Here is a 114,676-nt window from a genome sequence, read left to right on the forward strand (position 1 = left end):
GACGGGGTCTCAGGACCGGGGTGTCAGGACCGGGGTGTCAGGACCGGTGCGTCACATGTTGATCATGTGGCCGGCGAGGCCGTGGATGGCCTCCTTGACCGCCTCGCCCAGGGTCGGGTGGGCGTGCACGTTGCGGGCGACCTCGTGGACGGTGAGGTCCCACTGCTGGGCCAGCGTCAGCTCCGGCAGCAGCTCGGTGACCTCGGGGCCGATCAGGTGGGCGCCGAGCAGCTCGCCGTGCTTGCCGTCGCTGATGACCTTGACGAAGCCGATCGGGTGGCCGAGGCCGTGCGCCTTGCCGTTGGCGGTGAACGGGAACTTGGCGACCTTGACGTCGTACCCGAGCTCGCGGGCCTGCGCCTCGGTGTAGCCGAAGGAGGCGATCTGCGGCTGGCAGTAGGTGGCGCGCGGGATCATCGCGAAGTCGACCTCCATGGTCTCCGCCCCGCCGATGGTCTCGGCGGCGATCACGGCCATGGTCTCGGCGGCGTGCGCGAGCATCAGCTTCGCCGTCACGTCGCCGATCGCGTAGATGTGCTCGACGCTGGTGCGGCCGCGGCCGTCCACCGCGATGGCGTTGCGGTCGGTGAGCTTGACCCCGGTGTTCTCCAGGCCGTAGCCGTTGACGCGCGGCGCGAAGCCGATCGCCTGGAGGACCTTGTCGGCCGCCAGCACCTTCTGCTCGCCGTCCTTGGTGACGGTGACGCGGACCTTGGCGTTCGGGTCGCTGTCGTCGATCGACTCGACCCGGGTGGAGGTCAGCACCTCGATGCCCAGCTTGCGGTACTGCTTGGCGAGTTCGGTGGAGACCTCGACGTCCTCCAGCGGCACCACGCGGTCCAGGAACTCGACGATGGTGACCTTCACGCCGTAGTTGTGCAGCACGTAGGCGAACTCGACGCCGATCGCGCCGGCGCCCGCGATGATGATGCTCTCCGGCAGCTGCTCGGTGAGGATCTGCTCCTCGTAGGTGACCACGCGGTCGCTCAGGCTGGTGCCGGGCAGCAGGCGGGTGGTGGCGCCGGCGGCGATGACGCAGTGGTCGAAGGTGACGACGTCGAAGCCGCCGCCGCTGAGCGCGACCTGGAGGGTGTGGTCGTCGACGAAGGTGCCCCAGCCGTCGTACTCGGTGATGCCGTTCTTCTTCATCAGGTAGTGGACGCCCTTGACCCGGCCGTCGGCGACCGATCGGCTGCGGCGGAACGCCTCGCCGAAGTCGAAGGTCACCTGGCCCTCGACCTTGATGCCGAAGGTCTTGGCCTCCTTGGTGAAGATGTGGGCGAGCTCGGCGTTGCGCAGCAGGGCCTTGGAGGGGATGCAGCCGACGTTGAGGCAGACGCCGCCCCAGTACTTGGCCTCGATGACCGCGACCTTCAGGCCCAGCTGGGCCGAGCGGACGGCGGCGGTGTAGCCGCCGGGGCCCGCGCCGAGGACGACGACGTCGTAGTGCGTGCTCATGTTGCTGACTCCTCCGAGGGTGTCACGGTGTCGTGATCTCGGTCCCATGGTGTCAGGACCGGGCTCGGCGCACCCACCGGGTCTCGGTCGATGCGCCCCGCGCGGCACCGTACAGGCCTCGGGGCCGGATTGTCAGTGGTCTCCGCTACGGTGACCGCACCGGCGCCCACCAGGGGCGATGACGGAGGGGGAGGGAGGGGCGGATGACGGATTCGCGCGCGGTGTGCGCGGTGCGTACGGCGGGTGCGGCAGGTGTCGTGCGTACGGCGGGCGGGTGGGCCCGCCGCCCGAGGACGGCAGCGGGCCCACCCGGGCGTCAGGCCGTCACGCCGTGCGAGTGGTCGCTCGGCTCGGCCGCGCCCCCGGTGGCCGGGGCCGCGGGAGCCGCCGGAGCCGCCGCGGCCTTCCCGGCCGGGTTCGGCGCCGGTACGGGCCGCTGCAGCGAGGAGAGGTCCCAGGCGTAGGTGCCGACGGCGTGGGCGATCACGTCGATGTTGACGTCGAAGGCGTCCATGTCGATGTTGCCCAGGTTGTCACAGGCCTTGTGGTAGCAGGCGTCGTAGGCGGTGCCCGCCGTGCCGCCGTAACGCTCCGCCTGCTCCGGGGACTTGATCTTCTCGGCGCCGGTGTCGGTGCCGCCCGCCGGGATGCCCGCGTCGATGAACGGTCCGTAGTCGGAACGGCCGTCGAAGGCGGTCGGGTCGTGCGGCTGGCCGACGCCGTCCAGGTAGCCGGTGATGTCCCGTTCGATCTGCGCCGATCCCTCGGGACCGGTGGCGCCGCCGGCGCTGCCCGAGCCGTTGTAGACGAACTGCGCGTAGTTGGGGGATGCGATCATGTCGAAGTTGAGGTAGAGCCGGATCTTCTTCTGATCCGCCTCGGAGAGTGACTTCACGTACGCCTCGGAGCCCTTGAGTCCGAACTCCTCGGCGGACCACCAGGCGAATCTGACCTTGTTCTTCACCGGGCGGACGCTGAGGTTCCTCGCGACCTCGAGGATGCCGGCCGAGCCGGAGCCGTTGTCGTTGATGCCCGGTCCGGCCGGGACGGAGTCGAGGTGCGCCCCGACCATCACGGTGTTGTCCGGGTCGCCGCCGCGGGTCTCGGCGATGACGTTCCAGGTCTTGCGCGGCTCCATGACGGTGCGGATGTCCAGGGTCACCCGGACGGGCCCGGCGGCGGCCGCGGCGGCCAGTGACTCCCCGGCGGCCTTGGTGATCCCGCAGGTGGGGACCTTCCCGGCCGTCGGCTCCCCCAAGGTGCCGTTGAGTTCGCCTTCGGCGTTGTTGTAGATGAGCGCGCCGGACGCGCCCGCGGCGGCCGCCGCGGCCTGCTTCTGGGCGAAGCTGCACCCGCCGCGCCGGATCAGGGCGATCTTGCCGGTGAACCCGCCCGCCGGGTAGTCGGTGGGCGCGCAGCCGGTGGTGGCCGTGACCGGGGCGACGGCCAACTCGGCGGTCAGGCCCGCCTCCGGGCCGCTCACCGAGTACGTCATGGCGATCACCGGCACGGACTCGGCCTTCGGGGACACCACGTCCAGGTGCTCCGCCCGGGCCTCGAAGAAGGTGTACGTGAACTCCTGCTTGGACACCTTGAGCCCGGCCCGCCGCGCCTGCTCGTAGACGTACTGCGCGGACTGCTCGTGCCCCTTCGAACCGGCCACCCGGGTACCGCCGTTGCGGTCGGCGATCCGCTGCAGCGCGGCCAGGGTGTCGTGGGCCGTCTCGGCGTCGCTGGCCTCGACCAGCCGGGCGGCCAGCTTGGCTCCCTTGCGCGCCGGGTCCGGGTCGGCGGCGGCGGTGCCGGCGCCGGCCAGCAGCAGCGGGGTCACGAGGGCGGCGACGGTCAGCGCGGCGCCCGCCCGACGCCCGGTGAGGACCGGGCGGGGAAGCGGTATCGGCGTGGCGCTACCGATCGGGTCGGTGTCGCTCGGACCGGTGCGGTCGTACCGGGTGGAGCGGTCGACCGGGGTGCTCGAACGACGGGTGCGCAGCATCAAGGGGACTCCTTCCGACGGGCCGTGAAGTCACGATTTGACAGGACCGGAATCGCGTTGCCAAGCCCGCCGCGCACCCCGCGGGATGCGCGCGAGGGGATGCGCGGTGATATTGGAGGAGTAGGGCCGTCTCATCCAGGAGTGTGACCACATGTCCATGATGGATAAGCTCAAGAGCCTGCTGAAGGGGCACGAGGAGCAGGCTGACAAGGCCGTCGACAAGGCGGGCGACACCGTCGACGAGCGCACCCAGGGCAAGTACAGCGGTCAGGTGGACGCCGCCCAGGAACAGCTGAAGAACCAGTTCCGCGACGAGCCGCCGCAGTAGCCGTAGCCCGGCGTATCGGTAGCCGGCCCGCGCCTCGGCCCGCTTCGGTACCCGCCCCGGTCCGGCCCCTCGGCCGGACCGGGGTTTCACCGTGAGCCGGGTTTCACCGCGGAGCGGGCGCGTCCCCATCGCGCGGGTCGTCGCCGGTGGCGCCGCAGTTCTCGCAGGACTCCGCCCCGGGCCGCTCGCGCAGCCGTCCGCACTCCGGGCACACCCGGTCCAGCCAGCAGGCCGGCTCGCCGCCTTCGTCCATGCCGCCGATTCTGCCCTGGCACCACCCCCACGGCGAGTAGACACTGTCTACGTGGTGCTGGTAGACAGTGTCCATGACTGATCAGGAACGGGACCTCCGGGCCCGGCTGGTGGCCGCCGGCGTCGAACTCGTGGCCACGGGCGGCGTCCAGGCGCTGGGCCTTCGCGAGATCGCCCGGCACGCCGGGGTCTCCCACGGCGCGCCCCGCCGCTACTTCCCCACCCACCGCGAACTGCTCGCCGCCATCGCCCAGCAGGGCTTCGGCAAGCTCACCGACGCACTGGCCGGCGCCGACGCCCTGGCGGCCGGCACCGGCGCGGACGCCCGCGAACGCCTCGACGCGCTCTCCCGCGCCTACCTCGGCTTCGCCGCCGCCAACCCCGGCATGTTCGAGCTGATGTTCCGTCACGACCTGCTGGAAGGCAGCGGGGTGGAGCTGCGCAACACCACCGTGCCGCTGTTCCTCACCTTCGTCGGCCTGGTCACCGAGGTGCACCCGGACGCCGCCGACCCGGCCGCCCGCACCGCCGCCCTCTGGTCCAACCTGCACGGCCTCGCCCAGCTGCGCACCTGGGGCAGCCTGCGGCTCATCACCGGCAGCGAGGACATCGGGCCGCTGCTGCGCACCGTGCTGGACGCCCACCTCGGCCCGGCCGCCCGGTGACGCCACAGCTGCGCCGACGGCTCGCCCTCACCGCGAGCATCACCGGCGCCGTCCTGGTCGCCCTCGACGGCACCGCGCTGACCGTCGCCCGGCCCGTCCTCCAGCGCGACCTGCACGCCTCCGTCGCCGAGGTCCAGTGGGCCGGCACCGGCTACCTGGTCACCGTCGCCGCCCTGCTGGTCTTCGCCGGCCGGCTCGGCGACCGCTACGGGCACCGGCGGGTCTTCACCGTCGGCGTCGCGGGCTTCGCCGCCACCTCGGCCGGCATCGCCCTCGCCCCCGGCATCGGCTGGGTCATCGCCCTGCGGGCGCTCCAGGGGGTGGCGGGCGCCCTGCTGCAACCGGCCACCCTCGGCATGCTGCGCGCCGTCTGGCCCGCCGAGCGGCTGGCGGGCGCGATCGCGGTGCGCACCGCCGCGATCGGGCTCGCGGCGGCGGCCGGGCCGCTGGTCGGCGGGGCGCTCACCGCGCACTTCGGCTGGCGGTCGGTCTTCCTGTTCGGCCTCCTGCCCGCCGCGGCGGCCCTGCTGGCCGCGCTCGCGGTGCCGTCCGCAGTACCGCCGGCCGCGCTCGCGGTGCCGTCCGGCCCGCACCCCGGGACGGCCGCGGGCGGGCGCAGCGGCCTCGACCTGCCGGGCGCGGCCCTGCTCGCGCTGGCCCTCGCCTGCCTCGTGCAGACCCTGGTCACCCTGCCGGACTCCGGCTGGTCGGTCGCCACGGCGCTGGGCCTCGCGGCGGCCGCGGTCCTCGCCGTGGCCCTGGCCCGGCACGAGCGGCGGACCGCCCGTCCGCTGCTGCCGCCCGCCCTGCTCCGCTCACCGGCGGTCGCGGCGCCGCTGGGCGTCCTGCTCGCCGCCTCGGCCGCGCTCCAGGGCGTACTCTTCCCGGCCACCTACTTCCTGCAGGACGTACAGGGGCTCGACCCGCTGCAGAGCGCGCTGCGGGCGGCGCCGCTCGCGGTGGCGATGATCCTCGCCGCGGCCGGCTCGTCCCGGCTGGCGAAGCGTCACGGCGAGCGGACGGTCGTGCTGACGGGCATGGCCCTGGTCACCTCGGGCGCGCTGCTCACCGCCCGGCTCGGCCCCGGTTCGGGGACGGTCACGATCGCCCTCTGCTTCCTGCTGCTGGGCGCCGGTTTCGGCGCGGTGATGGCCGCGGCCACCGCGATGGTGGTCCGCGGCGCGTCCACCGCCCAGTCGGGCGTCGCGGGCGGGCTCCAGCAGACCGCGCTCAACGTCGGCCCGGCGCTCGGCATCGCCGTGGCCACCACCACCGCCGGCAGCGCGGACCCCGGCGCGGCGCTGATGCCCGCCGCGCTCACCATGGCCGCCGTGGCGGCGGCGGGCACCCTGCTCGCGGCCCGGATCCCGGTCCCCGCCCGACCGGCCGACCGGGATGGGGCCTTGACCACCCACCGGTGACACCGTCGGGGCGGGCACGGGGCAGGTCGGAGCGGGCACGCGCTCGCGCTCAGCCGGGCGCGTCCATCAGGGCCGTGACGTAGGCGTCCAGCCGCGCCTCCACGGCCCGGGTGGTCAGCTCCGTCCTCCCCGCCTCCCGCCAGGGCCGCGCCACCGCCCGCACCTCCTCCGAGCACGCCAGCGCGTCCCGCACCAGCCAGTACCGCCGTGCGTCGGCGGCTTCGGCGAGCACCCCGCCGGCCTGCTCGTACGCCTCGGCGAACCGCGGGCCCCACACCGGTCCGTGCAGCAGCGCGAGGTTGGTGGAGCAGTGCGCCACATCGAGGTCCGCCGGGCCCCAGGAGGCCGCCGCCCAGTCGACGACGCCGGTGATCCGGGCACCGGCCGGGTCGTCCGGCGGTACGGCGAACAGCACGTTGCCGGGCTGGAAGTCCCGGTGCAGGAACCGCCCTTCGTAGGGCGGCACGGGCTCGCGGATCACGTCGGTCGCCGCGGCCCAGGCCGCCGCGTCCGCACCCTCGGGCGTCACGACGGTGTCGGCGGTCGTCAACGTCACGTACGGGCGGGGCCGTTCGGCCGGCCGCACCGCGTGGATCGCCACGAGCTGACGGGCCAGCAGCGGCAGGCGCGCCGCCACTCCCTCCTCGTCGAGGACCGTCCGGCCGGGCAGATGGGTCATCAGCAGCGACGGGTACTCGCACCGCTCGGCGCTCGGGTCGACGGCGACCAGTGCGGGGGCCGGCACCCCGCTCCCCGCGAGCACCGTCAGGGCGTCGGCCTCCCTGTTCAACCACTCCTCGGAGTGCTCCACGTCGACGAAGGACCGCAGCACCAGCTGACGGGTGCCGCCGTCCGGCGCGCCGACGGTCAGCCGCCGCACCTCGGCGGTGATGCCGCCGTGCAGCGCCTCCGTTCCGACGACCCGTTCACCGGGCTCCAGGTGCGAGTTCACCCAGGCCAGCGTCAACGGCCGTACACGCGCTGTCACTTCACGTCCGACCATCGCTCCGCCTCGTCATCCGCACCGCACCATTCGGGAGAACCCTGCCGGGGGTGACGGCCGTGGAGCCGATTCGCCCACCGGGAGCCACCGTAGAGGAACACCCCCGCGGCGTCCCCGCCGTCGGAGCCTCCGCCGCCGGCGCGGCCAGGCGCCCCACGAGCAGCGACAGCAGGGCCAGCTGCAGCACCGCGCCCACCGCCGGGCCGAGCCAGACGCCCGACACCCCCAGCGGCCCGGACAGTCCGGCCGAGGCGGCGAGTTGGACGCCGAGGCCGAGCAGCACGGAGAGCACCAGCGGGCGTCCGGCGCCCGCTGCCTGGTGGATGCCGCCGAGAGCGACCACCAGGGCGTACGGGAGGAGGTAGAGCGCCGCCATCCTCAGGAAGCCGACGGACTGTGCCGCCACCGCCGGGTCGTCGGTGAACTGCGCGGTCAGCGGGACCGCGAGGGTCGCGGACAGCACCACCGCCCCCGCGCCGAGGAGTGCGGCAAGGCGCCCGGTGTCGCGGTGCAGGGTGCGCAGCGCGCCGGTCTCGCCCGCGCCGGTGAGCCGGGCGGCCTCGATGGCGGCGGCCTGGCGCAGCGCGTAGAAGGCCATGGTGACGACGAGCAGCATCCGGTAGCCGACCCCGTACCCGGCCACCGCCGCGACGCCGAACCCTGCCACGAGCCCGAGTTGGGCCGTCCCGACGGCCATCCGGGCGGTGAAGTCCAGGCCGAACGGCGTGCCCGCCCGGACGATCCGCGCGGCCGCCGCCCACACTCCCCCGTCGCCGCCGGTCTGCTGCGGCACCCGTCCCCGTCCCCGCAGCCGCAGCGTGACGGCGAGGGCGACCGCCCGGGAGAGCGTCAGGGCCAGGGCGGCGCCCGGGACGCCGAGGGCGGGCACCGGGCCGGCGCCGAGGATGAGCAGGGGGTCCAGGACGAGCAGCAGCGCGTTGGAGAGCAGGGCGACGCGCATCGGGGTGCGGGTGTCGCCGGCGCCCTTGAAGAGTTCGTCGGCGACGCGCTGGCCGAAGAACAGGGCGAAGGCCGGGAAGGCGACGGTGAAGTACTCGGCGGCATGGGCGGCGGCTTCGCCGTCCAGGAACGCGCCGGCCAGCCGGTCGCGCAGCAGGAAGCCGGGGACGGCGATCGCGAGGCTGCCGGCGGCGCAGAGCCGCCAGGCGGCGCGGGCGGTCCGGTCGGCCTCGGCCCGGTCGCCCGCGCCGAGCGCGTGGGAGAGCCGCACGCTGGTGCCGGAGGCGACCACCAGGACGAGTCCGAGCAGCAGGTTCTCGACGGTCCCGGCCAGCGTGACGGCGGCGACCGCGGCGCCGCCGAGGCCGGCCACCCAGAGGGTGCCGATCACCGAGGCGACCACCCCGGACAGCAGTTCCGCGTAGACGGGTACGGCCAGTGCCGTGAGTCGGGGCATGTGCCCGCGCATGGTTCCTCCCCCTGTTTCCGCCGTCCGGAGGCCCGGACGCCGACCTCGAATAGAGATACATCGATTAGAGGTACATCGGCAAGAGGTAGCATGGCGGCTCCAGCGGGCGCACTCCGACGGAAGGGCTTCGACCGTGCTGACCCTCGCGATCCTCGGCTTCCTGTACGACCAGCCGCTGCACGGCTACGAGCTCAAGTCCCGGATCACCGGCCTGACCGGCCACGTCCGCCCGGTCAGCGACGGCGCGCTCTACCCGGCCATCGCCCGGCTGGAGAAGGCCGGCCTGCTGTACCGCCGCGCCGAGGCCGGCACCGGCTCGGCACCGCGCCAGACCCTGGAACTGACCGAGGACGGCCGGGCCGAACTGCTACGACGGCTGGCCGACCCGGAACAGGCCGAAATCACCGACCAGATCCGGTTCTTCACGCTCACCGCATTCCTGCACCACCTCGCCGACCCGCCCCGGCAGGCCGCCGTCCTCCGCCGCCGGCTGGCCTTCCTGTCGGCGCCGAGCAGCTTCTTCTACGACGGCGACGGCCGGCCGGTCACCGCCGAGCGGGAACCCAACCCCTTCCGCCGCGGCATGCTGCTCGTCGCCCGGGCCTCCACGGCCGCCGAACGGACCTGGCTGGACGACACCATCGCGGAGCTGGAGCGGCCTTGGCCCCCGGACCCCTCGTGATCTCCTCCTGAGGTCCTCATGAGCCCCTCCTGAGCCGGGCGGTCGCCAGGGTTCACGGACGCCGGGCGACGAAGACGAACTCCCGTCCCGGCCGGTCGGGCGCGTCGCGAACCCCTTCCACCACGAAGCCGTTGGCGGTCAGGTCCCGCTCGACCTCCTCCCGCTCGCGGAACCGCAGCGTCGAGTCCGAGGTCAGCACCTGCCCGTCCGCGCCGAACGCATAGGTCCAGCGGAACGTCACCAGCGGCGGGCTCGTCCCGATCGACTCGACCCAGCTCTCGACGGACCCGACGCCCGGGATCTCCGTCACCCGGTGGGAGTGCTCGCGGGTCCACCGTTCCCAGGCGCGTGCGGCCGGATCGCGGGTCTCGAAGACCAGTCGCCCGCCCGGACGCAGCGCTTCGTGGGCCCCCCGCAGGGTCCGCTGCCAGTCCCGGGGCTCGGTGACGGCCTGGGCGACGTTCGCCGTCATCGTCGCCAGGTCGACCCGCAATGGCGGGAGGTCGGTCGCGTCACCGTGGATCCACCGCACCCGCTCGCCACCCGGCTTGGCGCGCGCGACCTCGATCGACGCCCGGGCGGGATCGACGCCGACGACCTCGATCCCGCGGTCGGCCAGCAGGAGCGCGAACACCCCCGTCCCGCACCCGATGTCCAGCACGCGGCGCGCCGTGAACTCCTCCGCCATCCGGAGGTAGGCGACGAGATCGCCGCGGTCGGGGTCGAGCCGGTCGTAGATCGCGGCGAGCCGCGGATGCCCGAAACATTCGTCAGCCACGCCGCCGACCGTACGCGGGGCCGGGCCCCGCCGGCCACCGGTCCACCGGCATCAGGCGTCAGGCGTCGGGCGTCAGGCGTGGCCGAGGCAGCGCTTGAGCTCGTTGAGGTCGTAGAAGTGGCTGCCCCTGCTGACGGGCTTGCAGGAGGGCTTGAAGGCGGTCTCCTTCTCGTTGTAGAGCATCCGGACCAGGTGGGTGGCGGGCTTGCCGTCGGCAGGCGTGTCCGCGTACAGGTCCCACTGGATGTTCGCGGCCATCGGCGCGACCTCGGCGCCGCGCCACGGGTTGTTCCGGTACGAGTACGGCTCCCCCGGGGCGGCGGGATCGGTGCTGCCGGGCAGGCCCATCAGCACGGCGAGCGGCTCGATCTCCTCGGCATGGGTGAAGCGCAGGACCGCGCCCTTGTCGCTGGAGCCGTCCGCCTTCGCCCCGGCCTGGGCGAGCAGGTCGTCGAGGAGGACGCCGGCCATCTTGTAGGTGATCGTGCGGCCGCTGAAGGCCGGGCCCTTCTGGTAGAACTCCTCGGCGTCGTCCAGGTACGCGAACCACTGGGCGTCGCGCGGGGCGAGGAAGCGGCCGAGGTCGACGTCCGGGGCCTCGACGTCCAGGTCGGGCGCGGCCGCGTACAGCTGGTAGAGAGAGCGCGCGAAGGAGACCTGGTCGGCGGCCGGCAGCGCGGCGGCGAACTCGTCCCGGAACAGGCGCGCGACGACGCGGTGCGCCGCCTCGGCGGTGCGCGGGTCGGCGTCGAGCTCCGCCAGGACGGCGGCCAGGCCGGGGTCGCCCGCCAGGTAGGCCTGGTAGTCGGCGTTCTGCGGCTGCTTGTGGAAGTACAGCAGGTTCTTGTCGGTGACCGGGGCCCCGATCAGGCCCGCCAGCGCCGGGTCCCCGGAGACCAGGCCGCCGGTGAAGGCCTCGGCACTGGCCACGGCGCGCGCCACGCCCGAGGTCTCGACGACGACGGGCTCGTGCTCGGCGGTGATCTTCTCGAACAGGGACGGCAGCCGCTGCTCCATCCGCAGCGCGGTCCGGCGGTGCTCCTGCGCCCCGCGCGCGGAGAGGTTGCCGTAGCCGAGGGCCTTCGCCGCGTCCAGCAGCGACCGCACCTGCGGGCCCAGGTCCTCGCCGAGGCCGGTGAGGGCGTCCTGCTGTTCGGCCTTGCCCAGCAGGGCGAGCACGGCTTCGCCGTCCTTGCCGTCCGACATGGCCCGGGAGCCGTGGCGGGCGACGTTCTCGGTGAACACCGGACTGAAGCCCCTGGGCGGGCTCTGGTAGCGGCCGGCCTTCTCCTGCGGCACGTAGGGGGCCTTGGTGCCGTACAGGTCCCGGTGGGCGTGCGGCGCACCGCTCCCGTCCCGGGCGGAGGCGGTGCCTGCGGTGCACAGCACACCGGCCGCCAGGGAGACGGCCAGGGCGGCGGAGAGCGGAGCGGTGCGCTTCAACACAGGTCCTTCGGTCGCGACGGGCTACCGATCGGTAGCTTCGGTCGTCCCGCAGGGTCGCGCGGCGACCGGAACCACCACCGACGCCGGGCGGTGGACGGGATGAAGCTCGGCTGAACAGCGCGCTCCGACGGCGCCCCCCGCCCCCCATCCCGTCCGTACGCCCCGGTGCCCCTCAACTCCGCCCGGGCGGTGGAGCCTCGTCGCCGGTCTTGCCGTAGCCGAGGCACTCGACGATCAGACCGTCCCGTACGAGTGCGATGGTCACCCCGCGGACCGAGTCGGCCGGGCCGGTGCCGAAGCGGTGGCGCCAACGGACCGTCGCGCGCTCACCGGTGACGACGACGGACTCCGGGTCGAACCGGCCGGTGCGGTCCTCGGCGAGTGCCCGGCAGAACTCCAGGCACGCGGCGCGGCCCTCGTAGCGGGCCCCGTCGGGGGCCGGATGCCTCCCCTCCATCACGCAGTCGTCGGCGATCAGGTCGGCGAGCAACGAGCCGTCATGGTCGGTGAAGGCACGGATGAAGGTATGGATCACCTCGGCCGTGCCGCGGAACGACATCCCGGCCGCTCAGGAGCCGGACGCGCCGACGGGGGCGGGGGTCGCCTGTTCCGCCCCGCGCTCCTCCCGGCGGGCGCTCCAGACCGCCAGGGACGTGAGCAGGGTGAAGACCGCCCCGGCCGTCAGGACGCCGTTGATGGTGGCGTTGGTGGCGACGAGCCCGCCGAGGAGGGCGCCGAGCGCGATCGCCAGGTTGTAGACGGAGGTGTTCAGCGCGGTGGCCGCCTCGGTCGATTCGGGTGCCGCCTTGAGGATCCACGTCTGCACGCTGACCGGCACGCCGCCGAAGGCCAGCCCCCAGCCCAGCAGCAGCAGGGCGCCGCTGACCGGCGAGCGGCCGGCGAAGGGGAAGACCGCGAGGATGACCGTCAGCAGCACACTGATGGAGAGGATGGTGACGCGGATGTTGCGCTCCGCGGCCGCCCCGGCGAGGAAGTTGCCGATGATGCCGGCCACGCCGAAGCCGAGCAGCAGCGGGCCGATCGCGCCCTCGCCGATCCCGGACGTGCTCTGGAGGATCGGGCTGATGAAGGTGAACGCCGCGAAGTGACCGCCGACCAGCAGGAAGGTGGAGAGCACGCCGGCCCGTACCACCGGGTGGCGGAACTGCTGCGGCAGTGTGCGCAGTTGGACTACCTCCCGGGCGGGCATGGGCGGCAGCAGGACGAGCAGGGCCGCCAGCACGAGGAGGCCCAGCGCCGCCGCGGCCACGAACGCGACCCGCCAGTCGGCGACGCCGCCGAGCAGGGTGCCGGCCGGCACGCCGAGCACGTTGGCCGCCGTCGCGCCGCCGAACACGACCGAGATGGCCCGGGGGATGGAGCGCTCCGGCACCAGCCGTACGGCGAGGCCCGCGGCGAGCGCCCAGAAGCCGCCGATGCTGACGCCGACGAGGAAGCGGGCCACCAGCAGGACGGTGAAGTCGGGTGCCGCCGCCGACAGTCCGTTGGCCAGCACCATCAGGGTGATCAGGCCGATCAGGGCGACCCGCCGGTCGAGGCGCCCGATCGCCACCGGGAGCAGCGGCGCCGTGACGGCGGCGACCAGGCCGGGGACGGTCACCATCAGGCCGGCGGTGCCCTCGGAGACGTCGAGGGCTCCTCCGATGAAGGGGAGCAGCCCCACCGGCAGTGATTCGACGGTCACCAGCGCGAAGGTGCCGACCGCCATGGTGACGACGGCGAGCCAGCTCCTGAGGGGTACCCGCTCACCGTCGGGCGTGGTCGGGGGTCTCTCGGTGTCGGTGATGGTCATGGTTTCTCTCCGTCGGGTTCGGTGGGGAAATCGGCTCGTCACCCGGTAGCAGTCGGGGCCGGCCCGCGGTCGATCCTCCGGCCCCTCTTCGTGATCATCAACGCCGAAGATCAGTAAGATCCGATAACCAGGACTTATGACGGGGGTCAACGACAGGTGGAAGTACGTGACATCGAGATCTTCCTGACACTTGCGGAGGAACTGCACTTCGGCCGGGCCGCCGCCCGGCTGCACCTCACCCAGGCGCGGGTCAGCCAGGTGATCTGCCGTCAGGAACGCCAACTCGGCGGCCTGCTGTTCGACCGCACCAACCGCCGCCGGATCCACCTGACCCCGCTCGGCCGGCAACTCTCCGCCGACCTGCGGCCGGTGTACGCGAACCTGCGGCACAGCCTCGACCGCGCGCGGATGGCGGCCCGCGGCAAGACCGAGCGCCTGCGCGTCAGCATGATGCCCTTCAACGTGCCCGACCTGCACCGCTTCTGGCAGACCTTCCAGGCCCGCCACCCCCAGTGGGAGCTGCAGATCCGCACGGCGCCCTACGTCGACCCCTTCGCCAGACTCCGCGAGGGCGACGTGGACGTGTTCGTCACCTGGCTACCCGTGGACGACCCCGCCTTCACCGTCGGCCCGGTCCTCTTCCACGACCCCCGGGTCCTGGCCGTCTCCGCGGCCCACGAACTCGCCGAACACCACGCCGTCCCGCACGAGGCCCTCGCCGACTTCGCCCACGCCATGCCCCCCGACATGCCCGACTACTGGGAGGACGGCTACCTCGGCTTCCACACGCCGAGGGGCAAGACCATCGAACGGATCGAGAAGGTCACCAACGCCGACGAACTGATCAACCTCGTCATCACCGGCGAGATCGTCCACCCCTTCCCCTCCCACGTCACCCGCTACTGGTCGATGTCCCACGTGCGCTTCATCCCCGTACCGGAGATGGGGACCATCCCCTACGGCCTGGTGTGGCGCAGGGACTCCGAGAACGAGCTCGTCCGGGCCCTCGCCCAGACCGTACGGGACCTCGGCCCCGTACGGTTCTGAGGACGGCCGCGCGTCGACACCACCCCGGCCCCACCTGAGAAGCCTGGGGCGCTCCTCACTCCGGGCGCAGGTCCAGCACCAGGTCGCGCGGCAGGCCGTGGGTGTCGTGCAGGTAGTGGAGGTCGTCCTCGGTCAGCGGGCCGCGGAAGCGGGGGCGGGAGAGCACCCGGCGGCCGCGTTCCAGGAGGCGGCCGAACCGGTCCTCCTCGTCGAGCAGCACCCGGCGCACGGACTCCGGGTCCACGTCCTGACGGAAGCGGTCCAGGGTGTGCCGGACCAACTCGACCGGCAGGTCCCCGAGTCCGCGCCGCGGGTCGTCCCGGCGGAGCACGGTGAGCACCCGGCGCACCAGTCGGCGCAGCACGTAGCCGCGGCCGGTGTTGGACGGGCGGACGCCGTCGCCGATGACGACGATGCCCGAGCGCAGGTGGTCGCAGACCAGCCGCAGTGACGGTTCGTCCAGCTGCCACAGGGGCGGGACGAGGCGGCGCCAGGGGTCGAAGACGTCGCACTCGAAGACCGACGTCCGGCCCTGCAGCAGCGAGGAGAGCCGTTCCAGACCGAGACCGGTGTCGACGTTGCGCTGGGGAAGCGGGACGAGGGTGCCGTCGTCGAGCCGCCGGTGACGCATCATCACGTGGTTCCAGATCTCCACCCAGCGGTCGTCCCGGGTGGGCGTCGACTCCGGTGGGGTGTCACCGGTCCACAGGAAGATCTCCGAGTCCGGGCCGCACGGACCGGTCGGCCCGTTGGACCACCAGTTGTCCTCGACGGTGAGCTCGACCGGTACGCCGCGGTCCTGCCACAGCTCCAGCGAGCCGGTGTCCGGGCCGACCCGCTCGTCGCCGCCGAAGACGGTGACGTGGAGCCGGCCGGGATCGATGCCGAACCCGTCGGTGAGCAGCCCGTAGCCCCAGTCGAGGCTCTGCGGGCCCTCGTAGTCGCCGAGGGACCAGGTGCCGAGCATCTCGAAGACGGTCAGGTGAGTGCGGTCGCCGACCTCGTCGAGGTCCGTGGTGCGCAGGCAGCGCTGCACGTTCACCAGCCGGCTGCCGAGCGGGTGCGGGCGCCCCTCCAGGTAGGGCGTGAGGGGGTGCATGCCGGAGGTGGTGAACAGCACCGGGTCGCCGGGCGGGGGCAGCAGGGTCGAGCCGGTGATCCGGCGGTGGCCGCGCTCCTCGTAGTACTCGGTGAACGTACGGACGAGCTGGTCGGTGTTCATGGGGTGGCTCCTTCGCGTGTGCCGGGGGGGACGCACCGGACAACGGGTCCACGCGATGGTCGGAACCGAGGAGGGAAGCACCTCGAAGTCACCGTCGGCGGCCCGTTTCCGGTCGCCGAGGGGAGGTGGTACGTCAGGCGGCGGCAACCGGCGAGCTGGTCGCTCGCGCGGTAGCGGTGGCAGTGCCGGGGCCGGTGACGTTCATGGTGCCGAGGATAACGCGGCCGACGGCCCCGAGGCACCTGGATTTCCGGGGTCCATCGGGGTTGCGGGCCGTGGCGCCGACCGACGATTCGCACACCATCCACTACTTTCCGTGATGACCCTTGCCCCATCGCCTCACGGAACGGAGCGCAGCATGCGCCTTCGCTCGATGTTCGTCGTCTCCCTCGCCTGTGCCCTGCCGATGACCGGCGTCGCGGCCGCCGGGAACGCCGTCGCCCAGCCCCGGAGCGTCCGGGCGGTCCTCCCCGACGACTGCCCGACCCGGACGGTCCCGCCGGTCGAGCACCCGGAGCAGTACTACTGCCAGGACCCCCGACTCGGCCCGGCCGCCCTGCCCAACACCGAGCCGGTCGCCACCCTGCTGCGGGGGTACCAGCGGTTCGGCGGGCTCAGTGCCACGAACTTCGTGAAGCTGTACGCCGACTCCACCACGGGCAACTGGCTGTTCGCACCCGACCGCGGCTTCCAGCGGCTCAACGGCCAGGTGAACCGGACCCGGTGGACCGTGCCGGTCGGCACCAGGCTGGACCGCTTCGGCGCGCTCAAGGGCGGCTACCTCGCCGACCCCGGCACTCCGTTCACCCAGCTCGCAGTGACCCCGGACGCGCTCAACCCCGACACCGACGGCAAGGCCTACCACTGCCTGAACGCCCTGAAGCCGTTCGACGTGTGGCGGGGGCACGTCGCGGCCTTCTACGGGATGCCCGGCGGCGGCATCCAGGAGTGGCTCGACAAGGCGCTCAAGCCCCAGGAGCTCGGCGACAAGGACTACAAGATCAACGTCCTCATCGACGAGAAGTACCTCGAGGTCGTCCCCGACGACCAGTGCGTGGTGACGCCCACCGGCGCCTGACGCTCCCGCGCGCCCCGGGGACCCGGGGACCCGGGGTGTCGAGGAAGGTGGCGGGGCGCGGCGCCGCGGAGAGGCCGGTCCTCCCCGCGGCGCCGCGCCCCGAACCCGCTGGCCACGAGCCCGAGCCGGCTGCCATGATCCGCGTCATGGCGATCCTCGACATCCTCACCGAATTGGCGACGACCGGGCGCTGGGGCCCCGTGGCCACCGGCGCCGACTGGGCCGAGGTGACCGCGTCCTTCGGTGACCCCTGGACCGGAACGCTGACGGGGCCGTGGGAGTGGCCCCGGCTCGTCGCGTACGGCGATCTCGAACTCAGTGTCTGCCACTGCCGCAGGATCGTTCTCGTCTGCGTCCAGACCTGGCGCGACGTGATCGAACTGCCCTCCCTCAGTTCCGGAGAGCCGCGGGGCTTCCCTGGCTCCCTCACCCACCAGGACGTCACACGCGCCCTCGACGCGGCCGGCTGCCCCTGGCGGCCCGACCCGTCCCTCACCTTCGACGACCAGTGCGCCCTCACCGCCCTGCCCAGCGGAGCGACCTTCGCCTTCTCCGGGGTCGCCCCGGGCGTGGAACCCGTCCTGAACGTCATGGGGCTGCCGGACGGCCTCCACGACTGCCCGGCCCCGACGACCTCGACGACACCCTGACGGACGTCGCCCCGTTCCATGCCCGTTGCGTCGAACGGCGCGACCGTCCTCGCGGTCCTCCGCCACGCCCGCGGCGAAGGACCACGGCCGGACCGGACGTTCCGTCAGGCCGGGACGTTCTTGAGGACGGCCTCGGTCAGCGGCGTGAGCCGCTCGGACAGCTTGTCGAGGTCCGCGGTCCGGCCGTCGGACCACTGGGCCGAACCGACGAGCACGCCGTGCCCGTGGGCCGCGAAATCCTGCACCCGCCCGCGGTCGGCCGGCAAGCGGCGCAGGCCCGAGTCCGTGGGCGGGACGTGGACGGCGACCTGGAAGGACTCGGGGTGGGAGGCGAGGAAGGTCACCAGGTGCACGCCGTCGCCCTGGTCCGCCATCGTGAACAGCGCCACGTTGTACTGGTTGCCCTCGGCGTCCTTGTACAGCGCCAGGTTGACGCCGAGACAGCCGTGACCCTGGGTGATCAATCCGGCGAGTGTGGGCGCCACGGTGTCCGGGCCGGTGCAGCTCGTGCGCGCCACGCCCGCCACCAGCGTGTACCCCTGCACCTGCCCCGGGAGGACGGACAGCGGGAACGCCGACGGCGAGGCCGCCGCCGCCATCGCCGTCTCCGTAGCCGAGGCCGGGGTGCCGGACGCCGCGGGCGCGGCGGGGATCGGCTGGGTCGCCGGGGCCGGGGCTGCGGTGCCGGATGCGGCGGGCGCGGCGGCCGGTGCCTGGTCCGACGGCCGGAGCGCGTACGCCGCCGCGCCCGCGACTACCAGCAGAGCGGCGGCCACCGGAAGCAGCAGCCGACGCCCCGAGCGCCCTCGCTCCGGCTGCGGCGCCTGTTCGGCGGCCGCGGCGCTCCCCCCTCCCGCCGCCTTCTCCTTCTCGAACTCCTTGACGAAGTCTTCCCACTGGTCTTCACCGGATCCACGCATGCTCACGGTTTCAAGACCTTAGTGATCGTCACGAGCACGGGGAACACCGGCCCCTCGCGGGTGCCGCCGACGCGACGTCCGCGACGGTTCCGGGAGGTCAGCCGAGCAGGACGCCGCGCTCGCGGGCCAGCGGCTCCAGGCCGTACCGGGCCACGTGCTCCGGGTTGTCCAGGTCGATCGTGCGGATGCCCGCGGCGGCCAGCCGCTCGTTGATCGCGTCCAGGTGCTGCTGGACGAGCTGCTTCTCGGCGTCGGTGGTGCGGCCCTTGTGCGGCCTCCCGGCGTGCTCCAGGCTGGCGTAGTTGACCTTCTCCTTGGCCCCGGCGGGCGCCGCCGCCTGGCCGGGGACCGCCGGGGCGACCCGCTTGGCGCCGCGCAGCACCTCGGCCATCGGGGCGGCGGAGGCCAGCCGGTTGAACGCCTCGGCCTCCATGACGACCGTCTCCGGCTCGTCGGCGTCCGGGTAGTGCAGCTCGACCGTCACCAGGTCGAGCGCCAGCTCCTCCACCGCGGTCAGCTCGCCGGCGAGCGCCTCGATCTCGACCGGGCCGTCCGCCAGGTCGGGGTGGCGGCGCACCACGACGCGCACCAGGTCCTCGTCGTTCTCCACGTGGGTACCGGTCAGGTCCGAGAACCGGATGATCTTCTGGCCCATCTCTACCTCTCTTGGCGACTGCGATCAGCCGAGAGCCTACGCCGGGACGACCAGCGCGGGCGAAGGCCCGACCCGGTGCGGTCCCCGCCGTCCGGCCGGACTCCCCCGGCGGCCGAGGACCGCCGTGACCCATGAAACCCGCTCGGGCACCTGACCAGCCGATCGGGTGAATCCGGGGACGGTTGCGCACTGCGCGTGCTCCTCCCCCGACGCGGCGTCCGCGACCCCCTCGAAGCAGGCCGGGCGACCGGGTTCGAACAGGCGCTCGCCGCCTGCGCACTGGGTTCCGGCGCCCTCACCGATCTCCTGCGCGAGCGGCCGACGGGCTCCGGGCCGCGCCCGGGAGGTGCTCGAAAAGCACCGGTTCGACCCGGGCTCGCCCGGAGGAAATCCGCTTGAACGGTGCGCTCGAACAGCACCATCATCGGACGCCACCCACCCACGACGACCCCCGCCAACTGGCCCTGAGGGAAGCCGACTTGGGGCTCTCCCGCCGGCCCGGCCGCACCCCCGCACGCCCGCACGCGCGCCCATGCTCCGGCGCGTCCGTGCGCCGCTCCACGCCTGGAGGATCCATGGCCTGTTCCCCCGCCCCCACGATCCACGTCCCACCCGCCCCGGAGGCCCGGCCGGCCCGCGCACCGCGGACGGAGGCGAGGGCTTGAGCACCGCGACGGCGCCGGCCGAGGGCGCCGACGAGGAACTGCGGTGGCTGGCCGACGGCCGCCGCATCGAGACCATCGAGGCGATCAGCGTCAGCGCGATGGCCCGCCGCCTGCCCGCGCTGGTCGTCCGCGCCTTCCGCCTCGGCTGGCGCATCGACCGCACCTCCGTCGCGCTGCTGCTGACCTGTCAGGCGGTGTCCGCGGTGCTCGGCGCGGCCGGCCTGTTCGCGACCACCGGTACGATCTCGGCCCTGTTCGGCCCGGGCCGGGCCGGCGACAAGCTCGCCCACGCGGCGCCGTCGATCCTGGTGATCGCGACCGCGGCCGGCGCCCGCGCCCTGCTGGGCATCATGATCCGCACCATCACCATCCACCTGTCGCCGCGCATCTCCCGGGAGGCGGAGGCGGCGGTGCTGCGCGCCACCGTGGCCGCCGAACTGACCGCCTACGACCACGCCGGCTACAACGACGAGCTGGAGGCGGCCGACCGGGGCGCCGAGGTCTGCGTGGACATCGTCGGGGAGGCGCAGAACCTGATCGCCTCCCTCGCCTCGCTCCTCGGTGCCGCGGGCGTGCTGACCGTGCTCCACCCGGCCCTCCTCCCGCTGCTGCTCCTGGCGGCGCTGCCCCAGGGGATCGCGTCGGTGCACGCCGCCCGGGTGCAGTTCCTGGCGAACCGGGCCGCGATCGGCGACCGGCGGGTGATGGCGAACCTGCGCTGGTACATCCACCTCAAGCGCAACGCCGACCAGGTCCGCTCGGACACCATGGGCGAGTTCCTGCTCACCAAGTACGACCAGGTCGGCCGGCGGCTCGACGTCAGCTCCCGGCGCGCGGCGATGCGGAGCGCCCGGGTGTCGGTGATCGGCGCCGCCGCCTCCGGCCTCGGGTCGGCCCTGGCCTGGGCGGCGATGCTGTGGCTGGTCAGCACCGGCCGGATGAGCCTGCCGCGCGGCGGCGCCGCGGTGTTCGCGCTGACCGCGGTCGGCACCAGCCTGCGCGGCATCGTCGGCTACGGCGCGGACCTGTTCCGCACCGGCATGTACCTGGACGACTGGTCGAACTTCCTCGACACCGCCGGCGGCCACCGGCCCGAGCGCGGCACCGAGACCCCCGAAGCCCCGGCCCGGATCGCGGTGGAGAACCTCGGCTACGCCTACCCCGCCTCCGACCGCAAGGCGCTGGACGGGGTGAACCTGTACGTCGAACGGGGCGAGATCCTGGCCCTGGTGGGCGAGAACGGCTCCGGCAAGACCACCCTCTCCAAGCTCCTGGCCGGGCTCTACCTGCCGGACGCCGGAGCGGTGCGGTGGGACGGGCGGGACACCCGCGACCTCGACCCGCACGCCCTCTGGCGCCAGGTGGCCGTCGTGCCCCAGGACTACGCCCGCTGGCCCCTGACCTGCCGCGAGAACATCACCCTGGGCCAGCCCACCGCCGAGGGCGACGCGGCGGTGCTGCGCGCCGCCGACGCCTCCGGGGCGGCCGACGTCGTCGCCAAGCTCCGCCGGGGCCTGTCCACCCTGCTGGCGGTGGAGTGGATGGGCGGCGAGGAGCTGTCCGGCGGCCAGTGGCAGCGGCTGGCCATCGCCCGGGCCTTCCACCGCGAGGCCGGGCTGCTCGTCCTGGACGAACCGACCGCCGCCCTCGACCCTCGCGCCGAGCACCGGATCTTCCAGAACCTGCGGGCGGTCGCGCGGGAGCGGGCGGTCGTCCTGGTCACCCACCGGCTCACCAACGTGGCCGTCGCCGACCGGATCGTCGTCCTCGAAGACGGAAAGGTCCTCCAGGAAGGCACGTTCGCCGAGCTGGTGGCCGACGAGGCGGGCCGGTTCAGGGAGTTGTGGGACCTGCAGAACGAACGCACCGGCCTCCCGGCCCAGCGGACCGCACCGGTCCACGAGCGCGGGGAGAGCGGCTGCTGAATCCGCCGCGGGGCACCGACCCGCGACCACCACGAGCGCCCCCTGACCGCCCCGCACCGGAGGAACTCCCCTACCCGGCCCGCCGAGTCCACCTCGACGGGCCGGGCACGCCGCTACGGCTTGCCACCTGGGCGACCGACGCACCGGTGCGGACCGCCCGCCAGTCCCGGGACGCCTGACGGTACGCCGCCCCCCTGCTCCCCGGGCCGCCACTCCTTCCGGACGGCGTGCACGAACGGACGCGGCCTCGCCTGCCACGGTCCGTACCCGATCGGTGACACGATGCGTCCGCCCCTTCGCACCGCGAGACCCGGGAGTCCGTTTTGGCACGAATCACCATCAACGGCGTGACCGTCGATCCGCTGGCCCAGTCCACCGCGATGGCCCGCGCGTCACTGGTGTCCGAGGACGCCTCCGCGTCCGACTACCTGCTCGTCCAGACCACCCACGTACCCACCGCCGAGGAGAAGGCGCAGCTGGCGCGGCTCGGCGTGGTGATCCACGAGTACGTGCCGGAGAGCACCTACCTGTGCGGCTACCGGCCCGCCGATCTGGCGGCCGTCCGGGCACTGCCCTTCGTGGCCTGGGCCGATGTGTACCTGAAGGGCTTCAAGGTCGCGCCCTCGTTGCGGTCCGGGCGGATGCGGCCGGCCCTCGCCGTCCTGGCCGATCCGGTCGAGGTGGCCGGTTCGCGCACCCGTACGGTCGACATCGTCCTGCACCAGGACGTCGACGCGGGCGCGGACGGCGTCCGGCAGCGGATCGCCGCGGCCACCGGGGTCGACGCCGGCGACATCCGGCCGGAGCGGGGCAAGATCCGGATGACGGTTCGGGAGGGGGACCTGTCCGCGCTGGCGGCCATCGACCAGGTGCAGCAGGTCGAGGAGGTCCCGGTGATGGGCTTGCACAACAGCGTCGCCGCCGGGTTGATGAGCGCCCGGGTCTCGCTCAACGGGACGCCGTTCCGGGGCGAGGGCCAGGTCGTGGCCATCGCCGACACCGGCTTCGACGTCGGCTCCACGACCGATGTGCACCCGGCGTTCAAGGGCCGGGTGAAGCGCCTGACCGCCCTCGGCCGGACCGGCCCCGACCGGACGGACGACCCGATGGGCCACGGCACCCATGTGTCGGGCTCCGTGCTCGGCGACGGTTCCTCGGCCCCCATGGCCGAAACCGTCCAGGGAACCGCCCCCGGGGCGTCCCTGGTCCTGCAGTCGCTCCTGGACGACCACGGCGGGCTCGGCGGAATCCCCGACGACCTGGCCGACCTGTTCGGGCCGCCCTTCCAGGAGGACGGGGCACGGATCCACACCAACTCCTGGGGGCCGGTCCAGCCGAGCCTGCCGTACGACCGCAGCGCCTTCGAGGCCGACCAGATGGTCTGGGACCACAAGGACTTCGTCATCTGCTTCTCGGCCGGCAACAGCGGCCAGGACCGCGACGGCAACGGCCGCATCAACCCGGCGTCCGTCAGCGGCCAGGCGGGGGCCAAGAACTGCATCACGGTCGGCGCCAGCGAGAGCAGCCGCCCCCACATCCCGCTCACCTACGGCCAGTTGAGCTCGGTGTCCTTCCCCGTCAGCCCGATCCACGACGACCCGCAGGCGACCAATCCGAAGGGGATGGCGGCCTTCAGCAGCAGAGGACCGACCCAGGAGGGCCGGATCTGTCCGGACGTCGTCGCCCCCGGCACCTCGATCCTCTCCACGCATTCACGCGCCGCGGGTCCGAGCAACCTCTTCGGCGACTGCTCCGACCCCGCCTTCTTCTTCGACAGCGGCACCAGCATGGCCACCCCGCTGGTCGCGGGCTGCGTCGCGGTGCTGCGCGAGACGCTGGTGAAGAACGGGACGCCCGATCCGAGCGCCGCGCTGCTCAAGGCCATGCTGATCAACGGCGCGGAGGACCTGCCGGGCCAGTACCAGCCCACCGAGGCCGGGGCGTCCCCGAACAACAACTCCGGGTTCGGGCGCGTCAACCTCACCCGCTCGGTCGTCCTCCCGGGCAACGGCGGCCGGGCCGGCTTCGCCGACGAGGCGGAGCTGGAGCAGGACAAGGAACGCGGCTTCCACATCCCCGTCCCGGAGGCCGGCCACACCCTGAAGATCACCCTGGTCTGGACCGACCCGCCCGGAGCCGGCCTGCAGAACGACCTCGACCTGATCGTCCGGGCCGGCGGCACGGAGCGCCACGGCAACATGGGCACCGGCCCCGGCTTCGACCGCGCGAACAACGTCGAGCAGGTCCACTGGGACGGCATCCCGGCCGGCGACGCCGAGATCGTCGTCCGCGCGCACCGCATCACCAAGTTCGCCCAGCCCTACGCCCTCGCCTGGCGCATCGACTGACCTCGGCCGCCCCGTCCGATCGGGGCCCCGGGAGCGCCTCCGCCGCGTTCGACCCCGCCGGGCCGGACGCGGCGGAGGCCGTGCTGGACACGGTGGAGCCATGGGAGGACTACCGCTGACCGGCCCGTACCCCGCACCGGACGCGGGCCCGGCGGACCGACCGGCTCGAACGGTCGATCGAACAACCGGAATCCGGTCCTTCACACCTGGTTCCAGCAGGCCCCGGCGTCGCTATGATGATCCGCCTCACGTCCTCGGCGTCCCCCCTCCGCGGCGTGATCCGCCACCGCGCCCCGCCGTCCCCCTGGAGGCCGCCGTGCCCATGCCCGAGACCGCGCCCATCAGCGCCGTGCCGCTCAAGCGGGACGACATCCCCGGCTGGTTCTTCAGTCTCGACCGGGCCGCCTTCGGGCACCTGCTGTCCGCCCAGAGCGCGGCCGGCGTCACCGGCGACATCCTGGAACTCGGCAGCTACCTGGGCCGCAGCGCCGTCCTGCTCGGCGACCACCTGCGGCCGGGCGAGCGGCTCACGGTCTGCGACCTGTTCGACTCCGAGGCGGGTGACGAGGACAACGCCGCCGAGATGGACATGTCGTACCGGAAGACGCTGACCCGCAGCGCCTTCGAGGCCAACTACCTGGCCTTCCACCGCGAGCTGCCGGAGATCGTCCAGGCCCCCACCTCGGTGCTGGCCGACGGCCGGATCCCGGCCGGCAGCTGCCGGTTCGTCCACGTCGACGCCTCCCACCTGTACGAGCACGTCGCCGGGGACGTCTCCGTGGCCCGGGCCGCGCTCACCGAGAACGGCCTGGTCGCCCTGGACGACTACCGCTCCGAACACACCCCGGGTGTCTCGGCCGCGGTCTGGGAGGCGGTCTTCACCGGCGGACTGCGGCCCGTCCTGCTCACCCCGATGAAGTTCTACGGCACCTGGGGCGACGTCGCGGCCGCCCGGCGGGTCCTGCTGGAACGGGACTGGCAGGCCGAGGGCTACACCGTGGACGAGGACACCATCGCCGGGGTGCGCGTGCTGCGCCTCAACTACCGGGTGAAGGCCCCGGTCCAGCGCTCGGCCTCGCGCCGGCTGGCGCTGGAGCTGCTGCCCCCGGTCGCCACCAAGGCGACCCGGCGGATGCTCAGGACGCTGCGCGAGCGGCGTGCGGTGCCGCCGGTGCCGAGCGCCTGACCAGGCCGTCCTCGCCCGACCCGGCCGTCTCCGCCTGGCCCGGCCGTTCCTACGGTCGCTCGGCGGGGGCGGACGGGGACGGCGTCCGCTCCGGGCCCCGGTCCGGCTCCGGGCCCGGCGTCGGCTCCGGCTCCGGCTCCGGGCGCGCGGACGGGCGCGGTACGGGCGCCGACTTCGGCGCGAACGCGTAGGCGAGCACCGAACCGAGGATCCCGGTGGCCGCGGCGGCGAGCAGGACCCGGTTCAGGCCCTCGAACGGCGCGGCACCGCCCCACTGGAACAGCACACCGAAGACCGCGACCCCCAAGGTCTGCCCCAGCTGGCGGAAGGTCGTCATCGCCCCGGCGGCCGCGCCGGCCCGCTCGGGCGGGAGCGCCGCGAACACCGCGGCGCCCATCGCCGGGCCGAGCAGCCCCACGCCGATGCCGGTCAGCACCAGACCGGGCGCCAGGGTGGCGGCGGAGGAGCGCGCGTCCAGCCCGGCCTGCAGTGCGCAGCCGATCCCGCTCAGCAGCAGGCCTGCGCCGAGGACGGCGCGCGGCGACCGGCCGTGCAGCCGACGGCCGCTGAGCAGTGAGGTGGCGAAGGAGGCCAGCGCGAGCGGCATCAGCGCGAGCCCGGCGCGCACCGGCCCCAGGCCGAGGCCGGACTGCAGCCACACCGAGGTGTAGACGAGCGCCGCGAAGGCGGCCGTGGCGGCGACGACGCAGGCCAGCACCGCCGAGAAGGACGCCCGGGCGAACAGGCGCAGGTCCAACAGCGGTGCGGGGCTGCGCAGTTCGACCCGGACGAAGACTCCCAGCGCGAGCGCCGCGACGGCCGTCGGGCCCAGGGTGCCCGGTGCGGTCCGGTGTCCCGCCGCGGCCGAGGAGAGGGCGTAGGTGAGCGAGCCCGCGCACAGCGCGAAGGCGAGCGCGCCGGGCAGGAAGGTGCGGATGCCGGCGCCCGCGTTCACGTACGCGCCCGGGCGTCCGGCGGGCAGGACCCGCCGGGACAGCGCCGCGGTGGCGACGACGAGCGGCAGGTTGAGGAGGAAGACCGCCCGCCACCCGGCCTCCTGGGTGAGGACCCCGCCGAGCACCGGGCCGACCGCCGCGGCCAGCCCGGTCACCGCGCCGAACACTCCCATCGCCCTCCCGAGGTCGGGCCCCCGGTAGCCGGAGCCGAGCAGGGCGAAGGTGGTCACCGCGATCGCCGCTCCACCGACGCCCTGCACCCCGCGGGCGGCGATCAGGGCACCCGCGTTCGGGGCCAGGCCGCAGGCCAGTGAGGCCGCGCCGAACACCGCCAGGCCGGCGAGGTACACCGCGCGCGCCCCGTACCGGTCCGCCAGTGCGCCCGCCGCGAGCATCAGCACCGCCAGCACCAGGGTGTAGACGTCGACCACCCACGACAGCACGGGCAGTGGCGCGGACAGGGACGACCCGATGTCGGGCAGGGCGACGGACAGCACCGTCGTGTCGAGCAGGAACATGAAGGCGCCTAGACAGACCGCCACCAGCGGCCACCACTTGTGCACGGGACTTCCTCCGTAACGCTTGTCCGCCGGACGTACGCGGCGGGTTCGACCGGACGTCCCCACGGTCCGGTCCCGGGTTCGTCGCCCGCCACGCACGCCGCCGGATGCGGCGGGAACTGGCACACTGGCGCCCCATGAAGACGGATACCGTCACCCTGGACGAGACCGACCTCGGGCTGGTGCACGCCCTGCAGATCGACGGGCGGGCTCCGTTCCGCCTGATCGGCGAGGCCCTCGGCGTCTCGGAGAACACCGCGGCCCGCCGCTACCGCCGTCTCCGCGCCGCCGGGACCCTCCGTGTCGTGGGCGGCCTGAACGGCTCCCGGCTGGGCTACCACGCCTGGACCGTGCGGCTGCGGTGCACACCCGACGCGGCGACCGCCATCGCCGGAGCCCTGGCCGCCCGGACGGACACCTCGTACGTCCACCTGCTCTCCGGCGGCACCGAGATCTCCTGCAGCGTCCAGACCCCGACCGCCGACGAGAGCGAGGCGCTGCTGCTGCACAAGCTGCCCCGGACCGGCCGGATCACCGACGTCTCCGCCCATCTGCTGCTCGACAGCCATGCGCTGCCGAACAGTTGGGCCGGCCCCGCCCGGCTCGGCCCCGAGCAGGCCGCCCTGCTGGCCCGGCCGCCGGTCGACCGGGCCAGGGACGCCGGGGCCGTACGGATCTCGCTGGAGCCGCCGGACCGTCCGCTGCTCGACCTGCTGGCGCGGGACGGGCGGGCGAGCCACGCCGAGCTGGCCGCCGCGACCGGCTGGTCCGAGTCGACCGTACGGCGCCGGCTCGCCGTCCTGCGCGGGGCCGGGGTGCTGACCTTCCTGGTCGACGTGGCGCCCGCCGCGCTCGGCTTCCGCACCGAGGCCCGGCTGTGGATGTCCGTCCGGCCTTCGCGGCTCGCCGCCACGGCCGCCGCCCTGGCCGGCCACCCGGAGGTCTCGCTGGTGGCCCACACCACCGGGCCGACCAATCTGCTCGCCGCCGTCAACTGCCGGGACTCGCCGGACCTCGCGCGCTACCTGACCACCCGGGTCGCGGCGCTGGACGCGATCCGGAGCATCGAGACGGCGCCCGTCGTCCGCACGGTGAAGCGCGCGGGCACCCTGCTCCCGTTCGACCGGTCTTCCCGGTGAGCCCGGCTCGCGCCTGCCCTTTCAGCGCGCTTGGCATATGAACTTGTTTTACGACGTGCCGATTTTCTCCACACCCTCACTCCAACGGGGGAATCTCTTTTAAAGATTTGCCCACGGAACATTAAAGGCCGCATGATGATGGCACCTCAGTTTGGTCTAGTGATCACCAAGTTCAGGCAAAGTCATCCCAGGCGAGGAGAAGGCCATGTTCCACGGCACCACGACGACGGACACCCCCGGGCAGCGGCTCCGCACGGAGATCGCCGGCCCCGGCACCACGCCCCTGATCGGCGTCTACGACATGTACTCGGCCTCGATCGCGGCCGAGCACTACAACGGCATGTTCGTCTCCGGCTTCGGATTCGCGGCCTCCTACTACGGGCTGCCCGACATCGGCTTCATCGCCTGGCCCGACATGGTCGCCTTCGTCGAGCGGCTGCGCGGAGCGTTCCCCGGCCACCACCTCCTGGTCGACATCGACGACGGCTACGTCGATCCCGAGGTCGCCTGCCACGTCGTGCGCCGACTCGAACGGATCGGCGCCTCGGGCGTGATCCTGGAGGACCAGAAGCGGCCGCGCCGCTGCGGTCACGCCGACGGCAAGCAGGTCCTCCCGTTGGAGGAGTACCTGGAGAAGCTGGAGCTCGTCCTCGCCAACCGGACGGACCTCGTGGTGGTCGCCCGCACCGACGCCACCGAGGAGGACGACATCCTGCGCCGCGCCCGCGCGCTCGCCGCCACCGACGCCGACGTGGTGCTGGTCGACGGCGTGCGCAGCGAGGAGTGGATCCGCCGGATCCGCGCGGTGGTCGGCGACAAGCCGCTGCTGTTCAACCAGATCGCGGGCGGCAAGTCGCCCCGGCTGTCCCTCTCGGAGCTGACGTCGCTGGGGGTGGACGTCGCCATCTACAGCACGCCCTGCCTGTTCGCCGCGCACCGGGCGATGGACGAGGCGCTGGCCGGCCTGAAGGTCGCCGACGGGCGGCTGCCCGCGTCCGCCGAGGAAAGCCGACAGATCGGCGTGCGGGAGTCCACCGAGCTGCTGGAGCGCAACATCGCCCGCTCCCGCGGGCTCACGGCGGTGACGGCGTGAGGGCGGGGCAGCGCGGGCCCGCCCCGCCCCCGACGGCCGCCGCCCGGCGGGCCGGCGTGCTGCGGGTGCTGGTCGGCACCTGCGCCTGCGCCCTGCTGCTCATGGGCGGTGCCGTGCCCGCGGCGGCGGGCGGCAGCCTGATCACGGTCGTGGACAACTCCAACGCCGACTCCTGGCTGGAGATCGACCGCACGGCCAATCTCCAGAACGGCAGCGGCTCCGCGGGCAGCGACCACGACGGCGCCGGATCGCTGGTGGGCGGGCTGCTCGGTGCGGCGCCGTCGCTCGGGCCCGCGCTCCGCCCGGTGGCGGGAGGCGGCCCGTGACCGACATGACCACCATGACCGACCGTCCGGCACGGCGGGCCCGTCGGCTGCTGCCGCGCCGGTGCGATCCGTACCTGGCCGCATTGGCCGGGACGGTCGGCCTGGCCTCGCCGTTCCCGGCCTCGGGCGGGTCGGCGCGGATCGCCGAGGCCGCCTGCGACCTCGCGGTGGCGCTGCTGTTCTTCCTCTACGGCGCCCGGCTGTCCACCCGCGAGACGCTGGCCGGGCTGCGCCACCTGCGGCTGCACGGGCTGGTGCTGGTCGCGACCTTCGTCCTCTTCCCGCTGCTCGGGCTGGCCACGGCGCTGCTCACGCCGGTTCCCCTGACCGCGCAACTGCAGACCGGGGTGCTGTTCCTCTGCCTGGTGCCCTCGACGGTGCAGTCCTCGGTGGCGCTCACCGGCGCCGCCGGGGGCGACGTCCCCGCGGCGATCTGCGCGGGCACCTACTCCAGCCTGGCGGGGCTGCTCCTCACCCCGCTGCTGTCGGCCTGGCTGCTGGGCTCACACACCGAGCTGTCCGCCGACGGGCTGCTGCGGATCGGGCTCCAACTGCTCGCGCCCTTCCTGCTCGGGCAGGTGCTGCGCCCGTGGATCGGCGGCCTCCTGACCCGTCACAAACGGGTGCTGACACCGGTGGACCGCGGTTCGATCCTGCTCGTCGTCTACACGGCGTTCAGCGCGGCGGTGGCCCAGGGCATCTGGCACCTGGCCACTCCCGGCGCCCTGCTCGGGCTCCTCACGGTCCTGCTCGCCCTGCTCGCGGTCACCCTGGCGGCCACCGGGCTCGGCGCGCGGCTCCTGGGGCTCGACCGGTCGGCCCGCGTCGCGGCGGTGCTGTGCGGGTCGCAGAAGAGCCTGGCCGCCGGGCTGCCGATGGCCACCGTCCTGTTCGGGCCGCAGGCGGGCCTGATGGTGCTGCCCTTGATGCTCTACCACCAACTCCAGCTGGTGGTCGGCACGGTCCTGGCCGGCCGCTGGTCGCGGGCCCGGGAACCGGATCCGGCACCGGAATCGACATCGGAACCGGCGGCACCACCGGCACCGGCACCGGCACCGGCACCGGGCGCAGCACCGGTCACCGCCACGGCCGGGGTCACCGCTGACGGCGCTCCGCCAGCGCGCGGCTGATCCCCCGGCGCAACCGGGTCGACGCCCCGGGCACGTGCCCGAGCCAGTTCAGCCGCTCGACCGTCAGCTCCGGCCGGCGGGCCAGCTCCAGCACGGCCGCGAACGGGCGGTCGCCCTCCCCCAGCCGCACCGCCACCAGGTCGACCAGCCGCCCCAACGGCTCGCCGGTGAACGCGGGATGGGCGGCGATCAGCTCGAGCAGGTAGTTGTCGTTCCAGGTGCTGTGGCGCCGGACGGACAACGAGGCGAGCAGTTCGGCGGGCGCGGCCGCGTTCCCGGCGATCGCGTGCCAGACGAACGGGTACTCGCACCGGGCCAGTTGCCGCAGCACGTCGGGGTTCGACGTCCGCTCCGCCAGCCGACGGTAGTCCCCGCCGTCGTGCAGGTGGCGCAGCGCCTCGACGTCATCCGTCCGGTCGGTCTCGTCCATGTCGAGGCGTGACCCTAGCAGGCCCGCTGCCGCCCCCGGACTCCCGGGCCCACGGGGCGGGTGGCTCGTCCGGACACGGTTGATGACCGGCTCCCGGCCTTCACCGGTCGGTGGCCCCTCGCAGCCGACCCGGGTGTTCGACTGCGGCAGTGCGGCACTTGAACGGCTCGTCGGTAGGCCGGTCCCACCGGCGCCACCGCTTCAGGCACCCTGAGGGCACCTCACCCGCCGACGGCGCCGGCGGGTGAGGTGGCGCCGGCGGTGGCACGGGGACGCCGGAGTCACCACCGGGCGATGAGCGGCGGGCCCGGTCGGTGCCGCCGCCAGGCCTCGGCGAGGCGGCGGAGGCGGGCGGGGGTGCCGATGCCACGGACGGTGGCGATCCTGCCGTCGGCGAGGTCGAAGGTCACGGCGCCGATCACCTGGTCCCCGAGCGTGAACAGGATGGCGGGGGCGCCGTTGACGACGGCGTAGTGAAGGGAGGATGTGCCGCCGACGAGGCGTCGTTTCGCGGGTGTGGGCCGGAAGCCGGCCCGGGCCATGGCGGCGATGCGCTGCGGGGTGTCGTACCGCACCAGGGTCTCGGCGGGGCCGGCGCCGTTGGCGTCGGAGACCGCGGTCGCGTCGTCGGTGAGCAGCGCCACCAGCCGTTCGGTGCGGCCCGAGGAGGCGGCAGCGAGGAACTCCTCGACGATCCGGCGGGCGGAGGCCGGGTCGGCTTCGCCCCCGCCGCGGCGGCCGGCGGCGATGCGGTGCCGGGCCCGGTGGAGGTGCTGCTGGCTCGCCGACTCGGTGATGCCGAGGATCTCGGCGATCTCGGTGTGGCGGTAGGAGAAGGCTTCGCGCAGGAGGTAGACGGCCCTTTCGAGGGGAGGCAGGCGTTCCATGAGGGTCAGTACGGCGAGGGACACCGATTCGCGCTGCTCGAAGGTGTCGGCCGGTCCGAGCATCGGGTCGCCGTCGAGGAGCGGTTCGGGCAGCCAGGCGCCGACGGAGCGCTCACGGCGGGCCTGTGCCGAGCGGAGCCGGTCGAGGCAGAGGTTGGTGACGACCTTGGTCAGCCACGCCTCCGGCACCTCGATCCGCTGCCGGTCGGCGGCCTGCCACCGCAGGAACGCGTCCTGGACGGCGTCCTCGGCGTCGGTGGCTGAGCCCAGCAGCCGGTACGCCAGCGAGGCCAGCCGGGTCCGGCCGGCCTCGAAGCGGCTGGTGTCGAAGCGGTCGATGGCGGTGCCGTCCACGTGGGTCACCCTAGGTGGCTACGCGGCCGTGGTGCGGGCGGGGGCGGTCGGCCCTGCGGTCGGCCCCGCGGTCGGTGTCTCGGCCGGCACCGCGGCCAGGCGCCGCTTGCGCTTGGGCAGGCCGAAGGTGGGGTGCGCGTTGGCCCACAGCGACATCCTGAGGATGCCCGACTTGATCCGTGCGGCCTTCCGGCCACCGGTGTACGTCGGCTTCGCCCGCCCTTCGCCGTCGACCGTCTGCAGGATCCCGTCCCGCCGTCCGAGGCTGATGTGGTTGCCCGGGTACGCCAGCTTGGTGTTCGCGGTCCTGCCGCCGGTCAGGCGTCCCACGATCGCGGCCATGGCCCGCATGGCGGTGAAGCCGGCCGAGGCGCAGGACATCGGCAGTGGCCGGCCGTTGTCGCCGACGGCGTGGACGCTGTCACCGACGGCGTACACGTCCGGGTGCGAGACCGACCGCATGGTGTGGTCGACGAGGATCCGGCCGTCCTCGGTGACCGCCAGCCCCGCGGCGGCCGCGACGGGACCGACCGCGAACCCTGCCGTCCACACGGTCACGTCGGACGCCAGGACGGTGCCGTCGGCACAGAGCACCCGCGCCGCCTCGACGGCTTGGACGGCGGTGTGTTCCACCACGGTGATGCCCAGCCGTTCGCAGGCCCGGCGCAGGTGGCCGCGGGCTCCGGCGGAGAGCCGGGCGCCCAGCTCGCCGCGGGCGACCAGCGTCACCGACAGGCCGGGCCGGGATTCGGCGATCTCGGTGGCGGTCTCGATGCCGGTCAGTCCGTCGCCGACGACCAGCACGCGCCCGCCACCGCTCCCTCGGCCGAGGCCGTCCAGGCGCTCGCGCAGGCGCAGCGCCGAGGGCCGGCCGGCGACGTCGTAGGCGTGCTCGGTGACGCCGGGCACGCCGTGGTCGGCGACATGGCTGCCGAGCGCGTAGACGAGCGTGTCGTAGCCGAGCTCCCCGCTGCCGGTGCCGCCATCGCCGTCGGCGCCGGTGCCGCCATCGGTGCCGGTGTCGGTGTCGACGGCGGTGTCGGCCACGGTGACGACCCGGCGCTCGGGGTCGACCGCGGTGACCCGGGCGAGGCGCAGCCGGATCCCTGTACCCGCGAAGACCTCGGCGAGTCGCGGGGCCACGACCTCCTGGCCGGCCGCGAGCTGGTGCATCCGCAGCCGCTGGACGAAGTCCGGCTCGGCGTTGACCACGGTGATCCGGACGTCCGTCGGGGACAGTCGGCGGGCCAGGCTCCCGGCGACGTGGGACCCGGCGTAGCCGGCTCCGAGGACGACGATGCGGTGCTTCATCAGGTGCTCCTGTCGGCTCGCTCGATCGCTTGCTCGTGTGCTCTCGGCGACTTGAGCGGGGCAGCGCCTCGATTGCTGACAGGAACTAGGTGTGAGGTGGGTCACAGGCCGGCGGGAGCCCCGGCGACGACTCCCGCCGGCCTGGTCAGGGCCGGGTCAGGGCCAGGTCAGGGACCGGGGGGCGTCATCGGACGTAGTAGGCCCGGTTGTGGGCGGCGACCGGTGGGGACTGGTAGGTCCAGACGCCGGCCGCCGGGGCGTCGGCGATCAGGTGGGCGAGGTCGCGGGCGGACTCCTCGGCGGGGTTGCCGAGGTCGAGGCGGACGCGCTCGGCGGTGCGGTCGTCCAGGGCGTAGTAGCGGTACGGCTGGTAGACGTTGAGCGGGCCGGCGAGCAGCTTGCCCTCGTCGTCGGTGCCGTAGCCGGTGATCGGGGTGTTGTTGACCGGTTCGGGGGTGAGGCCGACCAGGTTGACGTCCAGGGCGAGGAGTTGCTCGTCGTGGCGCTGCAGCCCGTCCGGCCCGAGGGTGGCGCGTCGGCAGGAGACGGACCAGCGTTCGCGCACGGCGGGCGCGTTGAGGGAGGGCAGGGTGCTCTCGAACCAGCCCGGGTGCTTGGGCTCGGCATAGAGGCGGCGTCCGGCGTCGATGGCCAGCGGGTTGTCGCAGAGCACGTGCAGCCGGGCGATGCCCAGCAGCTTGGTCTGGTCGTAACCCCTGGCGTACTGGCCGTAGTTGACCACCGGGATGCGGTCGTCGGCGAACACCGGGTGGGCGATCAGGTTGATCTCCAGCTCCTGGGTGATGCCGCCGCCGTTCGGGTACTGGGCGAAGTAGAGCTGGTAGTTGAGCGACACGCAGGCCCCGCCGTCGAAGGCGGCGGCTTTCAGCCCGGGGTGGCGCTTGCCGAGCAGCTCGCGCGCCCGCTCGCGGTCGACCAGGTAGTCGACGCCGATGTTGTGCAGCGCGCCGTAGTGGAAGGGCAGGTGGTACGGCTCCGGTACGGGCGGCAGTGGCAGGCCGGTCATGAGTGCTCCGAGGGCGAGGGTTCGGGGGTGCGGGAGGTGGACGCGGCCGGGGGTGTCACGGCTGCCGGGCGGTTCAGCTCCAGCAGGTCCCGGTGCATCCGCCCGGCGCTGCGCAGGGCGAGCGCCGCCATGGTGAGCGAGGGGTTGGAGGTGCCGAGCGAGGGCATCGAGCCGCAGCCGACGGCGTACAGGTTGGGGTGGTCCCAGCAGCGCTGCCAGTGGTCGACCACGGAGGTGGCGGGCGAGTCGCCCATCAGGTGGGTGCCGCCCGCGTGGCCCGCGCCCCGGTAGCCGTGGACGGCCCCCCGGTGTTCCAGCCGGCCCGGCCAGGCGGCCGCCGGGTAGGCGGTGTGGTCCTCGGCGCCGAGCAGGGCGAAGAGCTGGTCGGAGACGGCCCGGGCGGAGGCCATGCCCTCGCGTACGTAGTCGGAGAGGTCGTAGCGGACGGCCGGTGCCGGGAGGCCGAGCGGGTCGCGCCGGTCCGGGTCGAGGGTGACCCGGTTGGCCGGGTCGGCGGGCTGCTCCAGTTCGAATTGGAGCGAGAACTGGCGGCCGAGCCGGTCGCCGAGGCGCTCGCGCAGCTCCTTGCCGCGCAGCCCGGCGGCGAGCAGTGTCGCGGCCTCCGCCTCCGGTGCTCCGCCGGCCCAGGACCAGCCCCAGTTGCCGATCTCGATCCGGAACGGTGCCCGGCGCTCGCGGCCCGGGCCGAAGCGGAAGGCCTCCAGCCCGCTGGTGGAGCCGGGCCCCCGGTAGGGGCCGACCGGGCGGGGCATCAGGCCCCAGGTGAGCAGAGCCGGGTGGTCCATGAGGTTGCGGCCGACCTGGTCGCTGCGGTTGGCCAGGCCGGACAGGAGCAGCAGCCGCGCGTTCTCGATCGCGTGCGCGGCGAGCACCACCAGGTCCGCCACCACCCGGTGGGCCCGGCCGCCCGCCAGGTACTCGACCCCCTCGGCCCGCCCGGTCTCCGGGTCGGCGAGCACCCGGCTGACCACGGCCTCGGTGCGCAGTTCGACCCCGGCCGCCCAACGGGCCTGGGTGCGCAGCGGGGTGTACTTGGCGCCGGTCGGGCAGGCCGGGACGCAGCCGGCGCTGCCCGCGCAGAGCGGTCCCTCGGTGAGCGGTCCGTCGGTGAGCGGTCCCTCGGCGGACCGTCCGCCGGCGGGCCGTCCGTGCACGGAGGCGGCGCGGGTCGGAACGCCGTTGCGGGCGTGCGGGGTGGCGGTGACGGCGAGCCGGGCGGGGTCGGGCACGGCGGGGTCGCGGACGGTGCGGCCGTCGAACGCGTCGGCCAGCTGCCGGTCGAGGAAGCTGGCGGGGATGGCGCGCATCGGGAAGTCGTAGTCGGCCGGGATGGGCAGTCCGACGGCGGCGCGCTGCTCCCCGGCGTCGGCGGCGACGCCGAGTTCGCGTTCGGCGGCGCGGTAGTGCGGCTCCAGGTCGTGGTAGCCGATCGGCCAGTTGCGGCCGTGGCCGAGGTCGCCGGTGCGGAAGTCCTCGGGGTGCATGCGCGGGGCGAGCCCGGTCCAGAGCAGGCCGGTGCCGCCGTTGGCGCGCAGGTAGCCGCTGGCGTAGGGCAGCGGACCGTACTGGCCGAGGTGTCCGGTGGCGGTGAAGCCGCCGTCCGGCAGGCCGGTCAGGTCGGTGACGTCGGGTGACGGCGCGTCGGGGCTGTGCGGGTAGGGCGAGGTGGGCGGTCCGCCGCCGGCCGCGCGGTGGGCGGCGGAGGCCTGGGCGCCGGTGGGCGCGGCCCGTCCGGCTTCCAGGACGAGCACGCGCCAGCCCTGCGCGCCGAGCTGGTGGGCGACCAGGGTGCCGGCGAAACCGGCGCCGACCACCACGGCGTCCCAGCGCGCGCTCATCGGGCCTCGCCTCCGAGCGCGGCCCCGCCCAGCGGCGCCCCGCCCAGGGCTGCCCCGCTTCGGGTGGCCCCGTCTCGGGGGGCCTCGGCCCAGCTGCCGTGCCCGGGGGCGGCGGCGCCGGGCGGCGTGGCCCGGAAGGTGCGCCAGACCAGGCCCTGGTCGTGGGCGCGGGCGGAGCTGGGTGCCTCGCCGGGCCAGGCGCCGACGTACCAGAGGTGGACGAGGGCGTGCTCGTCGCGGACCCGGTGGGCGAGCGCGGTGCGGTGGTGCTCGTCCGCCATGCCGGTGGCGCGCAGCTCGGGCACGTCGAAGCCGGTCAGTTCGGCGCTGACGCGCAGGAACTCGTCCAGGTCGGCCAGCTCGTCGGCCACTTCATCAGGCAGTTCGTCGGCCAGTGCATCGGCCTCGGCGGCTGCGACGGGATCCCAGCTCTCCGCCAGGTCGTAGTCGGCCGGACGCTCGTCGGACACGGACACGCGGGCACCCCCTCGATCGGCAGCGGACGGCAAAGGCCCCGGCGGTGGCCGTGGAACCGGTGGCCGGGGAACGGATGGCCATGGCCAAGACATGACAGGCCCTGGGCCCGGCAGGAACGGAGCGCCCTGCCTCACGGCACCGCCGGTCCCGCCGTCGTGATCCTGCCGCCGGCACTCGCCACCGGAAACCCGTTGCCCGAATCTGCCCGGACTTGATCATTCCTCGCCCGTACAGCCATCCACTTCGACCGTTCGACACAAGGAATCGATCATCGAGGGCCGGCCGTGGTCATCCCCGGTCAGCCCAGGGCGCGCACCGCCGCCAGCACGTCCAGGCCCAGCTCCGGGTCCGTGTCCTCGGGCAGGTTGACCGAGAGCCGGGTGACCAGGCCCGCGTACCGGCGGTGGATCTCCGCCGCGGCCTCCTCCACCGAACCGGACACCGCGAAGGTGTCGAACACCTCGTCGTCGATCAGCGCCGCCATCTCCGCCCACCGCCCGCGCACCGAGTGGGTGTGCAGCTCCTCCTGCAGCCCCTCCCAGCCGTGCTGCGCCAGCACCGGGCGGTAGGCCGGCGTGGAGGCGTAGAAGGCGAGCCGCTCACGCGTCGCGGCCCGACTGGCCGCCAGCTCCTCCTCGGTGCGTCCGGTGGCGGTGAGCACGTTGCCGACGACCTCGAACGGCCGGCGCGTCCACTCGGCGCCCTCCGCCTCGGCCCGCGCCCGCTCCTCGGTCAGCCCGGGCAGCACCTGCTCGGTCAGGTACGCGGTGGAGGTGAACGGGTGGCTCAGGAACCCGTCGGCCACCGCCCCGGCGGTGCGGGTCATCAGCGGCCCGACGCCCGCGAGCAGGATCCGCGGCACCCCGGCCGGGACGGGGTCGGGCGAGAAGACCGGGGTCATCACCGTGTGGGTGTAGAACTCGCCCCGGAAGCGCAGCCGTTCACCGGTCTGCCAGCTCTGCCAGATCGCCCGCACCGCGTGGACGTACTCGCGCATCCGGGCGGCCGGACGGTCCCAGGGCATCCCGAAGCGCTTCTCGATGTGCGGCTTGACCTGCGAGCCCAGCCCGATGACGGCCCGTCCGCCGGAGGCCGCGTGCAGGCCCCAGGCCTGGTAGGCCAGCGTCATCGGGGTGCGGGCGAAGGCCACCGCGATGCCGGTGGCCAGCTCGATCCCGGTGGTCCGGTCGGCGGCGCGGGCGAGCTGGAGGAAGGGGTCGTAGGCGGTCTCGGCCACCACCAGCCGGTCCATGCCCCGGCGTTCGGCCCGCTCGGCGGCGTCCAGGATCCCCGCCGGGTGCCCGGAGGCGGTGGCGTCGAGGCGGAGGGCGGAGGGTCGGTCGGCGGGTCGGTCGGCGGCGGGTCGGTCCATGGCAGTGCTCCTGGGTGCGGGCAGCGGTGCTACCCGGGTAGCCTGCCACGCCGCCGCCACCGGCACCGCCACCAGCACCGGCACCGGGCGGCCCCGCCTCCCCTGGCAGGACGCCCGCGCGATCCGGGCGGGCCGCCCCTCGCCGCCTACGGCCTCCGTCGGCGGAGACCCGACGGCAGGAGGCGCCCCGTCGTCCCGTCCCCGGGCGTCCCGACGGGCGCCCGCGCCGCGGCCGCTACGCCTTCAGCAGCTCCAGCAGCCCGGTGGCCACCAGGGCGGAGGAGGCCGGGTTCTGGCCGGTCACCAGGTTGCGGTCGACCACCGAGTGCGGCGCCCAGGGCTCGCCCTCCTGGAAGTCCGCGCCGAGGGCGACCAGCCGGTCCTGGAGCAGCCAGGGCGCCCGGTCCGCCAGTCCGGCCTGGGTCTCCTCGGCGTTGGTGAAGCCGGTCAGCCGGTACCCGGCGAACGGCGAACCGCCGTCCTCGGTACGGGCGGCGAGCAGCGCGGCCGGGCCGTGGCAGACCACGCCGAGCGGACGCCCCGAGGCCAGCGCCTTCGTCAGCAGCCGGCCGGAGTCGGCGTCCACCGCCAGGTCCTCCATCGGGCCGTGGCCGCCGGGGTAGAAGACGGCGTCGTAGTCGGCCGGGTCGACCTCGGCCAGCACGAGCGGCTGCCGGAACTCGGCGATCTCCTCCAGCGCCGCGGCGATCGCCGGGTCGGTCAGGCTGGCCCGGTCGGCGACCGGCACGACCCCGCCCGGGGTCGCGACGGTGACCCGGTGGCCGGCCGCGGTCAGGGCCTGGTACGGAACGACGGCCTCCTCCGCCCAGAAGCCGGTCGGGTGCTTGGTGCCGTCGTTCAGTGTCCAGACGTCCGTACCGGTCAGGACGAACAGGATGTCGGCCATGGTGGGTGCCTCCAGTGGTGCGGTCCCCGCCACGACGACCCCGCCGCGGCGCTCACCCGGCCGACGCTAGACCCGGCGGGCCCGCCGGAACCAATGGGCCACGCGATGCGATCCATCGAAATTCCGATGGCTCGCTCGGGCGGCGCAGCCATCGGGATCCCGTAGGCTCGACGCATGAGCGATCGGCTGCCGCCGGGCTCCGGCCCCCTGGACCTCAACCACCTGCGGACCTTCCTCGCCGTGCACCGCGTCGGCTCCTTCACGGCGGCCGCGCACCTCCTGGGCCTCTCCCAGTCGACGGTGACCGCGCAGATCCGCGCGCTGGAGCAGCGGCTCGGCCGGGAGCTGTTCGAGCGGCGGGCCCGCGGGGTCGGCCCGCTGCCGTACGCGGACGACCTCGCCGCCCGGCTGGCGGAGCCGCTGGACCGGCTGGCGGGCGTCACCGACGGGCGCGGGGACGTCGTGCCGGAGCCGGTCCACCTGGCCGGGCCGGCCGAGTTCCTCGGCGCCGTCCTGCTGGCGAAGCTGGCGCCCCTGGTCGCCGAGGGCGTCCAGCTGCGGGTGACCGGCGGGCTGACCGACCCCCTGCTGGAGGAACTGCGGGCCGGACGGCACGACCTGGTGATCGCCACCCGGCGCCCGCGCGGCCGCACGCTGCTCGCCGAACCGCTGGCCGACGAGGAGTTCGTCCTGGTCGCCGCCCCGGTCTGGGCCGAGCGGCTGGCCGGCCGGGAACTGCCCGAGGCCCTGGCCGACGTGCCGCTGCTCAGCTACGCCGAGGACCTGCCCATCGCCCGCCGCTACTGGCGCCACGTCTTCGACCAGCGGCTGCACGCCCGGGCCGCGGTCACCGTGCCGGACCTGCGGGCGGTGCTCACGGCCGTGCTGGCCGGCGCCGGCTGGAGCGTCCTGCCCGGCTACCTCTGCCGGGCCGAACTCGCCTCCGGGGCGATTCGGTTGCTGCACGAACCGGCCGACCCGCCGATCAACACCGCCTACCTGGTCCGCCGCCCGGCCGAGTCGGCCAATCCGCACGTGGCCCTGGTCCGCGAACGGCTGCTGGCCGAGGCCTGGGCCTGCTGAGGTCCGGGCCGCCGACCCGGTCGACGTCGGAGCAGGAGGCCCGCCGCCAGGGCGGCCGACAGCCCGCAGGCCGACCAGAGCACGATCCCGGTGCGCCCGACCGGCGGCTCGGGGAAACGGGCGGTCGGCCCGGCCGGTTGCGGGCCGAAGCGGGACCGGAGCTCGCCCGCGTCGAGCGTCACCTGCTTGACCGCCGACTCGCCGAAGGCCGCCGTGGTGTCGATGTGCACGCTCGACACCGGGTACGGGAAGCGCCGCCAGAACACCTCGGCCTCCGCGCGGGCGACGGCCATCGCCTCGTCCGGGTCGTGCTCCTTGCCCGAGTAGCTCACGTCGAGCCGGTAGCCGGCGGCGGTCCGGTCGCCCACGGTGAAGCAGGCGAAGGTGGGCAGGGCGTCCTGCAGCTCCCGCACCCCGGGGAAGCCCGGGGCGCACGGACCGTTCCAGTCCGGGGCGGTCGCGGCGCCCCAGCCGGCCAGCGCCGCGACCGCCAGGGCGGCCACCGCCGCCGGCCACGGCGCTCGCCGGGTCGTCGTGCCGCTGCCCGCCCGGCGGGGTGGGGCGGGTCTGTCGTCGCTGCTGTCCATGTGTCCGTCCGCGCGTAATGATCACCGTCGCCGGGTCGGCGAGGGGGATCATCATGCCGGACGGCTGCTCCGGGCGGTGAAGCGGGATGCGGTCGACCGGTGCACCTGGTCAGGCGGTCGACCGGCGTGCCCGGCGTGCGGTCGGGCGGCGTGCGGTCGGCCGGCGTGCTCTCGGCCGGCGGCGGGGTCAGATCGCCAGGTCGCGCCGCTCCAGCAGCCGGAACGCCAGCAGCAGTCCGAGCAGACCGACACCGGTCAGCACCCCCAGCGCCGCCCACGGCACCCCGCCGTGACCGAGCACGTCGCCCGGGGCGTAGTAGTGGAACGGGCTGAAGTAGCGCAGCGCCCGGGCCGGGGACCAGGCCAGCGCGACGAAGTTGAGCGCGAAGCCGACCGCGCCGAAGACCACCGCCGCACCGATCACGTGCGCCCGCCGCCGGCTGAGCGCGGACACCGCCAGCACCGGCCCGGTCAGGCAGAAGGCGAGGGCGCAGCCGAGCAGTCCGGCGGTGAACACCGCGCCCTCCGGGACGGCGTCGCGCAGCTTCGGGGAGAACGCGACCCCGAGCGCGACGGTCAGTGTGGCGGCGGCGTTGAGCAGCACCGAGGCGGCGACCAGGGCGCCGGTCCGCTCGGCGAGCAGCCGGCGCCGGGAGACCGGGCGGGTCATCAGCAGCTCGATGGTGCCGGACTCGACGTCGGCCGCGACGGCGGCGGCGCCGAGCGAGCCGATCACGGTGAGCTGGAGCGCGATCCAGAACGGGTGGGTCAGCCCGGCGCCGAGCAGGCCGGGGTAGCTGGCGATGGAGATGTCGCCGTTGGAGCCGCTGAACGCCCGGAACGCGCCCGGCGGATTGCGGCGGGCCGCGCCGAACAGCTCCTCGGGCGCGACGGTTCCGGCGATCACCACGATCAGGGTCTCGAAGACGACCATGCCGAGCAGCAGCGAGAGCAGCATCCGGCGCCGCCGGTGCAGGGCGAGCCAGACCAGGGGGAGGCGGCGGCTGACGGTGCCGGGGGTCACGGCGTCGTCTCCCCGTCCGAGCCGTCGCGGTTCCCGTCCGCCGCCTCGTCCTCGCCCGCCGCCCCGACCGCCGCCTCGCCGTCGCCGTCGCCCTCGCCCTCGCCGTCGCCCTCGCCGTCGCTCTCGCCATCGCCCGAGCGGTACAGGTCGAGGAAGGCCTCGTCCAGGCCCGCCTCCTCCACCGTCAGGTCGGCCACCGGCAGTTCGGCCAGCAGGCCGCGCACGGCCGGGACGACCTCGTCCGGCGGCACCAGCAGTTCGACCCGCCGGCCGTCCCAGCGCGGGGACCACCGTTCGGCGGCGCCGAGCGGCCGGGCGCCCAGTCCGTCGGCGAAGACCAGCCGGACCCGGCGGGCCCGGGCGTGGCGCAGTTCGGCCACCGAACGGACGGTCACCAGCCGGCCGTGGCGCACGATGGCGACCCGTCCGCAGGTGCGCTGCACCTCGGGCAGTACGTGGCTGGAGAGCAGGACGGTCCGCCCGGCCGCGGCCTCCTCGGCGAGCAGCTCGTAGAAGGTCTCCTGGACCAGCGGGTCCAGGCCCTCGCTCGGCTCGTCCAGTACCACCACCGGGGGCCGGTGCTGGAGCGACTGGACGAGCCCGAGCTTCTGCTTCATGCCGCGCGAGTACTCCCCCACCGGGCGGGCCAGGTCCGCCCGGGAGAGCTTCAGCCGGTCGCACAGTTCGCCCTGGCGCGGCACCGGGGCGCCCTGGAGGGCGGCGAGCAGGTCGAGGGTCTGCTGTCCGGTCAGTTCGGGGTAGAGCCGCAGTTCGCCGGGCAGGTAGCCGATCGAGGGGGCGAGCCGGCGGTGGTCGGCGACCGGGTCCAGGCCGAGCACCCGCACCTGGCCCTCGCTGGGGCCGAGCAGGCCGACCAGGCAGCGCAGGGTGGTGGTCTTGCCGGCGCCGTTGGGGCCGAGCAGGCCGAACACCTCGCCGGCCGCGACCGACACGTCCAGCCGCTCGATGCCGACCGTGCCGCCGTAGCGCTTGGTGAGCGACCGCAGTTCGATCACCGAGCCGGTTCCGTCGCCTGGCATGGCCCACCTCCTGTGTCGGGTGCGTCGGTTATCAAAGCGCTCGCGGCGGGGCCTGTCGAGAGACCTGGCCGGGGCAACCGGGTACCACTCGGCTGCGGGCGCACCGGCGACGGCCCGAGCCACGGCGTCGAACGCGCGGCGCCCCGCACCGGGAACGCCGGCTCATCCCTTGCAGACGCCCAGCGGCACCAGCCGGGCGACCGGCCGCGCCAGCCCGGCGGCCTCGGTGACGGCGGCCACCGCGTCGACGTCCTTGTACGCCTCGGGTGTCTCCTCCGCGAGCGCCCGCCACGAGGTGGGCCGGACCGCGATGCCCTGCGCCTCCAGGTCGCTCTTGAGCTGCTCGCCGCGCACGGTGCGCAGCGCCCGGTGCCGGCTGAGCACCCGTCCGGCGCCGTGGCAGGCGGAGTGGAAGGCCTCGTTGCCGGGAAGGCCGACCATGACGTACGAGGCGGTGCCCATGGTGCCGGGCACCAGGACCGGCTGCCCGGCGGCGGCGAGGTCGGCGGGCAGGTCCGGGTCGCCGGGCGGCAGCGCGCGGGTGGCGCCCTTGCGGTGGACGCACAGTCGCCGGGGCGCGCCGTCCACCTCGTGGGTCTCCAGTTTGGCGAGGTTGTGCGAGACGTCGTAGACCAGCTCCAGCCCGACGCCGAGCGCGGTGGCGAAGGCGCGTCGGGCGGCTTCGGAGAGCAGCTGCCGGTTGGCGCGGCCGTAGTTGGCGGCGGCGGTCATCGCGCCCAGGTAGGCGCGGCCGCGCGGCGAGTCGACCGGGGTGCAGGCGAGTTGGCGGTCCGGGAGGTCGATCTTGTAGCGGTGCAGTTCGCGGTCCATGGCGTGCACGTGGTCGGTGCAGATCTGGTGGCCGAGGCCGCGTGAGCCGCAGTGGATCATGACGCAGACCTGGCCGGGCCGCAGTCCGAAGGCGGCCGCGGTGTCCGGGTCGTGCACCTGGTCGACGGCCTGCACCTCCAGGAAGTGGTTCGCCGAACCGAGGCTGCCGACCTGCTGCAGCCCGCGCTCCACGGCCCGGGTGCTCACCTCGCCGGGGGCCGCGCCGGCCAGCACGCCGCGGTCCTCGCAGCGCTCCAGGTCGCGCGGTACGCCGTGGCCGTGCTCGACGGCGTAGCGGGCGCCGCCGAGCAGGAGGTCGTCCAGTTCCTCCGGCCCGGACAGCTGCCACAGGCCGCCCCGGCCGAGGCCGCGCGGGACGGTGCGGTCCAGCAGGTCCATCAGCCGGCCGATCCGCTCGGGGTCGAGCTCCTCCCGGTCGACGCCGGCCGCCAGCAGCCGGACCCCGCAGGAGATGTCGAAGCCCACCCCGCCCGGCGAGACCACGCCGCCCTCGTCGACGTCGGTGGCCGCGACCCCGCCGATCGGGAAGCCGTAGCCCCAGTGCACGTCGGGCATCGCGTAGGAGGCGCGGACGATCCCGGGCAGCGTGGCCACGTTCGCCACCTGTTCCAGCGCCTTGTCCCCGGCGTCCTGCGGCAGCAGCGCCTCGGAGGCGAAGACCACCCCGGGCACCCGCATCGGCGGGCGCTGCTCGATCCGCCAGCGGTAGCGGCCCGCCGCGGTCAGTGCGATCTCCATCCCGCTCACCCCGCTCACCTCGCTCGCACCGCTCGCACCGCTCGCACCGCTCACCCCGCGCGCACCGCTCGCACCGCTCACCCCGCGCGCACCGCTCGCGCGCTCAGACGTCCACGGTGACCCTGCAGGTCCAGCCGTCCGGCCCGGCGCGCAGGTCCAGGTCGTGCAGTGAGACGGCCTTCGGCACGGCGCCGACCAGGGCGGCCGTGGCGGTGTCGGCCATCCGGAAGCGCACGGCCACGGTCCGGGCGCCGTCCAGCCCCTCGATGCGGCCGATCGCCAGCGCGACGGGCAGTTCGCCGTCCGCGTCCATCCGGTAGATGACCTCCTCCAGGACGCCCACGAGCAGGTCCGCGTCGCTCACCCCGAGGACGGTGCAGCCGCGCTCGCCGACCACGTGCGCGCCGCGCAGGTCGGCGAAGCCGTCGACCACGGCGCGCACCAGCTCGCCGATGCAGCCCTCGACCGTCGGCGCCCAGGCCTCCACCCGCAGGTCCGCCGTGTGCGGCACGCTCCGGTGACCGCTGCCGGACCGGCCCGCGGGCTGCTGTCCGTCCACGGGCGACGCCTCCCGAACCCGTTGCCGTCCTCCCTCCAGCCTCGTCCCCCGGGCAGCCCGGGGGCAAGTCGCGCCGGTCACGGGGGCCGGTTCCGCCGTCGCCGACCCGGGCCGGGCCGGTAGCCGCCGGCGGCTATGTGTGGTCGGACACCGGACGGAGCACGTCCCGCAGCAGGTCGACCACGCTCTCGGTGAGCTCGGTGCGCCGCCGCTCGGCCAGGGCGAGCAGTTCGGCGGCCTGGGCGGGGTCGGCGTCGAGGGACGGCAGCGGGCGGGTGCGCCAGGGGTGCGGGGCCAGCTCGCGGATCCGGGTGGTGGCGTCCCTCGTGCCCTGGGCGGCGAGCCGGGGGTGGGTGTCGCCGCTCGCGAGCAGGGCGGCGCGCAGCGCGGTGCGGCGGTCGTGCCGGGCCAGCAGCCGGTACCCGGCCCGTCGGACGGCCGGTCGCCGCGGATCGGCGAGCAGGTCCCAGAGCAGGTCGACGGGCAGCCGGGTGGCACCGGGGGTGAGGGCGCCGGCGGCCTCCTTGACCACCGCGGCGGAGTCGTCCCGCAGCAGTTCCGTGACCCGGGGCACGGGCACCAGGTCGAGGCTCCGCAGGGCCCGCAGGGCGTGGACCCGGACGGCAGGGGCCGGGTGGTCCAGGAGGGCGGTGAGCAGGGGGCCGTCGGCCCGGCCACCGGTCTCGGCGAGCCCTCCGATCGCCCCGACCGGCGGCTCGGGGGCCCGGACGGCCGCCCGGTAGTGCACCAGCGGATCCGTACCGGTGCGGCGCGCCGCCTCCCGGGCCAGGGCTCGGATCAGCGGAGCCGGGTCGTCGAGGTGGGTCAGCACGGCCTGCGGGGCGCCGGTGCGCATCAGCCCGGTGAGGGCGGCGATCCGTACCTCGGCGTGCCGGCTGCGGGCCAGTCGGCGCAGCAGCTCGGCCTGGTCGGTCCAGACCGCCTGCCGGGCGGCGGCCTCGACGGCGCGGGCCCTGACCGGCCGGGCGGGGTCGCTCTCCGCGAGGGCCGCGAGGTCACGGAGCCCGAGGCGGTGCGCGGCGGTGTCGAGGACGAAGCAACGCACCGCGGGCTCGGGGGCCGTGAGGAGCCGTCCGGACAGGGCCGAACCCGGCTCCGCCAGCAGCGGCACGCGCAGTTGGCCGAGCGCGAAGGCGCCGTGCCGACGCCGGTTGAGCAGCAGGGCCGTCCGTACGGTCGCCGGGGTGGCCAGCAGGGGCTTCTCGTGGAGCAGCACGGCCAGGCCCGCGCACGCCGGTTCCCGGACCTGCCGGACCCAGTCGGTGGTCCGCAGGGCGAGGAACGGCATCAGCTCGGGGCTCGGCCGGTCCAGTATCCGCCGCACCACGCGCTCACGGACCCGGCCGTCGGCGTGTGAGCCCGCCAGGGCGAGCGCGACCGGGTCGGCCTCGGTGAGCGTCGGGGCGGGGCGCGTCGAGTACCACGACTCCCGGCGGATGAAGGCGTCCAGGCGCAACAGCAGCGCCGGACGCTCCGCCAGCAGCCGCAGCGCCTCCAGCGAGCCATCGGGGCGGTCCACCGAGCCGGCCGCCAGCAGCGCGCCGATCAACTCCTCGAACACGCCCCCCTCCTGGGACCGCGCCCCGGCCACCGCCAGCCGGACACGCTCCAGGGCACCCACGCCCGGGGAGCGCTGCGGGCGGGACTGCTGACGGCGGAAGAAGAAGGTCACCGCGCCATCCTGCCCCGGCGCGGCGACCCGCCGCTTCCGATATTCGCCGCCGTCAGGAGCCGCCGACCGCCCCCGCCGGGTCCTACTTCTCCTCCGGCTCCCAGGCGCGGAGCAGGTCGAGCAGCCCTGCGTCGCCGTCCACGCGCAAGGACTCGGCCTTGATGCGGTCGTACAGGTAGAGGACCAACTCACTGGCCGTGCCATGGACGGAGGCGCCGGCCGCCTCCGGCTCCTCGCCGGTCGCGGCGGTGGGCGCCGGGATGCGGGCGGAGCGTGCGCCGTCGCCGTCGACGGTGAGGCGCCAGGAGAGGCCTTCGGCGGAGTGGAAGTCGAAGGCCGTGGGCTTGTGCGGCCAGGCACTCGGCGTTCCGCAGACGGTGAACAGGAACTCCTCCACACCGTCGAGTGTCACCTCGACCGGCAGCGGCTGCGCGGCGCCCCCGGCGAGCTGGGCGTCGTACGTGTGCACCGCGGTCTCCTGGACCCGGTGCCGGGCGACACCGCCGGAGGTCTGCGGTGACTGCGACGCGGGCCACCACGTCCAGCAACCGCCGTCCGGGCCCGCCTCGCGCAGGGCGCCCAGCAGGAGCTCCGTCGACTCGGCCAGCCAGGCCAGCAGGACCTCACGCTCCCGCGGCAGTTCCAGGGCGGCGCGCGCGGCGGCGGCCTCGGCCGGGGGACCGTCGGCGGGCCCCGCTCCGACGATGGCGGCCCAGAAACGGTCTCCCCCACCCAGGTGCTTCACCAGATCGAACAGCGTCCACCCGGGACAGGTCGGCACCTCTGCGTCGAGACTGGGCGCGGCGGCGACCACGGCGCGGAAGGCGGTCGACCGCTCATCGATCAGTCGCAGCAGGTCGGAAAACTCAAGATTCTTTTGCACGCCGGATGTCTATCACCGTGCTCCGGTGATCGGAAAGCGATTTTCACAGTCCCTCGGGTGGCACGAATCCGGCACACGAGTCCGCCGCACGAATCCGGCGCTCGGAGTCCGGGGAGAGGAGCGGGTGCTCAGCCGGCGGCAGCCGCCACCGAGGCGAGGTAGGCGGCGGTCAGGCCGGGGGTGGCCAGCCAGGCGGCGTGGTCGCTGGGTTCGGCGTAGGTGTTGGCGAGGCGGCGGGCGACTTCGGGGTGTTCGGCGGCCGCGGCGAAGACGCCTTGCAGGTGGTCCGGCATGGTCAGCATCGAGGCGGTGAACTCCACGGTGTGGCGGGCGTGCTGCTGCCAGAAGTGCTCGGCGGTGCGGCACATCCAGTCGGCCGTGAAGGGGGCGTCGCCGTGCTCGACGACGGCCCGTCGGTAGGCCTCGGCAGCGCGGGCCGCGCTGTTGGCGCCCTGGCCGGTGATCGGGTCGTTCACCACCACGGCGTCGCCGAGGCCGAGCACATGGACGGCGTCCACGCCCGAACCCAGTTCCGCGACCGTGCGCCGGACGGTCGGGGTGACCGCGCCGAACAGTCCGGCTCCGGCGTCGGTCGGCTCGGCCTCCGTCCAGAGCTCCGCCTCCCACGGCAGGTACTCGCCCAACAGGTCGCGGATCCTGGCCAGTTGGACGTCGGGCGGCGGGGCGTCGCCGAACGCGTCCAGCGGGCCGCCGGGCAGCGCCTCCCAGAGCAGGATCGCGCAGGGGCCGGAGAGGGTGAGCGCCGGCTGCAGGTAGAGCTCGCCGAGGCCGGGCAGGGCGTGCATCCGCGCCCGGGGCTCGGCGGCCGGGTCGGGTGAGCCGACGCCGTGCGCGTAGAGGCAGGACAGCACCCGCTGCGGCCGGTCGAAGGGCGAGCGGGCGGCGTCGCGCTCGAAGATCCCGGCGAGTTCGCCGCGCCCGGCCGCGACCACGGTCAGCTCGTGCCGGCGGGCCAGTTCGCGCAGCCCGTCCCGGTCCAGCGAGCGGTACTCGACGCGGGCGCCGCGTTCGGCCAGCAGTTCCAGCCAACCGGCCAGCTTGAGCCGCTGGTCGACCGACTGGGCCGGCTCGTCGAGCGTCATGGTGAACTCGAGCGCCCGTACGGCGGGCGGTGCCGCCAGCACGGCAGCCACGGCGGCGACGGCGGGCGTCAGGTCCGCCCAGAGGTCCAGCCCGGCGGCCGCCTCCAGCCGCAGCGCCGGGCCGAACATCGCCTGGGTGGACAGCACCCGCCCGCCGCGCAGCTGCTCCGGGGTGCGCTCGGCGACCAGCGTCACCTCGTACCCGTCCGCCACCAGTCCGAGCGCGAACTGCAGGCCGGCCTGGCCCGCTCCGACGACGGCGATCCGGCGCAACGCGGCCTCCCGGTGGTCTGCTTGCTCTGCTTGGTCTGCTTGGTCTGCTTGGGCTGCGTGGGCTGCTCGGTCCACCTGCCCGGCCTGGCGGCCCCGGCAGTCCTGACGGCTCGTCAATCTCGCACAGTAGCCGAGCGGCGGGCTTCGGTCACCAGTGCGTGTGCCGGGACGGCTGCGATCAGCCGCGCAGGTGGTCGACGAGCAGCCGGACCACCTCGTCGGTCCGGTCCGCCAGGTAGAAGTGCCCGCCCGGGAAGATCCGCTGGTCGTAGCCGCCGGTGGTGTGCCGGTCCCACTGGCCGACCTGCTCGACGGTGGCGTTCGGGTCGGTCTCGCCGATCAGGCCGGTGATCGGCACCGACACGGTCGCGTCCGGGGCGCAGCGGTACGTCTCGACGGCGGTGTAGTCGGCCCGCAGGGCGGGCAGGACCAGTTCCTGCAGGGCGGGGACGGCGAGGATCCGGTCGTCGGTGCCGCCGAGCCGGACGATCTCCTCCATCAGCTCGCCGTCCGGCAGCTTGTGCACGGCGGTGTCCCGGGGCAGCGAGGGCGCGCGGCCGGCCGAGACGAACAGCCGCACCGGCCCCTTCAGGCCGGCGCGCTCGAAGCGCCGGGCGGTCTCGAAGGCGACGGCCGCGCCCATGCTGTGGCCGAAGAAGGTGAGCGGCAGGTCGGTCCAGTCCCGCAGCTCGCGGAACAGCTCCTCGGCGAGTCCGTCGATGGAGCTGATCGTCGGCTCCGTGAAGCGGTTCTGCCGGCCCGGGTACTGGACGGCGAGCACGTCCGCGTACGGCGCCAGCGCGTTGGCGTACTCCAGGTAGTAGCTGGCCGAGCCGCCGGCGTGCGGGAAGATCACGACCCGGGCGGGCGCGGAGTCGGACGGGTTGTACCGGCGGAACCACGGGTTGTCGACGTCGGCGCTGCTGGGCATGCGGGATGGTGCCTCTCTCCGTGACGGACTGTTGCCTGCCCCAGTCTGGCAGTGCGGGGCCGGGCACGGGGTGTTGTGGTGATCACGCGCCCCGGCCGGGCCGGTTGCCGGCGGCCGTCCGTTCGCCCACCCGCTAGTCCATCCGTTTCGTCCGTTGGTCCGTCAGTCCTCGTCCGGCCACTCCTCCCACGGGTCCTCCTCGGGCTCGCGGTCGGCTTCGCGGTCGGGCCGGGTGACCCAGCCCGCCGCGAGGACCAGGCCGGAGGTGCGGTGGACCGCGAGGAAGCCGAAGGGCCTCCCGAACTCGACCCGGGCGATCCGCTGCAGGTAGGGCGGGCGCCGGGTCTCCGCGGCGGCGCCGATGGCCACGCCGAGGGCGGTCACCGAGGCGGCCCGGAAGCCGAGCGGGCCGAAGGTGGCGGTGGCGCGCTGGCGGGCGCTGTTCAGGTACAGCGGCTCGCCGTCCGCGAGGCCGGGCAGCCGGTGCTCGGTCTCCGAGCGGGCGCTCAGCGTCCGCAGGCCGAAGACCTCCTTGTGGGTCAGCAGGTCGTGGTCGGCCTCGACGGTGAACCGCGGGACGGTCACGGCCAGCAGGTCCTCCGGCTGGTACCGCGCGATCCGGGCGATCGTGAGACCGGGGCCGGGGGTACCGTCGGGCAGCCGGTCGGCGGTGGTCCGGCGGTGCCGCTGGTTCAGCACCTCGATCCCGGCGGCCAGCACCCGGCCGGGCCTGGCGTCCGGCTCCCCGAGCAGCAGATGGACGCTGATGTCGCCGTAGCCGAGCACCCTGGCCTCGGTGACGAGGCCCGCCGGGGTCTCCAGGACGGCGACCCGGTCCAGCATCGACGTCCACCGTGACAGGTAGCGGACGGGCTCGGCCCACCCGTCGTCCTCGCCGTACGGCACGCCGTAGGACTCCTGGAACGGGCGGATCCAGTCGGTGCGGACGGTGAGCGCGGCGGCCAGCACCAGCCGGGTGTCCTCGTCCACCTCCACCGGCATCGCGTCGATCTGGCCGTCGGTGGCGGCCTTGGCCCAGTCGTCCAGCACCAGGCGGTCCTCCTCGACGTCGCCGGTCAGCCGCCCGTGCACGTCCGCCGGGAGCCCGGACAGCCACTCGGGGCGCGGCCGCAGCCGCGGCGAGGTCCAGAGGCCGAGCGCGGAACCGACCGCCGGGACGTCCCGCAGCAGGCCGAGGAGATCCCGGGCCCGGTCGGCGGCGGCCGTCGGCGGCAGGCCGAGCGCCTGCGCCAACTCGCCCCGGACCTCGGGGCTCCCGGCCGGGGCCAACAGCCCGAGCAGCGGCCAGACGCCGGCCGGCATCAGGACCGTTCCCTCCGCCGGGTCTGCCTGCTCGACCCACCGCACGCCCAGCGCGTTGGCCGCCCGTACGGCTCCGGCCTTGCTCATCCGTCCCCCTGTGCTCTGTGCTCTGTCTGCTCTGTGCTCTGTCATCTGTAATGCGTGTCCGGCGTAGGACGCGCCGAGCGTAGGGCGGAGGCCGGGCCGGGTGCGAGCGGTTATCGCGCCTCCGGCCGTGCGCCGTCCTGGCAGGATGTCCCCATGAGCGAGTCCGACACCGACTGGATCACCGTCGCCGCCTACGAGAACCTGCCCGGCTGCCCCACCCCGTGGGCCGCCGTCCGCGCTTGACTGCGTGACCGGGGCATCGACTGGATGCCCTTCCCCGCGGACGCCCTGCGATTCGGCCTGGCCTGCGGGGTCGGTGCCGACGGCCACTGGCACGGCTGGTACGACGTCCAGGTCGCCGCTGACGCCCTGCGCCCGCTGGGGCTGCACCCCGAGCAGCCCACCGCCGCCGCCAACGGGCCTTCCCCGCCCGGCTGGTGGCACGCGGAGGCCGAACGCCGTGCCCGCCGCTGAGGCCACCGGTCCCGAGGCCTACCGCTGTGGCCCGTCCTCCGGGCCGAAGCGGACCGCCTCCGCCCGGGAGCGGGAGACGGCGTCCAGCAGCAGCACCGAGGAGGCCTCCGGCGTCGGCAGCGGTCCGCCGGCGCGCACGTGCCGGGTGAAGGCGGCCAACAGCTGTTCCAGGCCCCGGTGGTGGCGGGCGAACACCCGGGCGGAGGCGTGCCGGCCGCGGGCCCGCTGGCCGTCCAGCGCGGTGTCGGCGCCGACGTCCAGCAGCACCAGGTGCAGCTCCCGGCCCCGCCGGCCCGCCTCCCGGGCCAGCCAGCGCCGCATCCAGGCGCGGCTGCCGCAGTCGTGCACCAGCAGCGGTCCGCCGCGCCGCACCGAGGCGCGCAGCAGCCGGAAGTGTTCCAGCCGCGCCCAGGGGCGGTACACGGCGTACGGCAGACGGTCCGGCATCACCGCCTCGCAGGCCTCGTGCACCGTCCGCGGGTCCACCGACCGCACCGCCGGCCCGGACCAGCGGCGCAGCAGCGTGCTCTTCCCGGCGCCGGGCAGCCCGGACACCACCACCACGGCTCCGACGGGGTAGGCCGCCACGAAGCCCGCCCCGGCCTGACCGCGCAGGTCGACCACCCCGCGCGGCGCCACGACCGCTTCCACCCTGCTGCCCACCAGACCCCCGTCCACGTCCGACCGGGAACCCTGACAATCCCGCCGGGCCGCCCACCCGGCGGACCCGGCACCCCCGATGACGCACCCCCGGGCCGGTCCGGTTCCGGAGACGCGGACCGGGCGGGGCACACTGATGTCCGAGCGGAGACTCATCGGACATGGCTCGGTACCCGGCTCAGGTTCCGGGGAGGATACGGCGCGTCTCGTAGGCCCACATCGCGATCTCGACCCGGTTGCGGGCGCCGAGTTTGGCCATGAGGCTGGCCAGATGCGTCTTCACCGTGCTGAGGCTGATGTGCAGTGCATCGGCGATCTCGGTGTTGGTCAGCCCGCGAGCGACGGCGAGAAGCACCTGCTCCTCGCGGGCGGTGACGGGTGAGACCGGCTGGGCCGCGGGCCGGCCGGCGGGCAGGTCCGCGAATGCCTGGAGGAGACGGACGGTGACGCTGGGCGCGATGAGCGCCTCCCCGTCGGACGCCGACCGTACGGCCTGGGCCAGAAGGTCTGGTCCCGTGTCCTTGAGGAGGAATCCGCGGGCGCCGGCCCGCAGCGAGCCGTAGACGTACTCGTCGAGGTCGAACGTGGTGATGACGACCACGGCCGGCGGGTCGGCGACGCCCGGGCCGGCGACCAGCCGGGTGGCCTCGAGCCCGTCGAGTACGGGCATGCGGATGTCGAACAGGCAGACGTCGGGGCACAGTTCGCGGGCCAGACGTACCGCTTCCCGTCCGTCGGCGGCCTCGCCGACCACCTCGATGCCGGGCTGGGCGTTCAGCATGATCCGCAGCCCGGTGCGGATGATCGTCTGGTCGTCAGCGACGAGGACGCGTATGGACACCGCTCTCGCTCCTCGCTCTCGGCAGCTCGGCTTCGACATACCAGCCCCGGTCGGTGCCCGGGCCGGCTCGTAGTGTGCCGCCGATCAGGGTCGCGCGCTCGCGCAGTCCGGTGAGTCCGTATCCGTCGCGACCCCGGCCGGTGCGCCGGCCGTCGTCCCGCACGGTCACCCGTACCGTGTGCCGTTCCGCGGCGACCCGGACGACGACCTCGGTCGCGTCGACCGCGTGGCGCAGCGCGTTGGTCACCGACTCCTGCACGATGCGGTAGACGGCGGCGTCCACGGCCGGGGGCAGCGTGTCCAGCTCGCCGTCGAGCCCCAGGTCGACCCTGACGCGACCGCCGGGGGTGCGCACCAGGCGCTCCAGATCCGCGACGCCGGCCGGGGGCGCCAGCTCGGCGCCGACCCCGCGGTCGCGCAGCGCGGCGACCATGGCGCGCATCTCCTCCAGCGTGCGCGCCCCTTCCTCCTCGATCCCCTCCAGCGCCCCGACCGCGGCGGACGGTTCGGTGCCCGCGAGCACCCGGCCTGCCTGGGCGATGATCACCATGGCCGACACGTGGTGGGCCACCGTGTCGTGCAGTTCCCGGGCGAGCTGCTCGCGCTCGCGGGAGCGCACCTGCTCCAACTGCCGCTCGCGAGCGGTCACCCGGAACCGCACCGCGGCCCCGAGCACGCCGGGCAGCAGCCCGAAGACGAAGCCCGCGACCTTTTCGACGACCGGGGTGTCGTCCGCGACGACACACAGCGCGAACGCCACGACGATCATCGCGCCGCCCAGCACGATCTCCCGTCCCGATCCCCACCGGGGCAGCGCGTACACCAGCACGAGCACGACCGCGCCGGTGTACAGGCCGACGGGCTCGCGCGGTGCGGCGACGAGCGAGGCCACCTGAAGCAGGACCACCGAGCCGAACGCCAGCGTGACCGTCGCCAGCGGGCGGGTCCGGCGCCACAGGGGCAGCAGGCACAGCCATACGGCGAACACCACCGCCACCGGACGCCACACGACGTTCTCGCGCAGAGTGGCCTCCAGCGCCACACCGGCAAGGCCCGCGGCGGGCAGCGCCCAGTCCCGCCGCAGCCGGGCGGGCGCGTCGGGCGGCCGGGGTTCGGTCCACAGGGTTCGCAGGTCGTCTCGGAGCACGGTTCCCAGCCTAGGGACCGCGGCGTGCCGCGCATCGGCCGAAAGGACGGGTCGTCACTCCGCCCCGGGGCCGACGGATCCGCGGCCCGCGGGCCGATGCCGCGGAGCGCCGTGGCGACGAGCCTCGGCATCGGCGGCCGTACAAGGACGGCCGACGAGGTGGTTGGAGGACCCGATGCTCTCGAAAGCCCTGTTGCGCCTGGGCACAAGCGCCGCCCGCCATCCCTGGCGGGTGATCGCGGCCTGGCTGGTCGCCGCCACGCTCGCCGTCCTCGCCGCCGTCGCCTTCGGCGGGCGGAACGTGGATTCGATGACCGTTCCGGGACTGGACTCCCAGCGGGCCGCGGAACTGATCGAGCGGGCCGGCACCGGTCAGGAGGGGATGACCGCCCAAGTGGTCGTCACCCCCCTCGACGGCGCCGCGACGTTCTTCGACCACGACAGTGCGCGCACCGCTCTCACGCGGCTGCGGACCGAGGTGAAGCGGCTGCCGCACGTGCTCGGCACGAGCGACCCGGCGGGGGCACTCGACGCGGGCGGGGACACCGCCGTGCGCGGCGGCCTCGTCTCGGTCGACGGGCGGATCGCGGTCGTCCGGGTCCAGTACCCCGACCAGAGCCGGCTGTCGGCCGAAGACCTCGACGCCCTCGTCCGTCTCGGCGACCGGCTGCGCGCCGAACTGCCCCTGCGCATCGAGATGGGCGGGAGCCTCTTCTACGCCTTCTCCGACCCCGACGGCGGCGCGAGCGAGTTGATCGGCCTCCTCGCCGCGGCCGCGATCCTGTTCCTGGCGTTCGGTTCGCTCGTCGCCGCCGCGCTGCCGATCGGCATGGCGGTCTTCGGCCTGACCGTCGGGGTCGCCACGATGACGGTACTGGCGGGGGTGACGGACGTCCCCACCTTCGCACCGGTCCTGGGCGGCATGGTCGGGCTCGGCGTGGGCATCGACTACGCGCTGTTCGTGCTCGCCAGGCACCGGGAGTACCTCGCGCGCGGGCTCGATCCCCGCGAGGCCGCGGGGCGAGCGGTGGCCACGGCGGGGAGGCCCGTGGTCTTCGCCGGCGGCACCGTCGTCGTATCGATCCTCGGCCTGGCGGTCGCGAACGTACCGTTCATGACGGTGGGCGGGCTCGCCGTCTCGATCGTCGTTCTGACCATGGTGGTCGCGTCGGTGACGCTGCTGCCGGCCTTCCTCGGCGCCGCCGGCCCACGCCTGGCCCGGGCCGGCCGGATCGGCCGGATCGGCCGGGCTCTGCAGAGCAGGACGCCGGGCCGACTCGCACGGCGGCGGGACCCGGCGGCAGGCGCCGCCCACGCCACCGGGTGGCGTCGCTGGATCGGGCACGTCAGCCGGCACCCGGTGCCGTACGCGGTCGGCGCGGCGGGGCTGCTGCTGACCGCGACGCTGCCCGTGCTCGGCCTGCGCGTCGGCCTGCCCGACGACGGCTCGCTGCCCCACAGCCGTACCGAGCGCCGGGCCTACGACCTCGTCGCCGAGGGGTTCGGCCCGGGCAGCAACGGTCCCCTCGTCATCGCCGCGGACCCCGCCGGTGATCCGGGCGTGCTGGACCGACTCGTCGCAGCGGTCGCGGCGGATCCGGGCATCGCATCCGTCGCGCCGACGCACCTCGATCGGGCCACCGGCATCGCGACCCTCGTGGTGTTCCCGACCACCAGCCCTCAGGACAAGGCCACGGCCGACACCATCGCCCGGCTGCGCACCGACGTGCTGCCCACGGCGATCGGGCACGGCCCGGCCAGGGCCCACGTCGGCGGCGCCGCCGCGAGCCTGTCCGATGTGGGCCGACGCACCAGCCAACGCCTGCCGGTGTTCGTCGCCGCCGTGCTGGCGATGTCGTTCCTGCTGCTGATGCTGGCCTTCCGCTCGATACTCGTACCGCTCAAGGCGGTACTGCTGAACCTGCTGAGCATCGGCGCGGCCTACGGCATCATGGTCGCGGTCTTCCAGTGGGGTTGGGGAGGCGCACTCATCGGGCTGGAAGCGACGGTTCCGATCGTGTCGTTCATCCCGATGTTCCTCTTCGCCATCCTGTTCGGCCTGTCGATGGACTACGAGGTGTTCCTCCTCTCCCGCGTACGCGAGGAGTACCTGCGCACCGGCGACAACGGCACGGCGATCGTCGAGGGCGTTTCGCGCACCGCCCGGATCATCACCTCGGCCGCCCTCATCATGGTGGCGGTCTTCCTGTCCTTCGCCGTCGCCGAGGACCCCTCCACCAAGATGTTCGGGCTCGGCCTGGCCACCGCGATCTTCGTCGACGCCACGGTCGTACGCATGGTGCTGGTACCGGCGACCATGACACTCCTCGGCCGGACCAACTGGTGGCTGCCGAGGTGGCTGGACCGGATGCTTCCCCGCGGCCCGGTCGGCACCGACGACACCGACGCCGAATCCACGGGTGAGGCCCCGCGTCCACGGCTGGCCGACCGCTGACTCGACTCCGGCCCCGGCCGCCGCGACCGCCACCGCAGGGGCGTGCGATGGGCTGTGAAGCGCCCCTCCAGTGCTTCGAGCGCCGACGCGGGCGACCTCTCGCGCGGCCCCCGGCGGGAAGAACCGTCCGTGGGCACTCGACCGTGCGGGCCGACCTGCCGATACATCCCCCGGCGGCGTTCCCCGCACCAGCCCCGGGAGGCACTACCTTGACCTGGCTACGCGTCCTGACCGCACTGGGCATCCTCGCCGTGGCGGCCAGTGCCCTGATCGTCTTCGCCCTCTGCACCTCCGCCTCCCGCGGCGAGCGCGCCGCCGAGGAGGCACCGTCCGGCTCCCGGACGGACGCCGAGCGCAGCGGGCTGTTCCAGCGGATGGGCGGCGACGGCTGACACGTGCCGCCCTCCGGGGCCACCCTTCCGCCGGACCGGACCGGACCGCCGGCCGGATCCGGGTCAGTGCCCCGCGATGTCGTCCGGACGCACCTCGATGTGGTCGGCCGCGAGGTCGACCGCCACCCGGTGCTCCATGCCCAGCGCCTCCAGGAACTTGACCGGCAGCTGCACCCGCCCGGTGCGGTCCAGCATCACGTACTCGCGCTCGTTGACCGACTCCTCGCCGTGCTCGTCGGTGACGGTGCGGCGCAGCACCTCGCTGCTGGTCCGGCCGTCCCGGATGGCGACCGTGCGGCGGACCTCGCCGGCGACCATCGGGTCGTGGGTGACGATGACGACGGTGGCGCCGAGTTCGCGGTTGACGGTGCGGAAGGACTCGAAGATCACCCCGGCGGTCTCGGAGTCCAGCTCGCCGGTGGGCTCGTCGGCCAGCAGCACCGGTGGGTTGTTGGCCATCGCGACCGCGATCGCCACCCGCTGCTGCTGGCCGCCGGAGAGCTCGTTGGGCTTGCGGTGGGCGAGTTCGCCGATCTCCAGCGCCTCCATCAACTCGGCGACCCGGGCCGCCTGTTGCTTCGCGCCACCGGCGCTGGACCGGCGGCCGCGCAGCTGCATGGGAAGGGCGATGTTCTCGGCGGCGGTGAGGAAGGGCAGCAGGTTGCGGGCGGTCTGCTGCCAGATGAAGCCGACCACCTCGCGCCGGTAGCGCAGCCGCTCCTTGACCGACATCTCCAGCAGGTCGCAGCCGGCCACGGTGGCGGTGCCGGCCGTCGGCACGTCCAGCCCGGCGAGGATGGTGAGCAGGGTGGACTTCCCGCTTCCGGAGGCACCGACGAGGGCGACCAGGTCGCCCTGCCGGATCGTCAGTTCCAGGCCCTGGAGCGCCTGGACCTCGACGCCCTCGGCGCTGAAGATCCGGACCAGCCGGTCGCAGACGATCGCCGCGCCCTCGCCGTACGCCTTGGGCGAGGCGGCGGCCAGCGCCCGCTGCCGGAGCTCCTGCAGGCTGGGGGCCTCGACGACCGGCCGCTCCTGGGGGGTGCTCTTCACCGCTGGTCTCCTGTCTCGACTGAGTGCTTCATCGTGCCGGTTTCCACTGTCCCGGCGGGGCCTGCCGGTGTCACGAACCGGTCCGCCGCTTCCCCTGTCGCGGCTTCCCGCGTCACCGCTTCCCGTGTCACCGAACCCCGCGTCACCGCTCTCCGTGTCACCGCTCTCCGTGTCACGGCCCGGGCGGCCGCCTCCCGTGTCATTGCTGCTCCCCCGCCCGCAGTTCGGTGGCGATCTGGCGCCGGCCGGCGACCAGGGTCTCCAGCACCACTCCGAGGCAGACCAGCAGTGCCAGGCCCGCGGTGGGCAGCAGCACCGGCATCAGCGCGGGCGTCAGGGCGTCGCCGACCTCGGCGCCGACCAGGGTGGAGATGTCGAACGCGGGCCCGAGCAGTCCGACCGCCGCCGCAGCGACCAGGCCGCCGCCGACGGCCGCCGCCAGGGTCTGCGGCAGCGCCTCGGCGACGATCAGCGCCAGCCCCTGCCGGGGCCGCAGCCCCATGGTGCGCAGCCGGGCCAGCACGGCGGTACGGTCCGGCGCGGCCCGGAAGAGCGTCAGCAGGACGGCGAGCAGGGCGAATCCGCCGCCGGCGGCCGCCGCGTACCAGAACAGCCGCCCGGCCGCGTGCTGCAACGGGTCGTCTGCGAGAGCAGCGGCGGCCTCCCGGCTGCTGTGCACCGTGTATCCCGCGGGCAGGCCGTGGGTGGCCTTGCCGACGGCCGCGGCCTCGTCCGCGATGAGCTTGGCCATACCCGTCGGCTGGGTCACGCCACCGTCCCGGAGGACCGCCCGGACCTGCTCGGGATCGGGGTCGCCGACCGCGAACCACTTGTTCATCCGGTTGAGCTCCGGCAGGCGTTCGGCGGCGGGGCCGGCCGGCACCACGACGAACGGCTTGCCCGGATCCGGCAGCGCGGGCGTCGCGGTGACCGTCCCGGCGACGGTGGTGCGTACCTGGTTCCCGCTGGGTACGCGGACCTGCGGATCGCCCGCGGCCAGGCGCTTGGCCAGGTCGCGGCTGAACAGTGCGGGCACCGGGGTGTCCCGGCCGCCGGGGGTGCCGGCGAGCTTCGCCGGGTCGAACTCGCCGCGCCCGAGGGTGCGGGCGATCTCGGCGTACGCGGTCGGCTCGGCGACCACCAGGTAGGCCTCGGTGGACTCCTTGTCGGCGCCGATGAACAGGGCCTTGCCCTCGACCCGGACCCCGGTCGCGGCGCGCACCCCGGGCAGTGCACCGGCGGCCTTGGTGAACGACTCGGACAGCGTGGCGTACTCCGGGATCACCACCGAGGCGTCACCCCCGGTCGCGATGCGAGCGGCTTGCGTCCGGACGTGGTCGACGGTGTCGAGCACGGTGGCGCCGAAGCCGGCCGTGGTGACGGCGATCAGCAGGGCGAGCAGCGGCAGCGCGGAGGGCCGACGGCGGCCCGAGTTGTCACGGGCCGCCCGGGCCAGGCCGAGGAAGCCGACCAGGCCCCGGCTGCGACCGGTGAGCGCGGCCAGCCAGCCGACCACCACCGGCTCGATCCGGGCCAGCACCAGCCCGCCGGTGACGGCCAGCAGCAGCGGCGCGGCCACCAGCAGCGGGTCCACCCCGGCGCCGGAGTGCCCGACCCCGCGGCGCCGGACCTCCGCCACGGCCGCGACGGTCACGGCCAGGACGACGAGTTCGCCGATCGCCCGGCGCCAGCCGCCGACCGCGCGGTTCCGCGACCAGAGCAGGGCCGCCCGGGCTGGGAAGGCCAGCAGCGCGCACAGGGCCGCGACGAGGGCCGCCAGGACGGCGTACCCCCAGCGCGGGGTGGGCAGCAGCACCAGGGCGAGCGCCGTCCCGAGCACGGTGGCGGGCAGGACGGTCGCCGCGCCCTCGCCGAGCAGGCGCAGCAGCACGCCGCCGCGCGAGCCGCCGCGGGCCTGGAGCAGCCGGATCTCGGCGGTGCGCCGGTCCGTGGTCAGGGCCGCGGCCAGGAACAGCACCACGACGGCCACACCGGCGACGCCGGCCGGGCCGATCGCGCTCAGCGGCATGGCGGCCTGGTAGCGGGCGTCCGCCCGGGTGAGCAGGTCGGACAGGTTGGAGGTGGTGTGCAGGTCCGCGCGCTTGGTGGCGTCGACCAGGGCCGAGGCGCCGCGTCCGGTCTGGAAGGAGGCGATGGTGGCGCGGGTGCGGTCGAGCTGGTCGGCCCGCAGCGAGGCGGGGTCGACCGGCAGGCGCCAGAAGTTGTCGCCGCCCGAGCCCCAGAGTGCCAGCGCGGTGACGCTGCCGCTGTCGACGAAGCCGGTGGTCTGCCACCAGTTGATGCCGTTGGGCCCCATGTGCAGGCAGGCGCGGGCCGGGCAGCCGAGGTCGTCCCAGTAGGGGTCCAGCGGTTCGTTGACGCGGTAGAAGCCGGTCACCACGCTGCTCGGCCCCGTGCCCGGTCCGCCGGCGCCGTTGTCGACGGTGTCGCCGAGCTTGATGCCGACGGTCGCCGCGGCCTTCTCGCTGACCACGATCGGCAGTGGGGCTCCGACGGTGGCCGGGGCGGGCCCGGGCCAGGTGCCGGCGGTCAGGGTGACCCGGTCGGCGAGGCCGTGCAGGTAGAGCAGGGAGATCGTCGGCGCGGCGTTGTCGGACAGCCTGGCGTAGCCGGGGTTGTGCATCTTGGCCTCGGTCTGCGCCTTGGTGCCGTAGGCCTCACCGGGCCTGGACAGCGTCAGCTCCCGGCCGATCCGCGTGGCGATCTGCTCGTGGGCGGAGTCCAGTTCGGCGGCGGTGTCTCCGGTCCGGGTCTTGGTGGCCGCCTGCAGGCTGGTCAGGTTCAGGCCCTGGTGGCTCACGTAGTCCCGCAGCGCGGCGTCCGCTCCCCGGTCCGCGACGCGGGGGAAGGAGGCCGCCAGGAAGACCGTCACCAGGGTGAGGGCCGCCATCAGCAGCGCGGCCGCGGGGTTGGCGCGCAGCCTGGTGCGGACCCAGCCCGCGGGCCGGTGGGCGGAGGCGGGGGTGGGCACAGGAGTGGGCACGGGGGTGCCGGCCTTGGTGGTCACATCTCCTCCACGAGGCGCAGCCGGGCGGCCACGTTCCTACGGCGGCGTCCGACGAGGAAGGCGGACAGCAACGGGACGACGGCGATCGCCGCGGTGAGCAGGAGCGCCTGGCCCAGCGGCAGTTCGACCACGGCCTCGGGCAGCGGACGGCGCGCCGCGGGGGTCAGCACGACGAACGGCACGATCAGGTGGACGAGCAGTGCCCCGAGCCCGAGTCCGACCGCTCCACCGAGGGCCACCAGGATGGCCGGCTCCGCCGTGGTGGTACGGGAGACCAGCCGACGGGGCGCGCCCAGGGCGAGCAGCAGGGCCGAGTCCTGGGAGCGTTGACGGGCGGAGCCGGCCACGGCGGCGCCGAAGCCGATCGCCGCGAGGACCGCGGTGACGACCGCGATGGCCGACAGCGCGCTCTGCGGGGCGGCGCCGACCGGGTCGCCGAGGAAGCCCTCGGCCACCTCGTCGTACAGCCGGACGTCCTGCGCTCCGGGGGCCGAGCGGACGGCCGCGGCCGCCTGCGCCGGGGTGCGGTCGTCCGGGCCGGTGGCGGGCAGCCACCACTCGGCGCTGTTGGCGACCGTGCTGTGCTGGGCCAGCAGCGCCCGCGCGGTGGTGGCCAGGTCGATCACGACCGCGGTGCGGCCCGCCACCGGCAGGGCCTCGACCGCTGCGGTGACCTTGATCGGGAGGGTGGCCCCGCCGAACGGCACCCGCACGGTGTCGCCGACCGAGGAGCCGGTGGCCTTCAGGTAGTCACGGGTGGCGACACCCGGCACGGTGGCCGGTGCCCCGGTCTTGCCGGCGCCGCCCCTGGTCCCCCAGGAGATGCCGGCCGGCAGCGGGACGGCCGTCGCGGGCCCCGCCTCGCTGTCGGAGACGGCCAGCGTCCGGAACGAGGTGTCGAGGTCGGTCTTGCCCCTCGCGGAGGCGGTCGCCCCGATGACGGTCAGCGGCGCGGCGACCGAGCCCAGCGGGGCGTCGACCAGCGTGCTCAGCGAGGCCGAGCCGCGCAGGCCGCCGTCGGTCGGGACGCCGTTGAACGGGAGCTTGTAGACGATGCCGAAGCGGTCCCGGGCGAGGAGCGTCACCCGCAGGGACGGCTCGGTGGACGGGAACCCGGTCGAGTCGGTCGCGAGCTCGGCGTCGATCCGCAGCGGATGCCCGGGCAGCGGCACCCCGTCCGGCACACCGGCCGCGGCGGGAAGGGCGAGCGGACGGAACAGCTCGTCCCGGCCATGCCCGTCCAGCAGGTCCTCGCGCACCGGGACGCGCTCGGCGAAGGCGGCGGCGTCCAGGGCGAGCACCTGTCCGGTACCGGAGGGCAGTTGCTGCTCCTCGCGCACCACCGGGATCAGCCGGTCACCGCCCGGCAGCGCGCCGAAGCGGCCGGCCTGGCCCATCAGCGAACTGTGCGAGGCGGAGATCCGCAGGCCGCCGAGCGTGGTGAAGGCGGCCTGGTCCCGCTGGGAGGCGGTCCAGGTGGCCTGCTGACCGAGGGCCAGGACACCGGTGGCGACGGCCATGACGAGCAGCAGCACCGGGCCCGTCGCGCGGGCGGGCTGACGGGCCAGCTGCCAGCCGACCATGGCCGGGCCGAGGCCGCGACCGCCGGCGGCGACCCGGGCACCCAGCCGGGCGGCGAGCGGCAGCAGGCGCAGCACCACCAGGGTGCCCGCGCACAGTGCCAGGGTCGGGGTGGCGACCAGCAGGAGGTCGACGCCGAGCTCACCCGAGGAGTCCGTGGAGAGCCCGCCGCCGTACTGGCTCAACTGCTGGTAGGCGAGGGCGGCCAGGAGCAGGACGGCGAGGTCGCCGCCGTTGCGGGCGATGCCGGAGACCACGGCCTGCCGGCGCCCGGTCCGGCGGCGCAGGGCCGCGCCGGCGCCGCGCAGCAGGCTGGGCACGGTGGCCAGCACGATGCAGGCGAGGGCGCAGAGCCCGGCCACCGGCCAGAGCGTCCAGGCGATACCGGTCTCCAGGGCGACCTGGTGGGACCTGCCGAGACCGGCCAGGACCCGGACCAGGAAGGGGGTGAGCAGCGGTGCGAACACCGCCGCGGGAGCCGCGAGCAGCACCAGCTCCAGGGCGGTGAAGCCACCGAGCCGGGTGCCGGAGGCGCCGCGGGCCGCGAGCAGTTCGTTCTCCCACTCCTGGCGGGAGGAGATCAGCCGGACCACCAGCAGCAGGGCCGCGGCGGCAAGGACCGCCAGCTGCAGCGCGCCGATCAGCAGGGTGGACCGGGCGACCATCATGCTCGCCGACAACTCGCGCATGACGTCCGTCAGTTCGGTCGTCACGCTGAGCGAGGCGGTCTTCCGCAGGTCGTCGGTGAGGCCTGGGGCACGGTCGCCGACGGCCTGGGCGGTGTCCTGGTCGACGCCCGCGAAGTCGGCGTCGAGCAGCCAGCTCCGGCTGCTCTGCAGCAGGCCGCCCGCGGTGAACGCGCTCTGGTCGACCATCATCGGGCCGAACGTGGTGAAGCCGCCGACCTCGACCTCGTGGCCGCCCACCGGGTCGATCCGCCAGTACGGGGCGAACGGGTCGACGGCCCGGTAGGCGCCGGTGATCCGGACGGTCAGCGGCTTGCCGTCGAACCGGTCGGTGAGGCGGATGTCGGCGGGCAGCGCCTGCTCGGTCAGGCCGAGCCGGACCAGCATGCTCTGCGGGACGGCGGCCTGCGGGGCGGTGGCGTTGACGGGTGCGCTGGCGGCGCCGGGCCACGCCCCGGCGACCAGCCGGACGCGGTCGTGGTCGATGTCGGCGAGGACCGTCAGGTCCGCCTTGGCCCCGGCGGCCTGTCCTGGCACTGCTCCTGGCGCTGTTCCTGGTGTTCCTGGAGCTGTTCCTGACGCTGCTCCTGACGCGTCGGCTGTCCCCGGCGCGCCGGCGGCGTCACTGCCGGGCAGGCCGTAGGAACGGCTGCGCAGCATGCTGTCGGTGCGCACGGGCAGGTCACCGAAGAGCTTCTGCCGGTAGGAGGCGAGCGCCGCCTCGTCCTTGGAGCGCTGGTCCAGGCCGTGTTCGGCGGTCACCACCACCGTGGTGCGGGTGTGGCCGGGGCCCTGGAGCGCCTGCCGCAGGCCGGCCCGCCCGACACTGCTGTTGAAGGTCACCAGAGCGGTGAGCACCGCCGTGGTGATCAGCACCGTCAGCAGGACGGCGGCAGCCAGCGGCAGTCGCCCGCGCAGTCGGCGCACGACGAAGCCGAGCATCAAGTTCCTCCCCCGGATTACGTCCCCGGTAGCGTCAACCGGCCCCGCCCATCGACCCGATCCGCGCACAAATCGACCACGGATGGACACATCGAGAGCACACCGGCGCATTGACCACCGGCATTCGGTCACCGGATAGCGGACGATGCTGTCAGATTCGATCCAGGAACGGAAGGGACTTGCGCGAATCAAGTAAGCAATGAGCAAATTCCTTTCATAGGTAGCATCCCAGCCGAGGATGCGCCGTGGAAATGCCATGCACACTTCACAACTCCGCCTCCACCACGCTCCTTTCGCCCGGGACTCCGACTTCTCGGATTCCTCTCGGAGAACGTGAACCGACGGAGCCACCGCATCCGTAGACACCGGATAGGACCGGGTCACACGCCCACCAGGGGGGACGCCGCATGACGCAGGATCAGGCCGCCACCGCCACCGCCACTACGACCACCGAGCCGATGGTCGCCGTGACCGACCTCCGCCGCAGTTTCGGCGCCGGTGAGCGGACCGTGCACGCGCTGCGCGGAGTCTCCTTCACCGTCGGACGCGGTGAACTCACCGCGCTCAAGGGCCGCTCCGGCTCCGGCAAGACCACCCTGCTCAACCTGGTCGGCGGACTGGACTCCCCGACCGGCGGCGGCATCTCCCTCGACGGCATCGACCTCGTCGGACTGAACGAGGACGGCCGGCTCGCCCTGCGCCGGGAGCGGATCGGCTTCGTCTTCCAGTCCTTCGGCCTGATCCCGATGCTCACCGCCGCCGAGAACGTCGGTGTGCCGATGCGGCTGCGCAAGGTGTCGCCCGCCGAGCGCGAGGAGCGCGCGCACACCTTGCTGGCACTGGTCGGCCTGGCCGACCACGCCAACCAGCGCCCCGGCGAGCTCTCCGGCGGCCAGCAGCAGCGCGTCGCGATCGCCCGCGCGCTGGCCAACGAACCCGGCCTGATCATCGCCGACGAGCCCACCGGCCAGCTGGACTCGGAGACCGGCCGCTCGATCATGGAGCTGCTGCGTGCGGTGGTGCGCAGCGAGGGCGTCACGGTGCTGGTCGCCACCCACGACCCGACGCTGATGGGGCTCGCCGACCGGGTGATCGAGCTCAAGGACGGCCGGATCGTGGAGGAGCGGACGGAGCAGGCCGCCTGACGGAGGCCGACGACGCGACCGGGCGGACCGGACCCGGTGACCGGACCTGGCGACCGGACCGCGGACCGGGCCGGGCTGCCCGGACCGCGTGAACCGGATCGCGGCCCGCGCTGGGCGGACCGAGCCGCGCGGCGGGTGGGGATGCGGGGTGCGTCCCCACCTGCCGCCATCAACCTGCCACCACCCGCATCCCGCCGCTCGGCCGGCCATCACGCACCCGGGTGGTCGGCCGAGGTGGGAGTGGCTGCCGCGGGGTCAGGTGCGACGACGCTCAGGCCTTGGCGGGGCGGACGGACTGTGCGTGGTGGAACACCTCCTCCCCGTCCCAGTACGCCTTGGTCCGCTGGAGCCGTGCGTAGTTGTCCTTGTAGTAGAGCCGCGGGTAGGCCGGGTCGCGCTGGTTGGCCGTCCCCAGGTCGACGTCGGGGTAGTTGACGTAGGCGCCGTCCGTCGCGGTGTCGATCTCCGGCACGCCTCCGGTCTCCCGGTAGACGTCCCGGTAGAAGTCACGCAGGTAGGTCAGGTGGTCGCTGTCCTCCGCCGGATCCGTCCAGTAGGTCTGGTACTGGAGCTTCATGATCGAGTCGCGCTGCGGGACGGCCGTCTCCTCCGGCCGGCGGGTGTTGATCCGGCAGCCGTAGGAGTCGATCTGGACCAGCGTCTTCGAGAGGTCCGCCCCCTCGACGTCCCGTGTCAGCCAGTCCCGGAAGGTGGCGATCTGGGCCGGGCTGAACGGCTCCCGGTGGTACGCCGACTTGTACTTGCCGCGCCGGTTGTCGCCCGAGGGGTTGAGCGTCATGGTGGCCTGGAACCACGGCAGTTGCCGCCGTTTCTCCGGGTACGGCAGGAACAGCCCGCCGGCCGCGCGGGTCTGCACCACCGAGCGCGTGGCCATCCCCTGCTCGACGGCCGCCACGAAGGAGTCGAGCGGCGCCGGGTCGTCGCCGTCCCACTGGCTGACCAGGACGACGTTCCCGTTGGAGTGGTGGGTGAGCTTCAGGATCGCGAACAGCCCCTGGTACAGCGACTCCTGCGGACCACTGTGCTCCGCCATGAAGGTGCCGAAGTTGCGGACCAGGGTCTCGAAGTCGGCCGACCGTTCCAGCAGTTCCTCCCAGGGCCAGGCCACGCTGCTGAGCCAGACCCGGGGCGGCGGCTGTGGCGCGTCCGGCGCGAAGTGGTAGCGCAGCACCACTCCGAAGTTCCCGCCACCGCCGCCGGTGTGGGCCCAGAAGAGGTCCTGCTCGGGTGAGCCCTTCGCGTCCTCGCGGTGCGCCGCCGTCACCGCCGCGGTGCCGCCCCGGACGGTGACCACGTCGACCTGGACGAGGTGGTCGACCGTCAGCCCGTGCCGCCGGGAGAGCAGCCCGAACCCGCCGCCGCAGATGTGCCCGCCCGCGCCGACCGAGTAGCAGGACCCGGCGGGAAGGGTGACGGCGTGCTCGCGGAACAGCGTCGTGTAGACGTCCCAGTTGGTCGCGCCGCCCTCCACGCAGTAGGTGGGCCGGCCGAACTTGTCCGTCGAGGCGGCGACGCCGCGCATCGTGCTGAGGTCGAGGATCACGCCGCGGTCGTTGTCGACGAAGCCCTCGTAGCAGTGCCCGCCACCGCGGACCGTGGGCCGCAGTCCGCGGTCCAGCGCCCGGTTCAGCTCGGCGACGGCGTCGGCCTCGTTGCCCACCAGGCGGATGTAGGAGGGGCTGCTGCTCCACCGCTGATTGAAGCCCTGACCGAGCGTCTGGTAGCGGGGGTCGCCCGGCAGGATCGACCGCCCCTTAGGCAGCTCGCGCGGCGCGCCGCCCGCCGCCGACGCCGCGCTCATGGAACCGGCGGTGATCCCGGCGGCCGCCGCGCCGGCACCGCCCAGGAATCCCCGTCGGGAGAATTCGCTCCGCATGGCCCGTCCCACTTTCTCGATTCGAGAGAAGCTGGCGGGCCGCACGCTAACACGGGTATTCGACCGATGGGAAACTGTTTATAAAAAGTGTGACAGTACGTCATTTCTGGCGATCCGTACCGGAACTTGCGGCCGCCGCTCCGCCGGACCCCATTGTCAGTGGCGTCGGCTATGGTCACCGACGACTGGACGGAAGCCACCCCGAGGAGGTTCGATGACGATCTTCCACCACATTTCCCGAGCGTTCCGCGGAACCGGCCGGAAAACGCGGCTGTGGTGGCCGGCAGCACCGCCGACCACCACAACCGTCGTCCCGTCCGTCAGGCGTACGGGGATCGATCCGTCAGACCGCCGGGAAGATCTCCGCGTCCGGCTTCAGCAGCTGGCCCGGCTGCGGCGCGGTGCCGTCCACCAGGTAGCGGGTGACCAGCGCGTTCAGCGCCTTGCTGCGGCCGACGGCGCAGTGCTCGATCGAGTCGACGCTGACCAGCACGGCGTTGCTCAGCTCCTGCTGCATCCGCTGGGCGAACTTGTACTGGGTCGCCGGGTCGTAGAGGTTGCCGATGACCATCACGGTGTTGGAGGTCTTCTTGTTCCACGGGCCGGTGAAGCGCTCGGCGTCCCGGGCCGGAGCCGGCCAGCTCGCGCACGCCGGCGCGTCGAAGGCCTGGTAGCGGCCGAAGGTCGGCGACTCCTGCTCCCAGGTCTTGGCCAGGTTCGCGAACACCCGGTCGTTCGACGGGTACGGCTTGTCCTGGCAGTTGACGCCCATGTAGGAGTCGTCGGCGGTGTACTCGGAGTCCGCCGGGGCCTCCCGCAGCGCCCGCGGGACGTCCACGGTGAGGAGGTTGGCGTCCTCCTCCGCGACGGCGTTCGCCTTCGGGGCGAGCAGGTTGGCGGCGGCCGGCTTCTGCAGCACCTGGTACGTGGCCTGCAGCGACTTCGCCAGCGGGGCCAGCTTGGCCTGCGAGTACAGGGCGCTGGCGACCTCGCTGGTGAAGCTGCTCAGCGTCACCTTGGAGCCGTTCGGCAGCGTGATCGGGCTGGTCCGCAGGTGGTCGCGGAGCGAGTCGAACTTGGCCCGGGTGTCGCCCTCGCCGAAGGCGCAGCGCGGGGCGCCGGCGGCCTGGCAGCGCTTGAGGAACTCGTCCAGGGCCAGCTCGAAGCCGCCCGCGCGCTGGCGGTCGTACTCCAGACCGTTGTGCAGGCGCAGGTTCGGGTCGACGTTGCCGTCGATGATGATCGCCCGCACCTTGTTCGGGTACATGTTGGCGTACGTCGAACCGATCAGGGTGCCGTAGGAGAAGCCGGCGAAGGAGAGCTGGGAGTCACCGACGGCGCGGCGCATCCGGTCGAGGTCGCGCACCACGTTGATGGTCGACATGTGCTCGATCAGCGGGCCCGCGTTCTTGCTGCAGGCGTCGGTGTAGTCCTGGTCCGCGTCCAGCGTCTCGTTGACCTCGGTCTTGGTGACCGGCACGCCGACCATGCGGTTGTTGACCGCGTCGGCGTCCTCCTGGGTCTTGAAGCACTTGAGCGGGTTGCTCCGGGCCACCCCGCGGGGGTCGAAGCCGACCAGGTCGAACTTGGACTGCACCTCGGCACCGAAGCGGGCGGTCGTCGCCCACAGGTAGCCGCTGCCGCCCGGACCGCCCGGGTTGAGGAACAGGGAGCCGATCCGCTTCGACGGGTCGCTCGCCCTCCGCCGCATCATGGCGATGCCGATCTTCTCGCCCGACGGGTTGTCGTAGTCCAGCGGCACGGGGTAGACGGCGCAGTCGTAGATACCCGGGTCCGGCTTGCTCGGGTCGGGGTTGCACGGGGTCCAGGCGACGGGGTCGACCTTCGCCTCGAGCAGGCTGGGGGCCTGGTCGATCGGCGCCGCCGACGCGGCGACAGCACTACCGGTGACAAGGGCAAGGGCACAGGTGACCGCTCCGGCCAACGTGGATATGCGGGACAAGGAACCTCCTCCGTACTGAAATGGGCTGCCCCAGACTGTCAGCCGGAGATCTCCCTGTGAAGACCTCGGAGCTGCGGAAATCATCCGCGCACCACATCGCACTCGCCGGAATATTCTGTGAATGAACCAACTTGACGGTTATTTGACCTGACGGTCAGTCATCCGGGCCCGGCATTTCGCACCGGTCTTCCCCGCGCCGGAACCGGCCCCGCACTGCCCCCACACCGGCCCGGCGCCGGCCCAGGCCGCTACTCCGCGATCGGCCGCGACAGGTTGTCCTCGGCGACCACCTGGTAGACGGCGTTCATGGTCGGCGGGCCGACCATGTCCTTGATCCGCTCGAAGCGGCGCTCCTCGACCGGGGTGAGCCGCTCCATCCAGGCCTGCATGGACTCCGGCCCGTGGTCGCCCTCGATCAGCGCGATGGTGATGATCTCCCGTGAGTCCTCCAGCGCGGTGGCGCTGATCACCCGGGTGCGCGGGTCGTCCGGGAACACCTCGTCCGGGATCCACGCCTTGCGGAACTCCCCGTACTCCACACCCTCGTTGAGCTTGCGCACCATGACCGCGACGAGCTGCACGACGTCCTCCCCAAAGCTTTTTCTTGCAGTGCAAGAAGTTGACGTCGAGTATTATTTTCTTGCACTGCAAGAGTTGTCAAGGCCCCAGCGCAACCGGCCCGGTGAGGCCCGGAACCCCAGGAGGAGCAGATGCCCGGCCGACGCAGCCGCCCGAGGACGGGGCTGACCCGCGAGAAGATCATCGACGCCGCCCTCGCCTACGTCGACGAGCACGGCCTCGCCGCGCTCTCCAACCGCAAACTCGGCGCGGCGCTCGGCGTCGAGGGCATGACGCTCTACTACTACGTCCCCAGCAAAGCCGCCCTGCTCGACGGCATGGTCGAACGCCTCCTGGAACTCTCCGCCGGGGACCTGTTCGCCGAGCCCAGCGGCCCCTGGACCGAGGTCGTCCGGGAGTTCGCCGTCGAGCTGCGCCGGCTCCTGCTCGCCCACCCCGCCATGCTCACCGTGCTGGCCACCCGCCCCGCCGCCACCCCGGCCGCCCTCACCCTGCTCGAACGCGGCATCACCGTGCTCCACCAGGACGGCGTCCCGCTCGGCGACGCGCTCGACGTGCTCAACTCCGTCGTCCGCTGGACCATCGGACACACCCTCGGCGAGGTCGGCGAAACCCCCCACCACGAGGGCACCGAGCCCCAGCCCGAGCAGTTCACCGCCCTGGACGCCGACACCTACCCCCACCTCGCGCGGGCCTTCGCCACCGGCGAGGGCCTCGACTCCGAGCAGTGCTTCCGGCGCACGCTCCGCATCCTGCTCGCCGGCTACGCCGCAGAACTGGGCCGGACGGGATCGGACCCGGAGGAGCCGGAACGGCCGTGACCGGCCGTGACCGGCCAGGAACGCTCGGCACAACGCCCCTGCGACGGCTTCGGCAACGGCCACCAGCACTGGCACCAGCACCAGCGACGGCACCAGCACCAGCGGCCCCCTGCCCGGGGGCCTTCTCGCCCGGGGCCTCCGGTGCTCCTCCCGGTGACGGGTGACGCTACGGTACCCGCATGCACGTCATCGTCACGGGACTCCGAACCCTCGTCACCGCGTTCCTCGAAGGCGATCCGCTGTGGCCCGCCGTGACGGTCTTCCTGGTGTTCGGCCTGATCGCGTTCTTCGTCGCCGCGGCTCGCGCCTCCCGCAGGTAGTACGGCGGGCGGTGCTCACACCGACCCGAGCTCCCCGCTCCCGCCCGCCCAGCCCGCCCCGCGCAGGGCGGCCGCCACCAGACCGTGGATCTCGTCCGCCCCGGGCTCTCCCCCGCCCACCAGACGGTCGAAGACCAGGCCGTCGACGCAGGCGAGCAGCGTGCCGGTCCGCCCGTCCGGGTCCGGCACGCCCCGCTCGACGAGGAAGGCGCGGACGGCGGCGCGCCCGGCGTTCTCGCGCGGGACGAGGATCTCCCGCAGCTCGGGGTCGCGCACGCTCTCCACCGCGCAGGCGTAGCGGGCGAGCGAACGCCGCCGCCCCTCGCCGGTCAACCGGTACCGCATCAACACCAGGATTCCGTCGACCAGTTCCTCCACCGAACGGACGGGCAGCCGCTCGCCCATCGCCTGCAGCTCCCCCTGGTCCAGTTCCACGAGCCGCCGCACCAGCGCGGTGAGCAGCGCCTGCCGGGTCCGCAGGTAGGCCGAGGTGGTCCCGGTCGGCAGGCCCGCCGCCGCGTCCACCGCCCGGTGGGTCAGGCCGCGCACCCCCAGGTCCGCGAGCACCCCGATCGCCGCGTCCGCCAGCACCGTCCGCCGGTCCGGCCGCCCCTGCTCCTCATCCCGCTGCATGACCCCTTTCTACCGGCACCGGCCCGAGCGCCACCCACCGGCCGTCGGCCGCGCCGTGAGGCCGTAGTACGCTCCTTCTACAGATGTAGAAAGCGGCGCTGGGACACGGGGAGGACCGGGCATGGGCAGCGGCAGCGGCACGGGCAGTGGCAGCGCGGTGGTGGTCGGAGGCGGGATCGGCGGGCTGGCGGCCGGGATCGGCCTCCGGCTGGCGGGGTGGGACGTGACCGTGCTCGAGCGGGCGGCGGTGCCGGCCGACGCGGGGGCCGGCATCTCGCTGGCCGCCAACGGGATGCGCGCACTCGCCGCGCTGGGGGTCGGCGAGGCGGTCGAGGCGGCCTCGCGCCGTCAGTACACGGGCGGCACCCGCACCCCGGACGGTCGTCGGCTCGCGGTGATGGACGGACAGGCACTGGAACGGGAACTGGGCGCACCCATCGTCGGCATCCCGCGCGCGGCCCTGCACCGGATCCTGCGCGAGGCGCTCCCGCCCGGCTCCCTGGTGATCGGCGCCGAGGTGACCGACGTGACCGAGACGACCGACGTGATCGACACGGCTGGCGTGACCGAGACGGCTGGCACGGCCGAGGCGGTTGGCAGGAGCGACGTGGACGCCTCCCGCCCCGCCCGGGTCCGGGTCACCCACGGGGACACCGTCCTGGACGCCGACCTCGTCGTGGCGGCCGACGGGATCAACAGCCGCGCCCGGCGTCGCCTCTTCCCCGCCCACCCCGGGCCCGCCTACAGCGGTTCGACGGTGCTGCGGGCGATCACCGAGCGCCCGGTCGACGGGCTGACGGCAGACTTCGAGCTCACCTGGGGCCACGGCGCCGAGTTCGGCCACATCGCCTTCCCGGACGGAACCGCCGAGTGGCACGCCGTCCTGAACGCCCCGGCCGGGGTCCGGTACCGCGACCCGCTCACGGAGGTCCGCCGCCGCTTCGCGCGCTGGCACGAGCCGATCCCGGCGCTCCTCGCCGCGACCCGACCGGAGGCGGTACTGCACCACGACGTGCACGAGCTGGTCACCCCGCTGCCCTCCTACGTCGTGGGCCGGGTCGCCCTGCTCGGAGACGCCGCGCACGCCATGACGCCCCATCTGGGCCAGGGCGCCTGCCAGGCCCTGGAGGACGCGGTGACCCTGGCGGCGGCGCTCGCCGAGGGCCGGACGGTCGAGGACGCGCTCGCCCGCTACGACGCGGTCCGCCGTCCTCGCAGCCAGACCGTCGCCCGCGACGCCCGCCGGGCCGGCCGGATGGGCCAGCAGCTCGCGAACCCCCTGGCGGTCGGCCTGCGCAACGCCGCGATCCGGCTGACCCCGCCCGGCGTGATGGTCCGTACCGTCCTGAAGCACGCCGACTGGACCGCACCCCGGATCACGCCCCGGATCACGCCCCGCGCCGCCTAGCCTCGATCCGCACCGCCGTCACCCCGAAGCGCCGAGCTCATGAGACGGTGGGCCACCCCTCCGTGAGCCCAGCGACACACAGTCGGGCAGCAGGCGAACCGGCGGCACCTCTCGCAGCGTCTTCGGAATCTCCAGACGTACACGAGCAACGCACCATGCGAGGAGTCCTGACGGTGTCACACCCTGGATCCGCCGAGGTCCCCGCCTACCTCTCCGGCATCGCCCGCGCCTTCCCCGCAGTCTCCTGCCTCGTCACCGACCCGGACGGCCGGGTTCTGCTCGTCCGCAGCTTCAACCGGGAGCCGTGGGGCTGTCCCGGCGGTGTGATCGACCCCGGCGAGACCCCGGAGCAGGCCGCGGAGCGGGAGCTCGAGGAAGAGACGGGGCTGCGCCTGGCGGTCGGGCGACTGCTCCACATCGCCTGGGCCAAGGGCGACGGCAGCGACCTGCCGAACATGCCGGGCGTCCAGTTCTACTTCGATCTGGGCACGGTCCCGCTCCCCCACCCGCCGCTGCGCCTCCAGCCGGACGAGATCCGCGACGCCGCCTGGGTCGCCCCGGCCGACCTTCCCGCCTACATGGGCGCCCTCCGCATCTCCCGTCTCCACGCCGCCCTGGCCGCCCGCGCCGGCGGCGAGGTCCGCGTCCTCTCGGCCACCCGCCCCGAGCTGGACGCGGACGCGGCGGCCTACGCCGCGACGCTGTGCGCCGAGCGCGGCAGCCGGCTGCCCTGACCGGTACGGTTCGCCGGCCTGGAGCGGACACGCCCCGAAGCAAGGCCTCGACGGCGGCGCAGGGTCGCTCGGATCAGTCGTGGAAGCGGATGCGGACCATGAGGGCGTCCTCGGCGAGGTCGTCGAGGTAGCGGTCGGCGAAGTCGCGGTACCGGTGGCCGACGAGGGCGTCGGGGTCGTGGGACAACCAGTTTCCGTCGATCCACTCGCCGTCGAGGGTGAGCAGCACGTTGGTCGGCACGACGCGGGAGGCCATTCGGCGCACGTACTGCTCGCGGCCTCCGGCGTAGCAGGCGACCGGGTCGTGCGCTCTGGCCCAGCGGGGGGCCTCCTCCCAGGTCGGCCGTAGGGCGGCCACGGCCCGGATGACCGGCTGCGCGAAGAACGCCTCCCGCCACTGCGGACTGCCGGAGGTCTGCGCGAACATCTCGGATTCCGACAGCGCCGGTTCGTAGTCGGCGCTGAAGGCGGTCCACGCATCCCAGTCCGCGCCCGCCTCCTCGGCCACCGACGCGCGGTCGCGGTCCAGATCGAGCAGGCCGCGCGGGCCGCCGTCGCAGCGGACGACCGGCTGCGCGGGTCGGGGGCTGCCGTCGCTCCAGAGCGGGTTGCGCACCAGCCGCGGGTCGGCCTCGTATCCGGCACGGACCGGCAGACCGTGGTCGCCGTCGCCGCCGAAGACGTGCCACCACTGCCATTCCCCCTGCCATTCGCCGCCCGGCGGGACCTCGGCGTCGTTCCAGTAGGGGGCCATCGCGCCAGCCAACGCCTCCGCCACGTCGGCGGGGTCGGTGGGCGGCAGACAGACGGTGAGCATGTCCCGGGTCATGGGCCCGCTTTCGCTGGTGGGTGGCATCGGTCGTCGGAGCGGGCCGTAGCGTAGCGGGCCTGTCGGAGCGGCCTCATCGCATTTTCCGCCGCCCCCGGCCCCGGTCACCGCCGCCGCGCGTTGCCGGGCTGCGAGGGGCGGGAACGTGCCGGTGGCCGTCAGCGGGTGACCGTCACCACCAGGGCGCTGAGCGCCGCCTCGACCGGGCCGGTGCCCAGGCGGTCGGTGATCGCCGCCGTGACCGCCCGGGTCACCTCGTCGAGGGTGGGCCCGTTCCGGGCCTCGATCTCGTTGCGCAGCGGGGTGCCCTGGCACAGGGCCGTGGCCACGTCCCGCGCCGACTCGGCGCGCCCCCGTTCGACGACGGTCTCGATCAGCGGGCTGCTCGTGAAGCCGCCGTCCGCGAGGTCCCGCGCGATCGCGGCGGGGTCGTGGTATCCGTACGGGACGCGGCTCAGGAAGTCCGGCGGGTCGGTGGGGAAGAGCCCGGCGACCGTCGCCTCGGTCACCGCGATGAACTCGTTCGCCGTGATGGCGTCCCAGACGTTGAACAGCAGGACACCGCCGGGGCGCAGCACGCGGCGGGCCTCGCCGAAGGCGCGTGGGCGGTCGGGGAAGAACATGGCGCCGAACTGGCAGACCACGGCGTCGCAGGAGCCGTCCGGGAACGGCAGTGCCATGGCGTCCGCCTCGGCCCAGCGCACCGGGCGGGCGAGCGGCAGGGTCCGGGCGCGGTCGAGCATCGGCCGGCTGAGGTCGGTCGCGGTGATCGAGGTGTCCGGTGCCAGGACGGCGGCCAGCTCGCGGGTGCACGCGCCGGTGCCGGCGGCCGTCTCGATCACGTCCCGGGGGTGCCGCTCGGCCAGGCGCCGCGCCAGGTCGCGGGCGTAGGGGCGGAAGAGCAGCGGGACGAGGTACCGCTCGTAGATGTCGGGGATCGCGCCTTCGAAGGGCATGCCGTCGTGCCTCCCGTCGCAGGTGGCGGGGTCTGCGGCCCGCCGCCGGGCCCGTCCGCGGCGCCCGGTGGTGCGAGTGTGGCACGGGCGGGCGCCCCCGTCCTGGCCACGGCGCGGCGACGGCCGGACCCCGGCCTGGACCGTCGGCCTGGACACCCGTCCGACCCCCGACCGGTCCCGGGACGCCCGCGAGCAGGGCCGCCCCGGGCAGCGGCCGTCAGCCTCGCTTGACGGAGCATCTGATTAGGCGCCATAGTACTTCTCGTGACGCAGCACCCCGCACCCGACTCCGGCGCCCCCAGCCTCGATCAGGCCCGCCGTCAGATCGCCCGCTACGGCCTCCCGGCCGATCCGCAGGCGGTACTGGTGGCGGCCCGGCTGATGGCGGCGGGGGCCAGGCTCGGACAGGCCGGCGAGGTGCACTTCGGCCGCTTCGGACTCTCCACCGGCCGCTACCGCCTGCTGGCGGACCTGGAGGACCACGGCGGCGAGAAGTCGCCGTCCCAGCTCGCGGCGAGCCTCGGCGTCTCGCGGGCGACCGTGACCGGCCTGGTCGACGGCCTGGAGCGGGAGGGCCTGGTAGCCCGCCGTCCGTCCACCGAGGACGGGCGCGGCAACGTGGTGATCCTCACCGCGCGCGGCGCCGACAAGCTGCGCGACCTGGCACCCGAGCACTTCGCCCGGATGCAGGCGCTGGTCGGCGGACTGTCCGTCGAGGAACGCGCCACCTTCCTCGACCTGCTGGCCCGGGTGGTCGCGGGCATCGACGCGCTGACCGCGGACTGAAAACGGCGGAGACGACCCCGCACCCCGGGCGGGCCGCCGGTCGGCCCGCCTTTTCCCAGCCCCAATAGTTAGGCACCTAAGCACAAATACTTAGGTGCCTAATCAGAAGCACCGGCGCCGCCGGAAGCGCCGGCACCACCGACAGCACCTGCAGCACCTGCAGCACCGGAACCACGACAACCCGACTGTGAGGACAACCCATGAGCAAGAAGGCCCGCGGCGCTCCCCCGCCGTTCGTCCTGTGGCGCGAGGTCCTGGTCGCCTACCTGATGCCCGCCGTGATGGCCGGGCTCGGCGGAGTCGCCAGCCGGCAGCAGGAACTGGTGGTCGCCGCGCTCACCACCATCGGCGGCACCTCCGCCCTGGTGGCGGCCGCGCTCGGCGCCCTCCTGCGCCGCCGACCGGTCCGCCCCCGGCCCGCCCGGACGCCGCGCGCGCTCGCGGCCGCCGTCCTCGGCGTGCTCGCCGCCGGGCTCGCGCTCGGCATCGGCCTCGCCGCCGCGCACTGGCTCCCGCACGTCCCGGCGCTCAGCGACAGCCCATGGCCGAAGCGGCTGCCGATCGACCTGCCGGTCTCGTCCGCGATCGCCGCCACCATCACCACCTGGCGCTGGCGCGGCAGCCGGCGCACCCGCGAACCGCAGCCCCCGGCCCAGGCCGCCCGCGCGGCCACACCCACGCCCGCACCCGCTCCCAGCGCCACTCCCACCGCAGCATCCGCACCCGCCCCCACCCCCGTACCCGAAAGGCAGACGTCATGATCGTCATCATGGGCGCCGCCGGCGCCACCGGCGGCGCCACCCTGCGCAGCCTCTCCGCCCTCGGAGTCGCGAGCCGCGCACTCAGCCGGGACCCCGGCCGCCTGGCCGCCGGCCTGGACGAGCGGACCCTGGCCCGTACCGAGCCGTTCGCGGCCGATGCCGCCGACCCGGACTCGCTCCGCGAGGCCTTCCGCGGCGCGCACCAGCTCCTCCTCACCATGGCCAACAGCCCGGACCAGGTCCGGTACGAGCTGAACGCGATCGACGCGGCGCTGGACTGCGGGGTGGGGCACATCGTGAAGGTGTCCGCCCCCGCCGCCGAGCCGGACTCCCCCGTGGTGATCTCCCGCGGCCACCACCTGATCGAGGAGCGCCTGCGGACCTCCGGCGTCGCGACCACCGTCCTGCGCCCGTACGCGTTCATGCAGAAGCTGCTGCTCCTGGCCCCCGGCATCGCCGCCGCCGGGGTGGTGCACGGCGCGATGGGGCAGGCGCGGTGCAACTACGTGGACGTCCGGGACATCGGCGACCTCGCCGCCGACGTACTCACCCGCCCGGAGCTGGTGGGCGGCACCTATCCGCTGACCGGCGGGCGGGCCTACACCCACGCGGAGGTCACCGCGCTGCTGGGCGGGCTGCTCGGCCGGCCGGTGCGCTACGTCGACCTCTCGCCGGCCGAGCTGCACGCCCACCTGGTCGAGCGGGCCGGGATGCCCGGCTGGCTCGCCGCCCATGTGGTGGAGATCCAGCAGCTCGCGGTGGTCCGCCGGGAGACGCCCGACGGCGCCTTCACCCGTCTCACCGGGCGCAGTCCGCGCACACTGGAGGCCTTCCTCCAGGAGCACCTGCACCACTTCCACTGACGCCCCACCCCTCCCTCCGGAACCCGTGGCGGGCCCGGAACCGGGGCGGATTCAGCCCCGGCCCGGACCCGAAGCAGCCTGGAAAAGGCCTGGACACGGCCGAAACGCCGGGCCCGCCACCCGAAGGGAGCAGTATTCGCTGTGGCGTGGATCACGATCCGAAATCCGACCTGACTGTCCGTCAATTCGACTGACATCCCGTCACATCCTCGCCACAGGGCATCAGTTATTGACTGATGATGCGTCAGATTCGGCCACCGTCGCCCGAGTTGGGCCCGAGCCTGCCCAGGCGCCGCCGGAGATCCGGAGCTACCATCGGTCAGGTTGTCCGCTCCGGCCCCGGAGTGGGGTCACCCGGTTACGGCGAGTGCTCCCACCGCCCCCAAGGGCCGGGCATCGATCGGAACGGGGCGAGGACGAGGAGCGCACGGGCTGCCATGACAGCTGAACCGAGCCAGCCGAACCAACCGATCCGGCCGCAGCAGGTCACCGCGGCGCCGCGCGCCCAGTTCCCGGGCCGCCCGGCGGCCGCGCCCCGCACCCTGGTGGACGTCCTGGACGCCACCGTGCGCGCCCACCCCGACGAGCCCGCCCTCGACGACGGCCGCGCCGTGCTCAGCTACCGCGCGCTGGCCGCCGAGGTCGACCAGCTGCGCCGCCGGCTGGCCGCCGCCGGGATCGGCCCGGGCGACCGGGTGGGCGTCCGGGTCCCCTCCGGTACCAACGACCTGTACGTCTCGATCCTCGCCGTGCTCGCCGCCGGGGCCGCCTACGTCCCGGTGGACGCGGAGGACCCGGACGAGCGCGCCGACCTGGTCTTCGGCGAGGCCGGGGTCGCCGCCGTGCTCGGCGCCGAGCGGGCCCTCACCCCGACGGCCGGGGCCACCCCGACGGCCGGGGCCACCTCAGCCCCCGCCACCGCACCCACCGCCGAGCGCGCCCCAGCCCCCACCGCCGAGCGCCCGCCCGCCCCGGAGCGCCGCCCCACCCCCGCCGACGACGCCTGGATCATCTTCACCTCCGGCTCCACCGGAAAGCCCAAGGGCGTCGCCGTCACCCACCGCAACGCCGCCGCCTTCGTGGACGCCGAGGCCGCGCTCTTCCTCCAGGACGAGCCGATCGGCCCGGGCGACCGGGTGATGGCCGGCCTGTCGGTGGCCTTCGACGCCTCCTGCGAGGAGATGTGGCTGGCCTGGCGGTACGGCGCCTGCCTGGTGCCGGTCCCCCGCTCCCAGGTGCGCAGCGGCGCCGACCTCGGCCCCTGGCTGGCCGAGCAGGAGATCACCGTGGTCTCCACCGTGCCGACGCTGGCCGCGCTGTGGCCGGCCGAGGCGCTCAACGAGGTCCGGCTGCTGATCTTCGGCGGCGAGGCCTGCCCGCCCGAGCTGGTGCAGCGGCTGGTCACCGAGGGCCGCGAGGTGTGGAACACCTACGGCCCCACCGAGGCCACCGTGGTCGCCTGCGCCGCCCTGCTGACCGGCGACGGTCCGGTGCGGATCGGTCTGCCGCTGGACGGCTGGGACCTCGCCGTGGTGGACGAGGCCGGCGAGCCGGTCGCCCCCGGCGGCACCGGTCAGCTGGTGATCGGCGGGGTCGGCCTGGCCCGTTACCTCGACCCGGAGAAGGACGCCGAGAAGTACGCGCCGCTGTCCTCGCTGGGCTGGGAGCGCGCCTACCGCAGCGGTGACCTGGTCCAGGCCGACCCGGCCGGCCTGCTGTTCCTCGGCCGCACCGACGAGCAGATCAAGCTGGGCGGCCGCCGGATCGAGCTCGGCGAGGTGGACGCGGCGCTGCAGGCCCTGCCCGCCGTGGCGGGCGCGGCCGCGGCCGTCCGCACCGCGCGCGGCGGCAACCAGCTGCTGGTCGGCTACCTGGTGGTCCAGGAGGGCTTCGACCGCGAGCAGGCCGTCGACCGGCTGCGCGCCGAGCTGCCCGCCGCCCTCGTCCCGCTGCTCACGACCGTCGAGACCCTGCCCACCCGGACCTCCGGCAAGGTGGACCGCAACGCCCTGCCCTGGCCGCTGCCCGAGCTGGAGTCCACCGGCCCGAGCGAGCAGCTGTACGGGACCGAGGCCTGGCTGGCCGAGCAGTGGTCGGAGATCCTCGGCGTCAAGGTCGGCAGCGCGCGCGACGACTTCTTCGCGATCGGCGGCGGCAGCCTGGCCGCCGCCCGGCTGACCACCCTGCTGCGGACCCGCTACCCGAACGCGGCCGTGCTCGACATCTACCAGCACCCGACGCTGCGCAAGCTCGCCCGGCACCTGGAGCGCTCCGGCGCCGACAGTGCCGAGACCCGCACCGTCACCCTGGTGCCGGCCAGGGCCAAGCTGCTGCAGCTGCTCCTGCTGATCCCCCTGTTCACCGTGGTCGGCCTGCGCTGGACGGTCGCCCTGCTGGCCGCCGGCAACCTGCTCGGCCACCTCGGGGACTACCCGTGGGCGCCCACCGCCTCCTGGTGGTGGGTCGGCGCGGGCGCGCTGGCGCTGTACACCCCGGCGGGCCGGCTGGCGCTCTCGGCGGGCGGCGCCCGGCTGCTGCTGCGCGGCCTGCGCCCCGGCAGCCACCCGCGCGGCGGCGCCGTCCACCTGCGGCTCTGGACCGCCGAGCGGCTCGCCGAGCTGAGCGGCGCGACCTCGCTGTCCGGCGCCTGGCTGGTGCGCTACGCCCGCGCGCTGGGCTGCAAGATCGCCCCCGACGTGGACCTGCACTCGCTGCCGCCGGTCACCGGGATGCTGAAGCTGGGCCGCGGCTGCGCGGTCGAGGCCGAGGTGGACCTGTGCGGCTACTGGCTGGACGGCGACCGGCTGCTGATCGGCCAGATCAAGGTCGGCTCCGGCGCCGTGGTCGGCACCCGCTCGACGCTGCTGCCCGGCGCCCGGGTCGGCAAGCGCTCCCAGGTGGTGGCCGGCTCCAGCGTCACCGGCCAGGTGCCGACCGGCCAGCGCTGGGGCGGCGCGCCCGCCGTCAAGCTGGGCCGCGCCGAGCGCACCTGGCCCAAGGACCGCCCGGTGCGCCGGGCCCGCTGGGCCTCGCTGTACGGCGCCAGCGGTGCCGTGCTCGGCCTGCTCCCGGCGCTGCCCGCGCTCGCCGCGCTGGCCGTGCTCTCCCGCTTCGTCGACCAGGGCGACGCCCTCGCCCCGGCGCTCGGCGGCGCGCTGCTCGGCCTGGTGCCGGCGACCCTCGCCTACGGCGCGGTGTACGCCGTGCAGCTGCTGGTCCTGGTCCGGGTGCTGAGCGTCGGCCTGGTGCCCGGGGTGCACCCGCTGCACGGCCGGGTCGGCTGGCAGGCGTGGACGGTCACCCAGCTGATGGACCGGGCACGCGAGGTGCTGTTCCCGCTCTACGCCGGACTGGTCACCCCGCTGTGGCTGCGGGCGCTCGGCATGCGGATCGGCCGGCACGTCGAGGCCTCCACGGTGCTGGCGCTGCCCAGCCTGACCACGGTCGGCGACGGCGCGTTCCTGGCCGACGACACCCTGATCGCGCCGTACGAGCTGGGCGGCGGCTGGGTGCGGCTCGGCGAGGCGAAGGTCGGCGAGCGGGCGTTCCTCGGCAACTCGGGGATGACCGCGCCGGGCCGTTCGGTGCCCAAGCGCGGACTGGTGGGCGTGCTGTCGGCGACGCCGGCGAAAGCGAAGAAGGGCGGCTCGTACCTGGGGATGCCGCCGATGCGGCTGCCGCGCTCGGCGGACCAGGCCGATCAGAGCCTGACCTACGAGCCGCCGGCCCGGCTGCTGTGGGCGCGCGGACTGGTCGAGGTGGTCCGGGTGGTTCCGGTGCTGGCCTCGGCGGCCCTGGGCCTGCTGACGGTCGCGGCGCTGTCCTGGCTGGCGGCCGGCTCGCCGCTGACCGCCGCGCTGCTGTCGGGCCTCGTCCTGCTCGGCGCGGGCACGGTGGCCTGCGTGGTCGCGGTGTCGGCGAAGTGGCTGCTGGTCGGACGGTTCCGGGCGGTGGAGCACCCGCTGTGGAGCGGCTTCGTGTGGCGCAACGAGCTGGCGGACACCTTCGTCGAGATGCTCGCGGTGCCGTGGCTGGTCGGCGCGGTGCCGGGCACGCCGGTGCTGAACCTGTGGCTGCGGGCGCTCGGCGCGAACGTCGGGCACGGCGTCTGGTGCGAGAGCTACTGGCTGCCGGAGGCGGACCTGGTCACCCTCGGCGACGGGGTCAGCATCAACCGGGGCTGCGTCGTGCAGACCCACCTCTTCCACGACCGGATCATGCGGATGGATACTGTGGTCCTCCGCGAGGGCGCCACCCTGGGCCCGGGCGGCATCGTGCTGCCCGGCAGCACGGTGGGCGCGCGCAGCACGCTGGGCCCGGCCTCGCTGGTGATGCGCGCCGAGTCCGTCCCCGCCGACACGCGGTGGCTGGGCAACCCCATCGAGGTGTGGCAGACCACGTCATGACCGCCTCGACGACCCCCCGTCCCGGCCCTCAGGAAGCGCACGTCCCCGTGAAGTCCAAGCACGTCCCGGCGGCCGCCGGCGCCCCTGACCCGTACTTCCCGAACAGCGGTGACCACCGCTACCGGGTGCACCGCTACGAGCTGACCCTGGACTACCGGCCCGGGCCCAACCGGCTGGCCGGCTCGGCCCGGCTGAGCGCGGTGGCCGACGCGGTGCTGGCGGAGTTCGCCCTGGACCTGGCCGAGTTCCGGATCGGCCGGGTGCTGGTCGACGGCCGGGCCGCCCGCTACACCCACCGCGCCGGCAAGCTGCGCATCCGCCCGGCCAAGCCGCTCGCGGCGGGCGCGGCGTTCACCGTCGAGGTGCACTACACCGGCAACCCGCGCCCGGTGCAGAGCCCGTGGGGCGGCCTGGGCTGGGAGGAGCTGACCGAGGGCGCGCTGGTGGCCAGCCAGCCGATCGGCGCGCCGTCCTGGTTCCCCTGCAACGACCGGCCCGCCGACAAGGCGACCTACCAGATCGCGGTCACCACACCGTCGCCGTTCACCGTGGTGGCGAGCGGCCGGCTGCTCACCCGCACCACCCGGGCGTCCAGCACCACCTGGGTGTACGAGCAGAGCGCGCCGACCCCGACCTACCTGGTGACGGTGTCGATCGGCCACTACCGGGCGGTGCCGCTGGCCGCCAGGCCGGCCGTGCCGCAGACCGGGTACGTGCCGGAGCGGCTGGCCACCGGGTTCGCCCGGGACTTCGCCCGGCAGCCGGAGATGACGGCGTACTTCGGCGAGGTCTTCGGGCCGTACCCGTTCGGCGAGTACGCGGTCGTCCTCGCGGACGAGGAGCTGGACGTCCCGGTGGAGGCGCAGGGCGTCGCCACCTTCGGCACCAACCACCTCGGCGGCGGCTGGGAGCGCGAACGGCTGATCGCGCACGAGCTGGCCCACCAGTGGTTCGGCAACAGCGTCACGATCGCCGACTGGCGGCACATCTGGCTCAACGAGGGCTTCGCCAAGTACGCGGAGTGGCTCTGGTCCGAGCACGCCGGCGGCCCGGCCGCCGCCACCCACGCCCATGCCGCGCACACGCTGCTGTCCGGGCAGCCGCAGGACCTCGTCCTCGGCGACCCCGGCCGCAAGCTGATGTTCGACGACCGGCTGTACCAGCGCGGCGGGCTCGTCGTGCACGCGCTGCGGCGGGCGCTCGGCGACGACGCGTTCTTCGCGATGCTGCGGGACTGGGCGAGCCTCAACCGGTACGGCGTGGTCGACACCGCGGACCTGCGGGCGCACGCCTCCCGGTACACCCCCACCCCGCTCGGCCCGCTCTTCGAGGCCTGGCTGGAGCGGCCGGAGCTGCCGCCGCTGCCGGGCTGACGGCCCGTCACCCCGGCGCCCCGGCGCCCCGTCGAGCTGTCGAGCTGTCGAGCTGTCGACCCGGGCGGACCGTCGGCCGGTCGGCCCGCGCGTCGTTCCGCTCGGGTCCGGCCCCCGGCTGGGCTACTGTCCGTGCACATGTCGATGAGTTCAGAAGTCCATATGACCGACCTGCCCGACGAGCTGCTGCCCACCACCCGCCGCGCCCTGCTGCACCGGCTCGCCGTCGCCCAGTCCGAGGGCCGCACGCCCTCGATGGTCGCCGGCGTGCTGCGGGGCGGGCGGCCGGTGTGGAGCGGCGCCCGCGGCCTGGTGGACGGGCACGCGCCGACTCCGGACGTCCAGTACCGGATCGGCTCGCTCACCAAGACCTTCGTCACCGTGCTGGTGCTGCGGCTGCGTGACGAGGGACTGCTCGACCTCGCCGACCCGCTCTCCCGCCACCTGCCCGGCACCCCGGCCGACGAGGCGACCGTCGCCCAGCTGCTCTCGCACTCCGCCGGGCTCGCCGCCGAGACCCCCGCCCCGTGGTGGGAGCGGACCGAGGGCTCGCTGCGGCCCCGCCTCGACGACATCCTGGAGGCCGAACGCCCGCTCAAGCACCCGGCCGGACGCCTCCACCACTACTCCAACCCCGGCTACGCGCTGCTCGGCGCCCTGGTGGAGAAGGTGCGCGGCGAGCCGTGGGGCGAGGTGCTGCGCCGCGAGGTGCTCGCACCGCTCGGCATGGGCCGCACCACGCTGCTCCCCGAGCCCCCGCACGCCGGGGGCTTCGCCGTCCACCCGTGGGCCGACGTCCTGCGGACCGAGCCGCTCACCGACACCGGGCTGATGGGCCCGGCAGGTCAACTCTGGTCCACCGGCGCCGACCTGGCCCGCTGGGCGGCCTTCCTCTGCGCCGGCGACGACAAGGTGCTGTCCGCCGGTACCCTCGCCGAGATGCGCCGCCCCGCGGTCGCCCCGGACGACGCGGGGTGGACCACCGCGTACGGCTTCGGCCTGCAACTGCGCCGCCACGAGGGCCGGTTGCTGTACGGGCACACCGGCTCGATGCCCGGCTTCACGGCCGGACTGTGGGTCAGCGAGACCGACGGCCTGGCCGCGTTCGGTCTGGCCAACGCCACCAGCGGCGGCAGCACCGCGCAGCTGGCCGCCGAGCTGATCGCGCTCACCGCCGAACACGAGCCCCGGCTGCCCGAGCCCTGGCACCCGCTGCCCGAGGTGGACGAGGAACTGCTGGCGCTCACCGGTCCCTGGTACTGGGGCGCCTCCCCGACCGTCCTGCGGCTGCGGCCGGGCCGGGTGCTGGAGCTCACGACGCTCGCCGGCGGCGGCCGCGGCTCACGTTTCCGGCCCGAGCCGGACGGCACCTGGACCGGCCTGGAGAACTACTACGCGGGCGAGACCCTGCGGGTGGTCCGGCGCGCCGACGGCTCGGTCAGCCACCTGGACATCGGCTCCTTCGTCCACACCCGCGAACCGTACGGACCGGACGACGCCGTCCCGGGCGGCGTCGACCCGGAGGGCTGGCGGGGCCGGTGAGCGGGTGGCCGCCGTCCGGGCTCGCCGTACGGGCTCGGTGAGCCGGACAGGTCGGGCCCAGCGAGCCGGGCAGGTCGGGGCCGGTGAGCCGGGTGGGGCGGGGCCGGTGAGCCGGGTGGAGCGGGCCTGACGGCAGGGGCGCGTGGGTCCGACGGCTGGGGCGTGCGGTGCAGCCGCACGCCCCTGTTGTCCACCCCCTGCGGACGAGTTCCCGGTGCCGCGCAGGTGACGGGCAGGCCGCGGGGGGTCCCATTCAACAGGTGCACATCTGCGCTCCGCCGTGCCGCAACGTGGATGCCAACCGATTCGGAGAGACATACCGAGACCGGTTCGCGTCCATGCCCAACCACCTGCGGACCGGGACGGTGCCCTGGCTGATCCACGGCACCGCCGATCGTGCTGCCCTGGAGGGTCCGACATGACCACCGTCCCCACGTACGCTCCGTCCGCGGTCGCCCCCACCCACGACTCCCCGGCGCTCCCCGCCCCCCGCCGCCGGCCGGTCCCGGCCGCCGTCCCCGCCGCCCCCGTGCCGGCCGCCGCCCCGTACACCGTCTCCCTCGCCCGCGACGAGGACGACGTGCGCGCCGCCCAGCGGCTGCGCCACCAGGTGTTCGGGGCCGAGCTCGGCGCCGTCCTGCACAGCCCGGTCGCGGGCCTGGACGTCGACCCGTTCGACGAGTTCTGCGACCACCTCCTGGTCCGCGAGGGCGAGCACGGCACCGTCATCGGCACCTACCGGCTGCTGCGGCCCGAGGCGGCCCGGCGGGCCGGACGGCTTTACTCCGAAGGCGAGTTCGACCTGTCCGCGCTGGCGCCGGTCCGCCCGGGCCTGGTCGAGCTCGGCCGCTCCTGCATCCACCCGGACCACCGGGGCAACGGCGCCGTCATCAACCTGATGTGGGGCGGCATCGCCCGCTACCTCGCCGACACCGGCAACACCTGGGTCGGCGGCTGCTGCTCGATCGGCCTGGAGGACGGCGGTGCCACCGCGGCCCGGGTCTGGGACAGCGTCAGCACCAAGCACCTGGCCCCCGCGGAGTACCGGGTCACCCCGCACCGCCGCTGGGACGCCACCGGCGTGCCGCGGGCCGAGCGGGGCGCGCTGCCGGCCCTGCTCCGCGGCTACCTGCGGCTCGGCGCCTGGGTCTGCGGCGAGCCCGCGTACGACCCGGACTTCGACTGCGCCGACCTGTACGTGCTGCTCTCGCTGGAGCGCACCGACCCGCGCTACCTGCGGCACTTCCTCTCCGGCCTGCCCGGTCTGGGCACCGCGTCGTGAGCGTCTGGCTGCCCACGGCGACCTGCCGGCCCGAGACCTGCCTGGCCGACCCGGCGCCGGAGGTCTCCCACCCCCGGCGGGCGCTGCGGCTGACGGCCTTCCTGGTGGCGGTCCTGGCCGGTCTCCTGCTCAGCCTGCCGGTCCGGCTGCTCCCGTACGACGGCCGGGACCGGCTGGCCCGGCTCTGGGCGCGCGTCCTGCTGCGCACCCTCGGGGTGACCGTCCACCTCACCGGGCCGGGCGGCGGCCCGGGCGGCGGCGGGGTGCTGGTGGTGGCCAACCACGTGTCCTGGCTGGACATCCCGCTGCTCGCGGCCGGCCGGCCGGGCCGCTCACTGGCCAAGACCGAGGTCCGGCGGTGGCCGGTGCTCGGTCCGCTGATCGCCTGGGGCGGCACCGTCTTCCTCGACCGCGACCGGCTGCGCACACTGCCCGACACCGTGGCGGCGGTGGCCGAGGAGCTGCGCTCCGGACACCCGGTGATCGTCTTCCCGGAGGGCTCGACCTGGTGCGGCCGGGAGAGCGGGCGGTTCCGGCCGGCCCTGTTCCAGGCCGCGGTGGAGGCGGGCGCCTTCGTCCAGCCGGTGACGATCCGCTACCGGCTGGCGGACGGACGGCCGACCAGCGTCCCCGCCTTCGTCGGGGACGACGGGCTGCTCACCTCGCTCGCCCGGGTCGTCGCGGCGCGCGGGCTGGTCGCCGACGTGACCTTCCTGCCGCCGATCCCACCGCCCACCCCGCAGCCCACCCGGGCGGGGGCCCGGCGCGAACTGGCCCGGGCGGCGCAGGCGGCGGTCGAGGGGATCCGCTGACCGGCCGCCCCCACGGCGGCCGGTCGGGCGTCCAAACGGTAGGCCGGTCGGGCAGGCGGACGGTCAGACGGGCCGGCAGACAGGCGGTCAGACGGGCCGGCGGGCCGCCGGTCGAGCCGCCGGGCCGGCTCAGGGGGCTTCCACCGGCTCCACCGGCTCCGCCGGGTTCGGCTGCCGCGGGCCGTCGGCACCGGCCCGGGCGACCGGTCGGGCCCGGCCGAGCAGAACGGCGACCAGGACGGCGGTGACGGCGAGCGCGGCCGCGCCACAGAGCACGGCGAGGTGGATGCCGTCGACGAACGCGCCGTCCACCGCGTCCCGGAGCGGGCCGGGCAGTACCTCTGCCGCCGGTCCGCCACCGCCGTGCAGGGCGCCGGCGGGAGCGTCCGCGATCCGGCCGGCGGCGTCCGGCGGGACGCCGAGCCGGTGCAGGGCCGCCGTCAGGGAGTCGGACCACCGGTCGGTCAGGACGGCGCCCAGCACGGCGATCCCGAGCACCCCGCCGAGCTCGCGCAGCGTGTTGACGGTCGCCGAGGCCATCCCGGTCTGCGCCGGGGGCACCCGTGTCATCACCACGATCGACACCGGGGTGAAGGTCAGCCCCATCCCGAGGCCCATCGCGAACAGCGTCCACAGGTACTCGGGGTAGCGGGCCTGGTCCCCGTACAGCGCCAGCCCGCCGAGTCCCACCGCGCACAGCCCGAGGCCGAGCACCAGCGGCGGCCGCGGGCCGAACCGTGCGGTCAGCCGGCCGGACAGCGGCGCGGCGACCACCAGCATCGCCGTCATCGGCAGCCCGGCGTAGCCGGCGCCGGCCGGGGACCAGCCGAGGACGCCCTGCATCAGCAGTGGCAGGAAGAACAGCGCGCCGAACATCCCGAAGCTGACCACGAAGCCGCTGAGCAGCGCGCCGCCCAACGCCCCGTCGCGGAACAGCCTCAGCTCCAGCATCGGCTCGACGAGGCGCAGTTCGAGCACCAGGAAGGCGAGCAGCAGGACCACGGCTGCGGCGCCGCAGCCGAGCACCCGGGTGTCGGTCCAGCCCCGGGACGGGCCCTCGATCAGCGCGTAGACCAGCAGCGCCAGACCGGCCGCGGACAGGGCGAGGCCACCGAGGTCGATCCGACGGGGGCGCGGCGGGATGTCCGGCAGGACCCGGACGGCGAGCAGCAGCCCGGCGGCGCCGATCGGCACGTTGATCCAGAACACACTGGCCCAGCCGAGGTGTTCGACCATCGGGCCGCCGACCACCGGGCCGACCGAGAGGCCGAGTGCGGAGACCCCGGACCAGGTGGCGATCGCCCTCGCCCGCTCGCGTTCGTCGGTGAAGACGTGTCGCAGCAGGGTCAGGCTGCCGGGGGTGAGCAGCGCGGCCCCCACGCCCTGCAGCATCCGGGCGCCGACCAGGACGCCGATCGTCCCGGCGAGGGCCGCGACGGCGGAGCCCGCCGTGAACAGGGCCAGCCCGAGGCGGAACACCCGGGTGCGGCCGTGGCGGTCGCCGAGCGCGCCGCCGGTCAGCACGAGGGCGGCGTAGACCAGGCTGTAGCCCTCGGCCACCCACTGCAGGCCGCTGATCCCGGCGTCCAGGTCCTGCCCGATGCGGGGCAGCGCGTTGTTGACGATGACGTTGTCCAGCATGGACATGAACATGGTGACGCAGAGCGTCAGCAGTGCGAGCCGTTGGCGGCGGGTACTCGACCCGTCCATGGATTCCCTCCCGAGCATGGCTGCCTAACACTGTTAGGGGTTGGTTCGGCAGCCACAGAGTGCCCCTAACGGTGTTAGATTGCAAGCGGGAATTCCACGACAGCGAGGAAGGCGTCCGCACCGCCATGCCGGAGAACGACACGACCGCACCGGGGGCCGACGCCACACCGGGGAGCAGCGCCACGCCGGGGGCCGGTGCCGCGACACCCGCCGTGACCAGGGAAGCTCTCGCCCAGGCGGCCCTGCGGGTCCTGGAACGGGAGGGACTCGCCGGGCTGTCGATGCGCAAGGTCGCCGCCGAGGTCGGCGTCAAGGCGGCCTCGCTCTACTGGCACGTGCGCAACAAGCAGGAACTGCTCGACCTGCTCAACGACGCCATCATGGGCTCCGCCGAACCCCCGCCGCGCGAGGGCGGCTGGCGCGAGCAGTTCCACGCGTACTGCTGGCGCTACCGCCGACTGCTGCTCGACAACCGCGACGCGGCCAAGGTCGTCGCCGGTCGCCTCGCCCCCGGCCCGAACCTGCTCGGACTGATGGAGGACCAGCTGGACCGGCTCCGCGCGGCCGGCCTCTCCGACGCCGACGCCGCCATGGCCAGCTACCTGCTGGGCGCCTTCGTCCAGGGCTTCGTGCTGCAGGAACAGTCGCCGATCTCGGCCGCCGAAGTCCTCGGCGGCAGCCGCCGCGAGATCGCCGTCGCCGCCGGCGACCTCTTCCGGGCCCTGCCCGCCGAGGACTTCCCCAATCTCGTCGACCTCGCCGACGACCTCACCGCGCCGGACATGGACGCCCGCTTCGAGTTCTGCGTCCAGCGGATCCTGGACGGCCTCGCGGCCCTGCTCCCGCCGGACCGCCGCTGATCCGGCCCCCACACGCGGGGTAGGCTCCCCGAGTCCTGTCCGTACGACCACGGAGGAGCCACCGATGACCGAGCCGTACCCCCTCTACGAGCCGTACGCACAGGGCCTGTTGGACGTCGGCGACGGACAGCTGATGTACTGGAACGCCTCCGGCGACCCGGCGGGCACCCCGGCCGTGGTGGTGCACGGCGGGCCCGGCTCCGGCCACAGCCCGGGCTCCCGGCGGTACTTCGACCCGGCGCGGTACCACGTCGTCCAGTTCGACCAGCGCGGCTGCGGGCAGAGCCGCCCGCACGCCGCCGAGGCCACCACCGGGCTGGAGCACAACACCACCAAACACCTGATCGCCGACATGGAACGGCTGCGCGAACACCTCGGCATCGACAAGTGGCTGTTGTACGGCGGCTCGTGGGGCTCCACCCTGATCCTCGCCTACGCCCAGGCCCACCCGGAGCGGGTCTCCGCGATCGTCCTCTGCGGCGTCACCATGACCCGCCCCGAGGAGACCGACTGGCTCTACCGGGGCGTCGGCCGCTTCCTGCCCGGCCCCTGGGAGGAGTTCCGGGACTTCCTGCCGCCCGCCGACCGGGACGGCGACCTGGTCGCCGCCTACAGCCGGCTGCTCAACAGCCCGGACGAGACCGTCCGGCGGGCCGCCGCCAACGCCTGGGCCACCTGGGAGGACGCGGTCATCTCGCACGAGTCGCTGGGCAAGCCGAACGCGTACACCGACCGCCCCTCCGACGCCCTGATGGCCTTCACCCGGATCACCGCGCACTACTTCTCGCGGCACGCCTTCCTGGAGGACGGCCAACTGCTGCGCGACGCCGGGCGACTGGCCGGGATCCCGGGCGAACTGATCCACGGCCGGCTGGACCTCGGCGGCCCGCTCTACACCGCCTGGCAGCTGACCGAGGCCTGGCCGGACGCCCGGCTGACCGTCATCGACGAGTCCGGGCACACCGGCAGCCCCCGGATGCGGGACGCCGTCCTCGCCGCGATCGAGCGCTTCGCCGGCCGGCGCTGACCGCCTCGCGCAAGGGGACCGTTCCCACGAACCGCCTACGATACGACGCATGATCGTCTATGCCCCAGCCGCCCTGTTCTTCCTGTTGTTCGGGATCGGGGTACTACGCGACCGCCGGCAGTTCAGCAACGCCGTCCTCCTCGGCATCGCCGTCTCGCTCCTCTCCATCGCCCTGCTCGCCGAACTGCGCAAGGCACCGACCCTGGTGGTGGAGCTCGTGGCGGCGGCGATCATCCTGCTCCCGGCCGTCGGCACGGTCGCGCTGGTCTGGTTCCTGATCTCCAACGGCCTGACCATGATCCGCAAGGAGGGCCGGCGACCCGCCAACCTGCTGTCGCTGCTCGCCGGGCTGGGCATCGTCGCCGTCATCGCGCTGCTGGGCGCAGCCCTCGTCACCGGCTCCCGGCAGCTGGCCGTCCTGGCCGGCACCGCCGTCCTGGTGGTCCTCTACGTCTCCTTCCTGTTCGTCTGCTTCGTCGGCTACGCCTTCCTGTACAGCCGCCACCGGCCGCGCCGGAACGTGGACTTCGTGGTCGTGCTCGGCTCCGGACTGATCGGCGGAGAGCGCGTCCCGCCGCTGCTGGCCAGCCGGCTGAACCGGGGCCGGGAGGCGTACGAGAAGCAGGCGGGACGCGGCAACCCGCCGGTCCTGATCACCTCGGGCGGCCAGGGACCGGACGAGAAGCTGCCGGAGTCCCACGCGATGGCCGACTACCTGATCGAGCGCGGCTTCCCCGCCGAGCACGTCGAACGGGAGGACCGCTCGCGCACCACCGAGGAGAACCTGCTCTTCAGCAAGGCCATCATGGAGCAGGCCAAGCCCGACTACCGCTGCGTCGTGGTCACCAACAACTTCCACGCCTTCCGGGCGGCGCTGCTCGCCCGCCGGACCGGTGTGAACGGGCACGTCCTCGGCTCGCCCACCGCGAGCTACTACTGGCCGAGCGCGACCATCCGCGAGTTCGCGGCGGTGTTCCTCTCGCACAAGCTGGTCAACTTCGGCATCTGCGGCCTGCTCGCGCTCTGCGGAGTGCTCGCGGCACTCTGACCGGCCCGACGGCACCCGGGCGAGTCCGGCCGGCCGGACCGTGGGCCCCGTCCGTCCGCCCCCGTCCGTCCGCCCCCGTCTGCCGACCCCCCGTCCGTCGACCCCCCGTCTGTACAGCCCTGACCGGTCCGACGCGCCATGGCGGTCCGCGCCATGTCCGGGCGGCGGACCTCGGCTGACCGCCACATGGCTTCGGGGCGCGCGGCGCGCCACGCTGCTCGGCACACGCCCCCACTCCTCCCCCACCCAGGAGTCCCCGTGCCTCTGCGCCCAGCCGCCGCCGCGCTGTTGACGGCCGCCGCCCTCGCCGTCGCCGCCGTGCCCGCCCCGGCTACCGCCGACCCGACCTCCACCGCCCCGACCACTGCCGCCCCGACCTCCACCGCCGCCACCGATGCCTCCACCGGGAGCTTCCAGCAGGTCACCGGGTTCGGCCCCAACCCGGGCAACCTCGCGATGTACACCTACACCCCCGCCGGACTGCCCGCCGACGCGCCCCTGGTGGTCGCCCTGCACGGCTGTCTGCAGAGCGCCACCGACTACTACCGCAACTCCGGCTGGACCAAGTTCGCCGACCAGTACGGCTTCGCGGTCGTGTTCCCGCAGACCGGCAGCAGCAACAACAGCCTCTCCTGCTTCAGCTGGTTCGACGCGACCAAGGACTCCCGGGGCGTCGGTGAGGCGGAATCGGTGGCCGAGATGGTCACCAAGGCCAAGGCCCTGTACGGCTCGGACGCCCACCGGGTGTTCGTCACCGGGCTCTCGGCGGGCGGCGGACTGGCCGCCGACCTGCTGGCCGACTACCCCGACGTCTTCGCCGGCGGGGCGATCGACTCCGGTCTGCCCGCGCACTGCGCCACCACCCAGGGCGCCGCCTCCGGCTGCCAGAACAGCGACCAGGGGCTCACCCCGGCCCAGTGGGGCGACAAGGTCCGGGCCGCGTACCCGGGGTACACCGGCCCGTGGCCCCGGGTGGCGATCTGGCAGGGCAGCGCCGACACCGTGGTCAGACCGGTGAACGCGACCGAGCTGCGCGACCAGTGGACGAACGTCCAGGGCATCGGCCGCCAGCCGACCACCACCCGCAGCCTGCCGGGCGGCACCACCCAGGAGCTCTACGCGGACGCGGCCGGGCGCCCGGCCGTCGCGCTGTTCACGGTCGGCGGGATGGGCCACGGACTGGCCGTCCACCCGGGCTCCGGGGCCGACCAGTGCGGGGCGACCGGCGCCTACTTCCTCGACACGATCTGCTCCGGCTACTACACCGCGCAGTTCTGGGGCCTGGACGGCGGCACCGGCCCCACTACCCCCGGCCTGCCCGCCCCGTCCGGGCTGACCGCGACTCCGGCCGGAGCCGGCTCGGTGACGCTCGGCTGGCAAGCCGTCAGCGGCGCCGCCTCGTACCGGGTGTACCGCGACGGCACCCAGGTCGGCAGCACCACGGACCCGTCGTTCACCGACACCGGCCTCGCCGCCGGGACGACGTACGGCTACGGTGTGGCGGCCGTCGACACCACCGGTGCGGTGGGCGCCCGATCGGCGACGGTCACGGCGACCACCCCCGGTGGCGCTCCCCAGTGCTTCACCGCGACCAACTACGACCAGGTCGTGGCCGGCCGGGCCACCCAGAGCGGCGGCCTGACCTACGCGCTCGGCTCGGGCCAGAACATGGGGCTCTGGAACACCTTCGTCACCCACACCCTGAAGCGGACCGGCCCGGGCTACTACGTGCTCGCCGACGGCCAGTGCTGAGCGGGCGGCAGCGGGCACGGCGGTCGGTACCCCGGCCGGCGCCGCAGCCCGCACCACCTCCTCCGGCCTGAGGCTCACCCCGCCCCCACCTCCGCTCCCACGCCTGCTCCCACGCCTGCTCCTGCTCCTGCTCCCGCTCCCGCACGGAGCCCGACGAACAGGTCGTCCTCGACCTCGCCCGCGCCGCCCGCCCCACCGGCCGCGGGCACCAGGCTCCGGGCCAGGTGGTAGTCCTCGGTGGGCCAGACCTCGCGCTCGATGTCCCGGGGGTGGGCCATGAAGGCGACGCCCGGGGCGACCTGGGTGGCGTGCGCCAGCATCGCCGCGTCCCGTACGGCGAACTTCTCGGCGCACGCGATCCGGGTGGTGGTCGCCAGGGCGGGCGGGGTGTCGGGCCACCCGGCGAGCAGCTCGCCCATGTCGGAGGGGACGCCGCGATCCGTCATGGCGTCGTGCAGGGTCTGGAACCAGGCCCGGGAGAGCGCCAGGTGGTAGTAGAGCTTGGCCGCCTGCCAGGGCTCCCCCGCCTCGGGGTGGCGCCGCGGGTCGGCGGCGGCCTCGAAGGCCTCCACGGTGATCCGGTGGGTCATCACGTGGTCCGGGTGCGGGTACCCGCCGGTCTCGTCGTAGGTGATCACCACGTGCGGGCGGAACTCACGGATCAGCGCGACCAGCGGCGCCGCCGCGGCCTCGACCGGCTGGGCGGCGAAGCAGCCCTCCGGCAGCGGCTCGTCCGGGCCCGGCATCCCGGAGTCGACGAAGCCGAGGAACCGCTGGCGCACACCGAGGATCTCGCGGGCGGCCGCCATCTCCTCCCGCCGGATCCGGGCGATGTCGGCCAGGACCTCGGGGCGGTCCAGCGCCGGGTTGAGCACCGAACCGCGCTCGCCACCGGTGCAGGTGGCGACCAGGACGTCCACGCCCTCCTCGGCGTACCGGGCGAGGGTGGCCGCGCCCTTGCTGGACTCGTCGTCCGGGTGGGCGTGCACAGTGAGCAGGCGCAGGCCGTCGGCGCGCTGGGTGAACATGGGTACCTCCGTGATCGTCGGTCGACGTGCTGGTGGTGGCGGGTTGACGAGTCGTCGTGTGCAGGACCGCCCGCCGGGCGGGCCGCCGGCCCGTCAGGCGGGGTCTTTAGCGGTGTCCTTACGGGTGTTGGGGTAGAGGCAGGCGGGTGCGATCGCCAGTGCGGACAGGGCCAGCACCCACCAGAACGTCTGCCCGAAGGCCGCGCCCGGCTGGTCGGGCCGGCCGTGCTGCGCCTGCTGGAGGGCCAGCGTCAGCACCGCCGTGCCGAGCGCCCCGCCGACCCGGTTCAGGACGTTGACCGCCCCTGCCGCCGCCGGCACCTGGGCCCTCTCGACGCTCCCGTACACCGCCGCCAGGCCGGGGATCGCGATGATCCCCATGCCGGCGCCGCGCAGTGCCAGCGAGCCGGCGATGAGCCAGCCGGCCGGTTCGGAGCCGCTGCCCAGTCGGGTGAACGCGAGCGTGCCGACCAGGGAGCAGACGATGCCGATCAGGACCAGCGGACGCGGCGCGAGGCGATCGGTTATTCGGGCCGCCAGCATCGCGGTGACCGCCGTGCCGAGGGCCTGCGGTGCCAGCAGCAGGCCGGCCTCGACCGCCCCGACGTGCCGGACCTGCTGGTAGTACAGCGGCACCAGGAACATCGAGCTGTAGAGCGCGGCGCCCTGCAGGAAGCTGTTCGCCGTCGCCACGGTGAAGCCGCGTCGGGCGAACAGCCGCAGGTCGATCAGCGGCGCCCGGGTGCCGCCGCGCCCCGTGCGCAGCGCGTGCCCGCCGTAGAGCACCACCAGCACCGTGCCCGCCGCCAGGGCGGCCCAGCCGGCCGGGCCGCCGTCGCCGATCGTCGAGAGCCCGTAGAGCAGCCCGGTCAGGCCCGGTGAGAGCAGCAGCAGGCCGGTCACGTCCAGCCCGGGCCGCGGCGCGTCCGACGCTTCGTCAGCCGGCAGCCAGCGGGCGGCCAGCAGCAGGATCAGCAGCCCGACCGGCACGTTCAGCAGGAACATCCAGCGCCAGTCGAGGTGCTCCAGCACCAGGCCGCCGAGGATCGGCCCCAGGACCGGGGCGAGGCTGATCGGGAGCATCAGGGTGCCCATCACCCGTCCGATCCTGGACGGCCCCGCCGCTTGTATGATGATCGCCTGGCCGAGCGGTTGAATCATCCCGCCGCCGACCCCCTGCAGCACCCGGAAGGCGATCAGACTGCCCGTCGACCAGGCCAGCCCGCACAGCGCCGACCCGAGCACGAACAGGACGACCGAGGCGAGCCACGCCCGCCTGGCCCCGAAGCGGCCCGCGGCCCAGCCCGAGAGCGGCATGGTCAGCGAGATCGCCAGCAGGTACCCCGTGGCCACCCACTGCACCGCCCCGATCGAGCTGTGCAGGTCCCGACCGACGGAGTCGATGCCGACGTTGACGATCGTGGAGTCCAGCAGCGCGAGCACCGGGCCCAGCGCGAGCACCCCGCCCATCTTCCACAGGCCCGGCGGGATCGGCTCCGGCTCCCCCTCCCGGACTCCCCCTCGCCGGCCCTTCGCGGTGACGGATGTCGTCATGCGCCCTCCCCTGGTCGCTCTCGATCGAGCGAGCCGCCCAGACGCCCCCTCGGGCCGCTCCGGCGGTCACTCCGAGCAGCCGTTCCGACCGCCCGAGAAGAACTTAGGACGGACCCACTCATTAGGTCAAGCCTAATTCCTGTACTCGACCCATCGACCTGCGCTAGGCTCCCGCCATGACCGAGACCGGGACCACTCCGAACCTGCGCGAGCTCAACAAGCGCCGCACCCGAGAGGCGATCTCGCACGCCGCGACGCGGCTCTTCATCGCCCAGGGCTTCGACCGGACGACCATCGCCGAGGTCGCCGCCGCCGCGGGCGTCGCCAAGATGACCGTCACCAACCACTTCCCGCGCAAGGAGGACCTCTTCTTCGACCTGCACGAGGAGCTGGTCGGCCGGCTCGCCCGGTCCGTCGCCGGGCGAGCCCCGGGCGAGTCGGCCCTGGCCGCGCTGCGCCGCGACTGCCTGGCCGGGATCGACCGGCACGACCCCCGCCTCGGCTTCTCCGGCCCGGACTTCGCCCGGACGGTCTTCGACAGCCCGGCACTGGTCGCCCGGCTGCGCGAGGTGCACGAGCAGGGCGAGACGGCACTGGCCGAGGCGCTGGCCGAGGCCGTGCACGAGAGACCCGTCGGCTTCGAGAGCCGGGTCGCCGCCGCCCTGCTCGCCGGCGTCGACCGGGCGGTGTTCAGCGAGGTGCTCCGCCGCACCCTCGCCGCCGAGGACGCGGCCACGATCGCCGCCGCGGTACGCCCCTCCGCCGTACGCGCCTACGACCGACTGGAGGGCGCGCTGGGCGGCTTCGCCGTACGGGCGGCCTGACCACCCGCCCGAGGCAAGCACCCTTGACGAAAGGTTGACCTGCTCACGGCAGAAAGTTGACGATCACCGCCCCTATGGTCGGCGCATGCCCTCACAGCCCATCAGGCCCACCGCGCTGCCGGTCCTGCCGTACCGCAAGCCCACCCGGGGCCGGGACTACTGGGTCCTCAACGACGTCCTGCCCGACCCTGACGCCGTCCGCGAGCGCTGCCTGGCCCGCGGCGACTGGACCGAGGGCTACCCGTACCGCCCGGAGAGCTGGCCCGGGCTGCGCACCATGCCGGGCCTGGAGCCCGACGAGCTGGCCCGGGTCGAGGGCCTGGTCCGCAAGGCCACCGGCGCCTCCCGGCTCTGGGTGCAGAGCACCCCGGGCGGCGGCACGCTCAACCACAACTGCGTCCAGGTCGTCGGCGACGGCGAATCGGAGTCCCGCCCGCACACCGACTCCCGCGCGCTCTGCCGCTACGCAGCCGTGCTCTACCTCAGCCCGGACGCACCCAAGGACGCCGGCACCAGCTTCTACCGCCAGCAGTTCCCCGGCGGCCGCCTCGGCGGCAACCTGGTGAACGCCCCGCACAACAACCTGGTCGAGGCGCTCGGCACCCGCCGCGTGCCCGGCGACCACTTCGTCGAGGACGTCCGCGTCCCCAACCGCTACAACCAACTGCTGCTCTACCACGCCAATCTGATCCACAGCGCCACCGGCTACTACGGCGACGAGCTGGCCCAACGCCGGATGACGGCGGTGTTCTTCTGGATGGCCTGACCCCGCGGCGCACCGGCTGACCCCGCCACGCACCACCTGGCCCCGCCACGCACCACCTGACCCCACGACCCACCGGCGCACGGGCCGGCCGCCCCGCACGGGCCGCGCGTCTCAGCCGCGCATCTCGCACCACCCGGCGCGGCCCGCCCCGACGTGCGCCAGCGCCACCCGCGCCAGACCCGCCCGCGTCAGCGCCGCCGCCAACCGGGCCAGTCCTCCGCCGCGACCAGCTCAGCCGGGCCCGCCGGGCTCCCCGGCAAGCCGAGCGCCCCGGCCTCCGCCAGCGCCCGCTCGTGCCGGCGCTGTTCCGCACCGAGCACAGCACCGTCAGGATGAGCAGCCGGTAGAGCGGGGAGGGCTTGTCGCGCAGCGCGATCCCGGCCTCCTCCGCGTAGGTCCGGCCGAACCGGTCGAGCAGCTCGGCCACGGTCGGCGCCATGGCCACCTCCTCCTCCCCCACGCTCGCCCGGATTCGGCCCCCGCGCACCGGGGGACGCTCGCCGCATGGACCACGACCACCCGAACACCGACGGCCCGAGCCACCACCACCCGGGCCGGCGCCAGATCCAGCTCCAGATCCAGAACCAGCACGAGAACCGGAACCAGAACCAGCCGACCCGACCCACCGTGCCCCCGACCGAGACGATCCGCCCCGAATGGGCCGCGATCGACGCCCTGCCCACCCCCGAACTGCTCCGCCTGATGAACGTCGAGGACCGCACCGTCCCCACCGCGGTCGCCGGACAGCTGGAGCGGATCGCCGCCGTCGTGGACGCGGTGGCCGCCCGGATGGCCTGCGGCGGCCGGCTCGTCTACGCCGGAGCGGGGACGGCCGGCCGGCTCGGGGTCCTGGACGCCGCCGAGTGCCCGCCCACCTTCGGCACCGATCCGGCCCTCGTCGTGGGCCTGATCGCCGGTGGCCTCCCGGCCGTGACGGCCGCCACCGAGGGCGCCGAGGACAGCCCCGACCTCGCCGCGGCCGATGTCGCCGCGCTCGCCCTCACCCCTGCCGACACCCTGGTCGGGGTGTCCGCCTCCGGCCGCACCCCGTACGCGGTGGCGGCCGTACGGGCCGCGCGGGCCACCGGCGCGCTGACCGTCGCGCTGGCGTGCAACCGCGGTTCCGCGCTGGCGTCCGCCGCCGAACTGGCCGTCGAGGTGGAGGTGGGCCCCGAGGTGCTCGCCGGTTCGACCCGGCTCAAGGCGGGAACGGCGCAGAAGCTGGTGCTCAACATGCTCTCGACGGCCGCGATGGTCCGCCTCGGCCGGACGTACGGAAATCTGATGGTCGACGTCCGGGCCACCAACGCCAAGCTGCGCGAGCGCGCCCGACGGATCGTCGCCGAGGCCACCGGCGCCGAGGACGCCGCCGTCCGGGCCGCCCTCGCCGCGACCGGCGGCCGGGCGAAGGACGCGATCCTGGTCCTGCTCGCCGACGTGGACGCGCCCACCGCCGCCCGGCTCCTCGACACCGCGGGCGGCCGCCTGCGCGACGCCCTGCGCGCCGGCGGCCACGGCTGAACCCGGCCGGGGACCGACCCCCCGGGCCCGGTCAGTCCTGCTCCGCCTTCGACAGCACGTCGGAGACCAGCGTGGTGGCGAAGTCGTTCCCCTTGCCCGAGATCCGGTTGACGTACTCCGCGAGCAGGACCGCCGTGGCCTCCAGCGGGTTCATCTCCTCCTCCGTCCACGGGCCGTACTGGGCGCGCCACAGTGTGGGGCTCAGTCCGGTGCCCGCGGCGGTGAGCAGCCCGGCCATGGTGGGGACGACCTCCGGACGGAAGGTCCTGGGCATCATCCGCATCGTGGCCACCAGGCTGGGCACCACGTGCTCGACCACGTCCTCCTCGTGCTCCGCGAACGCCTTGCTCAGCCAGTTCATGTACAGGTAGACGAGAGTGCAGACCCCCTCCAGCACCGCCCTGGCCTCGGCCGGACTGAAGGACGCGACGGCCTCCTCGAGCATCCGCTGCTCCTCGGGGTCCGTCCCGGTCTTGCCGTCGTAGACGGCTCTGAGCCGGGAGTCGATCACCAGCAGCGCCGCGCTCACATTGCCGACGGGAGCGTCTCGGGGGTCGCAGGACGGCACAGGACTCCTTCTCAACCGACCGAGCACTCGACCCGACCGGGCACTCGACCCGACCGGGCACTCGACCCAACCGAGCGCTCGACCAACCGAGTTCTCGACCGACTGGCTTCTCGATCAACCGGCTTCTCACCCGCCCCGGGGCCTTCGCTCGACCGGACGGGTACGACGTTTCCCACCCTAGGCGGCCGACCGGACGCGACCCGGCGATTCCGTCGGGATTAGCCCGGTCGAGTGACGCCTTCGCCCGGAACCCCCGCGCCCCAAGCCCGCGCGCCCCGAACCCACGCGCCCTCGGCCCCACGCGCCCCGAGCCCGCGCCCGCCCCGGCCCCGCCCGACCCGGGGTGACACCGTGACGGCCAGTCAGGCCGCGTCGGCGGAGGTCCCGGAGGGGACTACGGCCCAGGCGGCCTCGATCATCCGGAAGATCTCGTCCACCGCGGCCGCCGGATCATCCGCCTCACGGGCCAGCGAGAACGCGCCGATCACGAACCGCGCGATCGTCCGGCAGGCCGTCGCCGACCGCGCCGGGTCGGAATCGGCGGCGACGGCCGTCGCCAGCGCGTCCGCGTGGCGCAGCCTCATCGTCTCCTCGTACTCCCGCAGGGCGGGCGATTCGTCGATCATGCGCCAGATCGGGCCGGCTCCGTCCGCGGTGCAGTGCCGCACCATGGCGTGGATCTCGCGGCGCAGCGCGGGGATGAGCGGTTCGTCGGGCGACCGGTCGGTGACCGCCCGGGTGAGGCGTTGCTCGAAGTCCTGGTCCTGTTCGAACACCAGGGCCTCTTTCGAGGCGAAGTGGGAGAAGACCGTGGTGACGGCGACGTCGGCCTCGGCGGCCACTTCGCGGATGCCCACCGCCTCGTAGCCGCGTTCCAGGAAGAGCCTCAGCGCGGTGTCGGCGATCTTCTGGCGGGTCGCGGCCTTCTTGCGCTCGCGGCGTCCGGACGGCTCGGTCATGCCGTGATGCTATCAGTCACAAAAACAGAACAGCTTCAAAATACTAACCGTTAGTGTTACGGTCGGCCGCATGAAGAAAGTGAGCTTCGCCGAGTTCGGCGGCCCGGACGTACTGCACCTGGTGGATGCCGAGGAGCCCCACGCGGGCCCCGGCCGGATACGCGTCGCCGTACGGGCGGCCGGCGTGAACCCCGTCGACTGGAGGATTCGCGAAGGCCAGGTCCTGAAGGCCCATCCGATCGAGCTGCCGTCCGGGGTCGGGCTGGACGCCGCCGGGGTGGTGGACGAGGTCGGCGAGGGGGTCGACGGTGTCGAGGTCGGCGACCACGTGTTCGGCGAAGGCTCCAGCACCTACGCCGAGTTCGCGGTGCTCTCCGCCTGGGCCCGGATGCCCGAGGGGCTGACGTTCGAGGAGGCGGCCGGGTACCCCTCCGTGGTGGAGACCGCGCTGCGGCTCGTCCGCGAGGTCGGCGTGCGGTCCGGACAGACCCTGCTGGTCAGCGGCGCATCCGGCGGAGTCGGATCGGCGGTGCTGCAGATCGCCCGCGACCGCGGCATCACGGTGATCGGTACGGCCGGGGCCGCGAACCAGGACTACCTGCGCGGCCTGGGCGCCCTCGCCACGACGTACGGCGAGGGCTGGGTCACCCGGGTCCGGGAGCTCGGCCGGGTCGACGCGGCCCTCGACCTGGCCGGCTCCGGCGTGATCCGCGAACTCGTCGAACTGACCGGGGACCCGCGGAAGGTGGTCTCCATCGCCGACCTCACCGCGCCCGAGCTCGGCGTCCGCTTCTCCGGCGCGGCCGGGAGCGTACCGGAGGCGCTCGCCGAGGCCGTCGACCTCATCTCGCGGGGAAGGCTCCACATCCCGGTCGAGAAGGCGTACACCCTCGCCGAGGCCGCGGTCGCGCACATCGACAGCCAAGCCGGGCACACCCGCGGGCGCCGGGTCATCGTCGTCTGAGCACCGGTCGGACGCAACCCCGGGACTTGGCACCCCCTCGGCCCCGCGCGCCCGCGTCAACCAGCCTCTTCCACAGATCGGGTGAGTGTCCGTCACCGACCGGCACGGTCACCCGCTCCCCGCACGCCGGAGGCGGTACTGCTGGCCGCATGACCACACCCCGACGCTTCGTGAAGGCCGCCCTGGCTCTCGCGCTCGCCGTGATTCCCACCGTCGCCGTCCCCGCCACGGTCACCCCCGCGGCCGCCGCGGTCATCCAGCCGCCGCTGCCGGTCGAGGCCCTCCCACCGCAGGTCGAACAGGCCTGCCGGATCTGGGAGCGCCTCGACTGGCCCGTCAGCCCGACCCCCGTCGACTACCGCATCCCCGGCCCGGATTTCATCCGCGGCAGCAACCCGTACGGCAACCGCAGCAAGGACCTCCCCGCCGGCGGCGACTACCACGAGTACGACGTCAACCCCCGCCCCACGCCCACGACCCACCGCGACGCCGAGCGCCTGGTCCGGGACCGGCACACCGCGCAGGTCTGGTACTCGGCCGACCACTACGCCAACTTCCGGGAAATCTCCGAGGGTTGCTGAACCCCTTCCCCGAACGCCGTGGGCGCCCCCTCGCCGACCCGAGGGGGCGCCCACCGACGTCACCTCACCTCCGAGAACCAGCACCCGCTATCGAGCGCCGCGCAGTCCGAGGACGTACGCCGCGGTGAGCGCCACCGCACGGTCCTCGTCCGAGGACAACTCCTCCAGCGCGCGGGTCGCCGTGCCTCCCGGGATGTCGGCGAGCGCCTGGGTCAGCCGGCGGCGGGCGGGCGGTCCGGCGGCTCCCGCAGCCGCGCCGGCCAGGCGGGCGACGAGCCCGGTGGCGATCCGGTCCGCCGACGCCGGGTCACCCGCCAGTGCGCTCAGCGCGTCGGCCGCGTCGGCGTCGTTCCGCCCCTCGACGATCATGTCGATGAGCGTCGGCACCGCCTCGGCCACGCCGCGGGTGCCGAGCGCCAGAGCCGCGTGGCCCCGGACGACGGGGTCGGGGCCGGTGAGGGCGTCCCGCAGCAGTGCCGTCGCCCCGGCGGTCGGGATCTCGGCGATGGAGCGGACGGCCCGCTCGCGCACCTCCGCCGAGGGCGAGCCGAGGCCCTTCGCCAGCAGGGCCGGCGCCTCCTCGCCCGCTTGCGCCAGGGCCCACCGGAGGGCTCCGGCGACATTGGGGTCCGACTCCCCCAGCGCGGCCTCGGCCAGGGCCTCCGCCGGCACGGGGTCACCCTCGGCTGCGGACAGGGCCGCGCGCTGCCGTGCCCCCGCGCTCCCCGACTCCAGGGCCTGCAGGAGCGAGACGGTCCGCAGGACCTCCTCCCACCCGGCGGGTTCCGCGGCGCCGATCCGGCGCAGCCGGGTGAGCAGCTCGGTCTCCGCGGCGATGCGCTCCATCGTCCGGCGGATCAGGTCGTCGACGAGCTCCGACGGCGCGAAGCCGGGATCGTCGAGCGCGCGCCCGACGTCGCTCAGCGACAGCCCGAGTGACCGCAGGCTCTCGATGTGGAAGATCCGCCGGATGTTCTCGCCGGAGTACTCCCGGTAGCCGGAGTCGGTCCGGGTGGACGGCCGCACCAGGCCGAGCGACTCGTAGTGCCTGAGCATCCGGGCGCTGACCCCGGACCGCCGGGCGACATCACCGATCAACACCGCCTACTACCCCTCCTGGTCGGATCCACCGAGGACCGCGACGCGCTTCGCCTCCTCGATCGCGAGCTCGAATCCGGCGTCCGGATCGCGCCACAACCGTTCGGTGGCGAGCACGTGTGCGCGCACCCTCGGGTCGGGGGACGCCGTCGCAGCGCCCAGCACCGGCAGCATCACCTCCCCGAGCGCGATCAGCGCCCGGCTGAGGCTCAGCTGCGTCTCGCGGCCGCCGCGCCCGAGCTGTGTCGCCAACCCTACGGCCAGCCGGTGCTCCTCACCTTCGGGCACCAGGACGACGGCCGCCCGCCAGGCGCTGCGCGCGGCCTCCTCGTCGGGGTCGGCCAGCAGCGCCGGGGTGATCGCCGGCCATGCCCGCCGGTCCCCGATCTTGGACAGGGTGTGCAGCGCCTGGCTCCGCGCCTGGGCCCGCTCCGAGCGGACCTCGACGAGGAGCGGCGGGACGGTCGTCGCCGCCGGGTGGCGGGTGAGCGCCCAGGTCAGCGTCTCGCGCACGGAGAACTCGGGCTCGACCGCGCTCCGCCGGACAAGCGCGCCGACGTACCGGGGGTCCGGGGCCGTGCCGACCGCCAGCGCCGCCCGCAGCCGGACCGACGGGTCGTCGTGCTCCAGGCCCCGGAGCGCCTGGGGCGCGCTCGTGTCTGCCGTCCGCTTGGTCATGCCGGTCATGGGGACCACCTCCTCCGGCTCAGTGAAGGCCTTGTCACCGTGTCAAGGTCAAGGCCGACGTCAAGGCCGACGTCGAGGTCACGGTCAAGCCCGAGGCCGAGCCCGCCGCCGAGCGGAGCCGGGCCGAGCCGCAGCGGGGGTGGCGGTCTTCCCTTCGCCCGCCGGGACCTGCACTGTAGTGGGCGCGGATCCGTCGGACGGGGTGGATGGTGTGGGCGAGCAGCGCGACACGCACAACAGGATCAGTAACAGCACCATCCACGGCAACGTGGTCATGGGCGGCATCATCTCCCTGATGACCGGCCGCGGGCCGCGGCTGCGCCTGCTGGTGGCGGTGGCGTGCGTGCTGGCGCTGCTGGGCGCCGGCACGACGTACTGGGTATTGAAGGCGACGGATGGGGGCACTGGGCCGGTACTCGGCGCCCGTTACGATCCCGAGCACGGTGACGCCGACTCGACCGCGGTGGTCCCCAGGACCGTCAAGCCCGCCGAACTCCCCGCCGTCACCGGCTGCGGCGCCGCCCGGACGTGGTCGCACCAGCAGGGCGCCACGGACGTGGGTGCGTCGCCGCTCTCGCTCTCGATGGTCGGCAACGGCCACACCGTGGCGATCGAGCAGGTGCGGGCGACCATCGTGGGCGAGCCCCGCGACCCGCTGCCCGGCACGATCGTGAACTGCACCGGCCAGGGCGAGGGCAAGAAGGTCGACATGGGCCTCGACCTGGACGCCGCCCAGCCGGTCGCACTGATCGGGGCCGCCGGACCGGTGTCGTTCGCCCCGTTCTTCACCGACAAGTACCTCTACCTGGAGAACCAGAAGCCCGAACTGATCAGCCTCACCGTGCTGGCGACCCGGCACAGCTACGACTACGTGCTCACGGTCGAGGGCACCGTCGACGGCGAACCCCGCACCTGGACGCTGAAGGACGGTGACCGCCCGTTCCGGGTCTCCGGGGTGCGGACGGAACGCGGCACCGAGATCTCGACCCACGGGAGGGGCTGGGAGACCGGCTACGGCAAGGGCGCCGGCGAGCGCATCCGGTGCAACCCCTGCTACGACCAGGACGAGCAGGTGATCCCGGGCACCGCGGTCGCCACCGCTCCGGCCGGCCTCACCTTCTCCTCCGCGCCGGGGGCCGACCCGGTGCAGCCACTCGTCCCGAAGGAGCACCCGGCCGCGGAGACGCCGCCGCTGACGGTCGACGACCACGACGCGGAGTCCGTCGCGGTCGCCTGGGCGGTCACCTCGGGCAGCTTCGACGCGTCCCGCGGCGACACCGGGCCGGCGTCCGTCCTGCGCCGGGTCCGTCCGTACCTGACGCCGGAACTCGCCGCCGCCGGAGGAGGGTTGAACGCCTGCTCGGCGGACGGCACGGTCTGGCCCGCCGATCTGGCCGCCCGCCGGGGCTGGTCGGTGGTGATGTGGGCGACCGCGATGCCCCTGGAGGGCCACACCGATCCGGGCGACCTCACCGGGGACGTGGTCGAGTTGGAGGTCTCCACCAGCTGCGCCTACGTCGCGGCGGACGGCTGGTCCCGCACACCGAACGGGATCAGCGTGCGCACCCGACTCGAACGCCGGCCCGACGGCCGCTACCTGATCTCCGCGACGGAGCTGGTGAGGTACGGCGTCCCGCTGCCCGTCGACCCGACCGCGCAGCCCTGACCGGCCGGCCATAACCATCCGGCCTGACCGGCCTCAGCCCAGCCGCACGTCCCCCGCGACGACGACCTCGCCGAGCCGCGGGAAGTCCAGCTCGACCGAGGCCCGGTGCTCCTCGGCGCTGAGCCCGGTCATCGCGTCCTCCACGAAGACCAGCCGGTAGCCGTGGTCGGCGGCCGCGCGGGCGCTCGACTCGACACCGAGGTTGGTGGCGATCCCGGCGAAGACCAGGGTCTCCACGCCCCGCGCCCGGAGCAGTTCGTGCAGGCCGGTGCCCTGGAAGGCGCCGATGGTGCGCTTCACCACGACCTCGTCGGCCACCGCTTCGACCTCCGCGAGGAGTTCGCTCCCGGGCGGCTGCTCGGCCACGTTCGGCCGCTCGACCCGGACCGCGACGACCGGGGCACCGGCCGCACGGAAGGCCCGGGCGAGCTCCAGCGAGGCGGCCACCACCTCCGAACCGGTGTGCGGCGCGAGCGGGTTGGCGACGATCCGGTCCATCAGGTCGATCAGGACCAGGGCGGTGTCGCGGGGATCAAGGGTGGTCATGGCGCCAACCTAGCCCATCCCCCGCCCCGGCCGGCCCCGCCGCTTCCCGGGCGATCTCCGCGCGGAAGCCCTCGATCATCACGCGCAGCCCGTACTCGAAGTCGGCGTCGTGGTCGGTCATCCGCAGCACGTCGGCCGCCTCGCGCAGCAGCGGGAGCCCGCGCAGTACGTCGTCCGGGAAGGGCGGCCGCTCGCGGTCCGCGGCGTCCTGCCGCCAGGCCTGCTCTTCCGTGACCCAGCCCATGATGTACCGGTCGACGGTCAGCAGCAGCCGCAGCGCCGTGCGCGGGCGCAGCCCGGCCCGGCAGAGCGCGCCCAGCTGGGCCTCGACGGCCGGGAGTTCGTCCTCGGTGGGCAGGGTGCCGGCGTGCACCCGGGCGCCGTCGCGGTAGGCGAGCAGGGCGCCGCGCTTGGCCCGGGCGTCGGCGGCGATCCACTCGGGCCAGTGCTCCGGGTCCGGTTCGCGGTCGGGTGGGAGGGCTTCGGCGAGCATCGCCTCGGCCATCAGGTCGAGCAGTTCCCGCTTGCTCTTGAAGTGCCAGTACAGCGCCGGTGACTGGACGCCGAGCTCGCGGGCGAGCCGTCGGGTGGTCAGCCCCTCGATGCCCTCCTCGTTGAGCAGGCGCAGCGCGGTGCGCACCACCTCGTCGCGTTGCAGCGCCATCCGTCCACCCTCCCGGGTTAATCGCTTGCCAGGTCCACCTTATCGCCGATAAGTTCCCGAGCCAGGACTTATCAGCGATAAGGACGATCACCCAAGCGCCCACAACGCCCCCCGCCACCACCGCACCGACTCCCCCGACGACGACCGACCGCGAAGGGATCACCCCGTATGGCCTCCGCCCCCGACCGCCTCCGGTCCCGGCTGCTGCCGAACACCGCGCCCTGGCGCTCCTCCCGGGACTTCCGCCTGACCTGGACCTCCGGCGCGGTCACCATGCTCGGCTCGACCTTCACCATGACGGCGATCCCCCTGCAGATCGCCCACCTCACCGGCTCGCCGTGGGCCGTGGGCGCGGTCGGCGCGGTCGAGCTCGTGCCCGCCGTGCTGTTCGGCCTCTACGGCGGCGTCCTCGCCGACCGGATGGACCGCCGGACGGTGGCCCTGGTCACCGAAGTGGCGCTGGCCGCGCTGAGCGCCCTGCTGCTGGCCAACGCGCTGCTCGGTACCCCGGCCGTCTGGCCGCTCTACGCCGCGGCCGGGGTCGCGGCGGCCCTGCAGGGCATCCAGCAGCCCTCGGTCGACGCGATGGTCCCCCGGCTGGTGCCGCACGACCAGCTGGTGGCGGCCGGCGTGCTGCTCTCACTGCGCTGGAGCGTCGGCGGGGTGGCCGCCCCGGCCGCCGCCGGGCTGCTGATCGCCACCGCCGGCGTCCCGGCGGCCTATCTGGTCGACCTCGGTACCTTCCTGCTCTCGATCGCGCTGCTCGCCCAGGTCCGGCCCGTCCCCTCGGAGCGGGACGCCGAGAAGCCGCGGCTGGGCGAGTTCGTCGAGGGCGCCCGGTACGCGGCACGTCGGCCCGACCTGATCGGCACCTATCTGGCCGACCTCGCGGCCACCGTCTTCGCCCTGCCCACCGCGCTGTTCCCGTTCCTGGCCGCGGACCTGGACGCGACGTGGGCGCTCGGCCTGCTCTACTCGGCCGGCGCGGCCGGCAGCCTGGTGGCCGCGGCGACGGGCGGCTGGACGGAGCGCGTGCACCGGCACGGCCGGCTGGTCGTGCTCTCCGCCGCCCTGGTCGGCCTGGCGACGGCCGCGGCGGCGTTCGCCCCGGGCCTGTGGGGCGTGCTGCTCTGCCTGGTGGTCGCCGGCGGTGCGCACTGGATCGGGGACACCTTCCGCAGCGCGATCTGGAACCAGTCCATTCCGGACGAACTGCGTGGCCGCGCAGCCGGGTTGGAGATGCTGATCGGCTCCGCCGGGCCCGCCCTGGGCGATCTGCGGGCGGGCGGTCTCGCGGCCCGGCAGGGCATCCGGGCGGCCCTGCGCACCGGCGGCCTGTTCTGCTGCGGCAGCGCCGCGGTCCTGTCCACCGCGATACCCGCGCTCTGGCGCTACGACCAGCGCACGCACCGGGTCGAACCGGCTCCCGACCAGTCGCTCACAGCGTGAGTGCCCGCGTCGACGCCCTGATCGGCGACGGGAGTTCGGTGCGCCCACGTAGGTAGCGGTCCACCGCCGCGGCGGCCGCCCGTCCCTCGGCGATCGCCCAGACGACGAGCGACTGCCCGCGTCCGGCGTCGCCCGCGACGAACACGCCCTCCGTCGCGGTGGCGAAGCCGTCGTCCCTGGGCAGGGTGCCCTCCGACCCGGTGGCGAGACCGAGTTGGCTGAAGAGCCGCTGGTCCGGCTCGGGCCCGGTGAAGCCCAGCGCGAGCAGGACGAGCTGGGCCGGCAGGCGCCGCTCGGTGCCGGTCCGCGGGCTGCGCTCGGCGGGTTCGGCCTCGGCGAACCGGACGGCGGCGAGACGGCCGTCCGGGCCCGCTTCGAAGCCCACGGTGACCGCCGCGAACACCCGGGGGCCTGCCCCGGCCGCGCCGGACTCCTCGTGCGAGGTGGTCTCCCGGTACACCTTGGGGTGAACCGGCCAGGGCTGCCCGGGCGCCCGGCGCTCCGGCGGGCGCGGGTTGATGTCCAGCTGGGTGACCGAGGCGGCGTGCTGGCGCAGCGCCGTGCCCAGGCAGTCGGCCGCGGTGTCCCCACCGCCGACGATCACCACGTGGCGGCCCTCGGCGGAGACCGGCGGGTCCGGGCAGTCGCCCTCGTCCACCCGGTTCGCCCAGGTCAGGTACTCCATCGCCTGGTGCACACCGGGCAGTTCGCGCCCGGGGACGGGCAGCTCCCGGCCGGCGGTCGCGCCCACCGCGACCACCAGCGCGTCGTACCGGGCCCTCAGTTCCTCACCGGGCACGTCCCGGCCGGCCCACACCCCGGTGCGGAACGCGGTGCCCTCGGCCCGCAGCTGTTCGAGCCTCCGCTCCAGGCGGTGCTTCTCCAGCCGGAACGGCGGGATGCCGTAGCGCAGCAGCCCGCCGGGACGGTCGGCCCGCTCGTACACCGTGGTGGCGTGCCCGGCCCGGGTCAGCTGCTGAGCGGCCGCCAGCCCGGCCGGGCCGGAGCCGATCACCGCGACCCGCCGTCCGCCACCCCGCTCGGCACTCCCCGACCACCCGGCACGCCCCGACCGCCCGGAGCCCTCGGAACCCTCCGAACCCCGGGAGCCCCCGGGGCCCTCTGAGTCCCCGGAGCCCTCGGACCCCCCGGGTGGCAACGGCCTGTCCCAGCCCTCCTCCCAGGCCCGGTCGGCGATCGCCAGCTCCACGTTCTTGATCGCCACCGCGGCCCCGTCGATCGCCAGCACGCAGGCGCTCTCGCAGGGCGCCGGGCAGAGCCGCCCGGTGAACTCGGGGAAGTTGTTCGTCGCCAGCAGCCGGGCCGCCGCGGCCCGCCAGTCGGCGGCCGCCACCAGCTGGTTCCACTCCGGCACCAGGTTCCCCAGCGGGCAGGCGCTGTGGCAGAACGGCAGCCCGCAGTCCATGCACCGCTCCGCCTGTCCGCCCACCATCGGCAGCAGGGCCCCCGGCCGGTACACCTCCCGCCGGTCCCCCAGCCGCTCGCGCGCGTCCCGCCGCGCCCGCTCCGCGCGCGGGGTGGTGAAGAAGGCCATCCGGTCTGCCATCGCGGGCCTCCGGCAGGGCGTGCCACTCGGACCGGCGGCCCACCCCGGCGGGCGCACCACCGTGTGGCAACCGTACGCCTGCGAAGCAGCGCGCGAAAGCGGCCGCCGCAGGTACCCGTCCGGGTGGTCCCCGGCCCCGCGCGTGACCGCCGTGAGCACGCCAGGGACAATCTCCCCCATGACCCACACCGTGCTGGTCGCCGAGGACGACCGCGCCATCCGTGACTCGCTCGTCCGCGCCCTGACGCTGGAGGGCTACCGGGTGCGGATCGCCGCGGACGGCACCCAGACCCTGGCCGTCCTCGCCGAGCAGCGCCCGGACGCCCTGGTGCTCGACGTGATGATGCCCGCGCCGGACGGCCTGGAGGTCTGCCGCCGCCTGCGCGCTTCCGGGGACCGCACCCCGGTGCTGATGCTCACCGCCCGGGTCGAGGTCCCGGACCGGATCGCGGGCCTCGACGCCGGGGCCGACGACTACCTGGTCAAGCCCTTCGACGTGGACGAGCTGTTCGCCCGCCTGCGCGCCCTGCTGCGCCGCAACCAGCCCGTCCAGATCGCCGAGTCCCTGACCGTGGCCGACCTGCGGATCGATCCGCCCGCCCGGCGGGCCTGGCGGGCCGGGCAGGAGCTGGAGCTGTCCCGCACCGAGTTCGACCTGCTGGAGCTGTTGGCCCGGAACGCCGGATCCGTCCTGGACCAGGCCACCCTGTACGAGCGGATCTGGGGCTACGACTTCGGCCCCGGCTCGAAGAACCTCGCCGTCTTCATCGGCTACCTGCGCCGCAAGCTCGACCGCCCGGGCATGAGCCCGCTGATCCACACCGTCCGCGGCGTCGGCTACGCGCTGCGCGAGCCGTGACCGGCCAGGGCACGACCGGGCGGGTCGTGCCAGAGCGGGTCGTGACCGGGCGGGTCACGACCGGGCGGGTCGTGCCAGAGCGGGTCGTGACCGGGCGGGTCACGACGGGGCGGGTCACGACGGGGCGAGTCACGATAGGGCGCGCATCGTGACCGCGCGAGCCGTGACCGCCCCGGGACGCCGTCGGCCGCGCCTGCCGCGCCCCGGCCTGCACACCACCCTCTCGCTCGCCTTCGCCGCGATCGCCGCCCTGGTCGCCGTGCTGATCGGCGCCCTCGGCTACCACGCCGCGGCCCGACTGATCCGGGACGACGAGGGCGCCGACTTCACCGCGGCCGTGGCCTCCGTCGACCGCCAGGTCGAACGGCAGACCCTCTTCCCGGGCGACTTCACCGGCCCCGACGGTCTCAGCGACGACCTGCTGCGCCCGATCCGGGTGACGGCGCAGGCGCTCGACCCGAGCGCCCGGGTGCTCCCCGGCACCGCCCGGATCGACCTTCCGCCGACCCCGGCCGACCTCGAACTCGCCCGGGCCGAGGAGCCCGGCCGCACCGAGTCGGGGATGCGCCGGCTGCACGGCGACACCCTGCGGGTGGGGGTGGTCTCGCTCGGCGGCCACCGCGGCGCGGTCCAGATCATCCAGCAGGTCGGTCCGACCGAGCGGCTACTGGCCGCCCTGCGGTACCGCACCGCCGGGCTGGTGGCGGTGGTCGCGGTGATCGCGGGCGGAGCCGGCTGGCTGCTCGCCCGGTGGATCTCCGGCCGGCTGGTCCGGCTCACCACCGCGGCCGAACTGGTGGCCGCCAGCGGCCGGTTGGACGTTCCGGTGCCCGCCTCCGGCACGGACGAGGTGGGCCGGCTCGGCCGGGCCTTCGACCGGATGCTGGTCCGGCTCGCCGCCGCCAAGGAGAACCAGCGCCGTCTCGTCCAGGACGCCGGCCACGAGCTGCGCACCCCGCTGACCAGCCTGCGCACCAACCTCTCCGTGCTCCCCGCCATGGACCGGCTGCCACCCGCCGAGCGCGCCGCACTGATGGCCGATCTGACGGACGAGGCCAGGGAGTTGTCCCAGCTGGTGGAGGAGCTGGTGGCGCTCGCCGCGGACCACCGGGCGGACGAGCACCCGACCGAGGTGGTGCTGTCCGAGGTGGTCCGCGGGGCTGCCGCCCAGGTCCGGCGGCGCAGCGACCGGGAGATCCTGGTGGACGCGGACGACACCGTCGTCATCGCCCGCCCGGACGCACTGGCCCGCGCGGTGGGCAATCTGCTGGACAACGCGGCCAAGTTCGACCCGGCCGGCGCGGGCCCGATCGAGGTGGTGGTGCGCGGGCTGCGGGTGGAGGTCCGCGACCGGGGCCCGGGCATCGACGAGGCCGACCTCGACCGGGTCTTCGACCGCTTCTACCGGGCCACCGCGGCCCGCAGCCTGCCCGGTTCGGGGCTGGGCCTGGCGATCGTGGCCGAGGTGGCCCGCGCGCACGGCGGCACCGCCTTCGCCGTCAACCGGGAGGGCGGCGGCGCGGTGATCGGCTTCACGCTCGGCGACTGACCGCGAACGGACCGGGCGCTCGGATTCGGCGCTCGGATCCCGCCCGCGGCCCCGGGCCCGCCGCAGAAAGCGGCCGTCAGACCCGGACGGACGTCAGCAACCCCCGCCCGAGCCAGTCGGCGTCGTCCTTGACCCCCGGCAGGACGAAGAAGTACCCGCCACCGGTCGGTGAGATGTAGTCCACCAGCGGCTCCCCGATGAGCCTGGTCTGGGTGGCCTCGAACTGCCGCACCACGTCCTGCTGGTAGCAGCAGAACACCAGGCCCATGTCCAGGTTGCCCGCCGGGTCGACGCCCCGGTCGTAGTTGAAGCCGCGGCGCAGGATGCGGGAGTCGTCGGTCTCCGCGGTCCGCGGGTTGGCGAGGCGGATGTGCGCGTCGAGCGGGATCGCCTTGCCCTCCGGGTCCTTGGCGTAGTCCGGCGCGTCGGTCTCCTGACGGCCGTCGAGCGGGGCGCCGGTGTCGCGGCGGCGGCCGAACATCTTCTCCTGCTCGGCGAGGGTGACGCGGTCCCAGAACTCGATCAGCATCCGGATGATCCGGATCACCTGGTAGCTGCCGCCGACGGCCCAGGCGGGCTCGCCCGTCGTGCCGTTCACCCAGATCAGCCGGTCCGTCTCCCGGGCGGAGCCGGTGTCCGGGTTGACGATGCCGTCCTTGAAGCCGAGCAGGTTGCGCTGGGCGCCGTCCGGGCGGGGCTGGTTCTGGAAGCCGTCGATCCGCCAGAGGATCTGCAGCGCGCCGCGGGTGTGCCGGGTGATGTCGCGCAGCGCGTGCAGCACGGTGTCCTGGCGGTCGGCGCAGATCTGCAGCGAGAGGTCCCCGTGCACCTCGGCGGCCTGCAGGTTGTCGTTGGGGAAGGTCTTCATCGGCGTCAGCTTGAGCGGCTTGGCCTTGGCCAGCCCGTAACGCTCGTCGAAGAGCGAGGCGCCGACGCCGACCGTGACGGTCAGGTGGTCGGCGGGGACGGTCGGGCCGAGGATGCCGCTGTCCGAGGGAGGCGCGCCGACGCCGAGGTCTGGCGGGGTGCCGCCGGCGGTGAGGAAGCGGATCCGCCCGGTCAGGGTCCTGAGGAGGTCTTCGAGTCCCTTGCGGTCCTGGGCGATCACCTGACAGGAGACGAAGGCCGCGTACCCGGGGGCCGGGGTGGTGATCCCGGCCTGGTGCTCGCCGTGGAACGGCACCGCCCCGTTCTTCGCCTGCGAGCCGTCCCCGGCGGAGGTCGGGCCGGCGCCGAGGGTGAGGGCGCCGCCGCCGAGTACGGCGGCCCCGGCCCCGGCACCGAGTGCGGCCCGGACGAAGCTGCGCCGGGCAGGACGGGCCGGACAACCGCCCTCCGCCGGAACCGCGCCGGCCGGCGCAACAGCCTCCGAAGCAATGACATCCGAAGCAACGGCATCCGGCCCGACTGCGTCCGGCGCACCACCCCGAGCAGCGGCAGCGGCGGCGTCGTGCGGGAAGGGGCAGGAGCCGACGGCTGCGGTGTGGTCGGTCATCAGGCGGCCTTCCGGATCTCGAGCAGGGCGGGGACGGGAGCGAGGTCTTCGAGCAGCTGCCCGGTGGCGCCGTTCAGCTTGCGGCGGGCGTCGGCGGGCAGCCGGTCGACCGGGGTCCAGCCCTCGGGCCCGTGGGCGGCCGCGAGGAGGTCACCGACCCGTTTCACCCCGCCGTCCACCCGGGCCGGCAGCTGCGGGTCGCGCTCATCGAGCAGCGGCCGGAGCAGGGTCAGCAGTTCCTGGGTGCCCGCCAGATTGGCCTGGGCGGTGGCCAGGTTGGTGCCGCTGCCCATGTCGGTGTCGCCGGTCAGCTCGAACTGGAGGGTGTTCTCCAGGATCTCGTGGGCGCGCAGCGGCAGGTCGGCCGGGTCGAAGTCCTGGCCGGGGAAGTCCTGTGCCAGCTTGGCGACGTTCTGCGCCAGCTCGTCCGCGACGGGTGTCAGGTCGGCGGCCGACTGGTCGTGCCACAGGCCGTACTCCAGGCGCAGGAAGCCGGTGAATCCGCTGTCCCGGACCTTGTCGGCGAGGCCGTCCGGGCGCCCGTCGATCTTGCCGTCGAGGTCGGCGAAGGTGCCGTAGGCGGCGCCGAGCGAG

General features: G+C 74.3%; 99 protein-coding genes (1 of these 99 cut by a window edge). 44 read left to right on the forward strand and 55 right to left on the reverse strand.

The window, feature by feature from the left end; genetic code table 11:
* Nucleotides 1-51 precede the first annotated feature (51 nt).
* A complete protein-coding gene (gene lpdA, locus IE332_RS20825) occupies nt 52-1,458 on the reverse strand; it encodes a dihydrolipoyl dehydrogenase (protein ID WP_189918602.1) in 1,407 nt (468 codons plus the stop codon).
* Between the two features lie 316 nt (nt 1,459-1,774).
* Nucleotides 1,775-3,454: a M28 family metallopeptidase gene (locus IE332_RS20830; protein ID WP_189918604.1), complete on the reverse strand. Its 1,680-nt coding sequence runs from the start codon at nt 3,452-3,454 to the stop codon at nt 1,775-1,777.
* 151 nt (nt 3,455-3,605) lie between these two features.
* On the opposite strand from IE332_RS20830, the gene IE332_RS20835 reads away from it, so the two are divergent.
* Nucleotides 3,606-3,782 (forward strand): antitoxin, encoded by a 177-nt coding sequence (locus IE332_RS20835; RefSeq protein WP_189918606.1) that lies wholly within the window; start codon nt 3,606-3,608, stop codon nt 3,780-3,782.
* 103 nt (nt 3,783-3,885) lie between these two features.
* Here IE332_RS20835 and IE332_RS20840 read toward each other — a convergent pair whose 3' ends face one another.
* Complete coding sequence (locus tag IE332_RS20840) at nt 3,886-4,035, reverse strand: hypothetical protein (RefSeq protein ID WP_189918974.1); 150 nt, start codon at nt 4,033-4,035, stop codon at nt 3,886-3,888.
* Between the two features lie 73 nt (nt 4,036-4,108).
* Between IE332_RS20840 and IE332_RS20845 the strand changes: the two genes are divergently transcribed.
* Nucleotides 4,109-4,699, forward strand: a complete 591-nt coding sequence (locus IE332_RS20845) for a TetR/AcrR family transcriptional regulator (protein WP_189918608.1) — start codon at nt 4,109-4,111, stop codon at nt 4,697-4,699.
* On the forward strand, nt 4,696-6,120 hold the full coding sequence (locus IE332_RS20850) for an MFS transporter (protein ID WP_189918610.1): 1,425 nt from the start codon (nt 4,696-4,698) through the stop codon (nt 6,118-6,120). Before IE332_RS20845 ends, IE332_RS20850 begins: the two co-directional genes overlap by 4 nt.
* A gap of 49 nt (nt 6,121-6,169) precedes the next feature.
* Here IE332_RS20850 and IE332_RS20855 read toward each other — a convergent pair whose 3' ends face one another.
* Both IE332_RS20855 and IE332_RS20860 read right to left on the reverse strand, forming a co-directional pair.
* Nucleotides 6,170-7,123: a phosphotransferase family protein gene (locus tag IE332_RS20855; protein WP_189918612.1), complete on the reverse strand. Its 954-nt coding sequence runs from the start codon at nt 7,121-7,123 to the stop codon at nt 6,170-6,172.
* The gene (locus tag IE332_RS20860) at nt 7,110-8,540 is read right to left on the reverse strand and encodes an MATE family efflux transporter (RefSeq protein WP_189918614.1); all 1,431 of its coding nucleotides are present in this window, start codon (nt 8,538-8,540) and stop codon (nt 7,110-7,112) included. Before IE332_RS20860 ends, IE332_RS20855 begins: the two co-directional genes overlap by 14 nt.
* Nucleotides 8,541-8,685: 145 nt before the next feature.
* Here IE332_RS20860 and IE332_RS20865 point away from each other — a divergent pair, with 145 nt between their 5' ends.
* Nucleotides 8,686-9,234 (forward strand): PadR family transcriptional regulator, encoded by a 549-nt coding sequence (locus IE332_RS20865; protein WP_189918616.1) that lies wholly within the window; start codon nt 8,686-8,688, stop codon nt 9,232-9,234.
* Between the two features lie 52 nt (nt 9,235-9,286).
* On the opposite strand, the gene IE332_RS20870 is transcribed toward IE332_RS20865, so the two are convergent.
* The 4 genes from IE332_RS20870 to IE332_RS20885 form a co-directional block, all read right to left on the reverse strand.
* Nucleotides 9,287-10,012 (reverse strand): class I SAM-dependent methyltransferase, encoded by a 726-nt coding sequence (locus tag IE332_RS20870; protein WP_189918618.1) that lies wholly within the window; start codon nt 10,010-10,012, stop codon nt 9,287-9,289.
* A 72-nt stretch (nt 10,013-10,084) separates the two neighbouring features.
* A complete protein-coding gene (locus tag IE332_RS20875) occupies nt 10,085-11,458 on the reverse strand; it encodes a histidine-type phosphatase (protein ID WP_229928762.1) in 1,374 nt (457 codons plus the stop codon).
* A 172-nt stretch (nt 11,459-11,630) separates the two neighbouring features.
* The gene (locus tag IE332_RS20880) at nt 11,631-12,017 is read right to left on the reverse strand and encodes a nuclear transport factor 2 family protein (protein WP_189918622.1); all 387 of its coding nucleotides are present in this window, start codon (nt 12,015-12,017) and stop codon (nt 11,631-11,633) included.
* Between the two features lie 9 nt (nt 12,018-12,026).
* Nucleotides 12,027-13,271 (reverse strand): MFS transporter, encoded by a 1,245-nt coding sequence (locus IE332_RS20885; RefSeq protein WP_189918624.1) that lies wholly within the window; start codon nt 13,269-13,271, stop codon nt 12,027-12,029.
* Between the two features lie 156 nt (nt 13,272-13,427).
* Here IE332_RS20885 and IE332_RS20890 point away from each other — a divergent pair, with 156 nt between their 5' ends.
* On the forward strand, nt 13,428-14,318 hold the full coding sequence (locus IE332_RS20890) for a LysR family transcriptional regulator (RefSeq protein WP_189918625.1): 891 nt from the start codon (nt 13,428-13,430) through the stop codon (nt 14,316-14,318).
* Nucleotides 14,319-14,373: 55 nt separating this feature from the next.
* On the opposite strand, the gene IE332_RS20895 is transcribed toward IE332_RS20890, so the two are convergent.
* Nucleotides 14,374-15,540, reverse strand: coding sequence for an alanine--tRNA ligase-related protein (locus tag IE332_RS20895; RefSeq protein ID WP_189918627.1), 1,167 nt, complete (start codon nt 15,538-15,540; stop codon nt 14,374-14,376).
* 358 nt (nt 15,541-15,898) lie between these two features.
* Here IE332_RS20895 and IE332_RS20900 point away from each other — a divergent pair, with 358 nt between their 5' ends.
* Together IE332_RS20900 and IE332_RS20905 are read left to right on the forward strand one after the other, a co-directional pair.
* Nucleotides 15,899-16,618, forward strand: coding sequence for a TNT domain-containing protein (locus IE332_RS20900; protein ID WP_189918629.1), 720 nt, complete (start codon nt 15,899-15,901; stop codon nt 16,616-16,618).
* 146 nt (nt 16,619-16,764) lie between these two features.
* Nucleotides 16,765-17,268, forward strand: coding sequence for a hypothetical protein (locus IE332_RS20905; RefSeq protein ID WP_189918631.1), 504 nt, complete (start codon nt 16,765-16,767; stop codon nt 17,266-17,268).
* Nucleotides 17,269-17,372: 104 nt separating this feature from the next.
* Here the strand turns inward: IE332_RS20905 and IE332_RS20910 are convergent, their stop codons facing one another.
* Together IE332_RS20910 and IE332_RS20915 are read right to left on the reverse strand one after the other, a co-directional pair.
* Nucleotides 17,373-18,194 carry a hypothetical protein gene (locus IE332_RS20910; protein WP_189918633.1) on the reverse strand — a complete coding sequence of 274 codons (822 nt, stop codon included), beginning with the start codon at nt 18,192-18,194 and terminating at the stop codon, nt 17,373-17,375.
* 91 nt (nt 18,195-18,285) lie between these two features.
* A complete protein-coding gene (locus IE332_RS20915) occupies nt 18,286-18,843 on the reverse strand; it encodes a hypothetical protein (RefSeq protein WP_189918635.1) in 558 nt (185 codons plus the stop codon).
* Nucleotides 18,844-19,375: 532 nt separating this feature from the next.
* Between IE332_RS20915 and IE332_RS41920 the strand changes: the two genes are divergently transcribed.
* From IE332_RS41920 to IE332_RS20930, 3 genes are all read left to right on the forward strand, one after another.
* Nucleotides 19,376-21,433, forward strand: a complete 2,058-nt coding sequence (locus tag IE332_RS41920) for an ABC transporter ATP-binding protein (protein ID WP_189918637.1) — start codon at nt 19,376-19,378, stop codon at nt 21,431-21,433.
* Between the two features lie 323 nt (nt 21,434-21,756).
* The gene (locus tag IE332_RS20925; RefSeq protein ID WP_189918639.1) at nt 21,757-23,781 is read left to right on the forward strand and encodes a S8 family serine peptidase; all 2,025 of its coding nucleotides are present in this window, start codon (nt 21,757-21,759) and stop codon (nt 23,779-23,781) included.
* A 322-nt stretch (nt 23,782-24,103) separates the two neighbouring features.
* Nucleotides 24,104-24,967, forward strand: a complete 864-nt coding sequence (locus IE332_RS20930) for a class I SAM-dependent methyltransferase (protein ID WP_189918938.1) — start codon at nt 24,104-24,106, stop codon at nt 24,965-24,967.
* A 49-nt stretch (nt 24,968-25,016) separates the two neighbouring features.
* Here the strand turns inward: IE332_RS20930 and IE332_RS20935 are convergent, their stop codons facing one another.
* Complete coding sequence (locus tag IE332_RS20935; RefSeq protein WP_189918641.1) at nt 25,017-26,486, reverse strand: MFS transporter; 1,470 nt, start codon at nt 26,484-26,486, stop codon at nt 25,017-25,019.
* Nucleotides 26,487-26,620: 134 nt separating this feature from the next.
* Here IE332_RS20935 and IE332_RS20940 point away from each other — a divergent pair, with 134 nt between their 5' ends.
* The 4 genes from IE332_RS20940 to IE332_RS20955 all read left to right on the forward strand — a co-directional run bounded on the left by IE332_RS20940 (nt 26,621) and on the right by IE332_RS20955 (nt 30,171).
* Entirely contained in the window at nt 26,621-27,622 is a 1,002-nt protein-coding gene (locus IE332_RS20940; RefSeq protein WP_189918643.1) for an Lrp/AsnC family transcriptional regulator, read from the forward strand.
* 205 nt (nt 27,623-27,827) lie between these two features.
* The gene (locus IE332_RS20945; protein WP_189918645.1) at nt 27,828-28,715 is read left to right on the forward strand and encodes an isocitrate lyase/PEP mutase family protein; all 888 of its coding nucleotides are present in this window, start codon (nt 27,828-27,830) and stop codon (nt 28,713-28,715) included.
* Nucleotides 28,712-29,041, forward strand: a complete 330-nt coding sequence (locus IE332_RS20950) for a hypothetical protein (protein ID WP_229928763.1) — start codon at nt 28,712-28,714, stop codon at nt 29,039-29,041. The genes IE332_RS20945 and IE332_RS20950 overlap by 4 nt, the downstream gene beginning before the upstream one ends.
* 5 nt (nt 29,042-29,046) lie before the next feature.
* The gene (locus tag IE332_RS20955) at nt 29,047-30,171 is read left to right on the forward strand and encodes a bile acid:sodium symporter family protein (protein WP_229928783.1); all 1,125 of its coding nucleotides are present in this window, start codon (nt 29,047-29,049) and stop codon (nt 30,169-30,171) included.
* Here IE332_RS20955 and IE332_RS20960 read toward each other — a convergent pair.
* The 8 genes from IE332_RS20960 to IE332_RS20995 form a co-directional block, all read right to left on the reverse strand.
* Nucleotides 30,137-30,601, reverse strand: a complete 465-nt coding sequence (locus IE332_RS20960; RefSeq protein ID WP_229928764.1) for a hypothetical protein — start codon at nt 30,599-30,601, stop codon at nt 30,137-30,139. The two genes, IE332_RS20955 and IE332_RS20960, sit on opposite strands and share 35 nt — an antisense overlap.
* Nucleotides 30,602-30,882: 281 nt before the next feature.
* Nucleotides 30,883-31,842, reverse strand: a complete 960-nt coding sequence (locus IE332_RS20965) for a sigma-70 family RNA polymerase sigma factor (RefSeq protein ID WP_189918946.1) — start codon at nt 31,840-31,842, stop codon at nt 30,883-30,885.
* A gap of 18 nt (nt 31,843-31,860) precedes the next feature.
* A complete protein-coding gene (locus IE332_RS20970; protein ID WP_189918648.1) occupies nt 31,861-33,153 on the reverse strand; it encodes an NAD(P)/FAD-dependent oxidoreductase in 1,293 nt (430 codons plus the stop codon).
* A 184-nt stretch (nt 33,154-33,337) separates the two neighbouring features.
* Nucleotides 33,338-34,180 (reverse strand): hypothetical protein, encoded by an 843-nt coding sequence (locus tag IE332_RS20975; RefSeq protein ID WP_189918650.1) that lies wholly within the window; start codon nt 34,178-34,180, stop codon nt 33,338-33,340.
* Nucleotides 34,177-36,039, reverse strand: coding sequence for a GMC family oxidoreductase (locus IE332_RS20980; RefSeq protein WP_189918652.1), 1,863 nt, complete (start codon nt 36,037-36,039; stop codon nt 34,177-34,179). The genes IE332_RS20975 and IE332_RS20980 overlap by 4 nt, the downstream gene beginning before the upstream one ends.
* Complete coding sequence (locus tag IE332_RS20985) at nt 36,036-36,515, reverse strand: hypothetical protein (protein WP_189918654.1); 480 nt, start codon at nt 36,513-36,515, stop codon at nt 36,036-36,038. Before IE332_RS20985 ends, IE332_RS20980 begins: the two co-directional genes overlap by 4 nt.
* A 299-nt stretch (nt 36,516-36,814) precedes the next feature.
* The gene (locus IE332_RS20990) at nt 36,815-37,888 is read right to left on the reverse strand and encodes a TIGR03617 family F420-dependent LLM class oxidoreductase (RefSeq protein WP_189918656.1); all 1,074 of its coding nucleotides are present in this window, start codon (nt 37,886-37,888) and stop codon (nt 36,815-36,817) included.
* A gap of 235 nt (nt 37,889-38,123) precedes the next feature.
* Nucleotides 38,124-38,795: a type 1 glutamine amidotransferase domain-containing protein gene (locus tag IE332_RS20995; RefSeq protein WP_189918658.1), complete on the reverse strand. Its 672-nt coding sequence runs from the start codon at nt 38,793-38,795 to the stop codon at nt 38,124-38,126.
* A 174-nt stretch (nt 38,796-38,969) separates the two neighbouring features.
* Between IE332_RS20995 and IE332_RS21000 the strand changes: the two genes are divergently transcribed.
* Nucleotides 38,970-39,878: a LysR family transcriptional regulator gene (locus IE332_RS21000; RefSeq protein ID WP_189918660.1), complete on the forward strand. Its 909-nt coding sequence runs from the start codon at nt 38,970-38,972 to the stop codon at nt 39,876-39,878.
* Here the strand turns inward: IE332_RS21000 and IE332_RS21005 are convergent.
* The 10 genes from IE332_RS21005 to IE332_RS21050 form a co-directional block, all read right to left on the reverse strand.
* Nucleotides 39,791-40,465 carry a hypothetical protein gene (locus IE332_RS21005; protein WP_189918663.1) on the reverse strand — a complete coding sequence of 225 codons (675 nt, stop codon included), beginning with the start codon at nt 40,463-40,465 and terminating at the stop codon, nt 39,791-39,793. The two genes, IE332_RS21000 and IE332_RS21005, sit on opposite strands and share 88 nt — an antisense overlap.
* 187 nt (nt 40,466-40,652) lie before the next feature.
* Nucleotides 40,653-41,489 carry an ABC transporter permease gene (locus IE332_RS21010; protein ID WP_189918665.1) on the reverse strand — a complete coding sequence of 279 codons (837 nt, stop codon included), beginning with the start codon at nt 41,487-41,489 and terminating at the stop codon, nt 40,653-40,655.
* Entirely contained in the window at nt 41,486-42,529 is a 1,044-nt protein-coding gene (locus IE332_RS21015) for an ABC transporter ATP-binding protein (RefSeq protein ID WP_189918667.1), read from the reverse strand. The genes IE332_RS21010 and IE332_RS21015 overlap by 4 nt, the downstream gene beginning before the upstream one ends.
* A gap of 162 nt (nt 42,530-42,691) precedes the next feature.
* Nucleotides 42,692-44,119 (reverse strand): RtcB family protein, encoded by a 1,428-nt coding sequence (locus tag IE332_RS21020; protein WP_189918669.1) that lies wholly within the window; start codon nt 44,117-44,119, stop codon nt 42,692-42,694.
* Between the two features lie 103 nt (nt 44,120-44,222).
* Entirely contained in the window at nt 44,223-44,678 is a 456-nt protein-coding gene (locus IE332_RS21025; RefSeq protein WP_189918671.1) for an archease, read from the reverse strand.
* 133 nt (nt 44,679-44,811) lie between these two features.
* Nucleotides 44,812-46,371 (reverse strand): HEAT repeat domain-containing protein, encoded by a 1,560-nt coding sequence (locus IE332_RS21030; RefSeq protein WP_189918673.1) that lies wholly within the window; start codon nt 46,369-46,371, stop codon nt 44,812-44,814.
* Nucleotides 46,372-46,453: 82 nt separating this feature from the next.
* A complete protein-coding gene (locus tag IE332_RS21035) occupies nt 46,454-47,254 on the reverse strand; it encodes a maleylpyruvate isomerase family mycothiol-dependent enzyme (RefSeq protein WP_189918675.1) in 801 nt (266 codons plus the stop codon).
* A 128-nt stretch (nt 47,255-47,382) separates the two neighbouring features.
* A complete protein-coding gene (locus tag IE332_RS21040) occupies nt 47,383-48,630 on the reverse strand; it encodes a styrene monooxygenase/indole monooxygenase family protein (protein ID WP_189918677.1) in 1,248 nt (415 codons plus the stop codon).
* Between the two features lie 178 nt (nt 48,631-48,808).
* Nucleotides 48,809-49,561, reverse strand: a complete 753-nt coding sequence (locus IE332_RS21045) for a thioesterase II family protein (protein ID WP_189918679.1) — start codon at nt 49,559-49,561, stop codon at nt 48,809-48,811.
* 162 nt (nt 49,562-49,723) lie between these two features.
* Nucleotides 49,724-50,971, reverse strand: a complete 1,248-nt coding sequence (locus tag IE332_RS21050; protein ID WP_189918681.1) for a serpin family protein — start codon at nt 50,969-50,971, stop codon at nt 49,724-49,726.
* Between the two features lie 267 nt (nt 50,972-51,238).
* Here IE332_RS21050 and IE332_RS21055 point away from each other — a divergent pair, with 267 nt between their 5' ends.
* Entirely contained in the window at nt 51,239-51,445 is a 207-nt protein-coding gene (locus IE332_RS21055; RefSeq protein ID WP_189918683.1) for a hypothetical protein, read from the forward strand.
* Nucleotides 51,446-51,463: 18 nt separating this feature from the next.
* On the opposite strand, the gene IE332_RS21060 is transcribed toward IE332_RS21055, so the two are convergent.
* From IE332_RS21060 to IE332_RS21070, 3 genes are all read right to left on the reverse strand, one after another.
* On the reverse strand, nt 51,464-52,108 hold the full coding sequence (locus tag IE332_RS21060; protein WP_229928765.1) for an AAA family ATPase: 645 nt from the start codon (nt 52,106-52,108) through the stop codon (nt 51,464-51,466).
* 175 nt (nt 52,109-52,283) lie between these two features.
* Entirely contained in the window at nt 52,284-52,946 is a 663-nt protein-coding gene (locus tag IE332_RS21065; protein WP_189918688.1) for a response regulator, read from the reverse strand.
* Complete coding sequence (locus IE332_RS21070; RefSeq protein WP_189918690.1) at nt 52,921-54,093, reverse strand: sensor histidine kinase; 1,173 nt, start codon at nt 54,091-54,093, stop codon at nt 52,921-52,923. The genes IE332_RS21065 and IE332_RS21070 overlap by 26 nt, the downstream gene beginning before the upstream one ends.
* Before the next feature lie 175 nt (nt 54,094-54,268).
* Here IE332_RS21070 and IE332_RS21075 point away from each other — a divergent pair, with 175 nt between their 5' ends.
* Complete coding sequence (locus tag IE332_RS21075) at nt 54,269-56,548, forward strand: MMPL family transporter (protein ID WP_189918692.1); 2,280 nt, start codon at nt 54,269-54,271, stop codon at nt 56,546-56,548.
* Between the two features lie 209 nt (nt 56,549-56,757).
* A complete protein-coding gene (locus tag IE332_RS21080) occupies nt 56,758-56,940 on the forward strand; it encodes a hypothetical protein (protein WP_189918694.1) in 183 nt (60 codons plus the stop codon).
* Between the two features lie 63 nt (nt 56,941-57,003).
* Here the strand turns inward: IE332_RS21080 and IE332_RS21085 are convergent, their stop codons facing one another.
* The 3 genes from IE332_RS21085 to IE332_RS21095 all read right to left on the reverse strand — a co-directional run bounded on the left by IE332_RS21085 (nt 57,004) and on the right by IE332_RS21095 (nt 64,230).
* A complete protein-coding gene (locus IE332_RS21085) occupies nt 57,004-57,993 on the reverse strand; it encodes an ABC transporter ATP-binding protein (protein ID WP_189918696.1) in 990 nt (329 codons plus the stop codon).
* A 199-nt stretch (nt 57,994-58,192) separates the two neighbouring features.
* Nucleotides 58,193-61,021, reverse strand: a complete 2,829-nt coding sequence (locus IE332_RS21090; RefSeq protein ID WP_189918698.1) for an ABC transporter permease family protein — start codon at nt 61,019-61,021, stop codon at nt 58,193-58,195.
* Nucleotides 61,018-64,230 (reverse strand): FtsX-like permease family protein, encoded by a 3,213-nt coding sequence (locus tag IE332_RS21095; RefSeq protein ID WP_189918700.1) that lies wholly within the window; start codon nt 64,228-64,230, stop codon nt 61,018-61,020. Before IE332_RS21095 ends, IE332_RS21090 begins: the two co-directional genes overlap by 4 nt.
* A gap of 407 nt (nt 64,231-64,637) precedes the next feature.
* Here IE332_RS21095 and IE332_RS21100 point away from each other — a divergent pair, with 407 nt between their 5' ends.
* On the forward strand, nt 64,638-65,375 hold the full coding sequence (locus tag IE332_RS21100; RefSeq protein ID WP_189918702.1) for an ABC transporter ATP-binding protein: 738 nt from the start codon (nt 64,638-64,640) through the stop codon (nt 65,373-65,375).
* Nucleotides 65,376-65,646: 271 nt separating this feature from the next.
* Here the strand turns inward: IE332_RS21100 and IE332_RS21105 are convergent, their stop codons facing one another.
* The 3 genes from IE332_RS21105 to IE332_RS21115 all read right to left on the reverse strand — a co-directional run bounded on the left by IE332_RS21105 (nt 65,647) and on the right by IE332_RS21115 (nt 69,816).
* On the reverse strand, nt 65,647-67,272 hold the full coding sequence (locus IE332_RS21105) for an FAD-binding oxidoreductase (protein ID WP_229928766.1): 1,626 nt from the start codon (nt 67,270-67,272) through the stop codon (nt 65,647-65,649).
* A 343-nt stretch (nt 67,273-67,615) separates the two neighbouring features.
* A complete protein-coding gene (locus IE332_RS21110; RefSeq protein WP_229928767.1) occupies nt 67,616-69,235 on the reverse strand; it encodes an alpha/beta hydrolase in 1,620 nt (539 codons plus the stop codon).
* Nucleotides 69,236-69,483: 248 nt separating this feature from the next.
* The gene (locus IE332_RS21115) at nt 69,484-69,816 is read right to left on the reverse strand and encodes a hypothetical protein (protein ID WP_189918706.1); all 333 of its coding nucleotides are present in this window, start codon (nt 69,814-69,816) and stop codon (nt 69,484-69,486) included.
* A gap of 129 nt (nt 69,817-69,945) precedes the next feature.
* On the opposite strand from IE332_RS21115, the gene IE332_RS21120 reads away from it, so the two are divergent.
* Both IE332_RS21120 and IE332_RS21125 read left to right on the forward strand, forming a co-directional pair.
* Entirely contained in the window at nt 69,946-70,635 is a 690-nt protein-coding gene (locus tag IE332_RS21120; RefSeq protein WP_189918708.1) for a TetR/AcrR family transcriptional regulator C-terminal domain-containing protein, read from the forward strand.
* 179 nt (nt 70,636-70,814) lie between these two features.
* Entirely contained in the window at nt 70,815-70,955 is a 141-nt protein-coding gene (locus tag IE332_RS21125; RefSeq protein WP_189918710.1) for a hypothetical protein, read from the forward strand.
* Between the two features lie 15 nt (nt 70,956-70,970).
* Here IE332_RS21125 and IE332_RS21130 read toward each other — a convergent pair whose 3' ends face one another.
* Complete coding sequence (locus IE332_RS21130; RefSeq protein ID WP_189918712.1) at nt 70,971-71,588, reverse strand: TetR/AcrR family transcriptional regulator; 618 nt, start codon at nt 71,586-71,588, stop codon at nt 70,971-70,973.
* 121 nt (nt 71,589-71,709) lie between these two features.
* On the opposite strand from IE332_RS21130, the gene IE332_RS21135 reads away from it, so the two are divergent.
* Nucleotides 71,710-72,996, forward strand: a complete 1,287-nt coding sequence (locus tag IE332_RS21135) for an FAD-dependent monooxygenase (RefSeq protein WP_189918714.1) — start codon at nt 71,710-71,712, stop codon at nt 72,994-72,996.
* Nucleotides 72,997-73,169: 173 nt separating this feature from the next.
* Nucleotides 73,170-73,730: an NUDIX domain-containing protein gene (locus IE332_RS21140; RefSeq protein ID WP_189918716.1), complete on the forward strand. Its 561-nt coding sequence runs from the start codon at nt 73,170-73,172 to the stop codon at nt 73,728-73,730.
* A gap of 73 nt (nt 73,731-73,803) precedes the next feature.
* On the opposite strand, the gene IE332_RS21145 is transcribed toward IE332_RS21140, so the two are convergent.
* Both IE332_RS21145 and IE332_RS21150 read right to left on the reverse strand, forming a co-directional pair.
* Nucleotides 73,804-74,559: a hypothetical protein gene (locus IE332_RS21145; RefSeq protein ID WP_189918718.1), complete on the reverse strand. Its 756-nt coding sequence runs from the start codon at nt 74,557-74,559 to the stop codon at nt 73,804-73,806.
* Between the two features lie 158 nt (nt 74,560-74,717).
* Nucleotides 74,718-75,515, reverse strand: a complete 798-nt coding sequence (locus tag IE332_RS21150) for a class I SAM-dependent methyltransferase (RefSeq protein WP_189918720.1) — start codon at nt 75,513-75,515, stop codon at nt 74,718-74,720.
* Nucleotides 75,516-75,779: 264 nt separating this feature from the next.
* Here IE332_RS21150 and IE332_RS21155 point away from each other — a divergent pair, with 264 nt between their 5' ends.
* From IE332_RS21155 to IE332_RS21190, 8 genes are all read left to right on the forward strand, one after another.
* A complete protein-coding gene (locus IE332_RS21155; RefSeq protein WP_189918723.1) occupies nt 75,780-76,301 on the forward strand; it encodes a MarR family winged helix-turn-helix transcriptional regulator in 522 nt (173 codons plus the stop codon).
* A 200-nt stretch (nt 76,302-76,501) separates the two neighbouring features.
* Complete coding sequence (locus IE332_RS41925; RefSeq protein ID WP_189918725.1) at nt 76,502-77,062, forward strand: hypothetical protein; 561 nt, start codon at nt 76,502-76,504, stop codon at nt 77,060-77,062.
* The gene (locus tag IE332_RS21165; protein WP_189918727.1) at nt 77,059-77,925 is read left to right on the forward strand and encodes an NmrA family NAD(P)-binding protein; all 867 of its coding nucleotides are present in this window, start codon (nt 77,059-77,061) and stop codon (nt 77,923-77,925) included. Before IE332_RS41925 ends, IE332_RS21165 begins: the two co-directional genes overlap by 4 nt.
* Before the next feature lie 437 nt (nt 77,926-78,362).
* Nucleotides 78,363-82,331: a Pls/PosA family non-ribosomal peptide synthetase gene (locus IE332_RS21170; protein ID WP_189918729.1), complete on the forward strand. Its 3,969-nt coding sequence runs from the start codon at nt 78,363-78,365 to the stop codon at nt 82,329-82,331.
* 47 nt (nt 82,332-82,378) lie between these two features.
* On the forward strand, nt 82,379-83,704 hold the full coding sequence (locus tag IE332_RS21175; RefSeq protein ID WP_229928768.1) for a M1 family metallopeptidase: 1,326 nt from the start codon (nt 82,379-82,381) through the stop codon (nt 83,702-83,704).
* A gap of 162 nt (nt 83,705-83,866) precedes the next feature.
* The gene (locus tag IE332_RS21180) at nt 83,867-85,246 is read left to right on the forward strand and encodes a serine hydrolase domain-containing protein (protein ID WP_189918733.1); all 1,380 of its coding nucleotides are present in this window, start codon (nt 83,867-83,869) and stop codon (nt 85,244-85,246) included.
* A gap of 418 nt (nt 85,247-85,664) precedes the next feature.
* Nucleotides 85,665-86,528 (forward strand): GNAT family N-acetyltransferase, encoded by an 864-nt coding sequence (locus IE332_RS21185; protein WP_189918735.1) that lies wholly within the window; start codon nt 85,665-85,667, stop codon nt 86,526-86,528.
* Nucleotides 86,525-87,340, forward strand: coding sequence for a lysophospholipid acyltransferase family protein (locus IE332_RS21190; RefSeq protein WP_229928769.1), 816 nt, complete (start codon nt 86,525-86,527; stop codon nt 87,338-87,340). Before IE332_RS21185 ends, IE332_RS21190 begins: the two co-directional genes overlap by 4 nt.
* Before the next feature lie 129 nt (nt 87,341-87,469).
* On the opposite strand, the gene IE332_RS21195 is transcribed toward IE332_RS21190, so the two are convergent.
* A complete protein-coding gene (locus tag IE332_RS21195) occupies nt 87,470-89,050 on the reverse strand; it encodes an MFS transporter (protein WP_229928770.1) in 1,581 nt (526 codons plus the stop codon).
* A gap of 212 nt (nt 89,051-89,262) precedes the next feature.
* On the opposite strand from IE332_RS21195, the gene IE332_RS21200 reads away from it, so the two are divergent.
* The 4 genes from IE332_RS21200 (at nt 89,263) to IE332_RS21215 (ending at nt 93,737) form a co-directional block, all read left to right on the forward strand.
* The gene (locus IE332_RS21200; RefSeq protein WP_189918739.1) at nt 89,263-89,910 is read left to right on the forward strand and encodes a TetR/AcrR family transcriptional regulator; all 648 of its coding nucleotides are present in this window, start codon (nt 89,263-89,265) and stop codon (nt 89,908-89,910) included.
* A gap of 64 nt (nt 89,911-89,974) precedes the next feature.
* Nucleotides 89,975-90,937, forward strand: a complete 963-nt coding sequence (gene pip, locus IE332_RS21205) for a prolyl aminopeptidase (RefSeq protein WP_189918741.1) — start codon at nt 89,975-89,977, stop codon at nt 90,935-90,937.
* Nucleotides 90,938-90,986: 49 nt separating this feature from the next.
* A complete protein-coding gene (locus tag IE332_RS21210; protein ID WP_189918742.1) occupies nt 90,987-91,985 on the forward strand; it encodes a YdcF family protein in 999 nt (332 codons plus the stop codon).
* Nucleotides 91,986-92,249: 264 nt separating this feature from the next.
* Nucleotides 92,250-93,737: an extracellular catalytic domain type 1 short-chain-length polyhydroxyalkanoate depolymerase gene (locus IE332_RS21215; RefSeq protein ID WP_373313784.1), complete on the forward strand. Its 1,488-nt coding sequence runs from the start codon at nt 92,250-92,252 to the stop codon at nt 93,735-93,737.
* A gap of 74 nt (nt 93,738-93,811) precedes the next feature.
* Here IE332_RS21215 and mca read toward each other — a convergent pair whose 3' ends face one another.
* Together mca and IE332_RS21225 are read right to left on the reverse strand one after the other, a co-directional pair.
* Nucleotides 93,812-94,765 (reverse strand): mycothiol conjugate amidase Mca, encoded by a 954-nt coding sequence (mca, locus tag IE332_RS21220; protein ID WP_189918746.1) that lies wholly within the window; start codon nt 94,763-94,765, stop codon nt 93,812-93,814.
* Nucleotides 94,766-94,858: 93 nt separating this feature from the next.
* A complete protein-coding gene (locus IE332_RS21225) occupies nt 94,859-96,319 on the reverse strand; it encodes an MDR family MFS transporter (RefSeq protein WP_189918748.1) in 1,461 nt (486 codons plus the stop codon).
* A 176-nt stretch (nt 96,320-96,495) separates the two neighbouring features.
* Here IE332_RS21225 and IE332_RS21230 point away from each other — a divergent pair, with 176 nt between their 5' ends.
* From IE332_RS21230 to murQ, 3 genes are all read left to right on the forward strand, one after another.
* Nucleotides 96,496-97,143: a TetR/AcrR family transcriptional regulator gene (locus tag IE332_RS21230; RefSeq protein ID WP_189918750.1), complete on the forward strand. Its 648-nt coding sequence runs from the start codon at nt 96,496-96,498 to the stop codon at nt 97,141-97,143.
* Between the two features lie 85 nt (nt 97,144-97,228).
* Nucleotides 97,229-97,909, forward strand: coding sequence for a DUF6445 family protein (locus IE332_RS21235; protein ID WP_189918752.1), 681 nt, complete (start codon nt 97,229-97,231; stop codon nt 97,907-97,909).
* 504 nt (nt 97,910-98,413) lie between these two features.
* On the forward strand, nt 98,414-99,430 hold the full coding sequence (gene murQ / locus IE332_RS21240; protein ID WP_189918754.1) for an N-acetylmuramic acid 6-phosphate etherase: 1,017 nt from the start codon (nt 98,414-98,416) through the stop codon (nt 99,428-99,430).
* Nucleotides 99,431-99,461: 31 nt separating this feature from the next.
* On the opposite strand, the gene IE332_RS21245 is transcribed toward murQ, so the two are convergent.
* Together IE332_RS21245 and IE332_RS21250 are read right to left on the reverse strand one after the other, a co-directional pair.
* On the reverse strand, nt 99,462-99,959 hold the full coding sequence (locus IE332_RS21245; RefSeq protein WP_229928771.1) for a hypothetical protein: 498 nt from the start codon (nt 99,957-99,959) through the stop codon (nt 99,462-99,464).
* A gap of 401 nt (nt 99,960-100,360) precedes the next feature.
* Complete coding sequence (locus IE332_RS21250; RefSeq protein WP_189918758.1) at nt 100,361-100,957, reverse strand: TetR/AcrR family transcriptional regulator; 597 nt, start codon at nt 100,955-100,957, stop codon at nt 100,361-100,363.
* Nucleotides 100,958-101,027: 70 nt separating this feature from the next.
* On the opposite strand from IE332_RS21250, the gene IE332_RS21255 reads away from it, so the two are divergent.
* Both IE332_RS21255 and IE332_RS21260 read left to right on the forward strand, forming a co-directional pair.
* The gene (locus IE332_RS21255; protein ID WP_189918760.1) at nt 101,028-101,921 is read left to right on the forward strand and encodes an NADP-dependent oxidoreductase; all 894 of its coding nucleotides are present in this window, start codon (nt 101,028-101,030) and stop codon (nt 101,919-101,921) included.
* A 149-nt stretch (nt 101,922-102,070) separates the two neighbouring features.
* A complete protein-coding gene (locus IE332_RS21260) occupies nt 102,071-102,502 on the forward strand; it encodes a ribonuclease domain-containing protein (RefSeq protein ID WP_189918762.1) in 432 nt (143 codons plus the stop codon).
* An 87-nt stretch (nt 102,503-102,589) separates the two neighbouring features.
* Here IE332_RS21260 and IE332_RS21265 read toward each other — a convergent pair whose 3' ends face one another.
* Both IE332_RS21265 and IE332_RS21270 read right to left on the reverse strand, forming a co-directional pair.
* The gene (locus IE332_RS21265) at nt 102,590-103,603 is read right to left on the reverse strand and encodes a HEAT repeat domain-containing protein (RefSeq protein WP_189918764.1); all 1,014 of its coding nucleotides are present in this window, start codon (nt 103,601-103,603) and stop codon (nt 102,590-102,592) included.
* Between the two features lie 6 nt (nt 103,604-103,609).
* Complete coding sequence (locus IE332_RS21270) at nt 103,610-104,278, reverse strand: HEAT repeat domain-containing protein (protein WP_373313785.1); 669 nt, start codon at nt 104,276-104,278, stop codon at nt 103,610-103,612.
* A gap of 220 nt (nt 104,279-104,498) precedes the next feature.
* On the opposite strand from IE332_RS21270, the gene IE332_RS21275 reads away from it, so the two are divergent.
* Nucleotides 104,499-105,953 carry a hypothetical protein gene (locus IE332_RS21275; RefSeq protein WP_189918768.1) on the forward strand — a complete coding sequence of 485 codons (1,455 nt, stop codon included), beginning with the start codon at nt 104,499-104,501 and terminating at the stop codon, nt 105,951-105,953.
* 33 nt (nt 105,954-105,986) lie between these two features.
* Here the strand turns inward: IE332_RS21275 and IE332_RS21280 are convergent, their stop codons facing one another.
* Together IE332_RS21280 and IE332_RS21285 are read right to left on the reverse strand one after the other, a co-directional pair.
* Nucleotides 105,987-106,499 carry an isochorismatase family protein gene (locus IE332_RS21280; protein WP_189918770.1) on the reverse strand — a complete coding sequence of 171 codons (513 nt, stop codon included), beginning with the start codon at nt 106,497-106,499 and terminating at the stop codon, nt 105,987-105,989.
* A complete protein-coding gene (locus IE332_RS21285) occupies nt 106,486-107,163 on the reverse strand; it encodes a TetR/AcrR family transcriptional regulator C-terminal domain-containing protein (RefSeq protein ID WP_189918772.1) in 678 nt (225 codons plus the stop codon). The genes IE332_RS21280 and IE332_RS21285 overlap by 14 nt, the downstream gene beginning before the upstream one ends.
* A 168-nt stretch (nt 107,164-107,331) precedes the next feature.
* Between IE332_RS21285 and IE332_RS21290 the strand changes: the two genes are divergently transcribed.
* The gene (locus IE332_RS21290) at nt 107,332-108,612 is read left to right on the forward strand and encodes an MFS transporter (RefSeq protein WP_189918774.1); all 1,281 of its coding nucleotides are present in this window, start codon (nt 107,332-107,334) and stop codon (nt 108,610-108,612) included.
* Here IE332_RS21290 and IE332_RS21295 read toward each other — a convergent pair.
* Nucleotides 108,602-110,179, reverse strand: coding sequence for a glutamate synthase subunit beta (locus tag IE332_RS21295; protein WP_229928772.1), 1,578 nt, complete (start codon nt 110,177-110,179; stop codon nt 108,602-108,604). The genes IE332_RS21290 and IE332_RS21295 overlap by 11 nt on opposite strands.
* A gap of 178 nt (nt 110,180-110,357) precedes the next feature.
* Between IE332_RS21295 and IE332_RS21300 the strand changes: the two genes are divergently transcribed.
* Together IE332_RS21300 and IE332_RS21305 are read left to right on the forward strand one after the other, a co-directional pair.
* The gene (locus IE332_RS21300) at nt 110,358-111,038 is read left to right on the forward strand and encodes a response regulator transcription factor (RefSeq protein WP_189918776.1); all 681 of its coding nucleotides are present in this window, start codon (nt 110,358-110,360) and stop codon (nt 111,036-111,038) included.
* A gap of 148 nt (nt 111,039-111,186) precedes the next feature.
* Nucleotides 111,187-112,587: a HAMP domain-containing sensor histidine kinase gene (locus IE332_RS21305; RefSeq protein ID WP_229928773.1), complete on the forward strand. Its 1,401-nt coding sequence runs from the start codon at nt 111,187-111,189 to the stop codon at nt 112,585-112,587.
* A gap of 76 nt (nt 112,588-112,663) precedes the next feature.
* Here IE332_RS21305 and efeB read toward each other — a convergent pair whose 3' ends face one another.
* Both efeB and efeU read right to left on the reverse strand, forming a co-directional pair.
* Entirely contained in the window at nt 112,664-113,965 is a 1,302-nt protein-coding gene (gene efeB / locus IE332_RS21310; RefSeq protein WP_373313787.1) for an iron uptake transporter deferrochelatase/peroxidase subunit, read from the reverse strand.
* Between the two features lie 116 nt (nt 113,966-114,081).
* A protein-coding gene (gene efeU / locus IE332_RS21315) for an iron uptake transporter permease EfeU (protein WP_189918780.1) crosses the window boundary here: on the reverse strand, nt 114,082-114,676 show its 3' end. Its footprint extends 1,529 nt past the window's final position; the window shows 595 of its 2,124 coding nt (coding positions 1,530-2,124); its start codon lies beyond the right edge, outside the window — the gene reads right to left on this strand; its stop codon occupies nt 114,082-114,084.

Origin of the sequence: Kitasatospora xanthocidica (genome assembly GCF_014656195.1) — a bacterium.
Lineage (GTDB): Bacteria > Actinomycetota > Actinomycetes > Streptomycetales > Streptomycetaceae > Kitasatospora > Kitasatospora xanthocidica.

Excerpts from the sequence above, each read along its gene's own strand:
- lpdA (WP_189918602.1), bottom strand. The coding sequence starts at position 1,458 with ATGAGCACGCACTACGACGTCGTCGTCCTCGGCGCGGGCCCCGGCGGC.
- IE332_RS20830 (WP_189918604.1), bottom strand. The coding sequence starts at position 3,454 with ATGCTGCGCACCCGTCGTTCGAGCACCCCGGTCGACCGCTCCACCCGG.
- IE332_RS20835 (WP_189918606.1), top strand. The coding sequence starts at position 3,606 with ATGTCCATGATGGATAAGCTCAAGAGCCTGCTGAAGGGGCACGAGGAG.
- IE332_RS20840 (WP_189918974.1), bottom strand. The coding sequence starts at position 4,035 with ATGGACGAAGGCGGCGAGCCGGCCTGCTGGCTGGACCGGGTGTGCCCG.
- IE332_RS20845 (WP_189918608.1), top strand. The coding sequence starts at position 4,109 with ATGACTGATCAGGAACGGGACCTCCGGGCCCGGCTGGTGGCCGCCGGC.
- IE332_RS20855 (WP_189918612.1), bottom strand. The coding sequence starts at position 7,123 with ATGGTCGGACGTGAAGTGACAGCGCGTGTACGGCCGTTGACGCTGGCC.
- IE332_RS20860 (WP_189918614.1), bottom strand. The coding sequence starts at position 8,540 with ATGCCCCGACTCACGGCACTGGCCGTACCCGTCTACGCGGAACTGCTG.
- IE332_RS20880 (WP_189918622.1), bottom strand. The coding sequence starts at position 12,017 with ATGTCGTTCCGCGGCACGGCCGAGGTGATCCATACCTTCATCCGTGCC.
- IE332_RS20885 (WP_189918624.1), bottom strand. The coding sequence starts at position 13,271 with ATGACCATCACCGACACCGAGAGACCCCCGACCACGCCCGACGGTGAG.
- IE332_RS20895 (WP_189918627.1), bottom strand. The coding sequence starts at position 15,540 with ATGAACACCGACCAGCTCGTCCGTACGTTCACCGAGTACTACGAGGAG.
- IE332_RS20900 (WP_189918629.1), top strand. The coding sequence starts at position 15,899 with ATGCGCCTTCGCTCGATGTTCGTCGTCTCCCTCGCCTGTGCCCTGCCG.
- IE332_RS20905 (WP_189918631.1), top strand. The coding sequence starts at position 16,765 with ATGGCGATCCTCGACATCCTCACCGAATTGGCGACGACCGGGCGCTGG.
- IE332_RS20915 (WP_189918635.1), bottom strand. The coding sequence starts at position 18,843 with ATGGGCCAGAAGATCATCCGGTTCTCGGACCTGACCGGTACCCACGTG.
- IE332_RS41920 (WP_189918637.1), top strand. The coding sequence starts at position 19,376 with ATGCTCCGGCGCGTCCGTGCGCCGCTCCACGCCTGGAGGATCCATGGC.
- IE332_RS20930 (WP_189918938.1), top strand. The coding sequence starts at position 24,104 with ATGCCCGAGACCGCGCCCATCAGCGCCGTGCCGCTCAAGCGGGACGAC.
- IE332_RS20940 (WP_189918643.1), top strand. The coding sequence starts at position 26,621 with ATGAAGACGGATACCGTCACCCTGGACGAGACCGACCTCGGGCTGGTG.
- IE332_RS20945 (WP_189918645.1), top strand. The coding sequence starts at position 27,828 with ATGTTCCACGGCACCACGACGACGGACACCCCCGGGCAGCGGCTCCGC.
- IE332_RS20955 (WP_229928783.1), top strand. The coding sequence starts at position 29,047 with ATGACCACCATGACCGACCGTCCGGCACGGCGGGCCCGTCGGCTGCTG.
- IE332_RS20960 (WP_229928764.1), bottom strand. The coding sequence starts at position 30,601 with ATGGACGAGACCGACCGGACGGATGACGTCGAGGCGCTGCGCCACCTG.
- IE332_RS20970 (WP_189918648.1), bottom strand. The coding sequence starts at position 33,153 with ATGAAGCACCGCATCGTCGTCCTCGGAGCCGGCTACGCCGGGTCCCAC.
- IE332_RS20975 (WP_189918650.1), bottom strand. The coding sequence starts at position 34,180 with ATGACCGGCCTGCCACTGCCGCCCGTACCGGAGCCGTACCACCTGCCC.
- IE332_RS20980 (WP_189918652.1), bottom strand. The coding sequence starts at position 36,039 with ATGAGCGCGCGCTGGGACGCCGTGGTGGTCGGCGCCGGTTTCGCCGGC.
- IE332_RS20990 (WP_189918656.1), bottom strand. The coding sequence starts at position 37,888 with ATGGACCGACCCGCCGCCGACCGACCCGCCGACCGACCCTCCGCCCTC.
- IE332_RS20995 (WP_189918658.1), bottom strand. The coding sequence starts at position 38,795 with ATGGCCGACATCCTGTTCGTCCTGACCGGTACGGACGTCTGGACACTG.
- IE332_RS21000 (WP_189918660.1), top strand. The coding sequence starts at position 38,970 with ATGAGCGATCGGCTGCCGCCGGGCTCCGGCCCCCTGGACCTCAACCAC.
- IE332_RS21005 (WP_189918663.1), bottom strand. The coding sequence starts at position 40,465 with ATGGACAGCAGCGACGACAGACCCGCCCCACCCCGCCGGGCGGGCAGC.
- IE332_RS21015 (WP_189918667.1), bottom strand. The coding sequence starts at position 42,529 with ATGCCAGGCGACGGAACCGGCTCGGTGATCGAACTGCGGTCGCTCACC.
- IE332_RS21020 (WP_189918669.1), bottom strand. The coding sequence starts at position 44,119 with ATGGAGATCGCACTGACCGCGGCGGGCCGCTACCGCTGGCGGATCGAG.
- IE332_RS21045 (WP_189918679.1), bottom strand. The coding sequence starts at position 49,561 with ATGCCCAGCAGCGCCGACGTCGACAACCCGTGGTTCCGCCGGTACAAC.
- IE332_RS21050 (WP_189918681.1), bottom strand. The coding sequence starts at position 50,971 with ATGAGCAAGGCCGGAGCCGTACGGGCGGCCAACGCGCTGGGCGTGCGG.
- IE332_RS21055 (WP_189918683.1), top strand. The coding sequence starts at position 51,239 with ATGCCCTTCCCCGCGGACGCCCTGCGATTCGGCCTGGCCTGCGGGGTC.
- IE332_RS21075 (WP_189918692.1), top strand. The coding sequence starts at position 54,269 with ATGCTCTCGAAAGCCCTGTTGCGCCTGGGCACAAGCGCCGCCCGCCAT.
- IE332_RS21095 (WP_189918700.1), bottom strand. The coding sequence starts at position 64,230 with ATGCTCGGCTTCGTCGTGCGCCGACTGCGCGGGCGACTGCCGCTGGCT.
- IE332_RS21100 (WP_189918702.1), top strand. The coding sequence starts at position 64,638 with ATGACGCAGGATCAGGCCGCCACCGCCACCGCCACTACGACCACCGAG.
- IE332_RS21105 (WP_229928766.1), bottom strand. The coding sequence starts at position 67,272 with ATGCGGAGCGAATTCTCCCGACGGGGATTCCTGGGCGGTGCCGGCGCG.
- IE332_RS21120 (WP_189918708.1), top strand. The coding sequence starts at position 69,946 with ATGCCCGGCCGACGCAGCCGCCCGAGGACGGGGCTGACCCGCGAGAAG.
- IE332_RS21125 (WP_189918710.1), top strand. The coding sequence starts at position 70,815 with ATGCACGTCATCGTCACGGGACTCCGAACCCTCGTCACCGCGTTCCTC.
- IE332_RS21130 (WP_189918712.1), bottom strand. The coding sequence starts at position 71,588 with ATGCAGCGGGATGAGGAGCAGGGGCGGCCGGACCGGCGGACGGTGCTG.
- IE332_RS21135 (WP_189918714.1), top strand. The coding sequence starts at position 71,710 with ATGGGCAGCGGCAGCGGCACGGGCAGTGGCAGCGCGGTGGTGGTCGGA.
- IE332_RS21145 (WP_189918718.1), bottom strand. The coding sequence starts at position 74,559 with ATGACCCGGGACATGCTCACCGTCTGTCTGCCGCCCACCGACCCCGCC.
- IE332_RS21150 (WP_189918720.1), bottom strand. The coding sequence starts at position 75,515 with ATGCCCTTCGAAGGCGCGATCCCCGACATCTACGAGCGGTACCTCGTC.
- IE332_RS41925 (WP_189918725.1), top strand. The coding sequence starts at position 76,502 with ATGAGCAAGAAGGCCCGCGGCGCTCCCCCGCCGTTCGTCCTGTGGCGC.
- IE332_RS21165 (WP_189918727.1), top strand. The coding sequence starts at position 77,059 with ATGATCGTCATCATGGGCGCCGCCGGCGCCACCGGCGGCGCCACCCTG.
- IE332_RS21170 (WP_189918729.1), top strand. The coding sequence starts at position 78,363 with ATGACAGCTGAACCGAGCCAGCCGAACCAACCGATCCGGCCGCAGCAG.
- IE332_RS21180 (WP_189918733.1), top strand. The coding sequence starts at position 83,867 with ATGACCGACCTGCCCGACGAGCTGCTGCCCACCACCCGCCGCGCCCTG.
- IE332_RS21185 (WP_189918735.1), top strand. The coding sequence starts at position 85,665 with ATGACCACCGTCCCCACGTACGCTCCGTCCGCGGTCGCCCCCACCCAC.
- IE332_RS21195 (WP_229928770.1), bottom strand. The coding sequence starts at position 89,050 with ATGGACGGGTCGAGTACCCGCCGCCAACGGCTCGCACTGCTGACGCTC.
- pip (WP_189918741.1), top strand. The coding sequence starts at position 89,975 with ATGACCGAGCCGTACCCCCTCTACGAGCCGTACGCACAGGGCCTGTTG.
- IE332_RS21210 (WP_189918742.1), top strand. The coding sequence starts at position 90,987 with ATGATCGTCTATGCCCCAGCCGCCCTGTTCTTCCTGTTGTTCGGGATC.
- mca (WP_189918746.1), bottom strand. The coding sequence starts at position 94,765 with ATGTTCACCCAGCGCGCCGACGGCCTGCGCCTGCTCACTGTGCACGCC.
- IE332_RS21225 (WP_189918748.1), bottom strand. The coding sequence starts at position 96,319 with ATGACGACATCCGTCACCGCGAAGGGCCGGCGAGGGGGAGTCCGGGAG.
- IE332_RS21230 (WP_189918750.1), top strand. The coding sequence starts at position 96,496 with ATGACCGAGACCGGGACCACTCCGAACCTGCGCGAGCTCAACAAGCGC.
- IE332_RS21235 (WP_189918752.1), top strand. The coding sequence starts at position 97,229 with ATGCCCTCACAGCCCATCAGGCCCACCGCGCTGCCGGTCCTGCCGTAC.
- murQ (WP_189918754.1), top strand. The coding sequence starts at position 98,414 with ATGGACCACGACCACCCGAACACCGACGGCCCGAGCCACCACCACCCG.
- IE332_RS21250 (WP_189918758.1), bottom strand. The coding sequence starts at position 100,957 with ATGACCGAGCCGTCCGGACGCCGCGAGCGCAAGAAGGCCGCGACCCGC.
- IE332_RS21255 (WP_189918760.1), top strand. The coding sequence starts at position 101,028 with ATGAAGAAAGTGAGCTTCGCCGAGTTCGGCGGCCCGGACGTACTGCAC.
- IE332_RS21260 (WP_189918762.1), top strand. The coding sequence starts at position 102,071 with ATGACCACACCCCGACGCTTCGTGAAGGCCGCCCTGGCTCTCGCGCTC.
- IE332_RS21270 (WP_373313785.1), bottom strand. The coding sequence starts at position 104,278 with ATGACCAAGCGGACGGCAGACACGAGCGCGCCCCAGGCGCTCCGGGGC.
- IE332_RS21280 (WP_189918770.1), bottom strand. The coding sequence starts at position 106,499 with ATGACCACCCTTGATCCCCGCGACACCGCCCTGGTCCTGATCGACCTG.
- IE332_RS21285 (WP_189918772.1), bottom strand. The coding sequence starts at position 107,163 with ATGGCGCTGCAACGCGACGAGGTGGTGCGCACCGCGCTGCGCCTGCTC.
- IE332_RS21290 (WP_189918774.1), top strand. The coding sequence starts at position 107,332 with ATGGCCTCCGCCCCCGACCGCCTCCGGTCCCGGCTGCTGCCGAACACC.
- IE332_RS21295 (WP_229928772.1), bottom strand. The coding sequence starts at position 110,179 with ATGGCAGACCGGATGGCCTTCTTCACCACCCCGCGCGCGGAGCGGGCG.
- IE332_RS21300 (WP_189918776.1), top strand. The coding sequence starts at position 110,358 with ATGACCCACACCGTGCTGGTCGCCGAGGACGACCGCGCCATCCGTGAC.